The 115,343-nt window shown below is 63.1% G+C and carries 104 protein-coding genes, 2 tRNA genes, 1 other RNA gene and 1 pseudogene (1 of these 108 running past the window's edge); 51 read left to right on the top strand and 57 right to left on the bottom strand.

All coding sequences use genetic code 11. The features are described 5' to 3' along the window. Both FFY45_RS06005 and FFY45_RS06000 read left to right on the top strand, forming a co-directional pair. Positions 1 to 990, top strand: partial view of a YifB family Mg chelatase-like AAA ATPase gene (locus FFY45_RS06005; protein ID WP_176339747.1) — the 3' portion only. Its footprint begins 531 nt before the window's first position; 990 of the gene's 1,521 nt are visible here — the last part of the coding sequence; the start codon falls outside the window, past its left edge; its stop codon occupies positions 988 to 990. Positions 991 to 1,079: 89 nt separating this feature from the next. Further along, entirely contained in the window at positions 1,080 to 1,589 is a 510-nt protein-coding gene (locus FFY45_RS06000) for a lipocalin family protein (protein ID WP_176339746.1), read from the top strand. A gap of 557 nt (positions 1,590 to 2,146) precedes the next feature. On the opposite strand, the gene FFY45_RS05995 is transcribed toward FFY45_RS06000, so the two are convergent. Continuing rightward, positions 2,147 to 2,323, bottom strand: coding sequence for a hypothetical protein (locus FFY45_RS05995; protein ID WP_006449000.1), 177 nt, complete (start codon positions 2,321 to 2,323; stop codon positions 2,147 to 2,149). A gap of 384 nt (positions 2,324 to 2,707) precedes the next feature. Between FFY45_RS05995 and FFY45_RS05990 the strand changes: the two genes are divergently transcribed. Next, positions 2,708 to 4,270, top strand: a complete 1,563-nt coding sequence (locus tag FFY45_RS05990; protein WP_176339745.1) for an EAL domain-containing protein — start codon at positions 2,708 to 2,710, stop codon at positions 4,268 to 4,270. Positions 4,271 to 4,521: 251 nt separating this feature from the next. Here FFY45_RS05990 and FFY45_RS05985 read toward each other — a convergent pair whose 3' ends face one another. Both FFY45_RS05985 and FFY45_RS05980 read right to left on the bottom strand, forming a co-directional pair. Further along, a complete protein-coding gene (locus FFY45_RS05985; protein WP_176339744.1) occupies positions 4,522 to 5,646 on the bottom strand; it encodes a fatty acid desaturase family protein in 1,125 nt (374 codons plus the stop codon). 9 nt (positions 5,647 to 5,655) lie between these two features. Further along, entirely contained in the window at positions 5,656 to 6,732 is a 1,077-nt protein-coding gene (locus FFY45_RS05980) for a ferredoxin reductase (protein WP_176339743.1), read from the bottom strand. A 93-nt stretch (positions 6,733 to 6,825) separates the two neighbouring features. On the opposite strand from FFY45_RS05980, the gene fabR reads away from it, so the two are divergent. Both fabR and FFY45_RS05970 read left to right on the top strand, forming a co-directional pair. Then, the gene (gene fabR / locus FFY45_RS05975; protein WP_006449004.1) at positions 6,826 to 7,473 is read left to right on the top strand and encodes an HTH-type transcriptional repressor FabR; all 648 of its coding nucleotides are present in this window, start codon (positions 6,826 to 6,828) and stop codon (positions 7,471 to 7,473) included. Between the two features lie 671 nt (positions 7,474 to 8,144). Continuing rightward, positions 8,145 to 8,966, top strand: coding sequence for a hypothetical protein (locus FFY45_RS05970; protein ID WP_115039477.1), 822 nt, complete (start codon positions 8,145 to 8,147; stop codon positions 8,964 to 8,966). Between the two features lie 133 nt (positions 8,967 to 9,099). On the opposite strand, the gene FFY45_RS05965 is transcribed toward FFY45_RS05970, so the two are convergent. The 3 genes from FFY45_RS05965 to FFY45_RS05955 form a co-directional block, all read right to left on the bottom strand. Then, positions 9,100 to 9,966 (bottom strand): alpha/beta hydrolase family protein, encoded by an 867-nt coding sequence (locus FFY45_RS05965; RefSeq protein ID WP_176339742.1) that lies wholly within the window; start codon positions 9,964 to 9,966, stop codon positions 9,100 to 9,102. After that, positions 9,966 to 11,051: a DUF3182 family protein gene (locus FFY45_RS05960; RefSeq protein ID WP_176339741.1), complete on the bottom strand. Its 1,086-nt coding sequence runs from the start codon at positions 11,049 to 11,051 to the stop codon at positions 9,966 to 9,968. Before FFY45_RS05960 ends, FFY45_RS05965 begins: the two co-directional genes overlap by 1 nt. A gap of 96 nt (positions 11,052 to 11,147) precedes the next feature. Continuing rightward, positions 11,148 to 11,312, bottom strand: coding sequence for a hypothetical protein (locus FFY45_RS05955; RefSeq protein ID WP_023905498.1), 165 nt, complete (start codon positions 11,310 to 11,312; stop codon positions 11,148 to 11,150). 387 nt (positions 11,313 to 11,699) lie between these two features. Between FFY45_RS05955 and FFY45_RS05950 the strand changes: the two genes are divergently transcribed. The 8 genes from FFY45_RS05950 (at position 11,700) to FFY45_RS05915 (ending at position 17,172) form a co-directional block, all read left to right on the top strand. Then, complete coding sequence (locus FFY45_RS05950; protein ID WP_006450952.1) at positions 11,700 to 11,981, top strand: hypothetical protein; 282 nt, start codon at positions 11,700 to 11,702, stop codon at positions 11,979 to 11,981. A 43-nt stretch (positions 11,982 to 12,024) separates the two neighbouring features. Then, a complete protein-coding gene (locus FFY45_RS05945; protein WP_023905500.1) occupies positions 12,025 to 12,291 on the top strand; it encodes a hypothetical protein in 267 nt (88 codons plus the stop codon). A 99-nt stretch (positions 12,292 to 12,390) separates the two neighbouring features. After that, complete coding sequence (locus FFY45_RS05940; protein WP_006450950.1) at positions 12,391 to 12,984, top strand: DUF4142 domain-containing protein; 594 nt, start codon at positions 12,391 to 12,393, stop codon at positions 12,982 to 12,984. A 188-nt stretch (positions 12,985 to 13,172) separates the two neighbouring features. Continuing rightward, positions 13,173 to 14,060: a TIGR01777 family oxidoreductase gene (locus tag FFY45_RS05935; protein WP_176339740.1), complete on the top strand. Its 888-nt coding sequence runs from the start codon at positions 13,173 to 13,175 to the stop codon at positions 14,058 to 14,060. 151 nt (positions 14,061 to 14,211) lie between these two features. Next, entirely contained in the window at positions 14,212 to 14,877 is a 666-nt protein-coding gene (locus tag FFY45_RS05930) for a response regulator transcription factor (RefSeq protein ID WP_006450948.1), read from the top strand. Beyond that, positions 14,874 to 16,055, top strand: coding sequence for a sensor histidine kinase (locus FFY45_RS05925; protein WP_176339739.1), 1,182 nt, complete (start codon positions 14,874 to 14,876; stop codon positions 16,053 to 16,055). The genes FFY45_RS05930 and FFY45_RS05925 overlap by 4 nt, the downstream gene beginning before the upstream one ends. A gap of 100 nt (positions 16,056 to 16,155) precedes the next feature. Further along, a complete protein-coding gene (locus FFY45_RS05920; protein WP_176339738.1) occupies positions 16,156 to 16,446 on the top strand; it encodes a hypothetical protein in 291 nt (96 codons plus the stop codon). 63 nt (positions 16,447 to 16,509) lie between these two features. Beyond that, complete coding sequence (locus FFY45_RS05915) at positions 16,510 to 17,172, top strand: DUF3313 domain-containing protein (RefSeq protein ID WP_176339737.1); 663 nt, start codon at positions 16,510 to 16,512, stop codon at positions 17,170 to 17,172. Positions 17,173 to 17,469: 297 nt separating this feature from the next. Here the strand turns inward: FFY45_RS05915 and FFY45_RS05910 are convergent, their stop codons facing one another. Beyond that, positions 17,470 to 18,387: a histidine biosynthesis protein HisIE gene (locus tag FFY45_RS05910; RefSeq protein WP_176339736.1), complete on the bottom strand. Its 918-nt coding sequence runs from the start codon at positions 18,385 to 18,387 to the stop codon at positions 17,470 to 17,472. Positions 18,388 to 18,629: 242 nt separating this feature from the next. Between FFY45_RS05910 and FFY45_RS05905 the strand changes: the two genes are divergently transcribed. From FFY45_RS05905 to FFY45_RS05865, 9 genes are all read left to right on the top strand, one after another. Further along, the gene (locus FFY45_RS05905; protein ID WP_176339735.1) at positions 18,630 to 20,066 is read left to right on the top strand and encodes a Do family serine endopeptidase; all 1,437 of its coding nucleotides are present in this window, start codon (positions 18,630 to 18,632) and stop codon (positions 20,064 to 20,066) included. 115 nt (positions 20,067 to 20,181) lie between these two features. After that, positions 20,182 to 20,544, top strand: coding sequence for a hypothetical protein (locus tag FFY45_RS05900; protein WP_176339734.1), 363 nt, complete (start codon positions 20,182 to 20,184; stop codon positions 20,542 to 20,544). A 3-nt stretch (positions 20,545 to 20,547) separates the two neighbouring features. Continuing rightward, positions 20,548 to 21,036, top strand: a complete 489-nt coding sequence (locus FFY45_RS05895) for a phage holin family protein (RefSeq protein ID WP_176339733.1) — start codon at positions 20,548 to 20,550, stop codon at positions 21,034 to 21,036. Continuing rightward, the gene (locus FFY45_RS05890; protein ID WP_023905508.1) at positions 21,033 to 21,416 is read left to right on the top strand and encodes a hypothetical protein; all 384 of its coding nucleotides are present in this window, start codon (positions 21,033 to 21,035) and stop codon (positions 21,414 to 21,416) included. The genes FFY45_RS05895 and FFY45_RS05890 overlap by 4 nt, the downstream gene beginning before the upstream one ends. A gap of 172 nt (positions 21,417 to 21,588) precedes the next feature. Continuing rightward, positions 21,589 to 22,695 (top strand): AI-2E family transporter, encoded by a 1,107-nt coding sequence (locus tag FFY45_RS05885; RefSeq protein WP_043889516.1) that lies wholly within the window; start codon positions 21,589 to 21,591, stop codon positions 22,693 to 22,695. Positions 22,696 to 22,795: 100 nt separating this feature from the next. Continuing rightward, entirely contained in the window at positions 22,796 to 23,533 is a 738-nt protein-coding gene (locus FFY45_RS05880; RefSeq protein WP_176339732.1) for an HAD family hydrolase, read from the top strand. Between the two features lie 42 nt (positions 23,534 to 23,575). Continuing rightward, complete coding sequence (locus FFY45_RS05875) at positions 23,576 to 24,946, top strand: leucyl aminopeptidase family protein (RefSeq protein ID WP_176339731.1); 1,371 nt, start codon at positions 23,576 to 23,578, stop codon at positions 24,944 to 24,946. Between the two features lie 628 nt (positions 24,947 to 25,574). Beyond that, positions 25,575 to 26,669 (top strand): catalase family peroxidase, encoded by a 1,095-nt coding sequence (locus tag FFY45_RS05870; protein WP_176339730.1) that lies wholly within the window; start codon positions 25,575 to 25,577, stop codon positions 26,667 to 26,669. After that, positions 26,666 to 27,208 (top strand): cytochrome b, encoded by a 543-nt coding sequence (locus FFY45_RS05865; RefSeq protein WP_115039428.1) that lies wholly within the window; start codon positions 26,666 to 26,668, stop codon positions 27,206 to 27,208. The genes FFY45_RS05870 and FFY45_RS05865 overlap by 4 nt, the downstream gene beginning before the upstream one ends. 99 nt (positions 27,209 to 27,307) lie before the next feature. Here the strand turns inward: FFY45_RS05865 and FFY45_RS05860 are convergent, their stop codons facing one another. From FFY45_RS05860 to FFY45_RS05850, 3 genes are all read right to left on the bottom strand, one after another. Continuing rightward, complete coding sequence (locus FFY45_RS05860) at positions 27,308 to 28,096, bottom strand: ThuA domain-containing protein (protein WP_176339729.1); 789 nt, start codon at positions 28,094 to 28,096, stop codon at positions 27,308 to 27,310. 323 nt (positions 28,097 to 28,419) lie between these two features. After that, positions 28,420 to 29,022 carry a response regulator transcription factor gene (locus tag FFY45_RS05855; protein ID WP_074056481.1) on the bottom strand — a complete coding sequence of 201 codons (603 nt, stop codon included), beginning with the start codon at positions 29,020 to 29,022 and terminating at the stop codon, positions 28,420 to 28,422. Between the two features lie 91 nt (positions 29,023 to 29,113). After that, entirely contained in the window at positions 29,114 to 30,301 is a 1,188-nt protein-coding gene (locus tag FFY45_RS05850; RefSeq protein ID WP_176339728.1) for a sensor histidine kinase, read from the bottom strand. 434 nt (positions 30,302 to 30,735) lie between these two features. On the opposite strand from FFY45_RS05850, the gene FFY45_RS05845 reads away from it, so the two are divergent. The 5 genes from FFY45_RS05845 (at position 30,736) to FFY45_RS05825 (ending at position 36,860) form a co-directional block, all read left to right on the top strand. After that, a complete protein-coding gene (locus tag FFY45_RS05845; protein ID WP_176339727.1) occupies positions 30,736 to 31,980 on the top strand; it encodes an efflux RND transporter periplasmic adaptor subunit in 1,245 nt (414 codons plus the stop codon). A gap of 381 nt (positions 31,981 to 32,361) precedes the next feature. Continuing rightward, on the top strand, positions 32,362 to 33,051 hold the full coding sequence (locus tag FFY45_RS05840) for an ABC transporter ATP-binding protein (protein WP_006448816.1): 690 nt from the start codon (positions 32,362 to 32,364) through the stop codon (positions 33,049 to 33,051). 12 nt (positions 33,052 to 33,063) lie between these two features. After that, positions 33,064 to 34,224 (top strand): ABC transporter permease, encoded by a 1,161-nt coding sequence (locus FFY45_RS05835; RefSeq protein ID WP_006448815.1) that lies wholly within the window; start codon positions 33,064 to 33,066, stop codon positions 34,222 to 34,224. A 7-nt stretch (positions 34,225 to 34,231) separates the two neighbouring features. Beyond that, a complete protein-coding gene (locus FFY45_RS05830) occupies positions 34,232 to 35,557 on the top strand; it encodes an ABC transporter permease (RefSeq protein ID WP_374728771.1) in 1,326 nt (441 codons plus the stop codon). A 187-nt stretch (positions 35,558 to 35,744) separates the two neighbouring features. Next, entirely contained in the window at positions 35,745 to 36,860 is a 1,116-nt protein-coding gene (locus tag FFY45_RS05825; protein ID WP_176339726.1) for an alpha/beta fold hydrolase, read from the top strand. A gap of 194 nt (positions 36,861 to 37,054) precedes the next feature. Here FFY45_RS05825 and rarD read toward each other — a convergent pair whose 3' ends face one another. Both rarD and yedA read right to left on the bottom strand, forming a co-directional pair. Beyond that, complete coding sequence (gene rarD / locus FFY45_RS05820; RefSeq protein ID WP_176339725.1) at positions 37,055 to 37,966, bottom strand: EamA family transporter RarD; 912 nt, start codon at positions 37,964 to 37,966, stop codon at positions 37,055 to 37,057. Beyond that, on the bottom strand, positions 37,963 to 38,904 hold the full coding sequence (yedA, locus tag FFY45_RS05815) for a drug/metabolite exporter YedA (protein ID WP_176339724.1): 942 nt from the start codon (positions 38,902 to 38,904) through the stop codon (positions 37,963 to 37,965). Before yedA ends, rarD begins: the two co-directional genes overlap by 4 nt. A gap of 44 nt (positions 38,905 to 38,948) precedes the next feature. Between yedA and FFY45_RS05810 the strand changes: the two genes are divergently transcribed. After that, positions 38,949 to 39,419: a Rap1a/Tai family immunity protein gene (locus FFY45_RS05810; RefSeq protein WP_176339723.1), complete on the top strand. Its 471-nt coding sequence runs from the start codon at positions 38,949 to 38,951 to the stop codon at positions 39,417 to 39,419. Between the two features lie 59 nt (positions 39,420 to 39,478). Beyond that, positions 39,479 to 39,555, top strand: a non-coding RNA gene (locus FFY45_RS05805) — sX9 sRNA. Between the two features lie 112 nt (positions 39,556 to 39,667). On the opposite strand, the gene FFY45_RS05800 is transcribed toward FFY45_RS05805, so the two are convergent. The 7 genes from FFY45_RS05800 to rocF form a co-directional block, all read right to left on the bottom strand. Next, positions 39,668 to 41,320, bottom strand: a complete 1,653-nt coding sequence (locus tag FFY45_RS05800) for a M28 family metallopeptidase (RefSeq protein ID WP_439333513.1) — start codon at positions 41,318 to 41,320, stop codon at positions 39,668 to 39,670. Between the two features lie 823 nt (positions 41,321 to 42,143). Further along, entirely contained in the window at positions 42,144 to 43,088 is a 945-nt protein-coding gene (locus FFY45_RS05795) for an MBL fold metallo-hydrolase (protein ID WP_176339722.1), read from the bottom strand. A 200-nt stretch (positions 43,089 to 43,288) separates the two neighbouring features. Then, complete coding sequence (locus FFY45_RS05790) at positions 43,289 to 44,578, bottom strand: tryptophan--tRNA ligase (protein WP_176339721.1); 1,290 nt, start codon at positions 44,576 to 44,578, stop codon at positions 43,289 to 43,291. Positions 44,579 to 44,751: 173 nt separating this feature from the next. Next, positions 44,752 to 44,961, bottom strand: coding sequence for a CsbD family protein (locus FFY45_RS05785; RefSeq protein WP_006451342.1), 210 nt, complete (start codon positions 44,959 to 44,961; stop codon positions 44,752 to 44,754). Between the two features lie 243 nt (positions 44,962 to 45,204). Further along, on the bottom strand, positions 45,205 to 45,339 hold the full coding sequence (locus FFY45_RS05780) for an entericidin A/B family lipoprotein (RefSeq protein WP_006451341.1): 135 nt from the start codon (positions 45,337 to 45,339) through the stop codon (positions 45,205 to 45,207). 78 nt (positions 45,340 to 45,417) lie between these two features. Continuing rightward, a complete protein-coding gene (locus FFY45_RS05775) occupies positions 45,418 to 45,570 on the bottom strand; it encodes an entericidin A/B family lipoprotein (RefSeq protein WP_006451340.1) in 153 nt (50 codons plus the stop codon). A gap of 109 nt (positions 45,571 to 45,679) precedes the next feature. After that, positions 45,680 to 46,603: an arginase gene (gene rocF / locus FFY45_RS05770; RefSeq protein WP_176339720.1), complete on the bottom strand. Its 924-nt coding sequence runs from the start codon at positions 46,601 to 46,603 to the stop codon at positions 45,680 to 45,682. Between the two features lie 461 nt (positions 46,604 to 47,064). Here rocF and FFY45_RS05765 point away from each other — a divergent pair, with 461 nt between their 5' ends. The 5 genes from FFY45_RS05765 to tmk all read left to right on the top strand — a co-directional run bounded on the left by FFY45_RS05765 (position 47,065) and on the right by tmk (position 50,763). Then, positions 47,065 to 47,517 carry a roadblock/LC7 domain-containing protein gene (locus tag FFY45_RS05765; RefSeq protein WP_104551767.1) on the top strand — a complete coding sequence of 151 codons (453 nt, stop codon included), beginning with the start codon at positions 47,065 to 47,067 and terminating at the stop codon, positions 47,515 to 47,517. 63 nt (positions 47,518 to 47,580) lie between these two features. After that, entirely contained in the window at positions 47,581 to 47,940 is a 360-nt protein-coding gene (locus FFY45_RS05760; RefSeq protein ID WP_006452081.1) for a roadblock/LC7 domain-containing protein, read from the top strand. Positions 47,941 to 48,032: 92 nt separating this feature from the next. Next, positions 48,033 to 48,950: a hypothetical protein gene (locus FFY45_RS05755; RefSeq protein ID WP_176339719.1), complete on the top strand. Its 918-nt coding sequence runs from the start codon at positions 48,033 to 48,035 to the stop codon at positions 48,948 to 48,950. Beyond that, positions 48,947 to 49,489, top strand: a complete 543-nt coding sequence (locus FFY45_RS05750) for a GTP-binding protein (protein ID WP_023905534.1) — start codon at positions 48,947 to 48,949, stop codon at positions 49,487 to 49,489. The genes FFY45_RS05755 and FFY45_RS05750 overlap by 4 nt, the downstream gene beginning before the upstream one ends. Positions 49,490 to 50,079: 590 nt before the next feature. After that, on the top strand, positions 50,080 to 50,763 hold the full coding sequence (gene tmk / locus FFY45_RS05745) for a dTMP kinase (protein WP_176339718.1): 684 nt from the start codon (positions 50,080 to 50,082) through the stop codon (positions 50,761 to 50,763). 351 nt (positions 50,764 to 51,114) lie between these two features. On the opposite strand, the gene FFY45_RS05740 is transcribed toward tmk, so the two are convergent. From FFY45_RS05740 to birA, 4 genes are all read right to left on the bottom strand, one after another. Continuing rightward, positions 51,115 to 51,190 (bottom strand) — tRNA-Thr (locus FFY45_RS05740). 33 nt (positions 51,191 to 51,223) lie between these two features. Further along, the gene (locus FFY45_RS05735) at positions 51,224 to 52,132 is read right to left on the bottom strand and encodes an SPOR domain-containing protein (RefSeq protein WP_176339717.1); all 909 of its coding nucleotides are present in this window, start codon (positions 52,130 to 52,132) and stop codon (positions 51,224 to 51,226) included. Between the two features lie 156 nt (positions 52,133 to 52,288). After that, a complete protein-coding gene (locus tag FFY45_RS05730) occupies positions 52,289 to 53,017 on the bottom strand; it encodes a type III pantothenate kinase (RefSeq protein WP_176339716.1) in 729 nt (242 codons plus the stop codon). Then, positions 53,014 to 53,979 carry a bifunctional biotin--[acetyl-CoA-carboxylase] ligase/biotin operon repressor BirA gene (gene birA, locus FFY45_RS05725; protein WP_176339715.1) on the bottom strand — a complete coding sequence of 322 codons (966 nt, stop codon included), beginning with the start codon at positions 53,977 to 53,979 and terminating at the stop codon, positions 53,014 to 53,016. The genes FFY45_RS05730 and birA overlap by 4 nt, the downstream gene beginning before the upstream one ends. 89 nt (positions 53,980 to 54,068) lie before the next feature. On the opposite strand from birA, the gene FFY45_RS05720 reads away from it, so the two are divergent. Both FFY45_RS05720 and FFY45_RS05715 read left to right on the top strand, forming a co-directional pair. After that, complete coding sequence (locus FFY45_RS05720) at positions 54,069 to 54,383, top strand: hypothetical protein (protein ID WP_115039388.1); 315 nt, start codon at positions 54,069 to 54,071, stop codon at positions 54,381 to 54,383. Between the two features lie 8 nt (positions 54,384 to 54,391). Further along, positions 54,392 to 55,147 (top strand): M90 family metallopeptidase, encoded by a 756-nt coding sequence (locus FFY45_RS05715; protein ID WP_176339714.1) that lies wholly within the window; start codon positions 54,392 to 54,394, stop codon positions 55,145 to 55,147. Positions 55,148 to 55,304: 157 nt separating this feature from the next. On the opposite strand, the gene FFY45_RS05710 is transcribed toward FFY45_RS05715, so the two are convergent. From FFY45_RS05710 to aroE, 18 genes are all read right to left on the bottom strand, one after another. Continuing rightward, complete coding sequence (locus FFY45_RS05710) at positions 55,305 to 56,492, bottom strand: DUF1501 domain-containing protein (RefSeq protein WP_176339713.1); 1,188 nt, start codon at positions 56,490 to 56,492, stop codon at positions 55,305 to 55,307. A gap of 70 nt (positions 56,493 to 56,562) precedes the next feature. Beyond that, a complete protein-coding gene (locus tag FFY45_RS05705; protein ID WP_176339712.1) occupies positions 56,563 to 58,155 on the bottom strand; it encodes a DUF1800 domain-containing protein in 1,593 nt (530 codons plus the stop codon). Positions 58,156 to 58,278: 123 nt separating this feature from the next. After that, complete coding sequence (locus FFY45_RS05700) at positions 58,279 to 59,649, bottom strand: ATP-binding protein (RefSeq protein WP_172839287.1); 1,371 nt, start codon at positions 59,647 to 59,649, stop codon at positions 58,279 to 58,281. A 74-nt stretch (positions 59,650 to 59,723) separates the two neighbouring features. Further along, positions 59,724 to 60,407 carry a response regulator transcription factor gene (locus tag FFY45_RS05695; protein ID WP_002808458.1) on the bottom strand — a complete coding sequence of 228 codons (684 nt, stop codon included), beginning with the start codon at positions 60,405 to 60,407 and terminating at the stop codon, positions 59,724 to 59,726. A 70-nt stretch (positions 60,408 to 60,477) separates the two neighbouring features. Then, positions 60,478 to 60,744, bottom strand: a complete 267-nt coding sequence (locus FFY45_RS05690) for a hypothetical protein (protein ID WP_006452098.1) — start codon at positions 60,742 to 60,744, stop codon at positions 60,478 to 60,480. Positions 60,745 to 61,118: 374 nt separating this feature from the next. Then, a complete protein-coding gene (gene dusA / locus FFY45_RS05685; protein WP_176339711.1) occupies positions 61,119 to 62,123 on the bottom strand; it encodes a tRNA dihydrouridine(20/20a) synthase DusA in 1,005 nt (334 codons plus the stop codon). A gap of 245 nt (positions 62,124 to 62,368) precedes the next feature. After that, positions 62,369 to 62,593 carry a hypothetical protein gene (locus FFY45_RS05680; protein ID WP_006452100.1) on the bottom strand — a complete coding sequence of 75 codons (225 nt, stop codon included), beginning with the start codon at positions 62,591 to 62,593 and terminating at the stop codon, positions 62,369 to 62,371. Positions 62,594 to 63,332: 739 nt separating this feature from the next. Further along, entirely contained in the window at positions 63,333 to 63,908 is a 576-nt protein-coding gene (locus FFY45_RS05675) for an ankyrin repeat domain-containing protein (protein ID WP_176339710.1), read from the bottom strand. 59 nt (positions 63,909 to 63,967) lie between these two features. Continuing rightward, complete coding sequence (gene katB / locus FFY45_RS05670) at positions 63,968 to 65,473, bottom strand: catalase KatB (RefSeq protein ID WP_176339709.1); 1,506 nt, start codon at positions 65,471 to 65,473, stop codon at positions 63,968 to 63,970. Positions 65,474 to 65,911: 438 nt separating this feature from the next. Beyond that, entirely contained in the window at positions 65,912 to 66,520 is a 609-nt protein-coding gene (locus FFY45_RS05665; protein WP_176339708.1) for a DUF6624 domain-containing protein, read from the bottom strand. Next, positions 66,517 to 67,650, bottom strand: coding sequence for an ATP-grasp domain-containing protein (locus FFY45_RS05660; RefSeq protein WP_306432016.1), 1,134 nt, complete (start codon positions 67,648 to 67,650; stop codon positions 66,517 to 66,519). Before FFY45_RS05660 ends, FFY45_RS05665 begins: the two co-directional genes overlap by 4 nt. 20 nt (positions 67,651 to 67,670) lie before the next feature. Continuing rightward, a complete protein-coding gene (locus FFY45_RS05655) occupies positions 67,671 to 67,838 on the bottom strand; it encodes a hypothetical protein (protein ID WP_023905561.1) in 168 nt (55 codons plus the stop codon). 19 nt (positions 67,839 to 67,857) lie between these two features. Beyond that, positions 67,858 to 70,044, bottom strand: coding sequence for a peptidase domain-containing ABC transporter (locus FFY45_RS05650; protein WP_176339707.1), 2,187 nt, complete (start codon positions 70,042 to 70,044; stop codon positions 67,858 to 67,860). After that, positions 70,041 to 71,321, bottom strand: coding sequence for a beta-barrel domain-containing protein (locus FFY45_RS05645; RefSeq protein WP_303396509.1), 1,281 nt, complete (start codon positions 71,319 to 71,321; stop codon positions 70,041 to 70,043). The genes FFY45_RS05650 and FFY45_RS05645 overlap by 4 nt, the downstream gene beginning before the upstream one ends. A gap of 148 nt (positions 71,322 to 71,469) precedes the next feature. Next, positions 71,470 to 73,602, bottom strand: coding sequence for an ATP-dependent DNA helicase DinG (dinG, locus tag FFY45_RS05640; protein ID WP_176339706.1), 2,133 nt, complete (start codon positions 73,600 to 73,602; stop codon positions 71,470 to 71,472). A 114-nt stretch (positions 73,603 to 73,716) separates the two neighbouring features. After that, the gene (locus tag FFY45_RS05635; protein WP_115039368.1) at positions 73,717 to 73,944 is read right to left on the bottom strand and encodes a hypothetical protein; all 228 of its coding nucleotides are present in this window, start codon (positions 73,942 to 73,944) and stop codon (positions 73,717 to 73,719) included. Next, positions 73,941 to 74,303 (bottom strand): hypothetical protein, encoded by a 363-nt coding sequence (locus tag FFY45_RS05630; RefSeq protein WP_176339705.1) that lies wholly within the window; start codon positions 74,301 to 74,303, stop codon positions 73,941 to 73,943. Before FFY45_RS05630 ends, FFY45_RS05635 begins: the two co-directional genes overlap by 4 nt. Before the next feature lies 1 nt (position 74,304). Beyond that, positions 74,305 to 75,156, bottom strand: a complete 852-nt coding sequence (gene aroE / locus FFY45_RS05625; protein ID WP_176339704.1) for a shikimate dehydrogenase — start codon at positions 75,154 to 75,156, stop codon at positions 74,305 to 74,307. A 52-nt stretch (positions 75,157 to 75,208) separates the two neighbouring features. On the opposite strand from aroE, the gene FFY45_RS05620 reads away from it, so the two are divergent. Next, positions 75,209 to 76,090, top strand: a complete 882-nt coding sequence (locus FFY45_RS05620) for a TolB-like translocation protein (protein ID WP_176339703.1) — start codon at positions 75,209 to 75,211, stop codon at positions 76,088 to 76,090. Positions 76,091 to 76,752: 662 nt separating this feature from the next. Here the strand turns inward: FFY45_RS05620 and FFY45_RS05615 are convergent. The 3 genes from FFY45_RS05615 to FFY45_RS05605 all read right to left on the bottom strand — a co-directional run bounded on the left by FFY45_RS05615 (position 76,753) and on the right by FFY45_RS05605 (position 80,753). Beyond that, complete coding sequence (locus FFY45_RS05615; protein WP_176339702.1) at positions 76,753 to 79,272, bottom strand: PepSY domain-containing protein; 2,520 nt, start codon at positions 79,270 to 79,272, stop codon at positions 76,753 to 76,755. 160 nt (positions 79,273 to 79,432) lie between these two features. Then, on the bottom strand, positions 79,433 to 80,422 hold the full coding sequence (gene hemB / locus FFY45_RS05610; protein ID WP_176339701.1) for a porphobilinogen synthase: 990 nt from the start codon (positions 80,420 to 80,422) through the stop codon (positions 79,433 to 79,435). Positions 80,423 to 80,510: 88 nt separating this feature from the next. Then, on the bottom strand, positions 80,511 to 80,753 hold the full coding sequence (locus tag FFY45_RS05605) for a hypothetical protein (protein WP_176339772.1): 243 nt from the start codon (positions 80,751 to 80,753) through the stop codon (positions 80,511 to 80,513). A gap of 203 nt (positions 80,754 to 80,956) precedes the next feature. Here FFY45_RS05605 and FFY45_RS05600 point away from each other — a divergent pair, with 203 nt between their 5' ends. Continuing rightward, the gene (locus FFY45_RS05600) at positions 80,957 to 81,412 is read left to right on the top strand and encodes a hypothetical protein (protein WP_176339700.1); all 456 of its coding nucleotides are present in this window, start codon (positions 80,957 to 80,959) and stop codon (positions 81,410 to 81,412) included. 128 nt (positions 81,413 to 81,540) lie between these two features. Here the strand turns inward: FFY45_RS05600 and FFY45_RS05595 are convergent, their stop codons facing one another. The 4 genes from FFY45_RS05595 to FFY45_RS05580 all read right to left on the bottom strand — a co-directional run bounded on the left by FFY45_RS05595 (position 81,541) and on the right by FFY45_RS05580 (position 87,370). Then, on the bottom strand, positions 81,541 to 83,346 hold the full coding sequence (locus FFY45_RS05595) for a DUF885 domain-containing protein (RefSeq protein ID WP_176339699.1): 1,806 nt from the start codon (positions 83,344 to 83,346) through the stop codon (positions 81,541 to 81,543). Between the two features lie 70 nt (positions 83,347 to 83,416). Beyond that, on the bottom strand, positions 83,417 to 83,884 hold the full coding sequence (locus tag FFY45_RS05590) for a cytochrome c oxidase assembly factor Coa1 family protein (protein ID WP_255171869.1): 468 nt from the start codon (positions 83,882 to 83,884) through the stop codon (positions 83,417 to 83,419). Positions 83,885 to 84,127: 243 nt separating this feature from the next. Further along, a complete protein-coding gene (locus FFY45_RS05585) occupies positions 84,128 to 86,356 on the bottom strand; it encodes a S9 family peptidase (RefSeq protein ID WP_176339698.1) in 2,229 nt (742 codons plus the stop codon). Between the two features lie 324 nt (positions 86,357 to 86,680). Beyond that, positions 86,681 to 87,370, bottom strand: a complete 690-nt coding sequence (locus tag FFY45_RS05580) for a glutathione binding-like protein (protein WP_176339697.1) — start codon at positions 87,368 to 87,370, stop codon at positions 86,681 to 86,683. A 254-nt stretch (positions 87,371 to 87,624) separates the two neighbouring features. Here FFY45_RS05580 and FFY45_RS05575 point away from each other — a divergent pair, with 254 nt between their 5' ends. The 5 genes from FFY45_RS05575 (at position 87,625) to FFY45_RS05555 (ending at position 95,260) form a co-directional block, all read left to right on the top strand. Continuing rightward, complete coding sequence (locus FFY45_RS05575) at positions 87,625 to 90,639, top strand: TonB-dependent receptor (RefSeq protein WP_176339696.1); 3,015 nt, start codon at positions 87,625 to 87,627, stop codon at positions 90,637 to 90,639. A 178-nt stretch (positions 90,640 to 90,817) separates the two neighbouring features. After that, entirely contained in the window at positions 90,818 to 91,519 is a 702-nt protein-coding gene (locus FFY45_RS05570) for a SapC family protein (RefSeq protein ID WP_176339770.1), read from the top strand. Further along, complete coding sequence (locus tag FFY45_RS05565) at positions 91,509 to 92,522, top strand: cupin-like domain-containing protein (protein ID WP_176339695.1); 1,014 nt, start codon at positions 91,509 to 91,511, stop codon at positions 92,520 to 92,522. Before FFY45_RS05570 ends, FFY45_RS05565 begins: the two co-directional genes overlap by 11 nt. Before the next feature lie 12 nt (positions 92,523 to 92,534). Continuing rightward, a complete protein-coding gene (locus FFY45_RS05560; RefSeq protein WP_176339694.1) occupies positions 92,535 to 94,100 on the top strand; it encodes a tryptophan halogenase family protein in 1,566 nt (521 codons plus the stop codon). Positions 94,101 to 94,240: 140 nt separating this feature from the next. After that, the gene (locus FFY45_RS05555; RefSeq protein ID WP_176339693.1) at positions 94,241 to 95,260 is read left to right on the top strand and encodes an energy transducer TonB; all 1,020 of its coding nucleotides are present in this window, start codon (positions 94,241 to 94,243) and stop codon (positions 95,258 to 95,260) included. 481 nt (positions 95,261 to 95,741) lie between these two features. Here FFY45_RS05555 and FFY45_RS05550 read toward each other — a convergent pair whose 3' ends face one another. From FFY45_RS05550 to FFY45_RS05515, 8 genes are all read right to left on the bottom strand, one after another. Then, the gene (locus FFY45_RS05550) at positions 95,742 to 96,935 is read right to left on the bottom strand and encodes an ABC transporter permease (RefSeq protein ID WP_176339692.1); all 1,194 of its coding nucleotides are present in this window, start codon (positions 96,933 to 96,935) and stop codon (positions 95,742 to 95,744) included. Beyond that, a complete protein-coding gene (locus FFY45_RS05545) occupies positions 96,932 to 97,678 on the bottom strand; it encodes an ABC transporter ATP-binding protein (RefSeq protein WP_176339691.1) in 747 nt (248 codons plus the stop codon). The genes FFY45_RS05550 and FFY45_RS05545 overlap by 4 nt, the downstream gene beginning before the upstream one ends. A 31-nt stretch (positions 97,679 to 97,709) precedes the next feature. Then, the gene (locus tag FFY45_RS05540; RefSeq protein WP_176339690.1) at positions 97,710 to 99,302 is read right to left on the bottom strand and encodes an alpha/beta fold hydrolase; all 1,593 of its coding nucleotides are present in this window, start codon (positions 99,300 to 99,302) and stop codon (positions 97,710 to 97,712) included. A gap of 60 nt (positions 99,303 to 99,362) precedes the next feature. Beyond that, on the bottom strand, positions 99,363 to 99,563 hold the full coding sequence (locus tag FFY45_RS05535) for a helix-turn-helix transcriptional regulator (RefSeq protein ID WP_006449488.1): 201 nt from the start codon (positions 99,561 to 99,563) through the stop codon (positions 99,363 to 99,365). Further along, on the bottom strand, positions 99,560 to 100,147 hold the full coding sequence (locus tag FFY45_RS05530) for a hypothetical protein (protein WP_176339689.1): 588 nt from the start codon (positions 100,145 to 100,147) through the stop codon (positions 99,560 to 99,562). Before FFY45_RS05530 ends, FFY45_RS05535 begins: the two co-directional genes overlap by 4 nt. A 900-nt stretch (positions 100,148 to 101,047) precedes the next feature. Next, the gene (locus tag FFY45_RS05525; protein ID WP_176339688.1) at positions 101,048 to 101,587 is read right to left on the bottom strand and encodes a hypothetical protein; all 540 of its coding nucleotides are present in this window, start codon (positions 101,585 to 101,587) and stop codon (positions 101,048 to 101,050) included. A gap of 314 nt (positions 101,588 to 101,901) precedes the next feature. Further along, positions 101,902 to 102,564, bottom strand: coding sequence for a hypothetical protein (locus FFY45_RS05520; RefSeq protein ID WP_176339687.1), 663 nt, complete (start codon positions 102,562 to 102,564; stop codon positions 101,902 to 101,904). A 142-nt stretch (positions 102,565 to 102,706) separates the two neighbouring features. Then, on the bottom strand, positions 102,707 to 103,117 hold the full coding sequence (locus FFY45_RS05515) for a hypothetical protein (RefSeq protein WP_176339686.1): 411 nt from the start codon (positions 103,115 to 103,117) through the stop codon (positions 102,707 to 102,709). A 51-nt stretch (positions 103,118 to 103,168) separates the two neighbouring features. On the opposite strand from FFY45_RS05515, the gene FFY45_RS05510 reads away from it, so the two are divergent. The 8 genes from FFY45_RS05510 to FFY45_RS05475 all read left to right on the top strand — a co-directional run bounded on the left by FFY45_RS05510 (position 103,169) and on the right by FFY45_RS05475 (position 114,813). Next, positions 103,169 to 104,254 carry an AAA family ATPase gene (locus tag FFY45_RS05510; protein WP_176339685.1) on the top strand — a complete coding sequence of 362 codons (1,086 nt, stop codon included), beginning with the start codon at positions 103,169 to 103,171 and terminating at the stop codon, positions 104,252 to 104,254. Beyond that, positions 104,217 to 106,460, top strand: a complete 2,244-nt coding sequence (locus tag FFY45_RS05505) for a S8 family peptidase (protein ID WP_176339684.1) — start codon at positions 104,217 to 104,219, stop codon at positions 106,458 to 106,460. Before FFY45_RS05510 ends, FFY45_RS05505 begins: the two co-directional genes overlap by 38 nt. Before the next feature lie 148 nt (positions 106,461 to 106,608). Next, a tRNA-Ile gene (locus FFY45_RS05500) sits at positions 106,609 to 106,701 on the top strand. Positions 106,702 to 107,148: 447 nt separating this feature from the next. Further along, positions 107,149 to 107,916, top strand: coding sequence for a hypothetical protein (locus tag FFY45_RS05495; protein WP_176339683.1), 768 nt, complete (start codon positions 107,149 to 107,151; stop codon positions 107,914 to 107,916). An 808-nt stretch (positions 107,917 to 108,724) separates the two neighbouring features. Next, a complete protein-coding gene (locus FFY45_RS05490) occupies positions 108,725 to 109,585 on the top strand; it encodes a TnsA endonuclease N-terminal domain-containing protein (protein ID WP_176339682.1) in 861 nt (286 codons plus the stop codon). 56 nt (positions 109,586 to 109,641) lie between these two features. Then, positions 109,642 to 111,624, top strand: a complete 1,983-nt coding sequence (locus FFY45_RS05485; RefSeq protein ID WP_176339681.1) for a TnsB C-terminal domain-containing protein — start codon at positions 109,642 to 109,644, stop codon at positions 111,622 to 111,624. Beyond that, positions 111,611 to 112,693: a TniB family NTP-binding protein gene (locus FFY45_RS05480; protein WP_176339680.1), complete on the top strand. Its 1,083-nt coding sequence runs from the start codon at positions 111,611 to 111,613 to the stop codon at positions 112,691 to 112,693. Before FFY45_RS05485 ends, FFY45_RS05480 begins: the two co-directional genes overlap by 14 nt. Further along, complete coding sequence (locus FFY45_RS05475) at positions 112,690 to 114,813, top strand: TniQ family protein (protein WP_176339679.1); 2,124 nt, start codon at positions 112,690 to 112,692, stop codon at positions 114,811 to 114,813. The genes FFY45_RS05480 and FFY45_RS05475 overlap by 4 nt, the downstream gene beginning before the upstream one ends. A 420-nt stretch (positions 114,814 to 115,233) precedes the next feature. Here FFY45_RS05475 and FFY45_RS05470 read toward each other — a convergent pair. Beyond that, positions 115,234 to 115,343 (bottom strand): annotated as a pseudogene (locus FFY45_RS05470) (IS5/IS1182 family transposase); the annotation flags it as partial.

Below are 115,343 nucleotides of genomic sequence, written 5' to 3'. Positions count from 1 at the left end.
CTGGCGGTGCAAGCGCTCGGCGCACGCGCGCTGCCCGACATGGCCGACGTGCGCGGCCAACCGCATGCCCGCCGCGCGCTGGAAATTGCCGCAGCCGGCGGTCACCATTTATTGCTGGTCGGTAGCCCTGGCTGCGGCAAGACCTTGCTGGCCTCGCGCCTGCCCGGCCTGCTGCCGGAAGCCAGCGAGGCCGAGGCGCTGGAAACCGCCGCCATTACCTCCATCAGCGGTCGCGGACTGGATCTTGTGCGCTGGCGGCAACGCCCCTATCGGGCTCCGCACCACACCGCCAGCGCGGTCGCCTTGGTTGGCGGCGGCACACATCCACGCCCCGGCGAGATCTCGCTGGCCCACAACGGCGTGTTGTTTCTGGACGAGTTGCCCGAGTGGCAACGCCAAACGCTGGAAGTGCTGCGCGAGCCGCTGGAATCGGGGCTGGTCACCATCTCGCGCGCCGCGCGCAGTGTGGATTTCCCGGCAAGATTCCAATTGGTCGCTGCGATGAATCCCTGTCCGTGCGGGTGGGCCGGCGATAGCAGCGGACGTTGCCGTTGCAGCAGCGACACCATCGGCCGTTATCGCAGCCGGATCTCCGGCCCGCTGCTGGACCGGATCGATCTGCATGTGGAGGTCCCGCGCCTGCCGCCGCAGGCCCTGCGCAGCGGCAACGTCGGCGAGGACAGTGCCAGCGTGCGCACGCGCGTGGTCGCGGCGCGCGCGCGGCAACTTGCACGTGCCGGCGTGCCCAATGCACAACTGGACCAGGCACAAACCGATCATCACTGCCGCCTGCAGAATGACGATCAGCTGTTGCTGGAACGCGCCATCGAACACCTGCAGCTATCCGCGCGCTCGATGCATCGCATCCTGCGCGTGGCACGCACCATCGCCGATCTCGACGACAGCGCGGGTATTGCCACGCGCCATCTCACCGAAGCGATCGGCTACCGCAAACTGGATCGCGCGGTGGGCACGGCAAGCGCAGCCTAATGGCTGCGCTCCAGCGGCATCAGCATCCCAACATGCATTTCATGACGATGCACGTACAACATCTGCCATTCCATTACGCAGAGGCCGCCATGAGCCGACTTCCCGAACTCCTCACCGTCCCGTCGCTTGATCTGAATCGTTATCTGGGCACCTGGTACGAGATCGCGCGGCTACCGATCCGCTTCGAGGATGCCGATTGCACCGATGTGTCGGCGCACTATTCGCTGCAGGACGATGGCACGGTGCGTGTGCAGAACCGCTGCCTGACTGCCGAAGGCGAGCTGGAAGAAGCAATCGGTGAGGCGCGCGCCATCGACGATAGCAACGCGCGCCTGGAGGTCACGTTCCTGCCCGAAGGCCTGCGCTGGATTCCCTTCACCAAAGGCGATTACTGGGTGATGCGCATCGATGCGGACTACACCGCCGCGTTGGTCGGTGGCCCCGACCGCAAGTATCTGTGGCTGTTGGCACGGCTGCCGCAGCTGGACGAGAACATCACCCAGGCCTATCTGGCGCATGCGCGCGAGCAGGGCTTCGATCTGGCCCCGCTGATCCACACCCCGCATACCGGGCGGCTGACCGAACAGCCGCTCTCCTGATCAGGGCATTGGGGTTTTCAATAAAGCAACCCACACCGCCGAGGGGGCACTGCACCTTACGACTAGCCAGGTTTCTGTCAGTTGTGGAGCGGTTGATCTGCAGCTCGGCTGCGGGGCCCTTGCCCGCTTACCATCGCGGGACACGCTGCAAGTACGTCCCTGTAAGCTCTTACGCGGCATCCATGCCGCGTAAGGTCCCGCGATGGTAAGCGGGCAAGGACCAGTCGAGATGGTCGGTGTGCAGGGTGCAAGCAATGCACGAGTGCCTTTAATGCGCTTAGCTCTCATGTAGTTGCGGCCCCGCATCAGCAAGCCAACGTAATCAGCGAGATGGTCCGCTTTTCGCAAAGCTATCGACCCACTCTCTGGTGCGGTGTCCTCGCCGATTGCGGGACCGTGTGGCGGCATGGATGCCGCCACCGAGCCCCCAGGGACGGGTTCACGGCGTGTCCCGCGAGCGGCGAGGGCACCGCGCAGTCGACTACCCCACCCCCCCGGCCTCCAGCGCACCTCATGCATGTGCGTCGTCGATTAACTGGCGAATCTAAAGCACGCACTCAACCGTTGAGTGTGCTCAGATCCTTGGCCGCAGCCTGCGCACCTTCCAGGCTGTCGAAGGCCACGCCGGTGTCGCCGACCACGTATTTGGTGAGTTCGCCGTCGCGCGTGGTTTCCTGCATCTTGAAGATCGGCACGGCATCGGTGCCGCCGACACGTTCTTTCTGGGTTGTCATGGGTGATTCCTCCTCGGAAAGCGTCTTGCGTGGGACCGGATTGTCCCGCTGCTCCCAAACGGGAGGGCAGACCTTTCGACCCTAGCGCGCCATCGCGTGCAGGCGTGTGAACCTATTGACAAGCCCGCTTGCCACTCTGCGGTGCATGCGCGTCGGCAGAAAATCACATCCGCTTCGCTCCGAGGACGCGCGCAATGCACGCGCGTGTCGTACATTCGCGACGTGCAGCCTCATCAGTCCATGTCTCCTGTCGTCACCATGCGCGCATCGGGCCTCCGTGCTCGCGGCGCATTCGCTGTACCGGTTGCTCGGCAATGCGCATCTGCCGCGCACTGTCCAGGGCGCACTGCGTGAGCTGGCCGCCATGCAGATGCGGGGGATGAGGTGAAGCGACAACGCATCATCAGTGTGACCGTGTTGCTGGTGGTGCTGTGCGCAACCCTTCCGATCAGCCTGTCCTATTACCTGGCGTGGCGGCTGGCGCTGGATCGCGAGCAGAGCAGGCTCAGCCAGCTGGCGGCATTGTCGATCCGGCGCACCGAAGCCGCCTTCGACGAAGCGCACGGCGCGCTGGTGAACATGGCTGGCTCGCAGCTGCCGCGCTGTTCCCCTGAGCATCTGGCGCAGATGCGCGCATTGGTGCTGACCAGTCATTACATCGTGGAGTTGGGGCATTTTCAGCAGCGCCGTTTGCGCTGCACCTCGTGGGGGCCGTTGCCAGAGGCCATTCCACAGTCCACCCCGGATTTCGTGGTCAAGCGCGGCATTGCGGTGACCACCCGCCTGCGTCCGCTGGCCAATCCGCAGCACCCGCTGATGGCGCTGCAGCTGGACGACTACAACGTGTTGATCAATCCGGCCACCCTCACCGACATCAATATCCCACCCAGCCTGCAACTGGCGATCGGCACCCCGACCGGGCAGATCCTGAGCAGTACCGATATCGCCGCCGAGCAATTGTTGATCGAGCCGTTGCCCGATACATCCAGCGCAGACGCAACGCAGCCGCAGGTCTTGTCCGGCCGCGACCGCCGTGGCGACTGGGCTGCGGTGGTCACCGAACCGGCCGCTTACCTGCGAGGCCCGCTGGCGGCGGCACGCCTGCAGACAGTGCCGGTCGGCATCGCATTGGCGCTGCTACTGGTCAGCCTGGTGATCTGGGTTTCGCGGCGGCGGCTGTCGCCCTTGGCACGCCTGGAAAGCGCCGTGCAGCGCGGCGAATTCATCGTGCACTACCAGCCGATCATCGCGCTCGATAGCGGCGCCTGCGTCGGTGCCGAGGCGCTGGTGCGCTGGCAGCAATCCGATGGCGTGCTGATCCCGCCCGACGCCTTCATTCCGCTGGCCGAAGAGAGCGGTCTGATCCTGCCGATCACCGACATGGTGGTGGCCGAAGTCATCCGCGAACTCGGCCCGACCCTGGCGGCGATTCCGTCCCTGCATGTGGCCATCAACGTCTCGGCCGGCGACATCAAGAGCGGCCGCGTGCAGACCGTGCTGGCGCAAGCACTGCGCGGCACCGGCGTGGACAGCGGACAGCTGTGGGTAGAGGCCACCGAGCGCAGCCTGATGGATATCGACGCGGCACGCGCCACCATCACCCACCTGCGCGGCGCCGGCCACACGGTGTCGATCGACGACTTCGGCACCGGCTATTCGAGCCTGCAGTACCTGCAAGGGCTGCCGCTGGATGCATTGAAGATCGACAAGTCGTTCGTGGACACCATTGGCACCCACTCGGCTACCAGTGCGGTGACCTCGCACATCATCGACATGGCCAAGACGCTGAAGTTGCGTACCATCGCCGAAGGCGTGGAGCGCCAGGAGCAGCTGGACTATCTGCGCGCGCATGGCGTGGATCTGGCACAGGGCTGGCTGTTCTCTCGTGCGCTGCCGGCCACCGGTTTCATCGCGTATCACGCGCTGATGCGCGGCGCCGCACACTGACCGGGGGCGGTGCGTCGCCACACCCTGACCTGAGCCGGCCCTGCGCGCCGCCGACCCACCAGGCACAGCGCCAGCCGGCGTGCGCAAACGGCGGGCTCGACTCGCAGCGCAGGCCTTCACCGCTGTCGCAAGGCACCGACCGCGCCAGCGCGATGATGCACAACGTCGTATGGCGACCACTTCGCCGACCCAACAAAAAGGGCCGCCAATGGCGACCCTTTTTGATCATGTTGATCAAGCGCTTTGCCTGATCAGGCGCTCTGCAAGGCGCCTTCGCGTTGGCGGCGTACCGGCTTGGGCCGGCTCGGGAAGGCATGGCGCACGATCCGCCACATCACCTGACCGAACTGACGCGGCAGCGAACCGGTGTTGTAGTGCTGGCCGTAACGCGCACAGATCTGCTTCACTTCCACGGCAATCTGCGCATAGCGGTTGGCCGGCAGATCCGGGTAGAAGTGATGCTCGATCTGATGGCTCAGATTGCCCGACAGCACGTTCATCAGCTTGCCGCCGGTCAGATTCGACGAGCCACGCAGCTGACGCAGATACCAATGGCCGCGCGACTCGTTGCGGATCGATTCCTTCGGGAACACTTCCGCATCGGCGGTGAAGTGGCCGCAGAAGATGATCACGAAGGTCCAGATGCTGCGCAGCACGTTGGCGGCGAGATTGCCCAGCAGCACAGTCAGGAAGAATGGGCCGGCCAGCAGCGGGAACACGATGTAATCCTTGAGCATCTGGCGGCCCATCTTGCGGCCCACCGGAAGAAACGAAGCGCGCAGCTCTGCGGCTTTCATCTTGCCGGCAAACCAGCGGCCCAGACGCAGGTCCTGGATCGCCACGCCCCATTCGAACAACAGCGCGAAGAACACCGCCACGAACGGCTGCAGCAGGTAGAACGGGCGCCAGCGCTGCTCGGGGAAGATGCGCAGCAGGCCGTAGCCGATGTCGTCATCCATGCCGCGCACGTTGGTGTAGGTGTGGTGCTTGAAGTTGTGCGTCTTGCGCCAGTTGTCACCGGTGGCAACGATGTCCCACTCGTAGGTGTTGCCGTTGAGCTGCGGGTCGCCCATCCAGTCGTACTGGCCGTGCATGACGTTATGGCCCAGCTCCATGTTCTCCAGGATCTTGGACAGGGTCAGCAGCACTACGCCGGCAATCCACGCCGGAATCAGCACGCTATGCACGAACGCGCCCAGAAACAGCAGCGCGCGACCGGCCACACCGGTCCAGCGCACCGCCGCCACGATGCGGCGGATGTAGCGCGCATCGTCGGCGCCGACCTGGGCCTGCACGCGGGCGCGGATGGCATCGAGTTCGTCGCCAAACGACTGCAGTTCGGCAGCGGACAGGGAACGGTTATGGACTCGGCTCATGAAGATTCCTTACAGATCCAGGATCAGGTCAGTGCTCGGGGCACTGATGCACAGGCGGACCTGTGCGGTGGGTTCGTTGCTGCGCTCACCGGTCAACAGGTGGCGCGTGGTGCCGGCCTGGCGCGCGCAGGCGCAGCTGTTGCAGATGCCCATGCGGCAGCCGTGTTTCGGCCGCAGGCCTTGCGCTTCCAGGCCTTCCAGCAGCGACTGGCCGCGCGGCAGGGTGAGCGTACGGCCGCTGCGTGACAGCTGCACCTGCACCTCACCGGCCTCGCCATCGTCCAGCGTCGGCACGCTGAAGGCTTCTGCCTGAAACGCGGCCACGCGCCCCTGCAAGCGCTCGCGCGCAGCCTGCACAAAACCGCCCGGGCCGCAGACCATGACGTGACGGTTGGAAAGATCGGCGATCTGCTCCAACGGATAGGTATCCACGCGCGCAGCCGGCACTTCGCCTTCGCGGGTGGTCAGCAAACGCACGCACAGGCGCGGATGCGCCGCCGCCAGCGCTTCGAATTCTTCGACAAAACAGGCTTCGTCGCGCTGGCGCACCCAGTACAGCAGGTCCACATCCATCGGCATGCCCGCCTGCGCGGCGGCCTGCAGCAGCGCGCGCATCGGGGTGATGCCCGAGCCGGCGGCCAGCAGCAACAAGGGGGTGGGTATGGTCGGCAGCAGCATGTCGCCGAAAGCCGGATCAAGCGAGACCACCGTGCCGATGGCCGCATCGGTTGCCAGGTAGCGACTCACCAGACCGCCCTCGATCGCCTTGACGGTGATCGCCAGGCGGCCATCGGCAAGCACGGTCGGGCTATAGCTGCGCAGCAGGCGGCGGCCATCGATCTCCACGCCCAGGCTCACGTGCTGGCCGGCCTGCAGGCCCTGCCAGTGGCCGTTGGGCTGCAGCACCAGGGTCACCGCATCACGGCTGGCTGCGGTGCGCGCAACCAGGCGGGCCATCGGCCGTTCCAGGGTCCACAAGGGGTTGAGCCGGGTTGCCCAGAAGTCGAACAACTGCGGCGACACCAGCCGGCGCGCCAGGCGCGTCGGCAACGGGGACTTGGACTTGGGGTCAGATGCCAGGTTCATGGATTGCACTATACGCATGCATGCACAGGCGTGTATACAGTTGTATATCGGCCGAAGGGGCTATGATTCATCCCCACGACCGGCCGCAGCCTCATGACCTCCATCGCCCTGCCTTCCCACGACGCGCCGCCGTCACGCAAGCCGGCGATTTCACGCGAGGATCTGATCGCCGCCGCGTTGTCGTTGATCGGCCCGCACCGCAGCCTGTCCACGTTGAGCCTGCGCGAGGTGGCACGCGAAGCCGGCATCGCGCCCAACAGCTTCTATCGCCAGTTCCGTGACATGGACGAGCTCGCCGTGGCCTTGATCGATCTGGCCGGGCGCTCGCTGCGCACCATCATCGGCCAGGCCCGCCAACGCGCCACCTCCACCGACCGCAGCGTCATCCGTGTGTCGGTCGAGGCCTTCATGGAACAGCTGCGCGCCGACGACAAATTGCTGCACGTGCTGCTGCGCGAAGGTGCAGTGGGCTCGGATGCGTTCAAGCAGGCAGTGGAGCGCGAGCTCAGCTATTTCGAAGACGAGCTGCGCGTGGACCTGATCCGCCTGGCCGCCGCCGACAACGCCAAGCTGCACGCACCGGCACTGGTGTCCAAGGCGATCACCCGGCTGGTATTTGCGATGGGCGCAGTGGCGATGGATTCGCCGCCGGAAAAAGATCCCGAACTGGTCGAGCAGATCTCGCAGATGCTGCGCATGATCCTGACCGGCGCACGCACGCTGGGTACGCACGGCGGTTGAGTGTGCGTGTGCTTTCGCATCTAAAAACCGACGCTGCAACTCGAAATCTGGGTTGTCTTGGAGCGGTTGGATGGCGTGGATAGATCAGTTGTAGAGCGGTTGATCTTTAGCTTTTCTGCAGGGCCCTTGCCGGCCCACCATCGCGGGACACGCCGCAAGTACGTCCGTGTAGGCTCTTACGCGGCATCCATGCCGCGTAAGGTCCCGCGACGGTAGGCCGGCAAGGACCAGTCGAGATAGTCGGTGTGCATTTTTTTCAACAAAGCAGTCCGCAAGCTTCCTGGTGCGGTGTCCTCACCGCTTGCAGGACTCTTTGGCGGCATGGATGGATTCACGGCGTGTCCCATTAGCGTTGAAGGTACCGCGTCTGCTAACGCGGCTTGGAGGCTTCCAAGTTGTCGGCTCGAAAACTTGATTGAGGTCGTCTGTAGACGCCATTGCTGTGCATCAAAGGGGAAAATAGAAAAAGCCGCGCATACCCCTTAATTTCTGCGGGAAAATATTGCAGCGGCATGTCACCAACCTCATCCGCACTTTGCTCGTGCACAGTTCAGGCATGTCGCGATGATGCTCACATCTACGCACACGCGTTTCACTCCGGCATCGCCATGGTGGCGCCACGTTGGCGATCTGTATCCACAGACCGCATCCACCAGACAGCCGGAGACGACATGACCAATCACGACAGCAATCTAGACAAGCTGGATAAGCAGGAACGCGCAGCAGAAGCACAGGATTCGAATCGTGACCCGATCTCCGGTGCACCCGGATCGCATCCGGTTGGCGTGGGCGTTGGTGGCATCGCGGGCGGCGCTGCAGCAGGCGCGTTGGCCGGCACCGTGTTCGGCCCGCTGGGGACCTTGATCGGTGCGGCAGTCGGTGTTGTGGCTGGCGCTGCGGCCGGCAAGGGCGTGGCAGAACGCCTGGACCCGACCGTCGAATCCGAATACTGGCGCCAGGAACATCAGAACCGTCCTTACTACAAGGAAGGCACCGATTACGATCGCGATTACGCAACGGTTTACGGGTTCGGTCTGCAGGCACGCGAAACGCGTCCGACCAGCACCTGGGAAGAAACCGAAGCGACCCTGGCCGGCGAGTGGCCACGTAATCGTGGCGAATCGCGTCTGGAGTGGGACGATGCACGTCTGGCTGCACGCGATGCCTGGGAGCGTGCCGATCGCACGCACAGCGTGTATCGCGATGGCGACACGCATTACGAAGGTCGCTTCGACAGCGCAGGTTATCGCGATGCCGACTATTCGTACGACGATTATCGCCCGGCATATCGCTACGGCATGCAGGCACGCCAGCAGCACGCCGGCCGCCAGTGGGACGACCATCTGGAACGCGACCTGGGCGATGGCTGGGATCGTTTCAAGTCCAACTCGCGTCTGAGCTGGGAAAAGGCCAAGCATGCCGTGCGCGAGGCATTCGACTCCGAGCATCACGACGAAGCCGCACGTCGTAACCCGACCGATCCACGCGTGTAACTCGTCTCGATCCAGCGCTTCACTGCAGTGAAAGCGCGAGCGTAATGAATAAAGAACGGGCCCAATGGGCCCGTTTTTTTTTTGCCGCGCGTTCGTGATGATCGAACATGGCGTGATCAGCCACTGCTCCAGATCAACCGGAGGTCTTTTCCACTGCCCGGATATCGCCGAGAAACTCACGCGCGCCCTGCCCCGAAGACGACCCCGCGTCGCCCTGCTCCTTGAGCAATTGCTTGCGTGCAGCCACCACTTCCTTAGCCAACGCGATCCGACGCCCGACAACCTTTTCGGTCAACCAGTCGATCAATGCGCGTGTGTAATGCTGTTGATGCTCCTTGACGCTCAAGGCATGGTCGGCGCCGGCAATCACACGCGTGCTCAGCGAGCGCGCATTGACGAAGGCATCGGCGTAATTGCGCAGCACCGGGTGCGGCACGATGACATCGTTTTCGGCTTCCACCAGCAGCACATCGCCCTTGTACTGCGCGCAGGCGGCCAGGGCGATGTTGTCATCGGGCGTCAGCGTGCGCTGGCGGTAGTCCATCAACTCCGGATCGGCATTGAGGCTGACCTTGGGGTGGTCCCAATGTTCGTCCTTGTAGAGTGCAGGCGAGCGCAATGCCAGCCATTCCACCGGGCGCTCGCGCGTCAGCAGTGCAGACAGATAACCGCCATAGCTCAGCCCAACCACGGCGATCGATTGCGCATCCACATACGGCAGATGCGCGAGCTGATCGTAGGCGGCCTTGATGTCGTCCAGGTTCTGCGCACGGGTCACTGTCTGGCGCATCGATGCGTAGCCTTCGTGACCACGCAGGTCGAAGGTCATGCAGATACAGCCCAGGCCCACCGCCTCGCGTGCGCGCAGCAGATTGTGGTGCTGGCTGCCACCCCAGCCGTGCACGAACAGCACGGCCGGCATGCCCGACGGCGTGAGCAAGGTTCCGCTGAGTGCGTCCTGGTCGACGGGAATTTGGATGCTGGAAAGTTTGGCTTCCATTAGGTGCTGGATACCCTCCTGTATTTGTAGCGCGGACCTGGCCCGGCATGCTCGGCGCGGTAATAGATCTGCGCATCGGCCGGCGGTTCGCCCTGATAGATCTCATGCGTGGATGCTGTCACCCATTGCAGTGCCGGGTCTTGCTGAAAGCGGGCGATTGCAGCGAGCTCGGCCGGGGTGGCGCCACCGACCCGCCAGGATTGCTCCAGCACGCCGCAGATCAGCCCAGCCTGCGCATCTTCGCCGCTGACCACATCGTAATTGCGGCGCGAGATGTGCAACTCAGGATAGGCGGCGGTGATGAATCGATCGTATTTGCAGGCCTGTTCGACCACGTGTTTCTGCAATGCCGACAGCGCGGTGGCGGCCAGCGCTTCGAGCGATCCGCGATACACCTGCAGCGACGAGCCGCCATAGACCTCGTCATCCTGCGCGTTGCGCACATTGCATTGCGTGCCGAAATAAGCGATCTGAATTCCGGCAACACACAACTCGCCAACGCTATGCGTGACGGCATGCAGGACGTTGCGCTCCAGCACGGCACCGTGCGTCGCAAGATAGCAATCAGGCAGGCTGTCCAGTGCATCCGCCAGCTGCACGGCATTGGCGATGCGCCATTGACCATTGCCACCGACGCCGGTCGGCAACTTAAGTCGCACCCCTCCGCCTGGCAGCAATGCATCCAGTGCGTGCTCGGCATCGGCACGCGAAAACACCGTATAGCCCGGCAGCGTGGCTGGGATCAGCGCGGTGGCCAGCGCCTGATTCCAGCCAGGAATGCTGGCCGCATCGTTAGCGATCAACGGATGACCAATCACCTTGGTCGCCAGAAACGCGTGCGGCACGATGCCACCCAGCAGATCGCCGTTGTCGTCGATTCCCAAGCCATGCGCCTGCTCGGTGGTCAGGGTCTCGTCGGGCACATGGAAGACTGCGGCATCATCAGCGGCCGCTGTTGCATCATGCGCGCCCAGCAAGCGTTCAATTTCGCTGCACACCCACGCATGCGTGATCCGCTCATGGCCGTGTTCGGGCACCAGACGCGTGACGTGCCCCAGCACCTGCCGATACTGCTTGTGTGCCATCACGTTCCCCTCGCGGCGCTCGGCCGCTTGATCGTTCTGGCTCTGTTGCGTAACTGAAACCTGCAACACGTTACTGCACGGGTGTTGCGCTACCTCTTACTTCAGTACCAGGTAGACCCCGAGCACAATCACAAGCACCACGACTAGGCTGATGGCGACGCGCCCGCCACGCAACTCCAACAAGGCATGCCACCACACGCGTGCTTCCGATGTGCCGCTGGCGTGCTGCGGCTTGCTGCGACTGCTTTCGCTCTCCTGCATCCTGGGTGCTCTCTCCATTACGTCGCTGCAGAGCTTACGGATCAGACGTTACACAGGTGTAGAGCGGTTCAGAATCTTCCGTAAAACACGGCTGTTTCTAGCGCAATTTATCGTATTCATCTTTGCACTGCGCTCGTTTGCGCGGCGCCTCGATCCGCTCAAAGTGATACAGGCCGGTGCACGAGCCGAATGTGGTCGCTGCCGTCGACGCTGGAATTCGCATGTAGGCCGCAGTGCATATGCAGCGTGTAGAGATCCATGAACACGCTGACCAATTAAGGCAATACGGCCGCACGAAGAGCCAATGGTCGCGTTCGATGATCATTCGTTGACATACCCGCAGTTACCCTGCACGTCAAGTTTGTTTAACCCGGACCACCCGAAGTCATGAGCAGAGACCCCTCCGTTATCGATGTACAAGCCGAAATCGCGCATTGGCAAGCGCGGCATGCCCAGGGCAACCTTGGTGCAGGCAAGTTCAGCGAGTTGTCACCGGTGGTGAAAATGGCCTGCGATATCTATCTGCAGGCACCGCGTTCAAGTGATCAGGAGCGTCTGCGGTTGTTTCGCGACCGCCTGGAACATCACTTCATTTCATCCAACACCCAGTCCAATTACGAGCAGTTGGCCACCGATTGCTGGCAGCGTCTGGGCATGCGCAATAGTTGAGTACGTCAGTGTCAGCAGGACCCGTTATTCATTGGAGAACGTCATGAAAACCCCGTATCAAGTGCAGCAGGAGCTGGAACGATTGGAGCGGTTGGTACCGCACATCGTCAGCGACCAGGGCGACCGCGCGGAGGACATCCTTGGCTTTCATGTGGCCAGTCTGTTGGGCAGTGCGCCGGCCAGCGAACACGCGGTGATTCGCGAACGCACCGCACGCATGACGCGTATCTGTCGCAGCGCGCAGGACGCAGTGCATGCACCGGCCAGGCCGATGGGCCTCGGGTCGGTAGCCCAGACCCAGTGGGCGTGAGTGCATAACTCCCCCCGCGCATTATCGGAGCCGCACAGCGGCTCCTTTGCATTTTGCCGTCGGCACCTGCCGGCGGTTTCTTCAACGCTCAGGACGTCCATGAAATCCCTTCTTGTTGCTACCTCGTTGTTCGCCATGCTGACGCTTACCGCATGTGATCGCCCCGGCGGCGATGCCTCGCGCACCGCACCGGCGGTGTCGCCGGAACCCACTGCCGCACCGGTCAGCGGCACCGGCGCAGCCGAATTGGCCAAGGGCGATGGCGCAGTGCTGGGCGTGCTGGCGGCGCTGGACGAAAACGAAATCGCGCTGGCCAAGCAGGCCATCGCGCAGGACATGGGCGGCGCCACCGACGCATTCGCCAAGCAGATGCTGCACGACCACGAAGCCAATCTCGAAAAGTGCAAGGCCTTGGGTGCCACCGGCAGCGCGCGCGCCGATGCGATGCGCGCCAAGGGCAAGGCTTCCGCTGATGCGCTGTCGCAGACCTTGACCCTGCCAGACGGCAAGGATGCATATCGCAACGGCTTCATGCGCACCATGGTCATCGACCATGGCGACACCATCAAGATCATCGACTCCGAACTGCTGCCCGCCGCCGAAAGCGCTGCGGTCAAGCAGCATCTGGAAGAAAGCCGCCGTGTGGTGTCGGCGCACTTCGAGCGCGCCCACGCGGTGTCTTCGTCGAAGTAAGCGCTCGACTGTTTTAGCGATCGCGCAACGCGCCGGCTGGTCCGGCGCGTTTGCGTTTGGGCTGCGCGCAGCGATCAGCTCGGTGCAACGCGTGATCCGATCGCAGCACCGGCAAGGCATCGACTTCACTGCGCTGCCGCCCACCCTGGCCTATCGTGCCGCATCGCCTTGGCCCAGGAGTCTCCACCATGCAGTTGCTCATCACCGGCGGCACCGGCTTTATCGGCCAGGCACTGTGCCCGGCCTTGCTGCGCGCCGGGCATCAGGTCAGCGTACTGACGCGCGATCCCCGCCGCGCCAGCCGCACCCTGCCCGGCATCACCGCCGTGGAGACGCTGGACGGCGTGCAAGCCGATGCCGTCATCAACCTGGCCGGCGAGCCGCTGGCGGCCGGCCGCTGGACCGACGCACGCAAGCAGCAATTCCGCGCATCGCGGCTGGGCATCACCCGGCAACTGCAGGCCTGGATCGCGCAGCAACCGGCCGAGCAGCGCCCGTCCGTGCTGATCTCCGGCTCGGCGGTGGGCTATTACGGCGAACGCGGCGACACCGCGCTGACCGAAGCAGACAGCGCCGGCGACGATTTTTCCGCCGTGTTGTGTCGCGACTGGGAGGCCGAAGCGGCCAAGATCGCCGCACTGGGCCCGCGCGTGAGCTGGGTGCGCACCGGCATCGTGCTCGACCGCGATGGCGGCGCGCTGGCGCGCATGCTGCCGGCGTTCCGCTTTGGCGGCGGCGGCCCGTTCGGCAATGGCCGCCACTGGATGAGCTGGATCCACCGCGCCGACATGGTCGCGCTGCTGCTGTGGCTGCTCGAGCACGGCGAAGCGGGCGCCTACAACGCCACCGCACCGACCCCGGTTACCAACGCCGAGTTCGCGCGCACGCTGGCCCGGGTGCTGCACCGCCCGGCGCTGCTGGCGCTGCCGGCCGGCCTGCTGCGGCTGGGCTTCGGCGAAATGGCCGAGCTGCTGCTGATCAGCCAGCGGGTGCTGCCGCAGCGTGCGCTGGCTGCCGGCTTCCGCTTCCAGTACCCAGGCCTGGAAGCGGCGTTGCGCGCCATCCTGCAGCGCTGAGCTGCGCCACCGGCCCGGTGACTTCGGCCACCGGGACAACGCCGCTGGCCGCGCTGGAATGCGCGCCTGGGCCATGCACTAATATTTGCCTAATGGCGACCTCCGACAGTGGCGCGCATCTCGGACTGGCCCCGTGCCCGGCGGAACCTCTATGCACCTGCTCCTCGTCGAAGACGACACCATGCTGGCCAACGCGATCTGCGCCGGCGTGCGCCAGCAGTCCTGGACCATCGACCATGTCGGTAGTGCCAACGCCGCCAAGACCGTGCTGGTGGACCATCGCTACACGGCAGTGCTGCTGGATATCGGCTTGCCCGGCGAGTCCGGGCTGACCGTGATCCGCTTCATGCGCGGCCAGTACGACGCCACTCCGGTGATCGCTCTGACGGCGCGCGGCCAGCTCACCGACCGCATCCGCGGCCTGGATGCCGGTGCCGACGATTACCTGGTGAAACCCTTCCAGTTCGATGAGCTGATGGCGCGGCTGCGCGCAATCACCCGGCGCAGCCAGGGCCGCGTGGTGCCGCTGCTCACTCAGGGCGATGTCTGCGTGGACCCGAGCAGCCGCAAGGTCACCAGGGACGGCAAGTGGGTCGCACTGAGCGCGCACGAATACCGCCTGCTGCTCGCGTTGATGGAACGTGCCGGGCGCGTGGTCACCAAGGATCAGCTGGAAGAAGGCGTCTACGGCGGCCCGTCCGAAGGCGGCAGCAACATGATCGCTGTGTATGTGCACCAGTTGCGCCGCAAGCTGGGCGACGAACTCATCTCCACCATTTATGGCCAGGGCTACATGGTCGGCAAGGCGCCCGAATGAAATCGCTGCAGGCGCGCATGCTGGCGGCGCTGGCCGCAATCGTGTTGCTGAGCTGGTCCACCTCGCTGTGGATCCTGGTCTCACTGGTCACCCAGGGCCATCACAGCGTGTTCGAGCAGGAGCTCAACACGTTTGGCGATCAATTGATCTCCGTGTTGCCGGAGACGCTGGAGCATCGCTTCGATACCCCAGACCCTCCGGCCACGGCAGACATCCAGACCCCGATGGGCAACGCGTCCTCGCGCATCAGCCTGAAGCAGACGCTCACTGCCATCGTGTTGAATACCTCGCAGCTAGCGATCCTGGGCCTACTGATGTGGTGGGCGGTGCGCACCTCGCTCGGGCCGCTGCGCGCTGTTTCGCTCGCCATTGCGCAACGCACCGGGCTGGATACCGAACCGGTGCCGCTGGACCAGGTGCCGGATGAAATCCGTCCGCTGATCGGCTCCTTCAACACCTTGCTGGCGCGGGTGGAAAAAACCGTGCAGGCCGAACGTGATTTCGTTGCCGATGCCGCACACGAATTGCGCACCCCGCTGTCGGCGCTGCATGCCTATGCCGAAGTGGCGCTGCGTGCGCACACGCTGGAAGCCAAGGACGCGGCGCTGCAACAGCTGCTGGAAACCGCACGCCGCAGCAACCGTCTGGCCGAGCAATTACTGGACCTGGCGCGACTGGATGCAGGCATCACATCGGCGGCGTATCAGCAGGTCGATATGGGCGAATTGATCACCCACGTGCTGGACGAATTCAGCGTGCAGGCCGATGCGCGCCACATCACTCTGCAACTGGAAGCCGCACCGTGCACCCTGCGTTGCGATGTGGACGCAGTGGGGATCCTGATCCGCAATCTGGTCGACAACGCCATCCGCTACGGCCGCACCCATGGCACGGTTGAAGTGAGTTGCGGCTATTGCCTGCGCGCCGATGTGCTGCACCCGTTCGTGCAGGTCAGCGATGACGGCCCCGGCGTGCCGGAGAGCGCACGTGCATCCATCTTCGAACGCTTTTACCGGGTTGCCGACAGCGAGGTGCAAGGCAGCGGTATCGGGCTGTCGTTGGTGGCCGGCATCGCACGGCTGCACGAAGCCGCCATCGAAACCTGCGAAGGCAACGAGGGGCGTGGCCTGTGCGTGCGCGTGGTGTTTGCCAGCGACAGTGCGCGCATTAGCGGCTGACTGCAGTCCGCGCACCGCAATGGCGCGCCGACGATACCAATAAGTTTCCAAAACCGCTTGCCTAGAGTGCACTCACCGCACGCGTCCAGGATGCATGGTGATGTTCCACTCGATCCGTTCCACCCATCTCGCTCCGGCCGCCGTCTCGCTGCTGGCACCGCACATCGCCGCCAACGACAGCGTCACGACCGCTGTCACTGCTGCGACGCCTGCACTGGAATTCCGCTGCGGCCGCACCGGCACGCGTAATCGCGACATCTGGAGTGCGTTACCGGATATCCGCAGCGCGCGCGATGCACGCCGACTGCAGCACTGGGCAAAAAGCAGTGTGTTGTTCGTTGCCGCAGCGGTGGTCTTTGCGCTGGCCTTGGTCAGTTTCTTGATGCATTGAGCGCTGGCCATCGGCTGTGTGCTGTTGCAACGCCATTTCCTCTTCTTCTTCAGGTACTTCTTCATGTCGCACTCTTTTTCTGTCCGTTGCTGCGCGCTTGTAATGGTTGGCGTGACGCTGATCGGCTGCGCCAGCACGCGTCCGATGCCGTATAGCCAACTGCCGTCTGCCAGTTATCTGCGCCCGCACGACGGCAGCCGCGGCGACCGCATGCCGTATTCCTACAAGAGCGAAGTGGATTGGACCCGCTACCGCGCCGCGTTGATCGAGCCGGTAAGCATCTATCGCGGCCCGGACGCGCAATTCGAAGACGTGGCCGAGCAGGACAAACGCATGTTGGCCGACTATATGCAGCAGGAGTTCGGCAATGCGATCGGGCAGCGCTGGCAGCGCGCGACCACGGCAGAGCGCGGCAGCTTACGTGTACGCATCACCTTGACCGGCGCCAAGCCCAGCAAGCGCGTGCTCGGCACCTTCATGAAGGTGGATATCGGCGGCGGTTCCTACAACGCGGTGCAGGCCGCACGCGGCAAGGAGGGCGCGTTCTCCGGCTCGGTCAGCTATGCGGTGGAAATCTTCGATGCACAGAGCAATCGCCTGCTCGCTGCCTATGTCGAAAAGCAGTATCCGAGCGCGATGAACATCAAGGCCAGCCTGGGTGCATACGACGCGGCAAAAGCCGGCATTCGCAAGGGTGCCGAGCAGTTGGTCAAAGGGATGGAGTAGCTCCCTTCTCCCATCGGGAGAAGGTGCCCCGAAGGGGCGGATGAGGGTGCGAGCGAAGCCCTCGTGCAGTTGGAACGACACGAGGGCTTCGCCCCGTACCCTCACCCCAACCCCTCTCCCGAAGGGAGAGGGGCTTGATGTCCCGCGCTTGGCGAGGGGTGCTAGCCAACTGCCCGATATCGCCTCATTAGCGATCAACCCATGCAAAAGGCCGACGCTGTACAAACGGCGCCGGCCTCTATCAGTTTGCAACACCCACCCGTTGTCAGCGTGCAGCGCCCTCTCGGCGCTGCAGCATCAGCGCGTCACGCGCTTGGCCACTTTCTTGCCGACGGCCTTGCGGGCGGCGGTGGTCTTGGCCACTGCGCGCGTTGCCGGGGTCTTGGTGACCTTAGCGGCTTTCTTCAACGCGGTCTTGGTTACCGCCTTCTTGATCGGCGCCTTCTTCACGGCTGCCTGTTTGGTCGCGGTCTGCTTGGCCACTGGCGCTTTCTTGCCCGTGGTCTTGGCAATGGTCTTGGCGACCGGCTTCTTGAGGGCAGCCGACTTGGCCGCAGCCTTCTTCGCTGCCGAACGCGCGCCGACCTTGGCCACCGCGCTTTTGCGCGCTGCGCTCTTGGCGGCAGTCTTGGCAGTCAATGCAGCCGCTTCGGCCTTGGCGTTGGCCTTGGCGGTTTCCAGCTTCTGCCTGGCGCTGGCCTTGGTGCTGGCCAGTTTCTGCTTGGCCGCATCGGTGCTGCTGGTCAGCTTCTGCTTGGCCGCATCGGTGCTGCTGGTCAGCTTCTGCTTGGCCGCGGCGGTGCTGCTGGTCAGCTTCTGCTTGGCCGCATCCTTGGTCGCGGTCAACTTCTGCTTTGCTGCGTCTTTCGTCGTGCTCAGCTTGTGCTTAGCCGCGTCTTTGGTGGCCGTCAGCTTGTCCTTGGCAGCCTCTTTGGTCGACACCAGCGAGCGCTTGGTCTTGGCCACGCTGCGCGTGACGGCAGTGGCCGCTTGATTGGCTTTTTTGACCACGCGTTTTTCGACCTTGACCACGGCCTTGCGTGCCTTGGCCACGCGCGTCTTGACCTCTTCCACCGCCGTGCCGGCTGCGTCCTGCACGCTGGCAACCGCTTCGCTGGTAGTGCTGGCGATGGTTTCAGTCAGTTCGGTGGCCGTGCTTTTTACGCTGTCGACGGCGTCGGACAGGGTTGCCGTCACACCATTGCCGTTGCTCATAGACCCTCCTTAAGGGCGTCATTTCTGAAAAACGCAGGCGATGCACGACGGCATGCGTATGCTGAACAGGCATCGGATCAAGCGGACGCTACGCCGGGCTCAAGCGGCTGTCAACGCAAGGCCTGCAAGGGGTGCGCGGCGCTTTCACCAGAAGTTAAATTACGCACTGGCACTCTCGTTCAGCTTGATTTACGCAGTCAGACGCCCTATTCCTCTTCCACCGCGTAACCGGATTCCGTTGCATGCGACCGCTGCCTACCCTGCTGACACTTTCATTGGCCGCCGCGTTCGGCGGATTTGCCGCCACCGGCATCAATGCCTGGCTGGACAACCGTGCCGAGGCCACCCCGGCCGGCGCTGCGTCCTTCACCCTGCCCGCCGCCGCCGCGTTGCCGGCCGCGGTCGCCGGGCAACCGGTGCCGTCGTTGGCGCCGATGCTGCAGCAGGCGATGCCGGCAGTGGTGAGCGTCAACACCAAGCAAGTGGTACGCGTGCGCAACCCGTTCTTCAACGACCCGATCCTGCGCCGGCTGTTTCCGGAAATTCCGCAGGACCGCATCAACGAATCGCTGGGCTCGGGCGTGATCATCGATGCGCAAAAGGGCTACGTGCTGACCAACCACCACGTCATCGAAAATGCCGACGACGTGCAGGTGACACTCGGCGACGGGCGCACCGTCAAGGCCGACTTCATCGGCTCCGATGCCGACACCGATATTGCGCTGATCCGCATCAAGGCCGACAAGCTCACCGACATCAAACTGGCCGATAGCAGCGCGTTGCGGGTGGGCGATTTTGTGGTGGCGATCGGCAACCCGTTCGGCTTCACCCAGACGGTCACCTCCGGCATCGTCTCGGCAGTGGGCCGCAGCGGTATTCGCGGGCTGGGCTACCAGAACTTCATCCAGACCGATGCTTCGATCAATCCGGGTAACTCCGGCGGTGCGCTGGTCAATCTGCAAGGCCAGCTGGTGGGCATCAATACCGCCAGTTTCAATCCGCAGGGCAGCATGGCCGGCAATATCGGGCTGGGCCTGGCGATCCCCTCCAACCTGGCGCGCAATGTGGTGGAGCAATTGGTCACCAAGGGCGTGGTGGTGCGCGGCACGCTCGGGTTGGAAACCCAGAACCTTACCCAGCAGATGCTGCAGGGCCTGGGTGTGGATTCGTTGCGCGGCGCTCTGGTGACGCGCGTGTTGCCAGGTTCCGCTGCGGCGGCCGCAGGCGTGCAGCCGGGCGATGTGGTGGTGGCGGCCAACGACCAACGCGTGGACAGTGCCGAAGCCTTGCACAATTACGAAGGCCTGCAAGCGGTAGGAAGCGCGGTGACCTTGGAGATTCGTCGCGACGGCAAACCGCTCAAGCTCACCGCCACCTTGAAAGAGCAGGACCGTGCAGTCACCGGCGACATGCTCGACCCACGCCTGGGCGGGGCCACCTTTGTGGATCTGCCCGAATCGCTGCGCCAATCCGGCATTACCGGGGTGATGGTCAGCGAGGTCAAACGCGGCGGTCGCGCGGCTGCCAATGGTCTGGTCAGCGGCGATGTGATCGTGGCCAGCAGCGTGGGCGAGTTTGCCGATCTGGCCAGCTGGCGCGCCAACTTTCAACGCAAACCGCAGCAATTGGTCGTACGCATCTTGCGTGGCAACGCGCAGTACGACGCGTTGATGCGTTGACGTGGCGTGCACTGCGATGCACGTCCACTAACACCCCCTACACCGCAGCGATGCTATTGCTGCAACACGCCCGCATGCTGTCGCGGCTGCCATCAATGACCGAAGGAGATATCGCATGAGCCCCACCAATACCGATCAGCTGAAAGAGAATCTGAGCGAAGCCAGCACCCACCTGAAGTCCGCTGCCAGCGCTGCAGGCGAAGCGGTCAAGGGCGCCACCAGCGCTGCGAGCGATGAGCTCAAGCTCGGTCGCGCCAACGTCAAGGCAGAGCTGTCCGACACCGCACTGGCCGGCATGGCGGCTGCAGAGTTCGGTGGCGCCGCTGCCAAAGAGCAGCTCGATGTGCTGGTTAGCAAGGGCAACGACCTGCTGGAAAGCGCCACCGATCTGATCCGCGAGCGTCCGCTGGCTGCGTTCGGCGTTGCATTTGCGACCGGCTGGATCATTGCCAAGCTGGCACGCAGCAACGACAACTAAGTCGTGAGCGATCAGGCCTCTACAGCTGGAGCATCCGACGCGCCCAACGCGCGTGCGGAAACGCCAGGACTGGACGAAAGCGTGCGTGCGGTCGGCGCTGCCGGTCGTGCGACGCTGGGCTCGGCCAAGGACACCAGCCGCGCATTACGCCGGCTGTTGTCGGCCGATCTGCAACTTGCACGCAGTGCCTTCGGGCGCGGCCTGGCATGGGCATGCGTTGCCGTGGTCTTCGGCGCTTCGTCATGGTTGTTGTTGGCAGGCGCGATCATCGCGTTGTTGCAGCGCGCCGGGCTGTCTTGGTTCCAGGCAATGTTCTTCACCGCGTTGGCCAGCTTGCTGGTCACCGGCATCGCGGCGTGGCGGGTGTTCTTCTACTTCGATCACACCGGCTTGAATGCGACACGTCGTCAGCTGATCAAGCTGGGCATCTTCGATGACAGCAATGACGACGACGATGCCACTGCATCGCCCAGCAATGGAGCGCGTACATGAAGTTTGGCACCTTGCGTCAGCGCGTCGAGCGCGCTGAATTTCTGGTGGAAGGGCGCGCGCAAGAAACGCGTCAGCATTGGGGTGAATTACGCCAGACCTGGCGTGCTGGCTGGTCGCCGCTGCGCATCGTGGTGGTCGGTTTCGGACTGGGTTTTGTCACCGGCCGCAACGAACCGCAAGCCGCGCTTGGCAGCATCGCCAGCAAGCTGGGCGGTATCCCGAAGATTCTGCAGATGATCAGCACGATCTCTGCCCTGTTTACCGCACATCGCGCGCAGGAGGCCTCCGAGCAGGCCGAACGTGCGGCCGACAACGCCGAAGAGGTTGCTGCCGATCCGCCGGTGACCGTGGTGCAGGCGCCGGTAGACCGCGCAGCCTGATCGCTGCGCTGAAGGCGGGCACCGTGTGCCTTTGTGTACTGCCTGTGCGGCCGAGTCCGCCACCGAACTTTCGATACTGACATGATGCGCACAGACTCTGTGCGCGCTGTTGACGCGTTCTGCCGATAATGGCCCACCGCTGGCACCACGCCAGTCTGCTGCCAGGGCGCGCATGTCTCTTCCCATCGACTCATTGGATGCTGCCGTCCCGGCAGAATCGCTCCCGCCCCCACCGGCACCGCGCCCGCGAGCCCCCGCCTCGCTGGTGGTGCTGGCCACGCTGGCAGTGGGCTACACCTTGTGGGCAGCGCAGACGATCATCCTGCCGGTGATGCTGGCGGCGTTCTTCGCTTTGATCGGCAATCCCATCCTGCGCGGCTTGCGCAAGCTTTATATCCCCCGTTTTCTTGGCGCCTTCATGGTGTTGTGCCTGGGCCTGGCCGGCACCGTGGCGCTGGCCGCGCAATTGGCCGGCCCGGCTGCGGAATGGGTGCAGCAGGCACCGCGGCAGATGCGCCAGATCGCGCGCGATGTACGCGATCTCACCAAGCCGGTGATGCAGGCCAACCAGGCCGCGGAAAATTTCGCACGTGCGGCCGGCGGCGAAGGTCAGCGCAATGTGCAGATCGTGCGCACGCAGATGGACGACCCGTACAAGGCGCTGGTGCGTACGCCCAAATTGGCCGCCTCGGTGCTGGCGGTGGTGCTGCTGACGTTCTTCTTCATGGTCTATGGCGAAAGCCTGCAGCGGCATGCGATCGCCTTGCTGCCCAATCGACAGCAACAGCGCTTTACTACAGAAATCATGCTGGACATCGAACGCGAGGTCTCGCGCTATGTACTCACCATCAGCGTGATCAATACGCTGGTCGGACTGGTCTTCGCCGGCATTCTGTATGCGCTCAAGATTCCGCTGCCCGAAGCATTGCTATGGGGCACGGTGGTGGCGCTGCTCAACTTCGCGCCGTATGTGGGCCCGCTGATCGGCGTGATGCTGATGCTGCTGATGGGTTTTGTGGAATTTCGCACCACCTTGTCGGCGATGCTGCCGGCGATCCTGTATCTGGCGCTGCATACCATCGAAGGCCAGGTAGTGACCCCGATCGTGCTGGGCCGACGCATGGCAATCTCGCCGCTGATGTTGATTTTGGCGCTGATGCTGTTCGGCTGGCTGTGGGGCATGGTAGGCCTGCTGCTGGCGGTGCCGCTGCTAGTCTGCATCAAGATGGTGCTGAGCCGGGTGGAGGGGATGCAGCGTTGGGCCAGGCTGCTTGAGTAGCCGGGAATCGGGAATCGGGAGTTGGGAATCGCAAGAGCAGAGGCGCCGCTCTACCCATTCTCGATTCCCGACTCCCCATTCCCGGCATTACAATCTCGCGATGAGCTTCCACATCAGCGCCATCACTCTCGACCTCGACGATACGTTGTGGCCCTTTGCGCCGATCGGGGCGCGGATCGATCAGGTGCTGTACGACTGGATGCGCGAGCACAGCCCGGTCACTGCCGAGCGCTTTCCGGTAGAGGCAATGCGCGAACTGCGCGAGCGCAGCTTTGCCGACAACCCGCACCTGCATCACGACCTCAGCGCGCTGCGCCGGTTGACGCTGGAAATGGCGCTGCGCGAGAGCGGCGGCGATCTGGCGTTGCTCGAACCCGCCTATGAGGTGTTCTACGCCGCGCGCAACCAGGTGGAATGCTATCCGGACGCGCTCGACGCACTGGCGCGCATTGCCGCACATGTGCCGGTGGCGGCGCTCAGCAACGGCAATGCCGATCTGCAGCGCATCGGGCTGATGCACCACTTTGCGTTTCAGCTGGGCTCGCGCGAACACGGCAGCGCAAAACCCGACCCGAGCATCTTCCTGGCCGCATGCGCGCGGCTGGACGCGCCGCCGGCCCAGGTGCTGCATGTGGGCGACCACGTGCGCATGGACGTGCTCGGCGCGCTCGATGCCGGCTTGCGCGCGTGCTGGATCAATCGCGAAGGCGCGCAGTGGTCGCACCCCACACAGCAGCCCGATCTGGAGTTCGACTCCATGGCCGGGCTGGCCGATTGGCTCGACGCACACCGGCCGCATTCAGGCGCCGCACACGATGGCGTCCGCCTTCCCGCCTGAGCCACTATTGCTCGGCGCACGGCGCCGCATTCAAGGATTCCCATGTCGCAGCTCACCGGTTTCATCGATCCCAACGCCGCCGCATTGCCGCTATATGTGCTCGACCGCGCAGGCTTTGCAGGTTGGTACGCCGAGCAGCCCACCCGCGTGTTGGCGTGGGCGCAGGCGCAGCGCTTCGATGCGGCGCAGGGCAGCGTGTTGCTGTTGCCGGGCGAAAACGGGCTGGCCGGGGCGATCCTGGGCATCGGCGACCGCGCCGATGCCTACGCCTACGCACATGCACCGATGGCGTTACCGCCGGCGAGCCGCTGGACGCTGGTCAGCGCATTGAGCGACACCGAACAGGCGCTGCTGCACCTGGGCTGGGGCTTGGGCGCGTATCGCTTTTCGCGCTATCGCAAGGTGCCGCGTGCACCGGCCGAACTGGCGGCCACGCCATCGGCGGAAACCCGCGCCTTGATCGAAGCCTGCCTGCGCGTGCGCGACTGGGTCAACACACCCACCGAAGACATGGGCCCGCAACAACTGGAAGATGCCACGCGCGCACTGGCGCAAACGCATGGCGCGCAGGTCGAGGCGATCGTCGGTGAGGAATTGCTGGCGCAGAACTTCCCCACCATTCACGCGGTCGGGCGCGCCTCGCATCGCGCGCCGCGTCTGATCGCGCTGCGCTGGGGCGCGGCCGAGCATCCGCATCTGGTGCTGGTCGGCAAGGGCGTGTGCTTCGATACCGGCGGGCTGGATCTGAAACCGGCCGACGGCATGCGCAACATGAAAAAGGACATGGGCGGCGCGGCGCATGCGCTGGCGCTGGCTGGCCTGGTCATGGCGCAGCAGTTGCCGGTGCGGCTGACCTTGCTGATTCCTGCAGTGGAAAACGCCGTTGGCCCGGATGCGTTCCGCCCCGGCGAAGTCATCACCACCCGCGCCGGCGTTACGGTGGAAGTGGACAACACCGATGCCGAAGGCCGCCTGGTGCTGTGCGATGCGCTGAGCTACGCCACCGAACAGCGCCCCGATCTGATCCTGGATTTCGCCACGCTCACCGGTGCCGCGCGCATCGCGCTAGGCCCGGATCTGCCTGCGCTGTTCGCCAACGACGATGCCCTGGCGCAGGCCTGGCTGAGCGCTGGCGAGCAGACCCGCGACCCGGTGTGGCGCATGCCGCTGTGGCGCCCGTACCTGCGCTATCTCAACAGCCACGTGGCCGACATGGCCAACGCCGGCTCGCGCATGGCCGGCGCCGTCACTGCCGCGCTGTATCTGGAGCGCTTCGTCGCGCCGGGCCAGCGATGGGCGCATCTGGACGTGTACGCCTGGAACGACAGCGACCGCCCCGGCCGCCCGGCCGGCGGCGAAGCATTGGCGTTGCGCTCGGCTTACGCGATGCTCAAGCAGCGTTACGGTGGCTGAGGCCGGCTGACACCACGGCGTTCAACAAACTCGCCTTTGTCGACGAGTGAAGTGATGTCGACAATGGCAGCGACGTTGATCGGATTAAGTGCGTGATCAGGCCGCAGCGCATCCGACGTCCGCGCTGCATTCACGGCTCGCAACCATGCAAACCGACCATCTCGACTGGTCCTTGCCCGCCCACCGTCGCGGGACCTTATGCGGCATGGATGCCGCAGTAGAGCCTACATGGACGTACTTGCGGCGTGTCCCGCGATGGTGGGCGGGCAAGGACCCTGCAGCAAACACACAGATCAGCCGCTCTAAAACCAACGTATCCACACCGTTCGATCAACCTCTCAAGGCGACCGAGAGCTTGAGCTTCAGCGTCATCTGGAGATCCCCAAGCCGAGCGGGTCGAGGGCGTAATGCCATCAGCACGCTGCGCTATTGCCCGTCATCGGGATCATTCATCGGCCGCTTTGGTGGCTGCATCACACAGTAGACGCACTGGAGCGTGGACTATTCGCCGACGGGTCATGCCTGCGCCGCACGTTGGCGGGCCTGACCATCACTGCGCCGCACATTGCCTTACTGCATTGACTCAGTACCGCATCGACCCTCATTGCATCGCCCACCGGAGCCAGCCATGAACGTGCCACCTCCCTCTCCACCGCCGCAGCGCTCACGTGCTGTGGCGCCGCTGCTCGGCATCGCTGCGATTGCCGGCGGCATCGCGGTGGCATTCGCCTGGACCGCCGGCTGGATCGGTAGCGACCGGCTCACCGCCGCGCGCATGACCGACACCATCGAATCCAGCGGGCCGCCGCATCCGGGCTTTCGCCGCGCGCACACCAAAGGCGTGTGTGTGAGCGGCGAATTCAAGGCCAGCGGCAAGGCCACCTGGCTGTCGTCGGCACGCATCTTCAGCCAGGCCAGCACGCCGGTGCTCGGGCGCATGTCGATCGGCGGCGGCGACCCGCATGGCGCCGATGGCGCCGCGCGCGTACGCAGCATGGCGCTGCTGTTGCGCAGCGACGACGGGCAGGAATGGCGCACCGCGATGAACAGTTTTCCGTTCTTCGTGGTGGCCACGCCAGCGGGTTTTCAAGCGCTCAATGTGGCCTCCAAGCCGGACCCGGCCACCGGCAAACCCGATCCGGCCAAGCTGGCCGCGTTCGGCAAGCAGTATCCGGAGGCGGCCAAGTTTCAGCAGTGGGCCAAGACCGCGCCGTGGTCGGATAGTTGGGCCAACACGCAGTACAACGGGGTGAATTCCTTCCGCGCCATTGCCGCCGATGGACGCGAGCGTTACATCCGTTGGTCGATGCGTCCGCACACAACGTTCAAGGAATTGAGTGCCGAGCAGCGTGCCAAGGCCGATGGTGATTTTCTCGCCACCGATCTCGATCAGCGTCTGGCGCAGGGACCGTTGCGTTGGGACATGGTGCTGACCATTGCCGAACCGGGCGATGCGGTGGACGATCCTTCGCAGCCGTGGCCGGAGAGCCGCAAGCAGATCGTGGCCGGCACCGTCTCGATCGATCATGCCGAGCCGCAGGCCACCGGCCCGTGCCGCGATCTCAACTACGACCCGCTGATTTTGCCCAAGGGTATCGCGGGCTCGAACGACCCGATCCTGGCGGCGCGTTCGTCGGTGTATTCGCAATCGTTCAATCGACGCGAGCATGAAATCGCCAACGGCCAAGGCGCCGCCGCCACCGGCCAGGGAGCCCACCCATGAGCAGCCGTACCCACTTCAATCTGCCCGCACGCGTGCTGCATTGGCTGATGGCCGCGATGATCCTGACCATGTTGTTCGTCGGCGTGGGCATGGTGGCCTCGGTCACGCAGCGGCCATGGTTGATCGACCTGCATCGTCCGCTGGGTATCACGATCCTGATCCTTGCGGTGCTGCGCTTGATCAACCGCCTGCGCAACCGCCCGCCGCCGTTGCCGGCCGATCTGCCGGCATGGCAAAAAGCTGCTGCGATCGCCTCGCACTGGTTGCTGTATGCGTTGATGCTCGGCATGCCGCTGATCGGCTGGGCGATGTTGTCGGCCGGCGCGTATCCGATCGTACTGTGGCCTGGCGCGCAATTGCCGCCGATCGCACCGCACGATCCTGCGTTGTACGCGTGGCTACGCAGCGCGCATGGCTGGTTGGCGTATCTGTTGTTTGCCACGGTGCTGGGGCATCTGAGCGCGGCGCTGTTTCATGCGTGGGTGCGCCGGGACGGCGTGTTTTCCAGCATGGCGCGCGGGGAGCGGTCTGCGCGTTGATGGGTGGGTGCGTGGTTGAAGACGTGTTGCACAGCGTAATTTCACTGCGCGGACGTACCCTCACCCCAACCCCTCTCCCGAGGGGAGAGGGGCTAATGCTTAACGTTGGCGCTTTGTTTCAGCCGCTGGCGTAAATGCGTCGATGCCTTTGCCAGTCGCGGCCCAGTAAATCCCGCCGTAAAGATGATCCAGATAGCGCGGGTCGTTATACGCCTCGGCCAAATGGCCGAGCGCGGTGGCGAATACGCGGCCGCCTTCGAAATGGTGATACCACGCTACCGGATGCTGCTTGCCCATGCCCTTGGCGACCTGGCCGGGCCAGATCAGCGTGGGGTCGTAGCTGGTTTCGTCAACCGTCAACAGCGTGACCAGGTCATCGCTGTACGGCGCATCGTATTCGTACCATTCGTCGGTCCACACCCATCGTTTGGGCAGGCCGGCAGTGGCCGGGAAATTGGCGTCCACCACATCCACCATCGCCGTCTGCATGTACGGATGGGTGCGGAACGAGCGGCCGATCAGATGGTCGTACCACTCCCACTCACCACGCTTGATCGCAAAGGCCTTGTGCACCGCGACCACGCCGCCGCCGTTGCGCACAAATTTTTGAAAGTTCGCACGTTGGGTAGGATCCAGATCGGTGGCCGGTGTATTGAGCAGCACGATCGCCGCATATTGCGACAGATCGCCATCGAAGGCCTTGGCATTCCACGCCCATACCAGCTCGACATAGTGCTTGCGCGCCATCGCTTCGAATTGCGGCTTGGCCACCGGGATATAGTCGTGGTGATACTGGTTGGGAATGGCCGCCACCAATATCTTGAATTGCTCGGCGGATGCATTGAATGTGCAGGCAACTAGCAGACCCAACAGCCACAGATATTTCATGCAATTCGCTCGCGATGATCACTCGTTCGGCAGTGTACCTGCGTGCGTGCGGCATGCTTTTTTAGAGTGGCTGACAAATCGCGGCGAGTATGTTGTCTGCGGACTCTGCTGACTGCGTAATCAGAACCGAGGCGCGCCAGCGGTGCATGCTGTACCTAGCACCTGCTGCGCCCGCCTGGTAGTGAGCGTGTCGTGTTATTAGCCGCACTTGGGCACGGTTGGAAGCTGCTTGCTGCGACAGTGCACGATCGATGCGCGGCATTGCGCAGCCAATGTCATCCAGGGTTGCGCTCGTGGGTGCCGCAAGCGTCTGCGTCAGTGCTTCACAGCCAGCCTTTCTGCCGCGCAAGGCGATACGCTTCGATACGATTGGCAACGCCCAGCTTGCCGATGCATTCGGACAGGTAGTTGCGCACCGTGCCGTGCGACAACTGCAGCTGCTGCGCGATCTCGCTGGCCGAGCGGCCTTCGCCAGCCAACCGCAACACGGTGCGCTCGCGTTCGCTCAAGGGGTCGGCTTCCACCCACGCGTCCACTGCCAGTTGTGGGTCGATCACTCGCCCGCCGCGTTGCACCTGACGCAGCGCGCTGACCAGTTGTTCGGCCGGCGCGTCCTTGAGCAGATACGCAGCGACACCGGCGTCCAGCGCGCGACGCAAAAATCCGGGGCGGGCAAAGGTGGTGACGATCATCACCCGCACCGGCAGCGCCTGGCGCTGGATGCGCTGGGCCAGTTCCAGGCCGGTCAACCCGGGCATTTCGATATCGGTGATCAATACATCCGGTTGCAAGCGTTGCAGTTCGCGCCAGGCACTTTCGCCATCGCCTGCGCTGCCGACCACCTCGATATCATCTTCCAGTCCAAGCAAGGCGACCAATGCGCCACGCAGCAGCGCCTGGTCTTCGGCCAACAACACCCGGATCATCGCGCGCGCTCGTATGCAGACAATGGTGGCGCACGATAGCAGCGGTGGCACCTGCCGTGCATTGAGTGAGGTGCAGTCGGCGCAGGTGCAATCAACGCGACTGCGGCACCAGCGGCACCGGCAATGGCGGCAGTGCCGGTGCCAGCGTGGGGCGCGGCAACGGCACGCTGGCGCGCAGGTGCATGCCGCGCGGCAGTGCTTCCACCTCCAGCGCGCCACCCAGTCCATGCAGGCGCGTGCGCATGCCGTCCAGGCCATTGCCGGGCACGATCACACCGCCGCGCCCGTCGTCGCTGATGTCCAGCACCGCCTGCTCGCCTTGCGCGCGCAGGCTCACGCACACACGTCTGGCTTGCGCATGCCGTTGCACATTGGTGGCCGCTTCGCGCACCACCAGGGCCAGGGCGGTCTCATGTTCGGGCGGCAATGCCAGCGTCTCCAATTGGTGTTCCAGCACGATGCCGTCCATCTCCAGCAACACACGTGCCGATGCCAGCTCGGCCACCAGCCCGGCGGCGCGGATGCCGGTGACCGCACGCCGAACCTGCGCCAAGGCATCGCGCGAAATCTGCGCCACGGCATCGATCTCGCTGCGCGCGGCCTGCGGGTCGCGTTCGATCAGGCGCGCGGCCAGATCGGACTTGAGCGCCACCAACGACAAGGTGTGGCCGAGCAGATCGTGCAGGTCGCGCCCGATGCGCTCGCGCTCGGCGGTGGCGGCCAATCGACGTACTTCGTCCTGCGACAGCCTCAGCAACGCGTCCTTGCGTTCGTTGATGCTGTAGACAGCCCCAACCGCAGCCATGCCCAGCACCGACACCGGCAGCCACACCAGCGACTGCAGGCGCATCCCCAGCCAGTGCGCCCAGCCCAGGTACAGCGCGTTCATCACCACCAGCATCGCGAAGTGTCGCCACACCGCATGCCGCGTGGACGGGCGCAGGCTCAGGCAGGCGAACACGAAATAGCTGATGCCCGAGGGATACACCGGCAGCAACGCGGCACTGAGCACACCCATCGCCCAGGCATAGCGATACAGGGTGCCGCGCGGCGCCAGCAACATGCGCGCGTACAGCAGCAGGAACACCGGGTACGACAGCAGCGTGCACAGCAGCCAGGTGCTGTCGTACCCGCGCGAGGAAAACACCGGCACCACGAACACCCAGCTCGACCACAGCAGGTGCACGCCATCCATCCACGGCGACTGGCCTTGCGCCAGCCGTGCTGCAACCTGCGAATTGGCGGCGGGGCGAAGCCAGCCGGGAAGCCATAAGCGCATCTGGATGGGTCTCTGTGAGTGATCGGATTCTGCCACTGCCGGGCCCGCCGCGTGAGGCGACGCAGCTGGCCGCTGCGGGCGAGCGGTCTCATGCATCTGCAGCGCCCGATTGTGTAGGTACGTGGCAATCCCTTGAAACAGCGAGCGGCACGCACAGGCAGTGCAGGTGGACGCAGAGCATGGCGATTCCGGCAGTCGTGACGATGGCGCAGCGTGGCCCAGCACTAAGAGCGCGGCCAGTCGCCGCTGTCATGGCGTGCAGGTGACAGCTGTCACTGGTGGCCGACGCCGCCGTGGTCGCATGCTGCGCAGCACCTTGCAGTAGCGTTGATCGCACGACCGTTCGTCGCCGCAGCTGTGTTGGTGACTTCCGGCAGCTTGCGGCGCCGCCTGCGGCCCGTCACATTTTGCGCAGCATCCCGTCCTGGTCATCGATGAATACTTCCGCCGATCTACTCAAGCAACTCCGCATCGACCGCCAGCGTCCTGCCGCCCCTGAGCCTGCACGGCGCGGTGGCTGGATCATCGCCGCCGTTGTCATCGTGATCCTGTTGGCGGCCGCCGCTTGGTGGTTCACCCGCCGCCCGGTGGCGAAGGTGCAGACCGCACCGGTGGTGGCGATCAGCGCCGGCAGCAGCAGCGCCTCGGTGCTGGATGCGTCGGGCTACGTGGTGGCGCGGCGCATGGCCACGGTGTCGGCGCAGGTCACCGGTAAGGTGCGCGAGGTGATGATCGAAGAAGGCATGCGTGTCGAACAAGGCCAGGTGATGGCCACGCTCGACCCGCTGGATGCCGAAGCGCAGCGCACGCTGTCCGCATCGCAACTGTCGGCCGCACGCAGCCAGGTCGACAACATGCAGGCGCAACTGGCGGTGGCCAATGCCGATGCCACGCGGCTGCAATCGCTGGTCGGTGCGCAACTGGTCTCACGCTCGCAGTACGAACAGGCCACCGCACAGCGCGATGCCTTGCGTGCACAGTTGCAAAACGCGCAACGCAATGTGCGCGTGGCCTCCGACCAGCTGGCAATCTCGGCGATCCGCTCGGACTTCAACGTGGTCCGTGCACCGTTTGCCGGCGTGGTGACCGCCAAGGCTGCGCAGCCCGGCGAAATCGTCTCGCCGTTGTCGGCCGGCGGCGGCTTCACCCGCACCGGCATCGGCACCATCGTGGATATGGAATCGCTGGAGATTGAGGTGGAAGTCGGCGAGTCCTACATCGGCCGCGTGCAGCCGAAGATGCCGGTGGAAGCGGTGCTCAACGCCTACCCGGAATGGAAGATTCCCGGCGAGGTGATCGCCATCATTCCCACCGCCGACCGCGGCAAGGCCACGGTAAAAGTGCGCGTGGCGTTCAAGGTCAAGGACCCGCGCATCGTGCCGGAGATGGGCGTGCGGGTGAGCTTTCTCGAACAGGCCAAACCGCAGCAAGCCAGCAAGCCGCAGGGCGTACGCGTGCCGGCGGCCGCGCTGGTCGAACGCGACACGCGCACGGTGGCGTTCGTGGTGGGCGAGCGCAACACCGTCAGCGCGCAGACGGTCACTCCCGGCATGGTGATGGGCGAGGACCGCCAGGTGGTATCCGGTTTGAGTGCAGGCGACAGCGTGGTGCTGGATCCACCGCAGAGCCTGAAAGACGGCGATACGGTGGCGGAAGCAGAACCGGACGCTGCCGAGTAACGGCACGACCACTGCGGTAAAACGTGGGTAGCGACGCCGCTCAGGGGAGCGCGGCGCCCACCTCGGCAGCCAGTTGTATATGCACGTTGCTGCGCATGGATAGCTGCGGATGAACAAGCGCGGTAAACACGCACCAAAGAACGCGATGTTGATCTTGATCCACATCGAACCTCGTTATCGGTCATTGCAGAAATAAAACGCTCGGGCATCGCCGCCAGGCGCAATCGAGCGCTTCGCCCGGCACTCGCGTCTTTGATCGCAAGGCGTTGCGCTGCGCTACAACGCCACAGTCATCGCATCTTCGCCGTGCCGCCTCACGCAATCGCAGTCGCCATGCCGCACCGCTCTCAACCTCTTCCCATTGCACCGCCAGGAGTCGCCATGACCGCTCTCGTCAGCTTGCGCAACATCACCAAGACCTACCAACGCGGCCCCGAGCAGGTGCAGGTGTTGCACGGCATCGACCTGGACATTGCCAACGGCGACTTCGTCGCATTGATGGGTCCGTCCGGTTCGGGCAAGACCACCTTGCTCAATCTGATCGGCGGCCTGGACAGCCCCAGCGGCGGCGAGATCGAGATTCAAGGCGAGCGCATCGATCGCATGAGTGGCGGCCAGCTCGCGACCTGGCGCAGTCACCATGTCGGCTTCGTGTTCCAGTTCTACAACCTGATGCCGATGCTCACCGCGCAGAAGAACGTGGAGCTGCCCTTGCTCCTCACCTCGCTCAACGCTGCGCAACGCAAACGCAATGCGGAAATCGCACTGACCCTGGTCGGCCTGCAGGAACGCCGCACCCACAAACCCAGCGAGTTATCCGGCGGCCAGCAGCAGCGCGTGGCGATTGCGCGCGCGATCGTGTCAGACCCCACTTTTTTGATCTGCGACGAACCAACCGGCGATCTGGATCGCCACAACGCCGAAGAAATCCTGCGCCTGCTGCAGGAACTCAATCGCGAACACGGCAAGACCATCGTGATGGTCACCCACGACCCCAAGGCCGCCGAATACGCCACCCATACCATCCATCTGGACAAGGGCGAGCTGGCCGACGCGCCACTTGTGCTCTAAAGGAGTGATGCCATGAAGTATCTCTCGTTGGTCTGGGCGCAGTTGTTCCGCAGCAAGACCCGCACCTTGTTGACGCTGTTGTCGGTGGTGGCGGCATTCTTGTTGTTCGGCATGCTCGATTCGGTGCGCGTGGCCTTCACCTCCGGCGGCAACGTCAGCGGTGTGGACCGGCTGGTGGTCGCTTCGCGTTTGTCGATCACCCAATCGCTGCCGATCAGCCTGGAATCGCAGATCCGCAGCGTGCCGGGCGTGCGCGATGTGACCTCGGCGATGTGGTTCGGCGGTATCTATCGCGACCCGAAGAACTTCTTCCCCAACTTCTCGGTGGCGCCCAACTTCTTCGACGTCTACAGCGAATACGAGCTGCCCAAGGACCAGCTCAAGGCTTTCCAGACCACGCGCACCGGTGCCATCGTCGGCGAGAGCCTGGCCAAGGCCAATGGCTGGAAGATCGGCGACACCATCCCGTTGCAGGCCACCATCTTTCCGCGCGGTGGTAGCAACGATTGGCCGCTGCAACTGGTCGGCATCTTTCGCATGAAGGACCGCACGGTGGCGGCCAATCAGGAACGCCAGTTGATGATGAACTGGAAATACTTCGACGAGTCCAACGACTACATCAAGAGCAAGGTCAGCTGGTACACGGTGACGCTGCGCAATGCCGACCAGGCCTCGCGCGTGGCGCAGGCGATCGATGCGTTGTCGGCCAACTCCGATCACGAAACCAAGTCGCAGACCGAATCGGCCTTCCAGCAGGCCTTCCTCAAACAGTTCGCCGATATCGGGTTGATCGTCACTTCGATCATGGCGGCGGTGTTTTTCACCTTGTTGCTGCTGACCGGCAACACCATGGCCCAAGCGGTGCGCGAGCGCATTCCGGAATTGGCCACGCTCAAGACGCTGGGTTTTCAGGACCGCACCGTGTTGAGTCTGGTGATGGTCGAATCGGTGCTGTTGATCGGGCTGGGCGGGTTGATCGGCATGGGCCTGGCAGCGTTGGTGATCCCGATGGTGGCCGCACGCAGCGGCGGGGTGATGCCGGTGCAGAGCGTGCCGCTGCAGACCTGGTTGGTCGGGCTGGGGCTGATGGCCGGCATCGGCATCGTGGTGGGTGTGCTGCCGGCGTTACGCGCGCAGCGCTTGAAGATCGTCGATGCCCTCGCCGGCCGCTGACAGGAGCATGCACATGCAAACCAAATGGAAGAACCGTCTCGTCAATCTGGTGTCGGTCGTGTTGCTGGCCGTCGGGCTGGGCGTGTGGATCGCGCTGCCGTGGATCGGCGTGCTGGTGCTCGCCGTCGTGCTGGCGGTGTGGCTGGTGGCCACACGCAGCGGCCGGCTGTCGTTGGCCGCCGCGCGTATCGGCATCGCTACCTTGCCGCAACGCTGGGGTGCCAGCTCGGTGATCGTGGTCGGCATTGCCGGCGTGGTCGGCGTGCTGGTGGCGATGCTGGCGATGGGTCAGGGCTTCCAGGCCACGCTCAACAACACCGGCGACGACACCACTGCCATTGTGTTGCGCGGCGGCTCGCAGGCGGAAACCAACTCGGTGATCACCCGCAACCTGGTGCCGCTGATCAGCAGCCTGCCCGGCATCGCCGCCGACGCCAACGGCCGCCCGCTGTTGTCGCCGGAACTCTCGCAGGTGGTCAACATCGCCTCCAAATCCGACGGCACCGACGTCAACGCGCAAGTGCGTGGCGTGGGCGAACAGGCCTGGGCGGTGCACGACAAGGTCAAGCTCGTGCAGGGCCGGCGCTTCACCACCGGCCTGCGCGAGATCGTGGTCGGCAAGGGCGCGTTGAATCAGTTCCGCGGGCTGGAACTGGGCAAGACGCTCACCCTCGGCAGCCAGCAATGGACCGTGGTCGGCGTGTTCGCCTCCGGCGATGCGCACGACTCGGAGCTGTGGACCGATGCGCAGACGCTGGCCACCACCTACAACCGCAGCGCCTATCAGTCGATCAGCGTCCGCACTGCGGGCAAGGCTGGATTTAGCCAGTTCAAGACCGCCATGGCCGCCGACCCGCGGCTCAAGCTGGATGTGGAAACGACCCGCGCGTACTACGGCAAACAAGGCGGCGGCTTGAACAAGTTGATCAGCATCCTGGGCACGGTGATCGGCGCGATCATGGCGGTGGGCGCGGTGTTCGGCGCGCTCAACACCATGTATGCGGCGGTGGCCACGCGGGCGCGCGAGATCGCCACCATGCGTGCGATCGGTTTTCGCGGCACGCCGGTGATCATGGCGCTGATGCTGGAAACCATGTTGCTGGCGCTGCTGGGCGGCCTGCTCGGTGGCCTGATCGCCTGGGCGGTGTTCAACGGCTATAGCGTGTCCACGCTGGGCAACAACTTCAGCCAGATCGTGTTCCAGTTCAAGGTCTCGCCGGAGCTGTTGTGGAGCGGGCTGAAATGGGCGCTGGGCATTGGCCTGGTCGGCGGGCTGTTCCCGGCGTTGCGCGCGGCGCGGTTGCCGATTACCACGGCGTTGCGTGAGGTGTAAGGCGGGCTGTTGGCCCGTCGGGAATGGGGAATCGGGAGTGGGGAATCGTTGCAGCCGAGGCAGCTGAGCGCGGGTGCCGCGGCTGAACACATTGCAGGCTGTCATCGTTTTGTCACTGCAATGCGGTAGATGCGCGGGCCGGGCAGGCCGTAGCCTGCTCGGCCGTTTCATCCATCGATCTCTCGTCATGATGCGCCTGATTCTGCTGGCCTGCGCCTGCCTGTGGCTGGCCGGTTGTTCATCGTCCTCGACCTCGCTCAGTGAGCGCCTGGTAGCGCCCGGTGGCGTATCGCCGTTGCTGGACGAGGAGCGCATCGCCGCCACCATCGCCACGGTGCCCAACCGCAGCGGGCATGTGGTGACGCGCGATCAGGTACCGATCTTCTGGCGCGCCATCGATCCCGGCCAGTACGCCATGCACTACCGCTATCTCGGCCAGCGCAACGATCCGGCGCATGTGCTGGATGTCGATTTCAGCTTCAAGGTTCCCACCGCCACCCCGCCGACGCCGCGCGGTACCGTGGTGCTGCTGCACGGCTGGATGATGGATGGCGATTCGCTGCTGCCATGGTCGCTGGAATTGGCGCAGGCCGGCTACCGGGTGATCACCATCGACCTGCGCAATCACGGCCATTCCGGCGGTGGCCCATCCGGTTACGGCACACGCGAATCCGATGACGTGATCGATGTGCTCGATGCGCTGCAGCCGCGCGGCGAAATCCGCGGCCCGCTGTATCTGTTCGGCATTTCGTATGGCGCTGCCACCGCGCTGTTCACCGCCGACAAACTTGGGCCGCGCGTCGCCGGTGTGGTGGCAATGGAATCCTTCGCCAATGCCGGGCGTGGCATCCGCGACATGGTGCCGCACCTGCTCACCAGCCAACCGAACGGCTGGCGCGGGCAGGCGGTGGCCGCCTATGCACGTTGGCGCTATGCCGACCAGAATATCGATGCGGTGATCGCTGCCGCCGACAGCCAACTCAAGCTGGATCTGGACCACGTCGATGTCGCGCACGCACTGGCCGACACCCGCAGCTGCGTGCTGCTGTTGCATGGCGATGCCGATCAGCACATCCCGGTCGCACACGGGCGTACGCTGGCGCTGGCCAGCCCGCGCGCGCACTACGTCGAATTGCCCGGCGAAAACCATCTGAGCCTGCCGCTGCGGCTGGACCTGCTCGGCGGGCCCATCGATCAATGGCTGGCGCAAACGCAACAGGACCCGAGCCACTGTCCCGCACCACAGGCATTGCCGACCTCCACGCTCGCGGTGGCGACACCGGCAGTGGCGCCGCGCGGCTGAGAGCAGCCGACAAAACGTCGCGCGCGGTCCTCAATGGGAGCGGACCGCACGCTCCTGACCGGCGTTTACAAATGACATGCCGATGTCGAGCAGCGACTGCGCCCGCACGGCGCTGAGCGCAGTGGTCTGGCAGTCACCTGCATCCAGACGGGAGCCGTACAACGGCAGGCTGCCGGAGCGCGCACGACCGATGCTTAGGGAACCACCACAACCGGCCGCCGCGAACGCCACACGCTGTCGCCAACGAACAACAGCAGCCCCACCCAGATCGCCGCAAACCCGATCGCGCGCCCCTGATCGAACGGCTCGTGGAAGAACCACACGCCCAGCAGCAGCTGCAGGCTCGGCCCGATGTATTGCAGGATGCCCACCAGCGACAGCGGAATCCGCCGCACGCCATACGCAAACCCGATCAGCGGCACCGCCGTCACCACGCCGCCGAAGATCAGCAGCAGATCGGTCCGCAACTCCCAGCCGCTCAGGAAGGCGCCGCCATGGCCCTGCTCGCCCCATGCTGCCAGCAGCAACGCCGGTACGAACAGATACACGCTTTCCACACCCAGCCCGGCCACCGGATCCACCGCCACCAACTTGCGCAGCAAGCCGTAGGCACCGAACGAAAACGCCAGCCCTAAGGCGATCCACGGCGGCGCACCGGCATCGACGGTCAACCACAGCACGCCGAGTGTGGCGCACACCACCGCCACCCATTGAATGCGCTGCAGGCGTTCCTTGAGCACCAGCACGCCCAGCAACACGCTCAGCAGCGGATTGATGAAGTAGCCCAGGCTGGCTTCGATCACATGCCCGGCGTTGATCGCCCAGATATACAGGCCCCAGTTGAATGCAATCGCCACGCTGCTGCCGGCCAGCATCCACAACGCGCGTGGCTGCGCGGCGATGGCGCGCCACCAACGCAGGCCCGATGTCGCCAGCAACCACGCCACCACCAGCACCGTGCTCCAGACGATGCGGTGCGCAATGATCTGCAGCGACGGCACCGCCTTGAGCATATGCCAGTACAGCGGCACCAGGCCCCAGATCACAAAGGTCGATGCGGTGATCAACAGCCCGCGACGCGCCTCGATCGGCGAGACCGCACTCATCGCCGCGCCTTGGCCAAGGTCACCACCAATACGCCGGCCAGAATCACCGCCATCGCACCGATATCGTGCGCGCTGAAACGCTCATGCCCGAGCCAGGCGCCCAACCCCACTGCAATCACCGGATTGACGTAGGCGTAGCTGCCGGCCAACGCCGGGCGCACATGATGCAGCAGCCACACGTAGGCGGTGAACGCCACGATCGAGCCGAACACGCACAGGTACGCCACCGCCAGCAGCCCCTGCGGTGTCGGCAAGCTGTGGGGACGCTCGCCAATCAGCAGGCCGACGCTCACCAACAGCACGCCGCCGCACAGCATCTGCCCGGCGGCAGTCATGAACGGCGAGGGCAGATCGCGCCCGCGCGACCACACCGAGCCGAACGCCCAGCCGATCGGTGCGATCAGCAACAACACCAATCCGCCAGGCGTCGCGGTCAGGCTGCTACCGGCGTTGAGCCAGACCACACCGAGGAAGCCGATCACGATGCCCAGCCATTCGCCACGGCTGGCATGCTGCCCACGCAACGCGCCGAACAGCGCCATCCACAGCGGCACCGATGCCACCGACGTGGCGGCCAGGCCGGACGACACGCTGCGCTCGGCCAAGACCACCATGCCGTTGCCCAGCAGCAACAAGGCCGCGCCCATCAAGGCCACGTTCTTCCATTGCGCACGCGTCGGCGCGGCCACACCGCGCCAGCGCAGTACCGCATACAGCACCGTGCCGGCCACGATGAAGCGCGTGCCCGACACCATGGTCAACGGCAACGCGCCACCTTCCAGCGCAAACCGGATCGCCAGATAGGTCGAGCCCCAGACCACGTAGACCAGCAACAACGCGAGAGCGACCAACCCGCTGCGCGCAGGCGCGGCAGCGTCGTGAGAGGAAGACATCGGAACAGGGCCAAGTGCAGCGGAAGCTTCAATTCTAGAGCACATGCCCAAGCCGACACCGCACACAGCCAGCAGCCGCCTATCGCGGTATGGTGCGAGCCAATCCGCATCCGAGAGTGCACATGCAGCTTCGCCTTCCCTGGCTGGCCCTGGCGGCCCTGACCACGCTTTCCACCACGGCATCGGCACGCGCACCCGAGCCCTGGGAACTCAGCGGGCGCAAGTTGATCGAGGCCGGGCTGGACGGATCGCTGGCGCCGGAAATCGACGCGCCAGCGCAGCTCGAATTCAAGGTTCTGGTCTCGGCCAGCCGCGCCGGCGCCTATCTGCTCGGCGTCGCCAGCGCCAGTTACCGCAAGCAGTGGTGCATGCCGGCAGGCAAGGCAGGCACACCGGATCTGCAGGCGATCATCGCCGATATCGGCGCGCTGCCCGACGCGCGCCAGGACCAAGCAGCGCCTGACTTGATCGTCCAGGCGCTGGCCAAACGCTATCCCTGCGGCAGCGCGCGCGCCAAGGCTGCGGCGGGCAACGCGCAGCGCAATCCTGGCAAGCCTTAGCGCGGCTAATAAACGACTGCGCGCAGCGCCAGGCGGGCGCGGCCGGTGCTCGGTGCGGCGTGTACCACTCGTACACTCCGGTTCTGAGCGCGCCCTCGGCACCCACCTGACGACTGCTCGCTACGGCTTGTTAGCCGCTCTTAGAGCAGGTCCATCGGCAACCATTAATACCTGAGCGTTGACCACAGCGCCGGGCAGTCGAATGTCGCCCGGTTGGTCGAGGGCACGATGCCCTCATCACTGCGCGCTTACTTGCGCGCTGCATCGCTCTTGTCACGGATCGCCTTGAACTCGGAGCCGTCCTGCCAGCTCGGCCACTGCCGGCCATTGGCCAGCGCCACGCCCACGTCGTAGACCAGCATGGTGTCGGCCGCATGGCCGCTGGCATCCCACTGCGGGGTCCAGCGATCGCAGGGCTGGTGATAGCACTCGGCAAAGTATTTATCGCGCAGCGCCTTGCCGGCCGCCACACCGCCTTCGAGCATGTCCAGACCGGGGCCTGCAGTAATCGCCGGCACACCCATGCGTGCGAATGCGAAATGGTCGGCGCGGTAGAAGAAACCCGCTTCCAGATTCGGATCCGGCGAATAGCTGCGCCCGCGCGCCTTGGCGGCCTGCTCCAATTCGCCTTCGAGCGAGACGCGTCCACGTCCCCACGAGGCGATATCGCGGGTGAGGCCATCCGGGCTGAACATCTCCATGTTGAGCACCGCCACGGTCTTGTCCAACGGCGCCAGCGGATGCGCGGCGTAATAGTTGGCGCCGAGCAGGCCCTTTTCTTCTGCCGTCAATGCGATGAAGTACAGCGTGCGCTGCGGCTGGGGGCCAGCCGCGAACACGCGCGCCAGTTCCAGCACGCTGGCCACGCCGGTGGCGTTGTCCACTGCGCCACGACGCACGGTGTCGCCGCCGGCATCGGCCTTGCCCACACCGAAGGCATCCCAGTGCGCGGAGAAGATCACCGTCTCGTCCGGATGCTGGCTGCCGGTGAGCTTGGCCACCACGTTATGCGTGACCACGCGCTCGCGCTTGAGCTTGAAGTCCACTGACAGCTTGGCATCGCCCAACAGGATCGGCGCGAAATCGCGCTGCTGAGCACGCTGCTTGGCCTGCGCAAAATCCAGCCCGGCGCGCTGGAACAGCGACGCCGCCAACGCCTGCTGCATCCATCCGCGCACCGGCACATGCTGCGCCTTCGCATCGGCATCGCTGCGTTCGATATCGAACAACGGCGACAGGCCGGAACTCTGCACCGTCGCCCAGCCGTACGCAGCCGGCGCGGTCTCGTGCACGATCAACACGCCGGCAGCGCCGCGGCGCGCGGCTTCTTCGTACTTGTAGGTCCAGCGGCCGTAATAAGTCACCGCCTTGCCGTCGAATGCGCCAGGCTGCGGTGCTTCGAAGTCGGCATCGTTGATCAGCACCACCGCGATCTTGCCGCGCAGATCCACGCCCTTGTAGTCGTCCCACTGCCGCTCCGGCGCGCTGATGCCGTAGCCGACGAACACCAGCGGTGCATTCTTCAAGGCCACTGCATCCAGCGGGCGCAGACTCTGCAAGGTCACATCGGTGCCATTGACCAGGGTCTGGGTCTTGCAGCCGACACGCAGGCTGGCGCGCACCGGGCCATCCACCTGCGCGCGTACCAACGGTACTGCCTGGGTCCAACCGCCCTGCTCGCCGCCCGGCTGCAGGCCTGCCGTCTTGAACTGCTCGACCAGGTAATCCACGGTGCGCTGCTCACCGGCACTGGCCGGCGCGCGCCCTTCGAATTCGTCCGATGCCAGCAGGCGCACATGCCGCGATAACGCCTCGGCATCGATGCCGCCGCCGGGCAGATCGTTGGCGGCCTGCGCCACGCCTCCCACAAACAGGCAGGCGGACAACAACAGGATGCGCATCGGATTCACGGCGTGGCCTTGCAACAGATAGATGACACACAGTTTACAAGCGTACGGCCGACACCGGAGCGCTAGGACACGAGAATGCATTCGATCGCATGGAATGCATGCCTTGCTAAAGCGCGGGAAGCGTTTTTTCATTGAAGCCAGCGCGCAGGCAGCGTTATCGAGAATGTCTCATTGCGCCAGACGCCGATGAAACAGATCACACACATCATTTTTCCCACGGTGCGGATGCGTCGTGGGCAGAGCGGCTGAGCTGCGGCTTGGCTGCAGGGCCCTTGCCCGCCCACCATCGCGGGACACGCTGCAAGTACGTCCATGTAAGCTCTTCTGCGGCATCCATGCCGCATAAGGTCCCGCGACGGCGGGCGGGCAAGGGCCCGTCGAGATGGTCAGTGCGCATGGTTGCAAGCAACGCATGACGTGTGTTGTCGGATAACGCCGCAGCGATCAGCTTCGCAACGCAATACGCAACGCGATCACAGGCAGGCTTTCACCCAACCACCGACCAACTTTAAGGTGCGGTGTCCTCACCGCTTGCGGGACCGTGTGGCGGCATGGATGCCGCCACCGAGCCTACATGGACGTACTTGCGGCGTGTCCCGCGAGCGGTGAGGGCATCGCGCCCTCGACCAGCCAAGTTTCGGTGCATGGTTGCGAGCAGTGCGCGTTGCGCTGCGGTCTGATCGGCTCTTTTCGATGCGAGCAACGTCACTGCCATTCCCGACATCACTCCACTTGTCAGCCAAGGCGAGTGCGGCCAACACGTTGCCGCCACCGATACAGCGTTCAAGCGATTTTGTCAGCCGCTCCAAGCGCGCTAACTCGTCCGCGTTGCGCGATCCAGCCAGCACGCCAATCCCTGCGCGTTGAGTTCGATATCGGTGGCCAGCAGCTGCGCCACGCTCGCATCGTCTAGGCGACAATCGTGCAGGCGGGCGCGCTCCAGATACAGCTCACTCAGCGCCGCCACCATGCAGCGATGGCGGTCCGCACGCTGTGCGCAGCTCAGTGCAATGGCGGTCATCGCATGGATCTGCTCGATCAGCGCCTGCGCCAATGGCTCCGGCGATGTGACACGTCCGTAATGGGTCAGATACATCGCGGCCGGCGCGGTCTCCATCAGCCGCGCGATGGAGTGCAGCATCGCTTCCGGCTCGAACTGCACCGGCGAAGAGGTCGGCAGGATGAAAGCGCCTTGTGCGCTATCGAGCTGGCGATACGACAAGCCGAACGTGTCGCCAGTGAACCAACTGCAGCTGCGCGCATCCCACACGCACAGATGATGCCGTGCGTGCCCGGGCGTCTCGATCGTGCGCAGCGTACGCTCGCCCAGCATCACGGTCTGCCCATCGGCTGCTTCCACCACCCGCTCGGCGGGCACCGGCACGATGGCGCCATAACTGCGCGCCATTTCCGCCTCGCCATACACGGCGGTGGCACCGGCAATCAGCCGGGTGGGATCGATCATGTGCGGCGCGCCGCGCGGATGCACCAGCACGCGCGCATTGGGCAGCTGCTGCAGCAAGGCACCCGCGCCGCCAGCGTGATCCAGATGCACATGGGTCAGGATCAACCACTCCACCTGCGCAGGCGTCAGCCCGGCGGAGTGCAACGCAGCCAGCATGTGCGGCACCGATAGCGAAGTGCCGCAATCGACAAAGGCGCCACGTTGCGCCTCGACGATCAGGTACGCCGCATCGAACTGCGCACCGCCAAAGCCGGTATCGATGGTCTGGATGCTGGAATCGGCTATCGCTGTCATTCCCACACCATGCTTGCCCAGGAAACCGCAGTGTAGGCGCAAGGGCTTTGCGCTGGCTGTGTTCGCAGTTCCAGGCAGCGATGCATCAGTCGCCTGGACAGCGCTGCCGTCAGGCTGCGCTTATCGGAATTCGACATCGCACGGCCAGGCGATCACCTCGTACCGTCAGCCGTCAGCCGCGATGCATTGCTGCGCGCCGATCACCCCTCGCGCAACACACGCATCGCCGCAAGAATCACCCCCGCATCCACCTGCGCATGCACGCCCGGCAATTGCAGATCACTGGCCTGCTCGGCCTGTTTCAAGCGTGCAATCAACTGACCCGCATCGCGTGGCGAGGCGAAGCCCTCGCTCTGCAACAGCAACGCACCGGCGCCATCGTTCAACTTGAAGTAGAACTGCCCGTCGCTCTCGCGATATTGCTTGAACACCGGCGGTGCGACTTTTTCGTCTGCAGCAACCACAGTCGTCGCGGCCTGACTGGACAGATCGCGCAGGCCCACTGCAGCGCGCAACTCGGCCAGGAACGGGGTGGCATAGCGCGCGCGCAGACGTGCGCCACCGGCGCGCAGAATCGCCTCGATCTTCGCCGGCTCGGCCATCAGCGCCTCATAGCGCGTGCGCAGCGGCGCAATTTCCTGGTCGATCCGCTCGAACAGCTGCTGCTTGGCATCGCCCCAACCGATGCCATCGGCAAAGACCTGCGCAAATGCAGCCGTTTCCTGCGGCGTGGCGAAGGCCTGATACAACTGGAACAGGGCAGAACCCTGCGTGTCCTTGGCTTCGCCGGGCGCGCGCGAATCGGTGAGGATGGAGAACACCAGCTTGCGCAGTTCCTCGCGCGGGGCGAACAGCGGAATCGTATTGCCGTAACTCTTGCTCATCTTGCGGCCGTCCAGGCCTGGCAACGTGGAGACCTGCTCGTCGATCACCGCCTCGGGCAAGGTGAAGAAGTCGCGGCCATATACATGATTGAAGCGCTGGGCGAAATCGCGCGCCATCTCGATATGCTGGATCTGGTCGCGCCCCACCGGCACCTTGTGCGCGTTGAAGATCAGGATGTCCGCCGCCATCAGCACCGGGTACATGAACAAGCCGGCGCTCACGCCCGCGTCCTCGTCCTCGCCCTCGGCGCGGTTCTTGTCCACCGCCGCCTTGTAGGCATGCGCGCGGTTGAGGATGCCCTTGCCGGCTACGCAGGTGAGCAGCCATAGCAGCTCGGTGGTCTCCGGCACATCGGACTGGCGATAGAACCACACCGTTTCCGGGTCCAGCCCGCAGGCCAGCCAGCTGGCAGCGATTTCCAGTGTGGAGCGCTGCGTACGCGCCGGGTCCTGCGCCTTGATCAAGCTGTGCAGGTCAGCCAGGAAATAGAAGCTCTCCGCATCGGCGCCGGCGCTGGCCTGGATCGCCGGGCGGATCGCACCGACGTAATTGCCCAGGTGCGGGGTGCCGGAGGTGGTGATGCCGGTAAGAACGCGAGTGGTCATCTGCATGAAGGCCAGGAAGTCAGCGCACAAGTTTAGCGGTTCCGTGCACCGGGCATGGACGCGCCGGTTTTGCATGCGTTATTCCTGGCCGCAGACGCAAAACGGGCCGCATCAGGCGGCCCGTCGTGTGCAGGTGTCGCTCACTTCATCGCGTGAGCGACCTTGCGGATGGCTCAGGTGTCGTCGCGCAGCGACTTTTCGAAGGCGCGCACTTCAGTCTGGGCGCGATCGCGATCCCAACCGTAGCGCTCCTGAAGCTTGCCCTGCAGATACTCGGCGTTGCCTTCGGCGATCTTGAAATCGTCGTCGGTCAGGTCGCCCCACTTGGCCTGCGCCTTGCCTTTGAGCTGGGTCCACTTACCGGAAATGATGTCAGTGTTCATGCGTTGACTCCGCTTGATGCGGCCGCGATTGACCGTGACGTCAGGTTGCCGATGGACGCGTTCGCTGCAGATCAAAAGCTGTCAAACCCGGACTCACCGCACTGAATGGTCGCTTACGCGTGCGGTGCACGCGGCGTATGTCGATCTACGCAAAACTGGCGCGTCGAACGCAGCAGTTTCCGAAAACATGGGCAAAAAAAACGGGCCTTGCGGCCCGTTTTTTTCTAAGCATGCAGCGCTAGATCACTTGCGCGCAGCGTCTTCCACTTTCTCGCCAGCGCCCTGCACGTCCTTGCCGGCACCTGCGACGGTGTTGCAACCCGCCAGCATACCGACCGAAAACACCGACAGCACCAGCAGCATAATTGCACGCTTCATAACAAACTCCTTCGTGGGTAAACGGCGACGTGCCGCAGATCAATCAATTCGAACAACAAGATCAAACAAAACCTGGAATCAGCACTTACCGTCGCTGCAATTATCGGCCTTCTTTTCGACCTTCTCACCTGCGCCCTGCATGTCCTTGCCGGCGCCGGCCATGGTGTTGCAGCCAGTCATCACGCCAGCCGAAAACAGGCCTAGCACCATCAGTGTCAGCAGTCGCTTCATCGGTCTTCCTCAGTTCTGCATTCGGTGCCAACGCACCGCGCTTGGCGCCAAATCTGACTGCGTGGCCGTGGATTTGATGTGAACGTGGCGTGCCGCGTTCAGCAATCGATCAATCTCGCATCAGCGTGGACTTGCCGAACAGGCTCTCCACCAGATCCACCGCCAGCTCGGCGGTCGCGTTGCGGTTGTCCAGCACCGGATTGAGTTCGACGATGTCCAGCGACCCCATACGCCCGGTGTCGGCAATCATCTCCATCACCAGCTGCGCCTCGCGGTAGTTGGGACCACCAGGCACGGTGGTGCCCACGCCCGGCGCGATGCTGGGGTCGAGGAAGTCCACATCGAAGCTCACGTGCAGATGGGTGTCCGCGCTCATGTCTGCCAGCGCGGCCTCCATGGTGCGCTTCATACCGGCCTCGTCGATGTAGCGCATGTCGTAGACATCGATGCGGTGCTGCTTGATCAGGCGTTTCTCCTCCGGGTCCACCGAGCGGATGCCGATCTGCCGCACCTGCTCGGGCAGCAGGGCCGGTGCGCTGCCGCCCAGATGGGTCAGCGCCTGCGGGCCCAGCCCGCACAGGCAGGCCACCGGCATGCCGTGCACGTTGCCCGATGGCGTCACCTCGCTGGTATTGAAGTCCGAATGCGCATCCAGCCATAGCACCCGCAACGGGCGCCCCTGTTCGCGGCAGTACTTGGCCACCGCCGTGATCGAACCGATGCCCAGGCAGTGGTCGCCGCCGAGCATGATCGGCATGCGCCCGGCGCATAGTTCAGCGTAGCTGGCGTCCATCAGCGCCTGGTTCCAGGCCACCACTTCGTCCAGATGCCGGTAGCCTGCCTGCGGGGCCAGCCAGGGATTGCGCGGGCCATTCAGATTGCCCAGGTCGCGCACCTCCACACCGCGGCCGATCAAGGCCTCCTGCAAGCCGGCGATGCGCAGCGCCTCCGGCCCCATCCGCGCGCCACGGTGGCCGGCACCGATGTCGGTGGGAACGCCAATCAGGGAAACCGGCAGGTACTGCGTCGCCATGCATTGCTCCAGCATCGAGAAAGCGCTGAAGTCTAGTCGCCGGCCCGCGCACTGACGCGCGGCAGCGCAGCACGGCGCACGGCCTGCGTCACCAATCACGCAATCGCATCTGCCACTGCAGCAATCCGAACAGCGGCCGATACCCCGTAGCGGGCAATCGTCGGGCGGGTGTGGATGGCATGCGCAGAGGCTGCGGTGTCAGCGTGATCCATCTCGGCCGGAGCACTACCGAACACCAGCCGCGTTCGCTTGTCAGCTGCGTAAAGGTGTTGATTGCTACTTGAAGTGACGTGGTTGGGCAGTTTGTGGCGCATCGGTGCTTTGCGGAATGCGCCTGCCTGACCGCACAGTTAGACCATGGCTGAAGATGCCGATGCCACTGTTCGCCCGCCAACGCGGGACCTCAGTGCCATCGACAGGTTTTTTCATCGCGCAGCGCGTTTTGTACAGGGGAGAAGTTCATGCCGCATAACGCCGTCAACCAGGTCGTCAAGGCTGCCGTGGGCGAGGTCGCGCGGGCGTCGCATCAGTACGACCTGCAGCGCATCGGCCGCGAGTTCGCGCAGACCATCGAGCGTGAGCCGGGCATCCGTTTGTTGATGCTGTCCACTGCCGACGGGCGCGCCATTACCGAGCAATCCAGTCTGGATGTCGACGGTCGCCGTCTGGCGGCGATGGCCAATTCGTTTCTGACCCTGGGCGAGACCCTGGCGCGCGAATCCAGCCTGAGCGAAGCCGATTACGCCACCGTCAGCACCCGTGGCGGCCAGCTGGTGCTGATCCGCATTCGCGCCGACAAACCGCTGACGCTCACGGCAATTGGCGGCCCGCAGATCAATGCCGCCGCACTGTTGTTCAACGCACGCGACTGCGCCGGCCGTCTGGCCAAGGCCATGGCGCAACCAGCGACCTGAGGCTTGGCATTGTTCGTGCTTGCCTTTCGCGCACTCATTACTCACCGCTTGTAAGGACGTCCCGTGGCACAACTCAATCTGGAACACCTGCATTCAATCGCCGGTTTCGTCGGCGCCGCGCTGGTCGATAGCGACAGCGGCATGGCACTGGGCATGACCGGCGGCACCGATCTCAATCTGGAACTGGCCGCCGCCGGCAATACCGAAGTGGTGCGCGCCAAACGTCGCATCGCCGAGCAGCTCGGTCTGAACGACACCATCGAAGACATCCTGATCACCCTGGCCCGCCAGTACCACCTGCTGCGTCCGCTGGAGAGCAACGGCACGCTGTTCTTGTATGTGGTGCTGGACCGCGCCAAGGCCAATCTGGCGATGGCCCGTCACGAGCTCAAGGCGTTCGAAAAGACCCTCGACTTCGGTTGATGCCAACTGGCGGCGCACGCGCGTCGCCTGCCCGGCCTGCCGGTCTGCACCGGCAGGCGTCGCACTCCAACGCGCCGATACGGCGCCACGTCATGACCATACCCATTCACGCCCTGCGGGTCGCCACGGCCGGCCTGGACCTGCTGCACACCACGCGCCTGAAACTGGCGTGCTCGCTGCTGCTGGCCGAGCGCGTCGACGTGCAGTTGGGGCAATGGCCGCAACATGCCGCCGACGTGGTGGTACTGGGTCTGGAAAGCGCCGACGGCCTGGCCGCATGGCAGGCGCTGCAAGGCCAGCCGATGCGCGTGCTGGTGGTGTCGCGCACACCGGTCGCCGGCGCATGGATCAAGCACGGCGCCACCGTGCGTGAACTCAACGAACACCTGCGTCTGCTGCTGTCCTCGCCGCATAACGTGCAGATCGCCGAACCGGCGCTGCTGATCCGCCATTGCCGCGGTGAATTCGGCAACGCTGCAGTGCTGGTACGCCACGCGCAGCTGCACGTCCGTGTAGATCCGGCCAATGCCTGCGTGCAACTTGCACCCGGCCTGCCGTTATCCGAATTGGTCGCCGCACTGGATCGCCCCGGTTGGCAGGTCGCACCAGACACAACTGATGCCGCACTGACGCAACGCATCTCGTTCGAAGCGCTGTATTTCGCCCTGCCCGAGCATCTGCGCCCCGCGCTGCCGGCGGTGGACCCCAGCCATGCGCTGCAACTGCGCCAATGGCCAGAGCTGAGTGCCGAAACCAGCTCGCCCGCACAGTTGCTAGCCATCGCCCACCTGCACGCGCGTCCGTGGCGCGCGCAGGCGCTGGCCAACGCTTGCAAGCTGCCGCTGCAAACGGTGGAATGCCTGTTCGCCGCTGCACTTGCCAGTGGCCTTGCCCAGACTGCGGAGATTGCCGTGCCTGCAACGCAGACTCGTCCGGACAGCAGCAACTCCCGGTTCTTCTCCTGGGTCGCACGTCGGTTTGGCCTCTCTCTTTTTCAGGCGCAGTCATGAGTCTTCCGGCCAACAAACTGGTGTTCGTTGGCGGCATGGGCGCCGGCAAGACCACGGCAGTGCGCGCCATTTCCGACGTGGAGCCGGTCAGCACCGAGATGCCGCTCAGCCAGGATGCCTACGGCGACAAGACCTACACCACGGTGGCGCTGGACTACAGCTCGATCGAGCTGGAAGACGGCGAGTTGCTGCACGTGTACGGCGTGCCGGGCCAGAAATACCTGGATTTCATGTGGCCACTGGTTTGCGACGGCGCACTGGGCGTGATCGTGCTGACCAGCGCGCGCGATCCGCAGATGCTCGAGGCCACGCTGGCGTTGCTGCGCGAATTTTCGCAGATCGCACCCGAGGCCAGCCTGGCGGTGGGCATCACCATGACCGACGAAATGCAGGACTTTCTGCTGCCGCCGTTCCGCGATGCACTGGTTGCCGAAGGCTTCCGCATCCCGGTCATGCGCGTGGATGCGCGCTCGGCCACCCAGATCACCTTTCTGGTGAAATCGCTGCTGTCCTATCGCTACACCTCGGCGCACAGCTGATCGGCAGCGCCTGGCGCGCGTACCTGCGTGATCGACACGCAAGACAAAACAAGGAATCCGGTCACGACGGTGCCTGAAAGGGCGTCACGCGGGGGATGCCGCCTCTAGGGTGGCGGCGACGCGTCCATCTTCCTTGATGCCAGACACACGACGCGAACGTCATACATTCGAGCGCTTTGCCTGACTTGTTCAGTATGGCGCGCGATCAAAAGCCAGGACATCGGGACGTTCCCGACATCGCGCAGGACATACCCGTGATATCGCGTCGGCAATAGCGGTGGCGATGGGCAGCCAAGCCGTCGCGGCACCATGCGGCTTACGCGCGTAGTTGGGTGCCTGGCTGCCAAGTGGCGCACCCATCTGTGGTGACCGCACACCGCGTAGCCAGTAGCTAGCGACTGTCTTGCTGCTGCTGTTGCACGGCAACTCGTCGAACAGGCAGACATCAAGCAATCTCGACGCGCGCTTCGGCGCACGGCAGCGTCACTGCCCGCGGCGGCAACCTGACCCGCCAGAATCGACAACTGCAGCGCGCCGCAAAGACGCTGCCGCAGTACTGACCTATCGCCACGATCGGATAAAGTAGCGCGATGACAATCGAACTGAAGCCCGGCGGCTTGTTGATCGCGATCGAAGGCATCGACGGCGCCGGCAAGACCACCCTCGCCCGCAGCCTGGCCACCACACTGGAAGCGGCCGGCGCCCGCGTCGTACTGAGCAAGGAGCCGACCAACGGCCCCTGGGGCACCAAGTTGCGTCAGTCCGCCGCCACCGGCCGCCTGAGCGCGGACGAAGAAGCCGAGCTGCTGATCCGCGACCGCCACGAACATGTGGACACCCTCATCGCGCCCGCATTGGCACGCGGCGACATCGTGATCCTGGACCGCTACTTTCCGTCGATGGTTGCCTACCAGGGTGCCGCCGGCCTGCCGCTGGACGCGCTGCTGGAACGCAACGCCTTCGCACCGCGCCCGGACGTGCTGCTGCTGCTCGACCTGCCACCGCCCACCGGCCTGGCGCGCATCCGCGCCCGCGGCGACGCCCCCAACCACTTCGAAACCCAGGACAACCTGGAACGCTGCCGCACCATCTTCAATGCCCTGCAATTGCCAGGCAAACACGTGGTGGACGCCAGCGCAGATGCAGACAGCGTGCTACGCCAAGCCCACGCTATCGTCGTTGCCGCACTGGCCGAACGGCTGAGCGGCGACGCTGCGCACACCGATGCAGAAAGGGCCGTCCTGAAACTGCTATCGGCCGGTCGCCCGGCCTGATCTGCTGCGCGCCCTTACGCGCGCGATCACAACACTGCGCGACCCAATTTAGAAGTTACAAGCTACAAGCAACCTACCCGTACACCACCAGCGCAAGCTGATTCAAAGCCCCTCTCCCCCCGGGAGAGGGGTTGGGGTGAGGGTACGGCCAGCCACAATTCCCGACGAAACCGCTCCTTCACCAAGCGCTTCGCCTCATAAAGGAACCAATATTCCGATAGAGAGATGTCGCGTTGGCCCGCACAACCACCGTGCGTGGCAATCGGTTGCAGTGGAAATTCCAGGCACAGAAAACGCGCCCGAACAGCAGCACAGCCAGACAGGTATTTCCACGTACGCGTGGATCGGAGATGGTGCCGGCACCCGGATTCGAACTGGGGACCTACCGCTTACAAGGCGGTTGCTCTACCAACTGAGCTATGCCGGCAAAGGCCAAGCGCATTGCGCGCCGGTGCGCATTCTAGCGCAGCGCGGCGCAATCTAGCGATCGTTGACGCGTTGCACCCGCGGCGCCCTGCAACGCAGTGGGTGCCAAGGCACTACGCACATCGATCCACCAGCGCGATTGCCCGGTGCCGCTGGGCATCAGCTGCGCGGGAAACCCCGCACTCACCAGGCTCGCCTGACGCCGCTCGGCGCGCTCGCGGCTCTGGTATTGGCCCAGCGCGACGGAGTTGTCCTCGCCTTGCGCAATCACGTAGTAGTCGCCGATGCCAGCCGCAGCGATGCGCTTGACCAACGCCTGCGCCGCGGCGCGATCGCCCACGCTGGGCAGCATCACCCGGAACGTGCTGACCCCGGCGTCCTTGTCCTCGCGCACGCTGCTGCGCGTGGCTTGACTACGAATGCGTGCCAGCGCGGCATCGGCGTCGGCGCGTGCCGGATAGGGGCCCAGGCTGGCGCAGCGCTCTGGAACGGCTGCGGGAGTCGGCACCGTTGGCGATGTCTTTGGTGCAGCCGCCACAGCAACCTCGGCCGGTTTCGGAGCGACCTTGGTTGTGGCCGCAATTTCGGACGGTACTGGCAATGTTTCGGCCACGGCGGTGGTAGCCGCAGCTGTCGAAGCGGCCGCCGCCGCTTGTTCCGTTGATGTCTGAGCCGGTACTGCTGCCGGTACTGCTGCCGATGCCGATGCCGATGCCGATGCAACCGATGTTGCTGCCGGCACAGCGTCTGGAGCTGCTGTTGCTACCTCTCCCGATATCGCAGCCGCCGCGCCTGTTGCGATGTTCGGCAACACCTCCAACCGCGCCACACCCGCCGGCTGCGCGGGAGCAGCCACTGCTGCCGGCGCTGGCTGCAGGGCCCACCACAACGCCACGCCGGCATTAAGGACGATCAAGACAACGATGAGCGCGCGTACATACATGCAATGGATTCTAAGAGTGGCCGATAACCGCTGGCGAGAACTCGACGACTCGGCGCGAGCGGCAGGCAGCCAGTGACCCCAGTGTACGAGCGCAACATCCCGATGCCGAGCACCGGCCACCCACCTGGCGGCTGCGCGTCGTTTCGATCACCGCCCTCAGGGGGCCGGCGCAGACCTCGCCCAGATCGCCAACCCATCCAGCACCAGCGCAGCACGGAAGGTGGCATCCGGCAACAACGGCAGCAACGGTGGCGCACCACCGCCGTGCACCAGCAGGCGCACCGGCATGCCGAGGCTGCGTTGCGCGTGCTGCAGGCTGCGCTCGATCAGCGCCACCGCCGCACCATCGCAGCCGGAGGTCAGCGCGTCGTCTGTATCGTTGGCCAGCTCGACATACTCGCCGCCGCTGGCCGGCAACTGCACCGCGCGCGCATGCAGCGCTTCGCGCATGGTGGTCGGCGAGGCGGCGATACGCCCGCCATGATGCTGCCCATCGGCCCCAAGCAGATCGATGGTCAGCGCAGTGCCCACGCCGGCCACCAGCACCGGTGCCTCGCCACGCGCGCCGAGCAGCGCCAGAAAGCGATCCACGCCGAAGCGGCTCGGGTCCGCATACGCAATGCGGATACCGGCGCACTCGGCCGCAGTACGCACGATCCGCACCTGCTCGAAGCGCTCGTGCAGGCAGGCGAGCATGCGCTGCGTCAACGCCGGCGCAGCAACGCTGGCCACATGCGCGATGCGCCCGGTCGGCAGCGCCGACAGTGCGGCCGCATCCATCGCCTCGGCGCCGTGCGGCCACGCCTGCACATCGCCGGCGCGATCGCCCTGTAGCAGGGCGTACTTGAACCGCGAATTTCCCAGATCGAACAACCACTCGCTCATGCAGGTCTCACGCTCACTTCTCCGGAGTGGAACAGGCGCACCGTCTCGCCCAATTGCACCCGCAACGCGCCGTCGGCAGCCAGGCCAAGCGCAACGCCGTGATGCCGGTTGCCAGCCTCTTCGACCTGTACCGCGCGGCCACACAACACGTCCAAGGCCGCATAGCGACGCAGGAACGGAGCCAGCCCCTGTGCCTCGAACAGATCCAGCGCCGGCAGCAACCCGGACAACACCGCCGCCACCACGGTATCGCGCGACACCGCACGGCCAGCCAGCGTATCCAGATCCACCCATGGCTGGTCGATCGCAACGGCGGCTGCGCCCGGCATGTGCACGTTCAAGCCCAGCCCGATCACCGCACGCGCGTTGCCGGCCATTTCGCCGCCGCCTTCGATCAACAGGCCGCCCAGCTTGCGCTCGCGCGCCAGCAGGTCGTTGGGCCACTTCAGCCCGACATCGGCAAACCCGCAACCGCGCAAGGCTTCGGCCACCGCCACACCCACCGCCAGACTCAGCCCGGCCAGTTGGCCCAACCCACCGCTGAAGCGGCGCGAGGCCGACAGATAGATATGCGCACCCAGCGGCGAGGTCCATTGACGGCCGCGACGGCCGCGCCCCCCGGTCTGACGCTCGGCCAGCAGCACCGCCACGCCCTGCTCCGGCGCCGCACGCGCCAGCAAGCTGGTGTTGGTGGATTCCAGCGTCCAGGCGACATCGAGTGCAGCCAGGCCCGCCAGCGCATCTGTGGACATGGCCGCACGAATCCGCGCGGCGTCCAGCAGATCCAGCGGCGCCGCCAGGCGGTAGCCGTCACCGGCCCGCCCTTCGATGTCGACCCCGGCTGCGCGCAAATTTTGAATGCGCTTCCACACTGCCGCGCGGGTCAACCCGGCATCGCGCGCCAGCGCATCGCCGGATAGCCGGCCGCTCGCAAGTTTGGCCAGCAACGCGCGGTCATCCACGGCAAGGTCCCCAAATCGATCCGTGAAAGTATGCGCCAAGCCCACCCGGGCGCCCAGCACGGCTTGCGTGAGGGAGTGAAAAGCGCGTTATGATCGCCAACTCACGCCGCTTGCCCTGGATGTGGACGATGCGCCGAATCACGGTTTGCCTGCTCCTGTTATTGGCTCCGCTTGCCGCGCTGGCATCGGACCAACTGGTCGATGGCGACCATGAGAGCTGCGTCAGCACCAATTCGGCTGCGCGCGGCAGGACGCCCAATGGAGAGGCCGCTGCACCGGCACGCGCTCCCGCGCACAAGCCCACGCCGGCTACCGGCGGCGGCGGTAGCGATGGCGACGCGCTTTTCCCACGCATGCGCACGATGCCGCGCTGGCACAGTTTTCTGCCGGGCATGTTCCGCTGATCCAGTGGTTGTCGCGCTGGCTGCGCCAGCCGCCCATCGATATTCCTGATGCGTTATGGCTGCCGGTCTGCAGCGGCTGCGCCTGGGTCGCCGCGCTCGATCCGCCCCGCCAACACCGTCTGCGCGCGCTGGCCGCGCAGTTCCTGCAGCAAAAAACCATTTCTCCGGTCGATGGTTTGCAGCTGCATCCGCACGATCATGTGCTGCTGGCGGCTACCTGCTGCTTGCCGCTGCTGGAAATCGGTGCGGTGGGCTGGCGCGGCTGGTCGCAACTGATCGTCTACCCGGACGCGTTCCGCGTGCAGCGCACGCATGTGGATGCGGCAGGGGTGATGCATGCCTGGGACGACACCCTGATCGGCGAATCCTGGGAGCAAGGCCCGCTGATCGTCAGCTGGGCCGATGTGCAGGCCGATCTGGAAGACCCGCAGGCCGGCTTCAACGTGATCGTGCACGAGATGGCGCACAAGCTCGATGCACTCGATGGCGCACTCGACGGCACACCACCGCTGCCGCGCGATGCACAGCGCGCCTGGGCACGCAATTTTCAGCAGGCCTTCGATGCGTTCTGCCAACGCGTGGATGCAGGCGAAGACACCGAGATCGATCCGTATGCCGCCGAGGCACCGGAAGAATTCTTCGCGGTGGTCAGCGAATATCACTTCTCCGCACCGCAAGTGGTCGCGCGCGTCATGCCGGATGTCGCTGCGCAGTTGACGCGTTTTTATGGGCCTTCGCCGTTTGCTTCTTCAGCGCAGCGCTGATGGTGTGGTGGCAACAATGCGTTGCTTGCGATGGTTGTCATGCAACCGCTTCGCGCGCGTTGCTCGCACACGCTTAGCCGAATTGAAAACACCGCTGCGCAATGTCGTCCAAGTGCCCGCTCGGCACTGCTGATTTCAACAGCACGCTGCAACGCACTCAAACCAACCCAAGATCGCGCGGCCTGGCGCCGGGAAACACCCGCTCCAACTGCGCTGGCGACAGCCCCCACAATCGACTCAATAGACCGCCGAACAGACTGCGGTAATTGGTAAGCACCGGGTAATCGCGATTCTGCAGCAGCTGCGTTTGTTCGACCGCGACCTGCTCGCCAGCGATACGACCACCCTGCACGCCGCCACCCAGCACCCAATACGTGGTGCCGTGCCCGTGATCGGTACCCTTGCTGCCGTTCTCACGAAAGGTGCGGCCAAACTCGGAGAGCACCACCACCACGGTGTCCTTCCATGCCGGCCCCAAGGCATCGGCGTATGCCGCCAGCCCTTCGCCGAGATTACGCAGATTATTGGCCAACCCACCTTCGACACTGCCCTGGTTGGCATGTGTATCCCAGCCGCCGACATCGACGAATCCCAGCCGGTACTGGTCGCGCATCAGGCTCGCCATGCGCCGGGTTTCGTCGGCAAAAGTGCGCGCACTGGCAGCGCCGCGGCCGGCCTGCTCCATCTCTTCGCGCAGCTGCGCGGTCACCTGCTGACGCAACGCCAGACCTTCGCGCGCGGCTGCCGCAAGCGGCGTTGCGTCGTACATCTGCGACAGGATCTGCGCCTGCCGCGCATCCAGACCGCCTTTGCCGATCCCACGCAACGACACATTGGGCAAATCGCCGCCGCCTTGAAATGTCAGCGGCAACGAATCGGTAAACGCAATCGCCGGCACCCCGCTGAGCACGCCCGACAGGCGCGCCATGAAACCGGACCGATAATCGCGGCGCTGCCGGCCGGCCTGGCCGGATTCGATATCGTCCTGGGTTTCGAAGTGGCTGCGCGACAGATCGTCGGTGCCGGCAAACGGCACGAAGGCCAGTTGCTTGCGTTGCCAGAGCGGCAGCAGCGCATCGCGCATCACCGGGTTGAGACCCCATTGCGCATCCAACGCAACGGCGCTCTTCGGATTGGCCGCATCCGGCCGCGCAATCGCCAGGGTCGGGCGCGCCTGATAATAAAAATCGCTGGCATGCGGCACCAACAGATTATTGCTGTCGTAGCCGCCACGCAGAAACACCACCAGCATGCGCGCACTGTCGCGTGGCGCGGCAAACAGACGACCGCTCCACGGCAGACTCGCGGCCGCTGCAGAGGCAAGCAGAAATTGACGTCGTTGCATGGTGCACTCCTGCGGGGATGAGCGTTCGGCGATGATTGAATCAGCAGTCGTTGAATCAGCGGCCGCTAGATCAGCGATAGTTGAATTCCGGCGATGACAGCAAAAACCCATTCCACTCCACCGGCGAACGCGCCTGGCTCAACGCCTCACGCGTGCCGCCGGAAAGCGACGGCGCAACCCAGCGATACGATGGACGCGTATCGATCTGCGTCAGCACAGGAATTGGGGTGTCGTTATCGCCATCGAAGCGAAACAGTTGCTTGGGTCCTGCGCCCAGCGAACGCGCCACCTCGAAGCGTCGCGCCAGCTGCCCGGAGCTGGTCCACGCCTGCGATTGCAACGACCACCCATCGGGTGTGATGCGCCCGAACACCGGCTCGCCGAGTTGCTGCACCCAGCTCACCATCGGCGCGGCGTTGACCACCGGTTGACCCTCGTACGCCAGCCGCATCGCCGAGACCACAAACCGATTCGGATCCTTGAACTTGCGCGGTTGCGCCTGCGCAAATTCCGGCGCGTCCAGCATGGCCTGCATCACCTTGGCGATGTCGCCATCGCTGCGTTGGAAGGTCTTTGCCATGCGCACGACCAGTGCGGCCGGCGGCTTGTCGCTGACGAAATATTCGGCCAGGCGCTGCGACACAAACTGCGCGCACGCCGGTTGCCGTACCAACAGCTGCACTGCACGTTCGATCTCATCCAGACCGCCAGCGGCGATGCGCTGGCCCAGCAAGATCTTGTCGCCGGGTTGATGCCGCGCGGGATTGAATTCGAACAGGCCCTTGCGCACCACCTGCGCCTGCCCCGTTGTTGCAGCAGTTGGTACTGGCGGCGCGCCTTCGGCCTTAATCGGTACCAGACCGGCACCGGTCAGTATCAGCGCCAGTTGCTGCACATCCTGCTGGCTGTAGCCGCCATGCACGCCCAGCGTGTGCAACTCCATCAATTCGCGCGCGTAGTTTTCGTTGAGCTTGCCTTTGGCATTCTTGGCGTTGTCCAGATATTCCAGCATCGCCGGGCTTTCCAGCGTCGCCATCACCAGGTCGGCAAACTTGCCGGTGGCATGCGGACGAATCGCGTTTTCCATGTAGTCGGCCGCCATCCATTTCACGCGCCCCTTGTCGGCGTACACGCTGAAGTGATTGAGCCAGAACCACACCAACTGCTCACGCAGCTGCGCCGGCGCATACACCGCACGCAGCAATTGCGCCTGACGCGCCTGGGTCAGCATCTGACCGCCACGCGCCTGCCAGGCCTTGCGCAAGGCAGCCTTCTCATCGCCGTCGGGCAGCGTTTGCAGACGTATCTTGTCGGCCTCGTATTGCGTCAGCAAGGTCACCAATGGCGTGTGCAGCGCATCGAACTGCTGCAGTTGTGCACGCACCGGCGCTGGCAATGCGGCATCGTCGCTGGCTTGCAATAGCAGTGCGCCGTAGCGCTTGGGGCCGAGCCGCTGCAGCTGCGCCGCGCTATCGGCATCCACGCCGTAGGTGGCACGCTGCAACCAGCGTGTCTGTGCTGGCGTCAATGGCGCTTCGGCGGCACTGCACGACAGCACGACGACGCAGCCCGCCAACAGCAACGGCACGCGCCATCTGCGCTGTCGACGTGTCCGGACGGAAAGTGCAGTGACCCACCGTGCCTGTGCAACGCGCTCGAACATGCAGTTCTCCATCGCAACGGCCTGCAACCGGCCCAGTATGGTCAAGCCAACGCGTGAGGCGTTAAACGGTTGTCGGAGCGTGGCGCGACATTGGCCACGGGTTCATCCCGCAGCGCATGCCGGTCACAGTCCCGGCGGCAAGGTCACATCGAAGCGGGCGCCGCCCAGTTCCTGCGAGCGCACCACCTGCAATTCGCCGCGGTAGGCCTTGATCAGGTCCTGCACGATCGACATGCCGATGCCGTGGCCTTGCACGCGTTCGTCGCCGCGCACGCCACGTTGCAGAATCTTGGCCACATCTTCCGGCGCGATGCCGGGGCCATCGTCTTCCACCGACAGGATCAATCCGGCGCGGCGGCTCCCGGTGGTGGGACCTGGCTGCGCAGTCAGCAGCACACGGCTGCGCGCCCACTTGAAGCCGTTTTCCAGCAGATTGCCAAGCAGCTCCTGCAGATCGCCCGGCTCACCATGAAAACGCGCTTCAGGCGAAATATCGAATTCGCACAGCACGCCTTTGACCGAATACACCTTCTCCAGCCCGCGCACGATTTCTTCGGCGGTCGACTCGATCGGCAACGGCGCGGCAAACAGCTTGTGCCCGCTGGAAGCCGCACGTGCGAGTTGGTAAGACACCAGGTCGTTCATGCGCCGCAGCTGCACGTCCATTTCCTCGTGCAGATCGCGCTCGGACTGACCGCTGTCCAGTTGGGTGCGCAACACGGCGATCGGCGTCTTGAGGCTGTGTGCCAGATCGGCAAGCGTATTGCGCTGACGATCCAGGTTGTCGCGCTCGCTTTCGATAAAGGCGTTGATGCTTTCGGTCAGCGGCTCCAGTTCGCGCGGATGCTGCTCGCTCATGCGCTGGATTTCCCCGCGCTGCACCTTGGTCAACTCGTTGATGACCCGCCGCAGCGGTCGCAGGCTCCACTGCAGAATGAAGGCCTGCAGCACCAACAGCACCACGCCGGCACTACCAAGATAGAACCATACCGCGCCCCGGAACACGCGCAATTGCGCGCCCATCGAGCGCGCGTCTTCCATCACGTAGATGGTGTACGGAATCTCGCCGCCGTGTTCGCGTTCGACATAGCTCACGCCCAGGCCATAGCGGTACAGCTCGCCCAGACTGCCGTCGATCTGGGTCATCTCCAGCGGGCCGATGAACTCTTCCTGGCGCGGCTCGAGCATGCGCCCGTGCGGAATGTTGGGGCCCTCGGCCGACATCGACGTCCAGCTCTCATCCGGGCGCACGACTTCGACATACAGCCCGCCGCCGGGCACGTCGAAACGCGGATCGGGCGGTTGCCCGCCGATGTACAGCGAACCATCGCGAACGAAATCGATATTGGCGGCATACGCCGAGGCGTAATTCTTCAGCCGCTCGCGCAGATTCTTTTCGGCAGTGTCGGCGAACGCCACATCCAGCGCATAGCCTGCCAGCGCCAGGAAGGCCACCAGACTTAGGCTGGCAGCCAACAGCTGGCGCGCCTGCAGGGAGCGCGGCCGCCAGCGTTTGTACCACTTGGAGCGCACCGACACCCTATCTTCCTGTTTGCCGACGCGCGGACTCAGCCTTCGGTACGCGGGATGGCGAAGCGGTAGCCACGACCACGCACGGTCTCGATCGGCTTGAGCTCACCGTCGGGATCGAGCTTCTTGCGCAGGCGGCCGATAAACACTTCCAGCACGTTCGAATCGCGATCGAAATCCTGCTGATAGATGTGTTCGGTCAGATCGGCCTTGGAGACCAGTTCGCCGGCATGCATCATCAGGTACTCGAGCACCTTGTACTCGTAGCTGGTCAGATCGACATTGGCGCCGTTGACGCTCACCGTCTGCGCTGCCAGATCCAGAGCGACCGGGCCGCACTCCAGGGTCGGCTTGCTCCAGCCTGCCGCGCGCCGCAGCAACGCGTTGACGCGCGCCAGCAGCTCTTCGACATGAAACGGCTTCACCAGGTAATCGTCGGCGCCCTGCTTGAGGCCTTCGACCTTGTCCTGCCAGCTCGAACGCGCGGTCAGGATCAGCACCGGGAATTTCTTGCCCTCGTCGCGCAGCGCCTTGATCAGCTCCATGCCTGACATCTTGGGCAGGCCAAGGTCGATGATGCCGACGTCGAACGGCACTTCGCGGCCCATGTACAGACCTTCTTCGCCATCTTGTGCAGCGTCGACAGCAAAGCCTTCACGCTTCAGGCGCGCGGCAAGTGTCTCGCGCAGCGGAGCTTCGTCTTCGACCAAAAGGATACGCATGCACTCTCCCTAGTTACGTTGTCGGCGGGTGCCGGGGAATTTATGAGACTGAACGCAGAACTATCTACGTTTACTGGTTATCGTCGCGTGGTGGCGCATCTGGCGGCGCCGGGCGACGCGGCGGCGGGGGCTGCATCTGTTCCGATTCGTACACGGTGTGCACGCGCCCATCCAACATGTACTTGACCCGGTTGAGATTGCCACCGTCGAACGGCACACGTTCGGCGCTAAGGATCTGTCCACCGGTGGACCGCTGCACCTGCCGAATGGTGTCCGACAGCGTGCGCCCGTTGCCGCGGGCTGAGGGCGGTAACGCCTCACGGCCCGAATGCCCCATCGGATATCCCTGACACCATGCCGACGGCGCTGCCGTGGCGACCCAAAGGGCAACCAGAGCAATATGGCTAGCGCGGCAGAACGGCTGGGTCACAAACGAATCCTAGCGGGTTGTTCAGGAACATTCAAAATTCGTGAAACCGGCCATGCGTCACAGCGTGGTCGAGCCCGAGAATAGACCCAAATTCTTGATTTTGGGGGGTGAATCCGATCTGAACTTTTTAGCTTCGTGTTAACGCGGTTCAGTGAAATGAACACCGTTTGAGGCCGAAAGCCTTGCCTGCGCTCGCTCTCGCGGTCGTGGCTGCCGCGCTGTGAGCTAACAAATGCGGCCGTTCAAGTGCTGGTTCAGGCTATGCAAGTGCCGGACCACTCTCAGGCGACAACGCGCCAGGCGTGCGTATCGGTGCGCTGCAATGCCTGCTCGACCAGGTCCCATCCGGCGCCAGGGCGGTGTGCGCCCTCGCTCAGCACCTGGCGGAATGCGCGTCCGCCGGGCTGCCCATGGAAGAGTCCCAGAACATGTCGGGTGATGTGCTTCAGCGCCAGCCCTTGCTCCAGCTGGGACTCTACATAGGGCTGCAGCGCGCGTAGCAATGCCTCGCGCGATTGTTCCGGGCGCTGATTCAGTGCCGCGTCCAGGCAGTGCAGCACGTAAGGGTCGTGGTAGGCCGCACGGCCGAGCATGACGCCGTCGGTGTGTTGCAGGTGTTCCAGCGCGGTGTCCACCGCAGCGATGCCACCGTTGATGACCACCGGCAATTGGGGGCGCTCCTGCTTGAGGCGATAGGCCCAGTCGTAGCGCAGCGACGGCACCTCGCGGTTTTCCTTGGGCGACAGGCCCTTGAGCCAGGCGTTGCGCGCATGCGCCACCACCATGGCAGCGCCGGCCGCGACGACTTGATCGACGAAACTGGCGAACACCAGATAGTCGTCATCGTCGTCCACGCCCAGGCGGCACTTGATCGTGACCGGCAGCGTCGTTGCCGCGCACATAGCGGCAACGCACTCGGCCACCAGCGCCGGCTCGCGCATCAGGCAGGCGCCAAAACGCCCGGCCTGCACGCGATCGGACGGGCAGCCGCAATTGAGGTTGATCTCGTCGTAGCCCCACTCCTGCGCGATCGCTGCAGCCTGCGCGAGCAGGGCCGGTTCACTGCCGCCCAGTTGCAGCGCAAGTGGATGCTCGACCGGATCGAAGCCGATCAGCCGCGTGCGATCGCCATGGATCACCGCGTTGGCGTGCACCATCTCGGTATACAGCCGCGCGGAGGGTGCCAGCAGGCGATGGAAGACCCGGCAATGGCGATCGGTCCAGTCCATCATCGGGGCGACGGACAGACGCAAGGAGGCGGTGTAGCGATCGGCGGGAGCGGTCATCGACAAGGTGGCCGCAGTCAGCGGCCATCGGAATGCAGAGCAGGATCAACAGCTTACACGGGCACCGATGAATCTGCCGCAGCGCATGAGCCATGCCGAAGCTCTTGGCTGTCAGATCTTGCTGGAGCATCAGCTGTTCGCAGCGTCATGCGCTCGACAGCGTAATCATTCCTTACAAGCGGAATTTCTTGCGTCCAATGCTGGCGTCAGCGCGATTGCGCGCTTCGCCTGGATGCGAGCGACACTTACGGGTTGCGGAAGCCGACGCGCTCTTCGGCAGTCAGCGGCTTGCCGAGTGCGTGGTAGGAGGCGACCAGCGTGATCAGGGCGGTGCCCAGCACGGTGTAGAAGCTCCACGAGGTGGCGAGAACATGCACCTGGCCGAACACCAGCGCCACGACGGCGGTCGCGGTGCACAGCACCATGGCGAGCAGGGACATCAGGAAAGGGATGGAAGGATCGAGCTTCATGGTCCGGGGGTTCCAAGGTGCGATAGCTTCAGCATCGGCGTTGCCAGCGCTTTCTTGAACTGTTTTTTGCGGTTTTTTTCAATGAATTTCAGGCAAGTCAGCGCGCGCTCAGATTTATGTCAAAGCCTTGGCGCACAAAGGTTTCGACGTCAGAAAACTCCTGACGTGCTGGCAGAAAAATCACCACTACCGCCAGAGTTCCAACGCACGCGCGGCAGAAAACCGGCGGGGTGACACGGAACGGCTTGGTGCCGCCAAAGGACGGCTTCGGGAGCTGTGATTGATGCGCGGATCTTTAGCCGAGCACCCAGTCCCTGGTGGGTGCGGGAGACCGACGTGACAGATGTGGGACGACCGAGCGGGGCCAGCCGGCAGGTTGCGGCTCACCGCGCTTGTCACGGCACGTCGGGGCGCTGACTGGGTTCTGGGCCTGCCATGACGCAGGACGCGCAGGGTTACCGATGGGGCGCGGGATTGGGGGACTTCGCTGCCCGGCCTGCATAAGCCATGGCAACGACACCTAGCGGGCAGCTACCGGCTTTAGCTAACCGGGGTCCCAAGTGCGAGCACGGTGCGACGGGCATAACGACTGAGCATCATCCAGGCCATCCGTCTTCACTACTGGAGGCAGTGCTATTCGATACACCATGGCGGTAGAGCCCATCGCTGGAGCTGGCATGCATCATCGGGCCACGTGTCTTCGTCAGGAGGACCCGACCGGCAGACAGGAACGGCGCGCTCAGCGCGCCGGCGCGGTGGCGAACTCGCCGCGTTGCAGCTTGGTCACATCGTTGCCTTGCCCGTCCTTGAGGCTGAGGTCTGCGCCCTTGGCAGCCAGATCCTTGAGGACATCGGTGCGTTGAAACAGTGCCGCGTACATGGCCGCGGTCTGTCCGGCATTGTTACGCTGATCCGGGGCACAATCGGCCTGCATCAACCGCTTGGCGATGCCCAGCTCGCCCTTGAAGATGGCGCCCATCAGCGCAGTGTTGCCGCGTTTGTCCTGCGCGCAGGGGTCGGCGCCGGCATTGAGCAACTGCTCCACCGCCGGGCGCTGGCCGTGATAGGCGGCCAGGATTAAGGCGGTGTAACCCTTCTCGTCGCGCGTGTTGAGGTCGTAATGCGAGCGGATGAACTCGGCGAGCATGTCCTGCCGGCCTTCGCGTGCTGCGTCGAAAAAATACTCGCGCAACTGCAGCTTGATCTGCGCAGGGTTGCTGGTCGCGTTCGTGGCATTGGCAGGGACAGGCGCCGGTGAAGCAGCGTTGGCAACCGCAGACAGGCCGCCAAGCATCAGAAATAGCAGGGTGCGCATGTGGCTCTCCCGAAAACGAGAACGGCACCGCGGCACAGGCCGCGATGCCGTCGGGTGGATCAGTCCTGCAGGCTGGAGGCCAGCTGCTTGACGCGGGCCAGGTCGCCCTTGGCGACACGGGTCACGCCGGTGCCGTACTCGGGGTCGGCCTTGTACAGGAACGACAGCATCAGATGCTTGCTCTCGGTGTCGGTGGTGGCCAGCGACTCGCCGAAACTCTGCACCAGATCGGCACGATCCTTCTTGCTGTAGGACCGATACAACTCACCGGCCTGCTTGAAGTTCTGCTCGCGGGTGATCTTGGCCTGCTGGGTGGTACCCGACAGCGGCAACGCGCTGTAACGCGCAGCGGTGTCCTGCGGACGCGGCTCCAGGCGGCTGGGCTCGTAGTTCACGCCGCTGGTGGTGTGCCCGGTGTTGGCTTCGCCATCCTGGTTGCCGTTATTGACGGCCACACGCGGGCGGTTGACCGGCAGGCTCAGGCCATTGGTACCAATGCGATACAGCTGGGTGTCGGCGTAGGAAAAGATACGGCCCTGCAGCAGACGGTCTTCGGAAGGCTCGATGCCTGGCACCAGATTTGCCGGCGCCATCGCCACCTGCTCGGTCTCCTGGAAGAAGTTGTCGACGTTCTTGTTCAACACCATCTGGCCGACCTTCTGCTCCGGCACGTCCGGCCAGATCTTGGTGGCATCCAGCGGATCGAAATCGAACTTGGCGAGGTCTTCCGGCTTGAGCACCTGCACGTACAGGTCCCACTTCGGGTAGTCGCCCTTCTTGATCGCGCCGACCAGATCGTTGGTCAGGTGGCTGTAGTCCTTGGACTGGACGGCGGCAACCTGCTTGGGATCGAGGTTCTTGATGCCTTGCAGCGTCTTCCAATGGAACTTGACGTAGTGCACTTCGCCTTGCGCATTGACCAGCTTGTAGGCATGCACGCCATTGCCGTCCATGAAGCGATAGCCGGCGGGCGTGCCTTCGTTGGAATACAGTAGCGTCAGCGTGCGGGTGCCTTCGGGCACGTGCGAGAAGAAATCGAAACGGCGCGAATCGTCATCCAGGTTGGTGCGCGGATCCGGCTTGAAGGCGTGGACCATGTCGGGGAACTTGATCGCATCGCGGATGAAGAAGGTCGGGAAGTTGTTGCCGACCAGATCCCAGTTGCCTTCGCTGGTGTAGAACTTGGTGGCGAAGCCGTGCGGGTCGCGCAAGGTTTCCGGCGAGTGATTGCCGTGCACCACCGAAGAGAAGCGCACGAACACCGGGGTCTTTTCGCCGGCGCTGAACACCTTGGCCTTGGTCAGGCTGGACAGATCGGCAGTGGCGGTGAACTCGCCTTTGACGCCGGTGCCGCGGGCATGCACCACACGCTCGGGGGTGCGCTCGCGATCGAAGCGCTGCAGCTTCTGAATCAGCTGCACGTCCTGCAGCAAGACCGGGCCGGTCGGGCCGGCAGTCTGGGAATTCTGGTTGTCACCGACCTTGGCGCCATTGTCGCGGGTCAGAACGGATTGGGCGAAGACCGGCGGGGCGATCAGTGTGGGGGCTAGCAGGGCTAGCACCATGAGGGATCCAGGGCGCATGGCGTCAGCTCGTTTGGAGGAACTGAATCATGGCGAGCAGGCCGAAGTGTGAGAAGTCGTTAGTTATGATCGCTGCGATAGGCGAACATGATGATGACTGCGTAGCGTGATATGCATCGCGTTACAAAGTGGCAGCACGTTGAGGATCATGCCGATTGTGTCATGCATGCGCTGACGAAGCCTGATTTACAGCGAAGCACGCGCTGGATTCGCGACTGCAAAAAATACTGCGGTGCAAAAGCTTGGCAGACTTAGGAACATGCGACAGCATGCGGTGCAAAGTACGCACCGGACCCCATGTCATCGCCTAGTGGAAACCTAAGAACCAAGGCCTCGCAAAGCATTCGATACAACTATGAACGCGCGACCCATTACGTTGATCAGAAGCCATCGCAGCGCTACTTGGATATCGCTCATGGTTCAAAGACCACCAGAACCGCTCTGTTCGTCCCGCAAGCCGACTTCTGCCCTTCTCTGCGCTAGTCGCGCAGGATCCTCCAGCTCGAACAGGCTGCCGTCTGCCTTGCGCTGGGTGCCATAGCGTTGCGGTTTGCCCGACATGATCAGATTGCGATCCACGAACAATGCCATGTCCGCAGTGCTGTAAGAACCGCCCGCCGCTGCAACCTCGATATTCTTCAGGAACTCATCGCGGAACTTGCGGTCAGTGGAGTGTTGCGCGACCAGAAAACCGGCATGCGCACCGTCTTCGCCGACCAAAGCGACATGGGGGAAGCCGAATTTCTCAATCAATGAAGATAGGGCAGCTTGGTTTTCCCGTTGCGACGCAACCAGACGCGTTGCCATTTCTTTCGCTGCGCCTTGATTGGCCTGCAGCTGTTGCACCGTGAAGGCACCGCGAATCTGCTGACGAATCTTCTGATCGGCATCGGCCAGGGCTAACAATTGTTCGCGGTAGGCGGCATTCATAGATTGATGGTCCGGCTGTGCACTCTGGCCCGTTCCGGCAACGGCATGTCCCATTGTTGCCAGCTGCCACAGCAGCATTCCTAAAATCACAAATTTCATGAGCACGCAACCCCCGACTCTGGAAAGCTCTCGATCCCAACCCCGCCTTGAGCAGCTTTTGACTGTTTCTCTAAGCGTAAAAATTCCTGGTACCTGCTTGTTTTCCCGTAAACCAGGAACGAACAAAACTTGCCCGCGATGTCCATCCCAGGCGACTTGTCGTCCAGATAGAGAAACTGTCCACCTGGGTTGAGCTCAAGAAATACCGGCTCACCTCCAGCAATAGGGACGACAAAATCCGCGCAGAAGAAGTCGATACCCAATGCCGATCGAAGCACATCCAGCTTTTCCTGCAAGCCGGGATACAAAGACACCCACTCGTAGTGCATGGTCGTCTTATGCCTGACAGCGCGATAGTCGATCTCACCCACCAGGGAATGACGCATCTGCATGCAGAAGTACTCCCCCCCCATGCAGACCACCCGCAGGTCCGCTTGATGACTGATAACCTGCTGATAGGTCGTCGGACACGCGCGCAGATCCGCATCCGCCAGCTGTTCTTGGGGAGAAATACGTGTCGCATATGAGACGCTGTAGTTCTCACCATCTGCCCATGCACCGACATTGAACGGCTTGACGACGACACCGTCGGCATGTTTTTGCCGAAAGGCATGAATATCGTCGGGACGGTGACTAATCAAGGTCTCCGGCACCAACAGACCACTGGCCAGTGCCGCGGCGAGTTGCAGCGGCTTCTGATCGGCGGCGAGTGCAACCAGAGGCGCATTGACCCAGCGCTTCACACCATGCCGGGCGGCAAGCAGGGCCACTGCTCCCAGATCGAACAGCAACCCTTCGGTCCTGATAAATTTTATATCCTGATCGTGGACATGCGCAGGCGCCGATTTATTGAACAACAAACGGCGGCTCCACGCCGCATCGTAGACAATCGGAGCACCATCTCGAACAACACTCACGGCTTGCGGACCATACAGCAAGGACCTGTCGAGACCACACGGCCATTGTCCCGTATCCAACAGACTGACAGCATGTCCCGATGCGGCGATCATCGCGGCAATTGTGGACGCATGCGTGTCGCTGCGCGGAGCGACGATCAACACATTTCTGATATTTTCATCCATAGACGCAACACATTCCAAAGCGCGACAGGAGCATGGCGACATCTGCATGTCGCCATGCCGGGGGACGCTTAGCTGACGATAATGATCGTTTCGGTGTCGATGGCCTCGACAATGATGATGACTAACGTATCGCCAGCACCACCGCAGGACACAGCACTGACTTCTTCCTGAGTCATCTCACGTGCGAAGCGCTGAGCGACGGGACGCGAGTTTTCCATGAGTTCAAAGTTTTCCATTACTTACTCCTTGGCTGCTTCAGGGTAGTTCGCCGGCGAGATTGCCGACGTGCTTCTCGACACCATCACTGGCATCAAGTCTTTCGGCGCCATGACTGGCAGCCTGCTTGTCTCGCGAATCGGCGACAAGCGATATCCTGCGGTCGGCGGATGCGATCGTTTCCTGCCGGTGCGCGATGATGATTCTGGTCATCTTCATTGCCTTGATATGCGCGTTGACCACTTGATCTCTGATGGAATCCAGATGACTGGTGGCCTCGTCCAGCACAAGGATCTTCGGCTGCCGGTACAAAGCACGCGCCAGGATGACGCGCTGGCGCTGACCACCCGACAGGATCGAACCCATGTCGCCGACAAGAGATTCGTATCCCATTGGCATCCTGGCGATATCGTCATGGATTGCCGCCAGCTGCGCAGCGCTGGCGATCCGCTCGATACTCGAATCCGGATCGAAGAATGCGATGTTGTCGGCCAGCGATCCGGCAAACAGCTGATCATCCTGCATGACTGCCGACACCATGGCCCTGTAGTTTTCCAGTCCGAATTTGCGGATATCGACTCCACCGACCTCGATGGTTCCTTCGGTCGGCTCGATCAGGCCCAGCAGCAACTTGGCGAAGGTGGACTTGCCACAGCCGCTGGGGCCCACGATGGCAACCGACTCACCCGCCTCGATGCGCAGATCGAGATTGCGTATGACCCATGGATCGTCGTCCGAATAGCGGAAACTCAGTCCCTTGACCCAAATCTCGGGAGCGGGCTCCGGGCCGCTGTAGCTGGAAATTTCATCCAGCTCCGGCGCAGTCGTGGCGATATCGGCGATCCGCTCGGCATGCAGACGCAGCATCTTGAGTTCGATGAACTTGTCGACCAAGCCCGCAGCCCTGCTGGTGAAAAGATCCGCGTATGCCAGGAAGGCAACAAGCATGCCGGCCGACAATGTTCCATTCAACGCCAAGTAACCGCCGATGGCGATGAGAAACACTCTCTGAGTCCCGAACAGCCCCTGATTGAGCGCATTGAATGCAAGACCAAAACGTTGTGTCTGCATTTCCAAACGCACGCTCTGTGCTGTAGCACTGAACAATCTGCCCTGGCGAAGCCCCTGCTTGTTGGCAAGCTTGATCGCCTGAATGCCCCGCACCGACTCCATCAGTTCGCTCTGCTGACGTGCCGCATATGCCAACTGATCACGGCTGATCACGAACTGCAGCCGGTAGCACGCCAGACGCAAGCCCAGATACAGGGCGAAAGCAGCCAGCACCAGGCCTGTGAGTGGCGGGCTATAGGCCATCAGGATCACCACGGCCAGGCACCCCGTCAGCCCATTGAGCATCGCCTCCACAAAACTGCCGGTCAATGTGGTCTGAATGGATTTCAATGAAGAAAAGCGCGACAACACATCGCCCATATGCCGCTTCTCGAAGTACTCGAGCGGAAGCCGCATCAGATGGCCGAACAAGTTGGTGATCCATTGCGTATTCAATGAGGCGCCAAGCCAACTGACGATCCAGCTCCGCGCGACTGTCAAGATGGTCTGGAAAACGACAGTAAGTAAGAAAGCAATGGTCAGTATCTTGAGCAGCTGCATATCCGCTGAGACCAACACGTGGTCGATAACCCACTGCATCTGGAAAGGCAAAAGCAGCGCAAGCACCTCGATCGCCAATGCCAAGCCGAAGATCTGCAGCAATCCGCGCCTGAGGCCAAAAATGCGCCCTGTCAGGGACCGCAAGGACACCCGCGGCGCCTCAACGGAAGGCCGGAAGTCTGCGCCGGGCTGCAATTCCAGCAAGACGCCAGTGAAATGTTTGCCGACCTCGGATATCGGTAACCGTAGCGTCCCTCGCGCAGGGTCGTGGAGTAGCGCAATACCTCGCGCGACGCGCTCAAGGACGACGAAGTGCGACATGTCCCAATGCAGGATGCATGGTTGTTTCAGGTCTTGCAGATAGTCAGGCTCGGCTCGCATTGCCCGGACATCCAGGCCCATGGCGCGACCGATCTGTACCAGCCGCTCGAGCCGCACGCCTCTTAGCGAGATATTGAACCGCCGCCGGACCTGAGCGAGATCGATTCTGTCGCCGTGGTATCCGGCGACCATGACCAGACAGGCAAGACCGCATTCGGCCGCCTCTGTCTGCATCACGGGGACGATCTGCGCGCGGTTCGACAATAACTGGTGGACGGATGCGGTGTCGATCATGCGCGTTTCCCGGCCGGATCATCCAAGAAACGCGCCGTCATTTCGTAGACGGGTTCAAACATCCATTCGATCAGTTTGCGCTTCTCCAGAAGTATGTCGGCATCCAGCACCATGCCCGGACGCAGCAGCTCCTTCCTTCCGTTGGCTACAATATGCTGCGTTTCCAGTTCAACGACGACACGATAGCGAGCCTCCTCTATCTGTTGCCCCAGCAGCGATGACAACTCTTTCGAAGTGACCGCGCTACGCGAGACCTCAACCACACGGCCTGCGTGGCGGCCGAACTTCTGATACGGAAACGCCTGATAGCGAAGAAGGACGCGATCACCACGCGTCACGAATCCAACTGCTTTGGACGGCACCCAGAGCTCGGCACGCAAGGTGATGTTCTTGGGCAACAAGGTGACGAGGGGCTGTTGCGCGCTGACCGGCTGTCCGGCGTGGACGAACAGGTTTCCAATGACTCCGTCGGCGGGAGCGCGCAAGACGACGGAACGGCGTGCCTCGCTTTCTGAAAGAGATTGAGCGACGTCGGCAATTTGCCTGGCAATTTCGTTGCGCTTTCCTTCCAAGGTCGCAGGATTTTGTTCCAGCTCCGATTGCAGTTGAGAGTGCTCCACGCGCAGGTCCAGCGCATGCTTCTGCAGCTCTTTGAGTTGACCTTGGTTCTGGATTGCAACGTCCTGCTGCTGCAGTAATTGCACCTTGGTCAATATTCCCTTTTCTGCGGCGCTTACCCACTGCTCATAGAGCCGCTGCGCACTGTCTGCGCGCTGGCGCTGCAACCGGATTTGTTCTGCGGTGTTGTCGACCTGCGCCTGCAGCAAGGTGATTCTTCGACGCAGGTCGCGCTGCTGGGCAGCGTACAGTTGATTCTGCGCCTGCATATCTGCATTCAGACGGGTGCGCTTTATCTCAAGCTGCGAGATGACCGATGCCTGTGTGTCCCCGAGCGATGTGCTGTCTTGTTCTCCCGAAATTTCCAGCACAGGGTCACCAGCCCGTACCGTGGCTCCCTCGACCACGAATGCCTTGGCGACCATACCAGCGCTGAGCGGCGTCAATGTCAACACGCCACGGTCCGGTACCAATGCGCCATTGACGGCTTCATGCCGTGTGAAACTCCCGAAGCACAGCAACGCAAGCACGGTAATAACAAGAAGCACCGCAATGACAAAACACGGCCAGCCGAACCTCGGCGCCTCAAGGCGCACCGGCGCCAGCCAGGCTTCTCGGCGTGCGCGCAACACTTCTTCCCTGAAGAAACTGCCCGGCATATGCACTTCCTGTTTCGCTAAGGGCTGCACCCACTTCCTTCAGGTCCAGTTAATCCAGAGAAACAGCCCCTGTCAAGCCCATTACATCTCAAAACGCTATGTCGCCTTCAGGGATCTCACGAAAGCAGAAAAAAGTAACTGCCTTGAACTAACCGATCACCCGCTTGAACGGCGGCAGTGCGTCGATGATGCGTTTCCCGTAGCGACGCGTGAGCAGGCGCGAGTCGAGAATGATCACGCGGCCGTGGTCGTTGGAACTGCGGATCAAGCGGCCGGCAAACTGCGTGAGCGTACGTAGCGCGTGCGGAATGGCGATCAGGTTGAAGGCATTGTGGCCGCGGCTTTCCAGCCATTCGCTCAAGGTGGAGGTCTGCGGGTCGGTCGGCACCGCGAACGGCACCTGGGTGATGACCACGGTGGTGCAGGCCTCGCCGGGCAGATCCAACCCTTCGCCAAACGAGTTTAGGCCGAACAGCACCGAGCCCTCGCCGGCGGCAATGCGGCGCATGTGTTCGGTGATCAGTTGCGACTTGTTGCCCTCGCCCTGCACCAGCACGCGGTTGCGCTGCGCCAGCGGCATCAGGTCGGCGACTTTTTCCATCTTCCAGCGCGAGGTGAACAGCACGATGCTGCCCTTGGACGTCCAATCCAGTTCGCGCACCAGGTAACGTGCGACTTCCTTCGGGTGGCCTTCGCGATCGTCTGGGGTGACCGGGAAATTGGGCACGATCAATTCGGCCTGATTGGGCAGATCGAACGGCGAGGCCAGCGAAGCCATTTCGGCGTGATCGGGCAAGCCGTTGTCGATGGCGAAGGATTGAAAATCGCCGCCGCCGGTGAGCGTGGCCGAGGTCATCACCACCGAATCCACTTCGTTCCAGATCATCGTGCGCAGCACCTGCGCGGCCGACACCGGCGAGCAATGGCAGATCAGATCGCCATCGCGCGACAAGGTGATCCAACGCGCCATCGGCGGCTGGCCTTCCTTGTCTTCGCGCCGCCAGCCGCTCCACAGATTGTGTTGCTGCTCGGCCATTTCCAGCGCCATGCCGAGACTGCGCTGCAGCCGTTCGCGCGCCGAATCGTCCTGCTTGCCCTTGGCGATCGCACTGTGTGCGGCATGCACCCAGTTGAACAGCGCGCGGGTTTCTTCGCCGAGTTCTTCGATCGCCGGGCCCCACTGCGGCGGCAACTTGCCGTTGGCCGCGCGCCACAGCGGATCGCGCTCGCCGGGTTCGGGCTTCCACACGTGTTCGACTTCGGTGTGGAAGGCCTTGAGCAATTTGGAAACGCGCGCGGCGACCTCGATCGCTTCGTTGGGCAACAGGTTGCCGATCTTGTCCTTGTCCACCGCGCGGTATGCGGCGGCGATGAGAATCTGCAACCGGCCGGTGCGCCTGGCCATGTCGTCCAATGGCAGATTGGCCGCGCCCTGGTCGATCGCCACGCCGGCGATGTGATGGCCTTCGTCGAGTACCAGCAGCATGTCGGCGGGCGGGGCGATCAACGGCTGGCCGTTTTCGGCATCGCCCAGCGACAGCGACGACAGCAGCAAGGCGTGGTTGGTGACCACGATCTGCGCCTCGCGCACGTCGGTGCGTGCCTTGAGCACCGGGCACTGCGCGGCGTAGCTGCAACGGCGGCCCGCACAACCGGAGGCCGGCGTAGTGATGCGCATGCGCAGCGGCACCGAGACCTGTTCGGGCGCGTCGTCCAGGTCGCCGTTCCAGGTACGCGCGGCGTAGGCCTTGGCCAGACGTTTGGCCAGGTCGGCATCGACGGGACTGAGCGGGCGGTCATAGAGCGCCTGCTCGTCTTCAAACATGGCGTTCTGGCTGGTGTCGCCCTCGAGTTCGGCCGCATTCCGGGTGCACAGATAGCGCGTGCGGCCCTTGGCCAGTGCCACGGTCGCTTCCAGCCCGGTGGCCTTGAGGAAGGCGGGGATATCGCGCTCCACCAACTGCGATTGCAAGGCCACGGTGCCGGTGCTGATCACCAGCTTTTTCTTGGTGGCCAGGGCGATCGGCACGCCGGCAGTGAGATAGCCCAGGCTCTTGCCCACCCCGGTCGGCGCCTCGGCGATGCCGATGCCGCCGGAGGTGGCCAGCGCGCGCGAGACCAGGCCGATCATCTGACTCTGCGCCCGCCGCGTGGCGAAGCCGGGCGTGTTGGCCTGCAGCTTGGCGTAAGCCTCGCGGATGCTGGCCTTGACCGGATCGGTCAGGCTGCGCTGGGGAGGGACGGGCGCCGACGGCGCGGCCGGTGGGGCGACTTCACTCATCGCGCTATTTTCGCACGGACCGGTGCAGCGGCTGCGACCGGCGTGCGGAACAACTGAACGCAGTTGTCTTGCTAAGAGCGGCCATCAAACTACTGCGCAGTTTTGTTAGCCACTCTAGGTGCGTCGCGGCCAGGCGTAGCGCGCCCACACCACGCCGATCACCACCATCGCCAGGCCCATGACCAACATGCCGGCGCCCACACCGGTCGGCCCGAAGCGTTCGTACAAGCTGCCGCCCCGGTTGACCGCCGCCAGGTTGTCCGGATACAGCAGCGTCCAGATGCCTTGGCCACTGCTGACCAGGCCGACCACGGTCAGCCCCAGGGCCTTGATCGGAATCATGGCCGCTCGCTGGCTGCGGGCGGTGAGCGTTGCAGGCTGCGCGCCAGCGTCCACACCAGCACGCCGATGCCCACCGCCTGCACGGCCATCAGCACGAAATGTGCGACACCGACCACCACGCTGATCTGGCGCACATTGCCTTGTTGCAGCAACAGCATCGGAATGGCCTGAAAGGCGACTTCGGCCAGCAAACAGCCCAGCAGCACCCACAGCGCGGCCAGCCCGGCGCGCCGCAGCGACCCGCGTTGGGCACGCCACAGCAGCACTAGCCCCAACAGCAAGGCGATCAACAGCGGCACGCGCGACAGCAGGCTGGTGACCAGGGTCAGCAGGATATCGGTGGCGGTCACGCTGCCCACCTCAATCGGCGCTGATCAGGACGGTATCGCGTGCGCGCAGCGCGGCGTAGACCGGGTTGGTGTCCGGGCGCACGCCATGCCACAACGCAAAACTCTCGGCAGCCTGCTCGACCAGCATGCCCAGGCCGTCGATGGCGTAGCGGCATTGCGCCGCACGTGCCCAGGCCAGGAAGGCGATGGCGGTTTCGCCATAGTTGAGATCGACCGCTGCGGTGAGGCTGTTGACCAGCCCCAGCGGCAGCGAGAACGCACCAGCGTCGCGATCGCGCCCCGCGGCCGTGGCATTGACGATCAGCTCGAAGTCGCCAAGATCGCGCAGATCTTCGATATAGCGCGACGTCACCCGCGCCGGTTCACCCAGCGCATCGCACAACGCATCGGCGCGCTCGGGCGAGCGATTGACCACCACCATTTCGGTGATGCCGGCTTCCAGCAATGCCGGCGCCACGCCACGTGCGGCGCCTCCGGCGCCCAGCAGCAGCACGCGACGACCGCGCAGATCCAGGCCGTGACGATCGGTGAGGTCGCGCACCAGGCCGGCGCCATCGGTGTTGTCGCCCTGCCACTGGCCGTCGTTGCGCACCAGCGTGTTGACCGCGCCAGCCAGCCGCGCGCGATCGCTCAGGCTGGCCGACAACGCACAGGCAGCCTCTTTCAGCGGCAGCGTGACGTTTGCCCCCTTGCCGCCTTCATCGGCGAAGCGCTCCAGTGCGGCGGTGAACTCCTCCGGCGGCGCGTCGATGGCGATGTAGTCCAGCGCGATGCCGGTCTGCTTCCCGAAGTCGGCGTGGATGGCCGGCGACAGCGAATGGGCGACGGGGTGACCGAACACGGCATAACGGGATACGGGCATGAAACGTTCTCTGGTTGACTAGACTGTGCGCGACTTTAGGCAGGAACACCGCATGCAATACCGATGGACGCTGCTCGCGCTGGCGGCAAGTTTACTCTTCGTCCCGGCTGCGTCGGGGCTTGCCGAGTTCGGCATCGAAGGCATGGGCGTGGTCTCCACGCCGGCCAACGAAGCACGTGCCACGTTGAGCCCGGACCGCCAGCGCATCGTCTGGGCCAGCGACCGCGCCGGGGGTGCCGGCGGCTGGGATCTGTGGCAGGCTCAACTGAGTGGCGGGCGCTGGCAGGGCGCGCAGCCGCTGCCGATCAACAGCGCGCAGGACGAGACCTCGCCGCTGTTCAGTGCCGATGGCCGCTGGCTGCTGTTCGCCTCCACCCGGCCTGGCGGTGCCGGCGGCTCGGATCTATACCGGGCGCCGGTGGATGCGCAGGGCCGGATCGGTGCGGTGCAATCGCTGGGCGCGGCGATCAACAGCCGGAGCAACGAGCGTTCCCCGACGCTATCGCTGGACGGCACGCGCCTGCTGTTCGCCAGCGATGGGCACGGCGGTGCCGGTGGCATGGACGTGTTCGTGGCGCGCTGGGACGGGCAGGCCTTCGTTGCACCGGTGCCGTTGAGCGACATCAACAGCGCTGCCGATGAGCTGGATGCGGCCTGGCTCGGCGATGGGCGCGGGTTGGTGTGGGCGCGCGGGCAGACAGATGGGCCCAGCCAGTTATTGCTGGCGACGTGCAAGAACGGGCATTACGGCGCGGGCCAGACATTGCCGCTGTCGTTCAACGGGCCGCAGGAACGCACCTTCGGGGCGGTGGTGGATGCGGCCAAGCCGGGCGAGTTGCTGGTAACCGGCAGCGCGCGTGCACCGCGTGCGGGGCAACTGGATATCTATCGGATGAAGGCACCGGTTGTGGAGGGGGATGCAAGTTGCCGTTGAGGGTGGATGGATGCGCGAAATCAGACTGAGAGCGGCTGAGAAAACTTACGTCACGCCGGTCCGTTGCAGGACGGATGATCTGGGTCTTCGCTGCAGGGTGGCTGAGCTGCGGCAGATTTGTGGATTGGCTGCAGGGCCCTTGCCCGCCCACCATCGCGGGACACGCCGCAAGTGAAGGAGCGTTTAGACAATGCAGATAGATCACTTGTAGAGCCGATGATCTTCGGCTTGGCAGCAGGGCCCTTGCCCGCCCACCCTCGCGGGACACGCCGCAAGTACGTCCCTGTAAGCTCTTACGCGGCATCCATGCCGCGTAAGGTCCCGCGACGGTGGGCGGGCAAGGACCTGTCGAGATAGTCGGTACGCATGGTTGCAAGCAAGGCATGGTGTGTTGTTTGGATAACGCTGCGGCCGATCAGCTTCGCAACGCAAAACGCAACGCGATCAACAGGTAGGCCTTCATCAAACTACCGACCAACTCTCTGGTGCGGTGTCCTCATCGATTGCGGGACCGTGTGGCGGTATGGATGCCGCCACCGAGCCTCCAGGGACGGATTCACGGCGTGTCCCGCGAGCGGTGAGGGCACCGCGCACTCGACCAACCAGGCTTTTGACGTGTTGTCAGCCCCTCTAAGACTGCGACGCAGCGGACCTGATCGCACTCAATACACATCGCGCCGATAACGCCCCGCTGCGGTCAACGACTCCAATCGCGTCTCGCCTAAAATCTCGCGCAGCGCAGCATCGACTTCGCGCGCCATGCTGTCCAGGCTGCCGCAGACGTACATCACTGCGCCGCGATCGATCCAGTGGCGTAGCGCATCGCCGGCTTCGCGCAGTTGATGCTGCACGTAGCGCTTGTGCGCCTGGTCGCGCGAGAACACCCAATCCAGTTGCTGCAGATGACCACTGCCCTGCCAGGCCTGTAGTTCGTCGGCAAACAGCCGGTCGTGCGCGGCATGACGTTCGCCGAACAGCAGCCAATGCCCGTGTACGCCTGCGAGTTCAGCCTCGCGCAACAAGCTGCGCAAGCCGGCGATGCCGGTGCCGTTACCGATCAGCACCATCGGCGCTTGTTCGACGCGATGGAAACCGGGATTGGTGCGTAGACGCGCACGCACCGGCGCGCCCACAGGTGCATGGCAGATCAGCCAACCCGAGCCCAGACCGGGACTGCCATCGGCGCAGGTGGTCAGGCGCACGACGGCAGTTGCGGTGCCATCGGCCGGCACGCTGGCCAGCGAGTAATCGCGGGTGGGGAGCCAGGCGCAGGCATCCAGCCATGTTTGTGGATCGGGCGTGGAGGCCGGCGGCGTTGCCGGCGCTTCCGGCAACACGCGCTCGGCGGCGGCGTGATCCAGCGGCAGCAGCTGCGCGTCCACATGCACCAGCGCATCGGGGGGCAACCCCCACGCGGCCAGGCAGGCGCGCACCTGCACGTCGGCATGCGCGGGCTGCACCTCTAGGATGTCGCCAGCCTGCCAGTGCGCATCGGCCGGTGGATGCAGATCGATGCGCCAGATCGGCGCGCCTTCGCTGCCCGGGTTCAGGTGGGTGCGCGATGACAGTGTCCAGTGCATCAAGGTCGGCCGCGCCAGCGGGATTACGGCAACCGGTGCGCCGGCGATCTGCCCCAACTGCGCATGCCACTGCGCCAGCGCCTGCGGATCGGCGTTGTCCATTTCCACCGCGGGGAACAGGGGCTGCGCGCCTTGCGTATTCAACCACTGCTCGATCCGCCGCGAGAACCCGCAGAACTGCGCATATTGACGGTCGCCCAGCGCAAGCACCGCATACGCCAACTGCGGCAACGCCAGGCGCTGACGCAACAACGCGCGCTCGAAGCCGCGCGCCGTATCCGGCGGCTCGCCGTCGCCGAAGGTGCTGATCACAAACAGTGCATGCCGGGTGCCTTGCAGATGCTGCGCGTCGAGGTGCGCCAGCGAGCGCACCTGCACCGGCAGACCGGCGGCCTGCAGATGCCCGGCGGCCTGCCAGGCCAGGCGCTCGGCGAATCCGCTCTGGCTGGCAAACCCGATCAGCCACGGCTCTGCTTGCGAGGCCGCCGGCGCGGCTTGCAGCACATCGCGCGCGGCACGTAATTCGCGCTTCTTGCGGCGGCGATCCAGGTACAGCATCCAGCCGGTGACGAAGAACACCGACATGCCAACGCTGGCCAACATCACCACGATGCGGCCCGGCAGCCCGAAGAAACTGCCCGAATGCAGCGGAAACATGCTGACCAGCAACTGCTGCCCGTACGGCAGCAATGCGTAGTCCTGGCGTTTCAACAGCGTGCCGCTCGCCGGATCGATTTCCAGATTGTCGTAAGCACGATCGTGGTCGGGATGATCGGGCAGGAACCGCGCGCTCAGCGGTTGCCCGGCGCGAGGGGGAATACGCAGATCCAGCGCAGACGTGCGCGTTGCCGGGACCGAATCCAGAGTGCGCTGCACGGCTGCGAAATCCACCGTCGCCGGCCGATGATCGCGCCCGTCGCCGCGCATCGCCGGCTCGGTGCCGAGCAAGGCCACCATGCCATCGCGATACCAGGTGTAGGACCAGGTCAGCCCGGTCAGTGCGACCACTAGATAGACCAGCAGACACCAGGTGCCGAACACTGCGTGCAGGCTCCACAGAAAACTGCGCCCCTGCCGACGCCATTCCACCGCCCACCAGGTGCGCAGACTCCACCAACGTCGCGGCCAGCGCAGATACAGGCCCGATGCGCAGAAGAACAGCAGGATCAAGGTGCTTGCACCGGTCACTGCCTGGCCGCGCTTGCCGGCAGTCAGATGACGATGCAGATCTTCGATAAATGCAAACGCGCCACTCAACCGGGGAGCGGCGACCTTCTCGCCGGTATAGGGATCGAAGTACACCCGGCCGCCGCCCTTGCCGGCCAGGCGTGCGGTGGACGGACGCGCGCCGGTAGGGTCGATCAGCATGCGCGTGACCGCCTGCTGCTGATCCAGATCGAGCTTGCGCAGCAACGCGTCGATCGGCATCGGCCGCTCGCCCGCCGCATGCCGCTCGGCCAACTGCGCGATGGCCGGATTGGCCAACCGCACGATCTCGTTTTCGAAGGACATCAACGCGCCGGTCAGCCCCATCACCGACAGCACCAGCCCGGCGGTGATGCCGAGCAACCAGTGCAGTTGGAACAGAACGGTCTTGAGCACGCGCGAGCAGCCTGGAGCAGTGGGCTCGCCATTGTAGATGAGAATCGTTATCGCAGTTTGGGGCACGGCTGGCGGTGCCGCGGCACTCGAATGCGGCACGCCACGCTTGATTACTGCTCGATCACCACCGTCATCCGCGTGCCTACTGGCTGCACGGGAATCAGCCCTCGCGCAACCAACGCGCCACTTGCGGCGCGAAATAGGTCAATACGCCATCGGCGCCGGCACGCTTGAACGCTATCAGCGCTTCCAGCACGCAGCGGCGCTCGTCCAGCCAGCCGTTGGCGGCGGCGGCCTTGAGCATCGCGTACTCGCCGCTGACCTGATACGCGAAGGTCGGCACGCGGAACTCTTCCTTCACCCGCCGCACCACATCCAGATACGGCATGCCTGGCTTGACCATCACCATGTCCGCGCCTTCTTCCAGGTCCAGCGCAATCTCGCGCATGGCCTCGTCGCTGTTGGCCGGGTCCATTTGATAGGTGGTCTTGTCGGCCTTGCCCAGATTGCCGGCGCTGCCCACCGCATCGCGGAACGGGCCGTAAAACGCCGAGGCATACTTGGCCGAATACGCCATGATGCGCACGTTGAGATGGTCCTGCGCATCGAGCGCGCGGCGGATCGCACCGATGCGGCCGTCCATCATGTCCGAGGGCGAAATGATGTCCACGCCCGCTTCTGCATGCGACTGGGATTGCCTGACCAGCGCCTCAACGGTGATCTCGTTGAGCACATAGCCCTTGGCGTCGATGATGCCGTCCTGGCCATGCGTGGTGTACGGGTCCAGCGCCACGTCGGTCATGATGCCGAGCTCCGGGAAGCGCGCTTTCAGCGCACGCACCGCGCGCTGCGCCAGACCGTCCGGGTTCCAGGCTTCGGCGGCGTCCAGACTCTTGCCGGATGGGTCGATCACCGGGAACAGATCGATCACCGGAATACCCAGTTTCAGGGCCGCTTCGGCCTCGCGCAGCAACTCGTCCAGCGACAGGCGTTCCACGCCCGGCATCGACGCAATCGGCGCACGGCCGGGCAACTCATGCACGAACACCGGCCAGATCAAATCGTCGGTGGTCAAGGTGTTTTCGCGCATCAACCGACGCGAAAACGCATCGTGGCGCATGCGGCGGGGACGGTAGTGGGGATGGGCCATCATGGGCTCCTGTCAGCAGCCGGCAAGTTTACGCCCGCCATCTGTCGCTAGACGCGCTGCGACGCTGTGTCGCAGCACTGCAACGGGGTCAGATCACCCCACCGCCCAGGCCCAGGCGGATCACCCCGACCACGATCACCACGGCATTGAGCAGCAAGCCGGTCTTGGCACGCCCGCGGTTGCCGGCCGAGGTAAACAGCAGCGCGATCGCCGCGATCAGCGCGCCCACCGCCGCAAACGGAATCAGGAACCAGTTGCCCCAACCCAACAGGGGGATAAAGGCCAGAACCATCCACAGCAGCGCCACAATGCCCCACAGCAGGCTGATCAATCCCACGTGTCACCTCGTCATTCATAGTAAGGCCTGAGCTTAGCGCCGCGCCCGCCAAGACGCAGTGGGCAGGTGGTCACCCTGACCAATGGCGGCTTGGCGGCAGCCTCACATGGGCATGGCTAGGGTGCGGCAAAGTCCGGCGCGATTCAGTCCGGGCGCCGGATCATCGCTGTCACTGTCGTTCAACAGGGGGCTTCACCATGAACAAGCATGTCGTCATCGCCGCTGGGCTCGCCATGCTCCTGGCCGGCTGCGCCAGCAGCTCCAAGGTCATGCTGGGCCAGGCGCGTGCGCCGATCGACCCGGCGCAGGTCCAGGTGTACTCCAACGCCCCGGTCGGCTCGGTGGAGATCGCCCAGCTCGAATCCACCAGCGCGGCCGGCTTCGGCACCCAGGGCCAGACCGATGCCGCCGTCATGCGGCTGAAGCGCGAAGCCGCCAAGCTCGGCGCCAACGGCGTGGTCATCGTCGGCGTAGGCTCGGAACGCTCCGGCGGCGGCCTGTCGGTGGGCGGCGGCAGCTACGGCGGCCGCGTCGGCGGCGGGCTAGGGATCGGAATCCCGACTACGCAGAAACGCGCGGCTGGTATGGCGATCTGGGTGCCGGCGGGTACGCAGCAACGCTCTGCGCCGGATGTATCACCTCCAGCTCGCTAAGGCGATCTACGCGAGGATTCGAAAGCTTCTGCGAAGGCATTACGCCAGGGCGCGATGGTTGGCTGATTCAAGCTCCATCGCGCCCTAATGTTTTTCACGCGGCATCTTCTTACGCTGAGTTGAACCGCTTAGCGCTTGCCTTGCTGCGCAGGAACAAACTGCGTCTCCACCGCCTTCGCCAGCTGATCCGGCGGGAGCAGGCCTTGGTCTAGCAGAAAGTTGTTGAAGGCCAGGCGGTCGAACTTCTTGCCTAGTGCCAATTCGGTGCGCATGCGCAGTTCGAGGATGCGGGTGTAGCCGTAGAAGTAGCTGCCGGCCTGGCCGGGGGCGCGGACGGTGTAGCGGTCCAGTTCCTGGCGGGTCATGGCCGGCGAGAGGCCGACGTCGTCTTCGAGTACCTGGCGGGCGCGTTCGCGGTCGATCAGGCCGAGGTTGAGCATCGGGTCGAGCATGGCGCGGGCGGCGCGCAGCAGGCGGAACTGCAGGGCGATCAGCTGGCCGTCGAGTGGTTCGTACGGCACCATTTCGGCTTCGGCATACAGCGCCCAGCCTTCGACGTTGACCGAGTTGAACGCGAACATGCTGCGCGCCAGCGAGACGCCGCGTTCGACCATGGCGGTGAACTGCAGTTCGTGGCCAGGGCGGCCTTCATGTGCGCTGAGCGTCCAGGCAGCCGAGCCGAAGTTGAAGTCGTCGTACTGCTCCTTCTTGGCGCCATCGGCGGTCGGGTTGCCCAGTGGCAGCACGAACTGGCCCTGCTGGCCGGTGTTGCCGATCAGCGGTGCGGGCAGGAAATGCGGTGCCGGTTGGGCAGCGCTTTCGGCGGCGCTGCCCAGGCGCATCTGCATCGGGCGCTTGGGCACATCGACGATGCGCTGCTGACGGATGATCGGGTCGATCTGGTCGATCACGCCGCGGTAGTGGGTTTCCAGCTGGTCGTCGGCGATGGTGTTGCCCTTGAGCGCGCGGATCACCTGCACGTAATCGCTGCCCTGCACGCCCTTGGCCTTGGCCACCAGCGGGGCGAGCTGTTGCATGACCGAGCGGGTTTCCATGAATTCCAGCTGCGCGCGCTGGATCAACTGCTGCGGGGCGATATCGATGCCGACCTGCTTGAGCTGGAACGCGTACAGCGGCTCGGGCAGGCGGGTGTCCTTGCGCGCCTTGGGCAGCACGTTGGTGCGGGTCCAGTTGGCGTAGTCCTTCAACTGGGTGGACATCGCCTTGAGCGCCTCGTCGGCGCCGGCGATCTTGTACTTGGCGAACAACTCGCCGATGCCGGCGACGTAGGTGTCCACGTTCGCCAGCGCCTGCTCCACTTCGCGTTCGGTTGGCTGCAGCAGGGCTTTGTTGCCTAGTTGTTCTTCATAGCGCTGGCGGGCCAGCGTAGTGGTCGGGGTGCTGCCCGGCACCAGGCCGACGTAACGCTTGAGCCGGTCCAGCGCCTTGGCGCGGCGCTCGGGCACGGTCTGGTCGGACAACAACCCGTTGAGGCCACTGAAGACCAGCTGCGGTGCGTCGTTCCACGGCAACAGGTAGCGCTCGTTGAGCTCGCTGCCTTGGATGTTCTGTTCGGCCGCGCCGATCATGATCTGCAGATCCTGGCGCACGTTGGCATCGCGCTCGGTCGCCAGCTTGGCCTGCAACGCGGCACGCGCCTTGCTCATCGAATCGCGATAGCGCGCGGCATTGTCCGGGCCCAGGTCGATGACCTGGTCGTCGTAGCCAGGCACGCCGAAGAAGCTGGCGTATTCGGGCTGAAACGGGGCCTGCGCAGTGAGCAGGATCTGTGCGTAGCCGTTGCTGGTCTGTACCCAGGCCGGCGTCGGGCGTTGGGCCGGCGCGGCCTTGGTCGTCTGGCTCTGGGCCGGGGCTTGGGACACCGGCAACGCGGTGCCCAGAACGAGCGCGACAGCAACGACAAGTGGTTTCATGGAAAGGCATCTGCAGGGAGAAGTAGCGCGACCCTACCCATCTGCGGCGGTGGCGGCAATGCGTCTTAGGTCATGGCTGGCAAGGCGGCGGTTGCGCGGTGGGCAACAGACTGATCGGATCGGCCTGTGCGCTGGCGAATGTCAACGTCTGGTACGTCCAGCGGCCGTGCCTGCGTGTGGCGTCCACTTGCACACTGCCCTGCCCGCGCGGCCCGTGCAGGCCAACACTGAAATGCGCTTCCCCTAGTGGACCGACGTAGCTGACGCTGCCGTCGGGCAGAAAAGCCTCGTCGATCGGCGTGCCCAGCGCTTGCATCACCCGTGTATCGGAGCGCGCGATGTGCAGCGCACCGCAGTACACATCGCTGGATTTCACCGCCCCGGTGATCACGTAGACCAGCGCGCCGACCACCAGCGCCAACACCAGAAACAGCGACAGCCCGATGCCGGGCACGATCCATTTCCAGTTGCGGCTCCAGAACTCGGGTGCTCGCACGCCGCGTTGCGGTGACCCTGGAATCAGTGGCGGGAGTGACATGGCAGGTCCTTTGCAGTGCGGTGAGCAACGGTTGAGGGGGGGCAGCTGGCCGCAACCACGCGTGCCTGTCAGTCGCACAAGAATGCCGACCCAGCACCGCTGGCGGAAGAACGGCAGACGTTGCGCCGACGCGGTGGCGCTTGTGTGTGATGGCCACAGGTGTAGCGCACCGCATCGATCACGATGAACACCAAGACCTCAGTGAGCTGGCTGCGGCAACCGCGCAGCCAGCCGATGTCTGGATTACGGCATCAAGCAGCGCTGGATAAAGGCCTCTGCGGTCTTGTAACGATGCAAGGCTGTAGCGCCTGACAGGCCGTGCTTGGCGCCGGGATAGGTCATCAGTTCGAAGGCGGTTCCGCGCTGCTGCAGGTCGCTCATCAGCGCAGTGGAATTGGTGAACAACACGTTGTCGTCGGCCATGCCGTGGATCAGCAGCAGTTTGGCGCGCAGGCCGTCCAGATGAGTAGCGATGCGTGCGTGGCGGTAGCCGTCGGCGTTGCCGGCCGGCAGGTCCATGTAACGCTCGGTGTAGTGCGTGTCGTATAGCCCCCAATCGGTGACTGGTGCGCCGGCCACGCCGCAGGCATACGCATCGCTGTGTTTGGCGAGCAGCATCAAGGTCATGTAACCGCCGTTGGACCAGCCCTGCACGCCGATGCGTGTGGGATCGACCCAGCGCTGCGCCTTGAGCCAGGCCACACCCTGCAGTTGGTCGTCCACTTCAACAGTGCCCTGCTTGCCGTACAGCGCGCCACCGAAGTCGCGGCCGCGCCGCGGGGTGCCGCGATTGTCCAGCGAGAACACCACATAGCCGCGCTGGGCCAGGTATTGATCGAACAACGCATCGCCACGGCTCGGCCAGGCATCGAGCACCGTCTGCGCGGCGGGGCCGCCATACACGTACACCATCACCGGATAGCGCTTGGCCGGGTCGAAGTTGTCCGGCTTGATCAGGCGATACTGCAGCGGAGTCTTGCCATCGGCAGCGGTGAGCGTGCCGAATTCCACCGGGCGCTGCGCGTCGCGGTACTTGGCGTAAGGGTGCTGCGGATCGGCCAGATCGTTCTTGAGCAGCGTGGCAATTTTTTCGCCATTGGCGCGGAACAGCTCGATCTGCGGCGGCGTGCTGGTGTTGGACCAGCTATCGACATAGACGCTGGCATTGCTGGCGAAACTGGCTGCGTGCGTGCCGTTGGTTTTTGAACGTTTTTCGATCGCACCGCCGGCCAGCAGCACGGCGTAGATGTGGGTCTGGGTCGGAGACTCCTTGCTTGCGGAAAAGTACACCGTGCCGGCGTGCTCATCGACGGCGAGCAGTGCGTCGACCACCCAGGCGCCGGAGGTCAGCGGCGTGAGCGTGGCGCCGTCTTCGGAGGCAATGTAGAGATGCTCGTAACCGCTGCGCTCGGAGTTCCAGACAAAGCGGCCGTCCTTGAGAAAACGCAGGTCGTTGTTGAGCGGCACCCAGGTTGGCGAGGTCTCGGTGATGAGCACGCGCTGCTTGCCGCTGGCAAGCGTGGTTTCGATCAGCTCGAGTGTTTTCTGATCGCGCGATTGGCGTTGGAAGGTCAGCCGTTGCGGGTCGCGCCAGTCCACGCGGGCGAGATAGATATCGGAGTTGTTGCCCAGATCGATCCAGCGTGGCGTCGCACTGGCACGCGGTGCGATCACGCCCAGTTGCACGGCCACATTCGGTTGCCCTGCTTGCGGATAGCGCTGTTCGATCACCTCGGTGTGGTCGGCATAGACTTCCGGGCGTTTCTGCACCGGTACGCCGGATTCGTCGATGCGCGCGAAGGCAATCGCCGAATCGTCCGGCGCCCACCAATAGCCGGTGTGGCGATCCATTTCTTCGTCGGCGACGAACTCGGCCACGCCATTGCCGATGGTCTCGCTGCCATCGCGGGTGAGCTGCAGCTGTTTGCCGCTGGCCAGATCGATCACCCACAGATTGCGTTCACGCACGAAGCTGACAAAGCCGCCTTTGGGGGAGAGCTTGGCGTCGGTGGCGAAGCCTTCGCCGTGGGTGAGTTTGCGCACCGCCGCCGCGCCGATCTTGTGCAGGTCGTACAGGTACAACTCGCCGCCTAGCGGGAACAGCAACGCGTGCGCGTCCGGCGCCCATTGGTAATCGACGATGCCGGCGAAGGCGGCGATGCGTTGGCGTTCGCGGCGGGCCTTTTCGACATCGCTCAAGACTTCGGTGCCGGGCAATACGACCTTGGAATCGACCAGCAGGCGGGTCTGGCCGCTGGCGATGTCGTACTCCCACAGATCCAGCTGATTGCGGTCGCTATCCTTGCCGCGCAGGAAGGTCACGCGCGAACCATCGGGGGCGACCTTGGGTTTCATCAGCGTCGGGCCGGACAGCGGCAACGGGCCGGTGATGGCGTCGAGGGTGAGTTTTTCGGCGTGGGCGGTGGTGATCGTGCTGAGCATGAGGGCAAGGGCGGCGAACAGGGAACGCATCGAAGATCCTGTCTGAAGACTGCGCACAGGATGCGGGGGTACTACGGATTTGAGAAGCGCGGCGATCCTGGCGTTGGCCGCTCAGGCGTGTGCGCGTGGGGATGGATGGTGCCGGGGATGTGCATGCATCGTGAGATGTCTGGGGGCGGTGGGGACTAACGCGTCGCTACGCGTGGCGAGGGAGCGCTATTGGGGGTTCGCTGTCAGTCTCCGGCGACGCCGTACCCTCACCCCAACCCCTCTCCCGAGGGGTGAGGGGCTTTGTGCAGATGCGTGTGTTGATTGGCTGCGCGTTCTGCAACGCTACTGCGCGTATCGCCGCCTTCAGCGCTTGCCGAACAAATGCTTGCGCTCTTCCTCGCCCAGCGGCTTGCCGGCGTTTGGGTTGACCTGGTCCTTGAGCGCATAGGCGCGCTGCGTGGCCGGACGCGCGGCGATGGCGTCGTGCCAGCGCTTGAGATGCGGGAAGGCGGCGTAGTCCGGCTTGAGGTCGCCATAGACCTCGATCCAGGGGTAGCTGGCCATGTCGGCGATGCCGTACTCGGGGCCGGCCAGGAACGCGTACTCGGCCAGGCGCTTGTCGAGCACGCCGTGCAACCTGCGCACTTCGGCGTTGTAGCGCTCGATCGCGTAGGGAATCTTTTCCGGCGCATAGACGTTGAAGTGGCCCATCTGGCCGCTCATCGGCCCCAGCCCGCCCATCTGCCAGAACAGCCATTCCAGTGCGGCGATGCGGCCGCGGGCATCGCGCGGCAGGAAGCGGCTGGTTTTTTCGGCCAGGTACAGCAGGATCGCGCCGGATTCGAACACGCTCTGCGCGGGGCCGCCATCGGCCGGTGCTTGGTCGACGATCGCCGGCATCTTGTTATTGGGCGAGATCTGCAGGAAGGCCGGTTCGAACTGTTCGCCTTTGCCGATGTTGACCGGCTTGAGCGTGTAGTCCAGCCCGGCTTCTTCCAGGAACAAGGTGACCTTGTGGCCGTTGGGGGTGGGCCAGTAGTACAGGTCGATCATCGGGTGCTCCAGTTCGCAAAGGGTTTGCACGCAGCTGCGTGCCGTGGCGTTCGATGGTACGACCAAGCCCGCTACCAGCGCGTGCGCTCGCCGTGGCGCCGAGTGGAACGATGTGTGACGCGATTGGGTCGCGACCGATGCTGCAGTGCAAATTGACTTCGTTAAGCCTGCGCTAACAAATGCGTGATTGTTTCATCGACCTTTGCCAGTCCTGACTTGGGGCCGGCTTTTTTTCGCTTGGGGAAGAAATCATCGTGAGAGAGCTACGCACCCTGCCGCGCACACGGCGCTTGACGTCTGCCTTGTTGTTCGCATTGTCGACGCCGCTGGCTGCGCAAACCGCGCCGGCGCCGCAGTCGGCCTCGACCGTCCCCGGCTCCAGCCAGGCCGACCCCGCCACGCTCGATACCGTGCAGGTCAGCGGTATTCGCGGCAGCCTCACTTCGTCGATGAACGTCAAGCGCGATGCGCAAGGCATCGTCGACGGCATCGTGGCCGAGGACATCGGCAAGTTCCCCGATACCAACCTGGCCGAGTCGCTGCAGCGCATCAGCGGCGTGTCGATCGACCGCTCGCTGGGCGAAGGCTCGCGCGTGACCGTGCGTGGCGTCGGCCCGGACTTCAACCTGGTGCTGTTGAACGGCCGGCAGATGCCTGGCGCCAGCATCGAAGAATCCAATGCCTCCAACTCGCGTGCGTTCGACTTCGCGAACCTGGCGTCCGAGTCGATCTCCGGCATCGAGGTGTTCAAGACCAGCCGCGCCAGCACGCCCACCGGCGGCATCGGTGCCACCATCAACATCAAGACCGCCCGGCCGCTGGACAACCCGGGCATGCATGCCAACGTGGGCCTGAAGGGCGTGCACGATGCGTCCAACGAGAACCTGCCGGGCCGCCTGCAGGGCGATGCGCTGACGCCGGAAATCTCCGGCATCTTCAGCAACACCTCGGCCGATGGACGCTTCGGCGTATCGCTCAGCGGCAGCTACCAGGAACGCGACTTCGGCTACAGCCAGGTCGGCGTACCCAACGGCTGGCGCTCGTTCCGTGGCGACTCCACCGCTTACGGCACCATCCCGCAGCCAGGTGCGCCGGGCTCGGAGAACATCGTCAACCGCCCCGGCCCGAACGACATCTATTCGGTGCCGCAGAACCTCAACTACCGCGTGGTTGGCGTCGAACGCCAACGCACCAACGGGCAGCTGGTGCTGCAGTACAAGCCGCTGGACAACATCACCACCACGCTGGATTACACGTACTCGGAAAACAAGATCCAGCAGCAGCGCAACGAAATGTCGGTGTGGTTCAACTACGGCCCCTCGGCCAGTGCCTGGACCAACGGTCCGGTGGCCGGCCCGATCACCTACTCCGAATTCGTCAACCCGGCCACCAGCGATCTGGCCACCGCCGGCTCCAACGCGGCCACGCGCAACCAGAACAAGTCGCTGGGCTTCAACGTGGATTGGGCGGTGACCGATCAGTTCAAGCTCAACTTCGACATCCACCGCTCCACCGCCGAAGCCGGTGCGGACAGCCCGTACGGCTCGAGCAATTCGCTGGGCGTCTCGGGCTTTTACCGCGGCACCTCGGTGGTGGATTTCAGCAAGGATTTCCCGGTGTTGCAGCAGCAGTTGGGCTTCGGCCTGAACGGGCTGGATCCGTCGCGCACCTTGGTCACCGGCTCGGCATTCCGCAACAGCTACATGAAGTCGGAGATCGACCAGGCCCAGGTCAACGGCGACTTCACCTTCGAAAATTATTCGCAGTTGAAGTTCGGTATCGGCAGCACCGAGGTCAAGAACCGCTCGGCGTTTTCCAACGTGCAGCGCGATACCTGGGGCGGCAACGGCACCGCGGCCGATTATCCGGACGATCTGTGGATTCCGAGTTCGTTCGCGCAGTATTTCGATGCGATCGACGGCAGCGGCAATCCGGCGCAGTTCAACCAGCTGTTCCTGTTCGACTTCGAGCGCGCCCGTCAGGCCGCCGCGCAAGCGGCGGGCGATGAAGCGCTGTACCGCATCTCGCCGGTGTTCACCACCGACCGCCGCGTGACCGAAAAGTCCAAGAACGCCTACCTGCAGTGGAACAACAGCTGGGACGATCTGCGCGTGCCGATCAGCCTGGCCGCCGGTGTGCGTTACGAAGAAACCAAGGTGGACGCGCAGGCACTGGTGCCGGTGGCGGTGGGCATCGACTGGGTCGCCAACAACGAGTTGCCGATCCGCCTGGCTGATTCTGCGTTCGCCAGCGGCAGCGGCAAGTACGAATACTGGCTGCCCAGCCTGGACCTGAGCTTCAAGCTCACCGAGGATCTGGTGCTGCGCGGCAGCTACGGCGAAACCATCGGCCGTCCCGGCTGGGGCGACATCCAGGGCGGACAGACGCTCAACCAGATCGCGCGCCTGGAAGGCGGCACCGGCCAGGAAGGCAACCCCGGCCTGAAGCCGCTGCTCTCGCACAACATCGATTTCTCGCTGGAGTGGTACTACAGCGATGCCAGCTACGCCTCGGTGGGCTTCTTCCGCAAGAACATCGACAACTACATCGGGGTGACCACGCGCAACGACACCTCGCTGGGATTGAACACCCCGGTGGGCGGTGCGTACTGGAACGAAGCGCTGGGCAACGGCTGCGCCTCGGCCGACCTGACCTGTATCCGCAACTACATCTTCCGCAACCGCGGCGGCGCGCCCGGCGTGGTGCGCGGAGCCGACGATGCCAACGGCAATGCCACCGGCGTGATCAGCGGGCAGCCCGGCGACCCGGTGGCCAACTTCGCCATCACCGCGCCGGCCAACCAGCGCTCGGCGTCGCTGGATGGCTGGGAATTCAACCTGCAGCACATGTTCGGCGACAGCGGCTTCGGCGTGTCGGCCAACTACACCATGGTCGACTCCGGGCTGACCTACAACAACGCAGTGATCGGCGAGCAGTTCGCGCTGGAAGGCCTGAGCGATTCGGCCAACGTGGTCGGCTTCTACGACCGGGATAAGTGGCAGGTGCGTGCGGCCTACAACTGGCGCGACGAGTTCCTGGCCGCACGCTTCGACGGCAGTGGCCAGCCCAACCCGGTCTATACCGAAGCCTATGGTCAGCTGGATCTGAGCATCGGGTATCAATGGACCGAGAACCTGTCGCTGAGCCTGGAGGCGATCAACCTCACCGACGAAGTGCAGCGTCAGCATGGCCGTCACCCGAACCAGATCGTCTATGCCACCCAGACCGGCCCGCGCTACATGTTGGGCGTGCGCTACAAGTTCTGGTAAGCCCGCGCGTTGGTCATGCAGTGATGCGCTTTTAAGCGCTCTCGGCAGCCAGTCTGCCGGAGCGTCTCGCACGGCTCTCTCCTGGCGGTTCCCGGATGTGTTGCATCCGGGACTTGCCACGCCGAAGCAACTGTCCAAGCATGGGCCACGCGCCCCGCGTGATGTGTCACTTTCTCCCATGACCAATGCCGTGTTGTTGAACAATCTCGATCACCGCGATCTGCGCGTGATCACCACGCACGGCGCCGCCTTCGGCGATGACGTGATGTCGGCTGCGACGTTTCCGCAGGAATTTCGCCAGCTGCAGGCGCAGTACCCGATCGTGTTCCATCGCAGTGGCGAGCGCAGTTTTCAGCCGCTGGCGTTGCTGGGCCTGCGCCTGGGCGAAAACCTGTTTCTGGACGGTGCACGCTGGGATGCGCCGTACGTGCCGCTGGCGATTCAGCGCCAGCCATTCCTGATCGGCGAGCAAGCGGACGGGCCGATGGTGCACGTGGATCTGGACAGCCCGCGCATCAGCCGCACCGACGGCGAGCTGCTGTTTCGCGAACACGGCGGCACCAGCGAGTTTCTCGACCGCATCAGCCAGGTGTTGCGCACCTTGCATGATGGCCTGGCGGCGAGCGAGGCCTTCGTCGCACGCTTGCTCAGCTACGATCTGCTGGAACCGTTCGTGTTCGAGGCCACGCTGGAAAACGGCCTGGAATGCCGCCTGGCAGGGCTCTACGCGGTGCACGAAGAACGCCTGCGCGCGCTCGACGATGCGGCATTGCTCGCGTTGCACCGGCACGGCGATCTGGAACCGCTGTACATGGCGGTGGCCTCGATCGCGCAGTTCCGCCATCTACTCGACCGCATGCAGCGCCACCATGCTGGCTGAGCCGCGCGCCATCGAAGAATTGCACGGGCTGAACCCGCAACAGCTGGACCCGGCCGTGCTGCGCTCGACCACGCCGTTGGTATTGCGCGGGCTGGTTCGCGACTGGCCACTGGCGCAGGCCGGCGCCACCTCTGCGCATGCTGCGGCCGCGTACCTGCGCGGTTTCGATCGCGGCGAAGCGGTGGTGGCGCAGGTCGGTCCGCCGGAGATCGGTGGGCGCTTCTTCTACAACGCGGACATGAGTGGCTTCAACTTCCGCCCCGAACGCGTGCCGCTGGCCGTGGTGCTGGACACCCTGCTGCGCGATCTGCATCACGCGCAGCCACCGGCGATCTACGTCGGCTCCACCACGCTGGACACCTACCTGCCCGGCCTGCGCGCGCACAACCCGATCGCCCTGCCGCAGAGCGAACCATTGGCCAGCATCTGGATCGGCAACCGCACCCGCATCGCCGCCCATCAGGACCTGCCCGACAACCTGGCCTGCGTGGTCGCCGGGCGGCGTCGCTTCACCTTGTTTCCGCCCACGCAATTGGCCAATCTCTACATCGGCCCGCTCGACCTCACCCCGGCCGGGCAGCCGGTCAGCCTGGTCGATATCGCCGCGCCGGATCTGCAGCGTTTTCCACGCTATGCGCAAGCGCTGGAACACGCATTGGTGGCCGAGTTGGGACCGGGCGATGCGTTGTTCATTCCCAGCATGTGGTGGCATCACATCGAAGCGCTGCAGTCCTTCAACGTGCTGGTGAATTTCTGGTGGCGGCAGAGCCCGGCCTACATGGATTCGCCGATGAACGCGCTGATGCTGGCGCTACTCACCATCCGTGACCTGCCAGCGGAGCAACGCGCGATCTGGCAGGACGTATTCGAGCATTACGTGTTCGATGCCGACACGCACACCGCCGCGCATGTACCGGAGGCGGCGCGCGGGGTGCTGGCACCAATGGACGAGACCCGTGCCCGCAGCCTGCGCGCGCGCTTGCTGCAACGCCTGAATCGCTGAGGATCACTCGCCATGCCCGACACCCCGTCTTCCGATCCGCAACAGCGCCCGGTGCGCCGCGTCGTCATCGCCGGTGGTGGTACCGCCGGCTGGATGGCCGCTGCGGCCTTGTCGAAAGTGCTGGGCCGGCAATTGCAGATCACCGTGGTGGAATCGGACGAGATCGGCACAGTGGGCGTTGGCGAAGCCACTATCCCCAGCCTGGTCACCTTCCACCGCCTGCTGGAGATCGACGAGGCCGCGTTCATGGCCGCTACGCAGGCGACCATCAAGCTCGGCATCGGCTTCGAGCATTGGCGCGCTGTCGACCGGCACTACATCCATTCCTTCGGCCACACCGGTACCGATCACTGGAGCGCAGGCTTTCAGCATTTCTGGTTGAAAGGCCGGCAGCGCGGCGTGGCGCGCGACTTCGGCGACTACTGTCTTGAGCTGCGCGCCGCGCAGGAAGGCCGCTTTGCGCATCTGCCCAACGGCGGCATGAATTACGCCTATCACCTGGATGCCGGTCTGTACGCGCGCTTCCTGCGCCGCTTCAGCGAAGGCTTCGGCGTGCAACGTATCGAAGGGCGCATCGGTCACGTAGAGACCGACGCGCATAGCGGCTATCTCACTGCGCTAACGCTGGAAAACGGCACGCGGGTGGAAGGCGATCTGTTTCTGGATTGCACCGGCTTTGCCGGCCTGTTGATCGGCAAGACGCTGGGCGTGGGCGCGGACGATTGGTCGCACTGGTTGTTCGCCGACAGCGCGCTGGCGGTGCAGACCGAATCGGTTGGTGCTCCGGTGCCCTACACCCGCTCGCGCGCCGATCAGGCCGGCTGGATGTGGCGCATCCCGCTGCAGCACCGGATGGGCAACGGCATCGTGTATTCCAGCCGCTACATGGACCAGGACAGCGCTGCGCAGGTCTTGCAGCGCAATCTCACTGGCCGCGCGCTGACGCAGCCACGCGCGTTGCGTTTCACACCGAACCAGCGGCATCGGGTGTGGGAAAAGAACTGCGTGGCGCTGGGCCTAGCCAGCGGGTTTCTGGAGCCGTTGGAATCGACCAACATCCATCTGATCCAGCGCGGCATCATCCGTTTGATGCAGACCTTTCCGCAGGTCATCAACGATAGCGATATCGCCGAATACAACCGCCAGGCGGCCGAAGAAATCACCCATATCCGCGATTTCGTGATCCTGCACTACCACGTCACCGAGCGCCGCGATACGCCGTTCTGGCGCGACTGCGCGGCAATGCAGATCCCCGACACGCTGCGGCATCGGGTGGAGCTGTTCCGCCAGAGCGGCCGGGTGTTCCATCAGGCCAACGAACTGTTTGCCGAGAACTCGTGGGTGCAGGTGATGCTGGGCCAGGGCATTACGCCGAAGCAGCACCACCCGGTGGCCGACCTGATGGGCGATGCCGAACTCAGTCATTTTCTCGAGAACATCCGCACGCGGGTCGATGCGGCATTGGTACGGCTGCCCGCGCATGCGGACTTTCTGCGGCGCTACTGCCCCGCTCCGCCATTGCCCGAGCCGGCTACGCGGCTGCCTGCCACTCCGGTGCTCGCCACCCCGGCGGCATGACATTGCGCCCGACCTCGGCGCACCCCTTGGCTTAGACCGCCCCAGCAATGCTAGATTGCCGCTTTGCCGTCCATTGCGGGAACAGTGGCCGGCGCTCGCCGCAGCAACATTATCTATCGCACTCGGGGTAAGGGGGACGCATGTTGGATCTGACACAGGGCCGTATGGCACGCCGGATCGCGCCAGTCATTTTGCTGGTTGGCCTGGCCGCTTGCTCCAAGCAGGAAGACAAGGCCGCCACCACCGCGCCGGCCACCGGCGCCACGCCTGCGGCACCGGCCGCCGCGCCCACGCCAGCCACGGCGGTATCGCCGCAGGTGAAGTCGATGGCCGCCGACCAGCTGCGCGCATCGGCCACCAAGGCGCTGCAGGACAACCGCATGTACGCCCCGGCCGGCGACAACGCGGTGGAGTACTACCTGGCACTGCGCGAGAAGCAGCCGCAGGACGCCACCGTCAACAGCGCGCTGACCGATCTGATGCCGTACACGCTGATCGCAGCCGAACAGGGCATCAGCCGCGAAGAATTCCCCGAAGCGCAGCGCCTGATCGCGCTGATCGAAAAGGTCGACCCCAAGGCACCGGCACTGCCGCGCCTGAAGACCGGCCTGGAAGCGGGCATGAAGACCGCCGCCAGCCGCTCCGAGCAGGATGCCGAGCAAGCCAAGAAGCTGGTCGAAGACAAGGCCAAGCAGGCGGCCGAACAGAAGCGTCTGGCCGAGCAGCAGACACGCGAGGCGGCCGCTGCGCAGCAGATCGCCGCGCAACAGGAAGCCGCGCGTCAGCAGAGCGCCGAAGCCGAGCGCCAGGCCGCGGCGCGCCGTCAGGCCGAGACGCCGGCCCCGGCCCCGGCCGCCACGCGCCCGGCACCTGCTGCTGCGCCTGCCGCTGCTGCACCGAGCGCGCAGTCGCTGCGCCCGATCAGCACCCCGGCACCGCGCTACCCACCCGAAGCGCTGCGCGCCGGCACCTCCGGCGAAGTGCTGGTGGAACTCACGGTCGGCACCGACGGCTCGATCACCGCCTCGCGCGTGCTGCGCGCCAATCCGCCGCGGGTGTTCGACCGCGAAGCCCTCAACGCGGTCAAGCGCTGGCGCTTCGAGCCGGTGGCCGCACCGGTGACCACGCGGCGCACGCTGTCGTTTAACCCGGGTGGTTGAGTGGGGCGTTGGGCGATCGAGTAGTTCTGCATGCGGCTGAGTGAGTCCGTTGGTTGCTTGATTGCTTGGTGGTTGATTGCTTGGTGGTTGGTTGGTTGGTTGGTTGGTTGGTTGGTTGGTTGGTTGTTGGCTCATGGCTCATGGCTCATGGCTCATGGCTGCCGATGATCGATGCACTGCACTCCCGGCAAATGCCGGGCGCCAAATAAAAAGCCCGCAGCGATGCGGGCTTTTTGTTGGTTAGTCATCCGTACCCTCATCCGCCCTTCGGGCACCTTCTCCCGAGGGGAGAAGGATTAAAGCCCCTCTCCCGTCGGGAGAGGGGTTGGGGTGAGGGTACGGCGGCGAAGTGGACATCACGAACTTGATAGACAACAGCCACATTGCACACAAATCAACAATCGTAGCTGCGCATTCGCACCAGCAATCCGTACCCTCATCCGGCGCTGCGCGCCACCTTCTCCCGGTGGGAGAAGGAACATCACCCAGAAATCGCCAACCGCTCCTGGTGATACCGCCGCACCGCCGCGTACCACAACACCGCCGCTACGCCGAAGCCAGCCAACAGATACACCGCCCAGGTCTGCGCGTTGATCTGCTCATGGCGTATCACCTTCAGCAGCATCTGGTTCTGCGCCAGAAACGGCACCGCGAAGTGCCACAACTGCGTCTTCAGCGGATACGCCATCAGCGCATAGCCCGGCAGCATCGGCAGCAGCAGCAGCCAGGTCATGTGCGCCTGCGCTTCCTTCATGCTCTTGGCGGCAGCGGCCAGATAGGTCAGCAGCGAGGTGCCGACGAACAGCATCGGGACCAGGATGAAGAGCATCTGCAACATCGGCAAAAAACCGACATTGAGCTGGCGCCCCAGGTTCGAGGTGGACAACTGCGCACTCAGCTTGAACGCCAGCAGCGTGAGCAACAACGACACCATGCCGATCACGCAGGCAGCGGCGATCTTGCCGCTCACAATCGCGCTGCGTGGCGCCGGTGTGGCCAGCAAGGGTTCCAGCGACTGGCGTTCGCGCTCGCCGGCGGTGGCATCCAGAATCAGCGAGGCGCCGCCCAGAAACGAGGTGATCACCAGCAGCACCGGCAGCAGCATCGCCATCATCTGCCCACGCTTGGCGTCGGCGGTGGCCAGGTCCTGGGCTGCGATTTCCAGTGGCCTGCCCACCTGTGCATCGATGCCGCGCGCCAGCAAGCGCAGTGCACCGACCTGCTGGCTATAGGCGCTGAGTGCGGCCTGCAGCCGCATGCTCGGCACGTCGGCCTCGCGCCGCGTGCTGTCCTTGATGACCTCCACCAAGGCCGGGCGGCCGGCACGCCAATCCTCGGCGTAGCTGTCGCTGATGCGCAGCGCCACATCCACATCCTGGGTGCGGATTGCAGCGGTCAGATCGGCCGGCGCGGCGACCGCATTGAGTCCTTGCGCGGCCAGAAAACGCACCAAATTGGGCGCGTTCTCGCGACCGAGCGTGGGGATCTCCAGCGGCTTGTCGATCTGCGTGCGCACGCGACTTTCGCTCAGTGCGCCCATGCCCAGGATCAGGATCGGGTACAGCAATGGCGACAGCAGCAAGGCCAACGCCAGCGTGCGACGATCGCGGCCGATATCGCGCAATTCCTTGCGCAACACAGTCCACAAGGTGGACAACAACGATGTGGTGCTCATGCGTGCAGTCCCTCGTCCGAGCCGATCGCCTTGACGAAGGCGTCTTCTAGATTGTCTTCACCGGTGGCAGCGCGCAGTTCGTCGGCGCTGCCGCAGGCCACCACCGTGCCCTTGGCGATGATGACGATGCGATCGCACAGCGCCGCCACCTCCTGCATGATGTGGCTGGAAAAAATCACGCAGCGCCCCTCTGCACGCAATTGCTGCAGAAAGCCGCGCATCGCGCGCGTGGTCATCACGTCCAGTCCGTTGGTGGGTTCGTCCAGGATGACGTTGCGCGGGTCGTGCACCAGCGCGCGCGCAATCGCGGTCTTGGTGCGCTGGCCCTGGCTGAAGCCTTCGGTCTGACGATCGAGAATATCGTCCATGTCCAACGCGGCCGACAGCAGCCGCGTGCGCTCGGCGATCTGGGTGCGCGACAGGCCATGCAGCTCACCGAAATAGGCGATGTTCTCGCGCGCGGTAAGCCGCTTGTAGACGCCACGCGCATCCGGCAACACGCCAAGTGCGCGGCGCACCGTGACCGGGTCGCGGGCGGCGTCCACGCCATCCACGCTGACGCTGCCCTGATCGGGCGACATCAGCGTATAGAGCATGCGCAAGGTAGTGGTCTTGCCGGCGCCGTTGGGCCCGAGCAGGCCGGTGATCTGGCCATCGGCGGCGCTGAAACTCACCCCGTCGACGGCTTTCACCAGCCCGGTCTTGGTCTTGAACGATTTGTGCAGGTTGTCGACGACGATCATGCGAGCGCCTCCGTGGCGTGGTCGGTGCGGCTCATGGTTCCCATCCGTTGAACGAGGTAAACGCGGGCACGTTGTTGAGATCGGCAACGCAGCGCGCATCCAGCGCACCGGCATTGGCGGTTTCGATGAACTGCGCCATCAGCTTGGGGATGCAGCCCAGCGCCATGACGCTGTGTCCCTGGCCGGGTGCAACCAGATGCCGCCCATTGGGCAGTCCCTTGAGCACGGTGTCGGCGTAGCGTGGCGGCGTGACCGGATCCAGCTGACCGGACAACAGCAAGGCCGGCACCTGCGAACGCAGCGGCGCGGTGAAATCGGCGGCACGCTTGCCGCTGGGCCACACCGGACACGCGGCAAACACGCTGTGCGGGACATCCTCGCCCAGCAGCAATGCCTGGTGCTCGGGTGCGGGCCGATAACGGTCGGCATCTTCGGCACACACCACCGACCATTGCATGGGCTGGTTGATCTGCATGTCCATGTGCGACAACGCCATCAACGGCGCGTAGCGACCTGCCGCGGCTTCATCCAGCACCAGCGGCAGCAGGGCAGCGCTTTGTGGTGCATAGGAGAAGGTAAAGGCCAGACCGATCACCGCGTCGGCAGTCACCCGATCGCGCTTGATGGCGTTGGTGCGCAGGTCGCGATACTCCACTTCCGGCGACTCGGTCTTCAGCCGGTCCATGACGGTACGCAGCTGCGTGCGCACATCGGTGGGAAAGCGCGCGCGACAGGCCGCGATGGCACGGCATTGTTCGGACTGCAGGATCAAAGCATCTTCGAAGGTACGTGCGAACTCACCGCTGATCACCAGATCGCTGGGCGCAACGCCATCGAGCACGATGGTTCGCGTTTGTGCGGGATAGCGTTTGGCATAGTGCTGCGCCACGCGCGTTCCATAAGACACACCGATCAGGTCGATGCGTGGTGCACCCAGGGCAGCTCTGACGGCATCCAGATCGCCGATGGCTTCGGCAGTGGTGTAGTACCGCGGGTCGGTATGGCGTTGCAAGCCTTCCGCACATTGCTGCGCATAGGCCTTCAATTCTTCCGGACTGGACGCCATGCCGGCCTGCAATGGCTTGCCATCGGCTGTCTCGCACCGCAGGGGGTGAGATCCCCCGGTGCCGCGTTGATCGACCAGAAAAATGTCGCGATTTTTGCGTACCTCGCGTAACGCAGCCGCTGCGATGGCGGCAGCCTCGGTCGCCGATTGCCCCGGCCCACCGGCGATGAAGAACACCGGATCCGGCTTGTTGCCTGCGCCTGCATCGCTTTCCAACCAGGCAATCTTCAGGTCGATCCTGCGTCCTGTCGGTGCGGCCGGGTTTTCCGGCACGCGCAGGCTTGCGCACTGCGCTTCGATATTGCCGGCCGCGCTGCCGGAACTCAGCGTGCACGGGAAGAATTGCAGCGTGCCGTAGCGATTGGCTGCGGCCGTGCCGGTCTGCGTGGTTGCTGCACGTGGCTGCGTGCTGCCGGGTGCAGTTGCGCCAGCCTTGGTTGCAGCAGTCGCATCTTTCGCCGGTGTGTTTTCAGCAGGTTTGTCTGCACGCTGACATCCGGCAGCCAGCATCGCGATCAGCAATGCCGCTACCACTGTGGGTTGCTTCACCATGTTCACCATCTCTCCTGGTATTCCCTGTCCCCTGACGCCGCAGCCGGTCGGGTGTGACCGCTGCGACTACTGCCCGTCTTCAAACAGAAAGACGTGCTCGATCGATTCCCCGAACAAACGCGCGATGCGAAACGCCAACGGCAAACTGGGATCGTACTTACCGGTCTCCAGCGCATTGATGGTCTGCCGCGATACGCCCAGCCGTTCGCCCAGCTCGCCTTGCGACCAACCGCTGGCCTCGCGCAACTCGCGCACCCGGCTATTCATTGAAAACGTCGTGCATTGATGCTTTTGGTGATGCCGTAAATTCCGCACAACAGCGGAAACACCCACAGCATCGCCACCGTTGCGGGGATGTCGATCAGCTCGGCGGCCTGCAGAAACCCACCGGTCATATACGCGCCGCTGACCAGGCCGGCGGCAATGGCGATCGACTCCAGTTCGATCCGTCGCTGCATCTCGTCCGAGTCGCGCACGTAGCGCGCCACCGCGCGGATCACCAACGCCACCAACACTGCGGGCAACAACGCGATCAGCACGCGCGCCCAGTTCGGGTCCACGTGGGCCAGCAGGTATTTCCAGACCAGCATCACCACCACGTACAACATCATCGGCACGCCGAATTCGCGCTGATAACGCCGCGCCAATGCGGGACGCGTGCTGTCGCGCATGCTGCCGCGCGACAGCCAAAACAGCAGCGCCAGCAACAGGCACGACACGCCCGCACCTGCACACAACCCGGCAAGGTAAGCGCTCAGTGGCAGCAGCCGCCAATGGCCAAGCGCACCCACTACGATCAAGCCCAACCCCAGGCAGAGCGCGACCAGCGCGTTGCGGTTGTAGCTGGTCATGAGCTGCGCCTCTTCTGCACTGTTGCGCTCGATAACAGGCCAACGCTCTCCATCTCGGCACTGCCACGCATCCCCCGCTGCGCCGGCCACGCCGGTGCGCAATCCGATTGCCGATGCTGCTGATGCATCCCTTTCACCTGTCAAGTCAACTTGACAGGCACGATGCGCCGGGCGCGACCTTCTGTCAAGCACCCTTTACACATGCGGCTGTGTGCGGATTGCCGTGATCACCGACTCGACGATGGCGAGTGTGGGAATACCCAAAAGGCGCTAGTTCGGTACCCATAAGACGCTAGCGCGGCACCCATAAACGGCTAGTAGCGCCAGTTCGGACTCGACAGAGGGCTCGTACCTACCGAGACGTCTATTTGGATGGGCTTAAGGCATCGGCCGGTCGCACAATCATCTGCCTCGACTCGGCGGGCGATGTTCGGTGAACTGAGACGAGTGGTAGGGCCTGATTGGATGCCATTGCTTACCGGCTAACCACCAAGCCGAAAGCAACCGACCCAGGTAATCCATTGCCAGCCTCCCTTATCAGGACGCGACCACTCGACGTAACCCGGGCGGCACGACGCTATCTGAGTGCTCCGATGTACGTTGGTTGTTGATGGATTAGACGTGACATGTGAAGAAATCGGATTAGGCCAACAATCCTATCTCTCAGCCTGCAAGGCACATCAGGGCAGGCTCGTGTGCGTCGGCTTCGCATTCTTACCTCTACTGCACGCGCAGGTTCGAGCGGATTTTGACTGGATGCTCGTCCGCCGACCAACGTGCGTAACGTTTTTATAGCTGAGACCGGACCGAATCGGTAGAGAGCTACCGATTCGACACGAAATCAATTACAGCCCCCTTACGTCCTACTAACGGGCCCCTCTTCGCGTCGCATCGTTCTACTCATGCCAGGACAGCCCAATGATCCACATCAACTACTTCTTCGAATTCGAGAAACGAGACCGGTTTGGATGCCAGCGCTTCGGTCGCCGCCAACTTGCGACTTGCTTCATCCCAAGAGTGCTTCGCTCGCCAGCTCTTCGTGGGTCGGTAGAAGTTGTCTTGTCCTATTTCGATAAAATCCGCAGAGAGCAGATAGGAGCCTAGTCGCCGGTTGTGAACGCATTCCACCAAGATTGCATCCCAAGGAACAACGTGGTCAGCCAGATCCAGGAAGCCTTTGAACCATCCATTTCCACGTAGTTTCGGTGCGAGAGAAACGCTAGCAATGTCCAAAGTCGTCACTCCTCTCCCAATGAGAGGTAGTGACCAGCATGTTGATCGACGGATGTACAGCTTACGGTCCCGCTTGCTGAAGTCGATGCAGCGAGCAATCTTCCTGTGATCTACGAGTTGGGCCCAGGCAAAAAACTGTAGCTCAACGGAAGGAAGACAACGAATTGCGAGTTCGTTCTCCCAAGCATCATTCGAAATTTTGATCATTTCACCCTCATGGCATCTTTAGTTGTCGGTGAGCTCAAGCTTTGCAAGCAGAGCATCTCAACGTAAACGTTCCCGCAGTCTTTCGACAGTGAGGGCCGTCGAACTTGCTTTCCAGTAGCTTTCGACAGCGAATGCCTACAAGGGCCAGGACAAAGTGCTGGAAGCAGCAGGCCAGACCCTAAAAGCCTGTTTGAGGAAGTGACGCAGCGGCAGGCCGCCCAGACAGACAGCCTGCTCTCAGAGCCAGGCGCCGTTATCGCTGTTTGGCAGCACGGGCGACGGGCTCGATTGGCCCGCGCTTCGTGTTACTGGGCTCAATTCCCCTCAAGCGGGACGCCATCGCTGGTCCAGAAATAATCAAGATTCACCGTCTTGGCGTCTTTCATCTGCAGCACAACGGCTTCACCCGGTATTTCGGTCCAGCCATAGCCCAGCGCTTGATTTGATGCATCGCCGCCGGAAGCAGGCCACAGCCCCAGTTGGCCTGGATCGTCCGCGACAGGTGGCCGGGCTTCTAGCGAGGGCTGACTTGCTTCTGACAAGGGCTTGCGAGCTGCAATTCTGAGCACCACACGCTCAAGCTCGCCGGTTTTTGCAATCCTAAATTCCTTGACCACCCCCTTGTAGAGCACCGTCTCACCGCCCATGACGAAATCAGCTGTCAGCACCACAAAGCCCACGCCCGCCGGCCGAAGGAGGCGAAACCAGTCGGCTTGTTCTCGATCTCGCAGGACCTTATTGGCCCGCTTCCCGATGAACCACATGGCTACGGTGAGCAAGGATATGTAGGCGCCGATGCAGAATGGATGGTCACCCAGGGCGCGGGGCGCTTGGGCTGCTGCTGGCGTATTGAACCCTCCCAACAGCTGAATTACCGCCACCAAGTTAGGCCTGTGGGTGGCGGGCCAAGCGTGGGCAAGCAATTCCAGTACACCCAGGCCCATGACATGCGCAAGGATTGCGGCGATCAAGGCCACAGCCAAGCTCAGGCTCAGCTGCTGCTCCAGCCCTGTGGAAGGTGCGGTAGGACTGTGTAGTCGGGTGACCGCAAAAACGAAGGCGGCGCCGGGGAGAAGCAGAACAAGCGCGACGAGGACCGAGAGACTCAGCCCCACCCGCTCAGCCCTTTGCTGCGGCTACGGGCGGTCGCTCAGTTGCGATGGACACACCGCTCTTGCTCCGCATCACGCGCGTGTTGGCCGTGGACTGAGCCTCGATAACCATCTTCAGCACCTCCCTTGCCGAATCCCGGGAGGAAAGCATCTGCTCGGCGGTCTTGGATAGCGTCGCTTTGCCAGTGACTGTCTTCATGAGCTTTGTCTCTGTGGGTGCAGACCACTTGAGTATGCGCCCGGCCATATGGCTCGGGAAGCTGCTGGCCTGCAGGCCAGCAGTAGCGATTGTACAACGCTTAACGCTATGCAAAACTAGCAAAACTAGTCCACCCGCATATAAATTTTTTCCGCTATAAAACAATGGGTTATGGACACAAAAAGCCAAATTGACCTTTTCAGGAGCGAGATAGTCCACTTCGCTCGCCTTGGCGCTAGCGGTGATTCCGAGCGCATCAGGATCCAAGCCTTGCGACTGATCCGAGTTTTGCGAGCCGAAGGCGACGAGCTAGCGGAACTTTTGCAGCAGGTCGTGTTTCCGGCTCATGGCGCGCACGCGGATGTTCAAATGCGGTCGGTGTCACGCCGGGCCGATGCAGTGGTCACTCCCCCGCCCATGGATACCGACTCCAAGCTCGATCTGGTCCGAATCGAAGACGAGCCCAGCCCTACGCATGCGCTGATCTGGGATGACACAGTTGAACGCCAGGTCAAGCAGGTCATTGCCGAGCGTAAAGCGCACAAGCGGCTTCAGGAGAACGGCCTGTCGGCACCCAAGTCCATTCTGTTCAGCGGCCCCCCAGGCGTAGGAAAGACCGAGAGCGCGCGCCAGGTAGCAAGCGCGCTCGGCCTACCGCTGGTGGTTTTGGATCTGGCCACAATTCTCAGCTCACTCCTTGGCAAGTCCGGCAACAACCTACGGCAGGTGTTCGCCTATGCAAAGCGGACGCCCTGTGTACTGCTGCTTGATGAGATCGATGCCATCGCAAAACATCGAGACGACAACAGCGATATCGGTGAACTCAAGCGCCTGGTCACCGTCCTGCTACAAGAGATTGATCTTTGGCCCGCAACGCACCTACTCATCGCGGCGACCAACCACGTCCAGCTGCTGGACTCGGCTGTGTTGCGGCGCTTTGAACAGATCATTTCCTTTCCCAAGCCAAGCGCAACACAGCTCACCGCGTTGGGGCACTCACTCAGTAGCCAAGCGCCCTCGCGCGTGCCAGGGACATGGGCAGCCCTGTTGGCCGATCTGTTGGCTGGCACTTCTTACAGCGATTATGTGCGCGACCTCAATCGCGTTCGTCGCTCGACCGTGCTGGGTGGTCAGAAAGAAGGTGCGAGCGCCATCAAGGAGATTGTGGTGGAGCGCATTGAAGACTTACCGCGCGAAGCCCGCAAGCGCGTGGCCATTCGCTTGGTGAATGATGTAAAGCTGCCGCAGCGCGAGGCGAGCCGCATCACGAAGGTCGCCCGAGACACCCTCAAGAGTGCATTGCAAGGAGTCAGCAACAATGGCGGAACAACCGAAGTTCCTATTGGGGCAGGGTGAGACACTGACGAGCCCGAGCGAGTTCCGCTCGGGCCCGAGTGACGCGCAGGCACCCTACTCAATTCAAGTACAGAGAACACACCTGCGGCCGATGTTTGAAGCGCAGGCCGAAGGCTTCCAGGCGCTGCCTGAGGCCGCTTGCCCCGGCGGCAATGTCGTGTCCATGGTTACGCTGCATCCAAGCTACTACTCTCGCTCCAACTTCCCCGACGAGCTGTTACGCGAAGCTGGCCTTCGCTTTGTTGGCAGCATGCCAACATTCGTCAAGCCACGAAATGGACGCGGCCATGACCTTGCAGGCGGCGCTGCATCAACGGTGCTGTTCGTTGCAGGGACCAAGCAGTCGTTTCAGCACCTCGCCCGACGTGTACAGACGCTGCAGGAGGATGATCCGATTGCAGCGGACATCCTCAAAATCGAAGCTATCCATCCTCAGACCCGACAAGAGCGTATCCAGGCAGACTTGGCAAAGAATGAGTCCAACCTCGAAGTGGTTGTTCATTACGACCCGCTCCAAGACTACGTCTGGGAAGAACAGTTTGGCCAGTACGCCCAGGCCTGTGGCCTGAAGCTCGGGAAAAAGACGTACCAGTCGCGCGGACTGTGGTTCATCTCGGCACGCGGAACATCTGCGGCTGCCAAGCGTCTGGCCGACTTCTCCTTCGTCCGTGCAATCAGGCCCATGCCTGTCCTGCGTCCGGTGGATGCTCCCAAGCTTATGCGGGCAGCCAAGCCCATATCTAGAATCATTCTTCCTTTTGAAGGCCCCCTCGATCCCAACTGCAGAGTCGCCGTTTTCGACGGAGGATTGCCAGCTAATCATCCCTTCGGCCAATGGGCGTCCCGGTTCGAGCCGTCCCCTGGAGACGGAATCGGCGATGCTACCTCTGATGGATTGGGACACGGCCTTGGCGTGACCTCTGCGCTTCTGTTCGGCCACATGAAGCCGGGTCTACAGCCACGGCCTTACTGCCATGTGGATCATTACAGAGTGCTGGGCGCAGACACAGATGCGGGCATGTATAACGCCATGCTCTATGTGGACAAAATTCTCGGGGCGAGCGCTTATGAATTTGTCTCACTCAGTATCGGTCCCGAGGAAATCACCGGGCATGACAAGGTCAGCGCCTGGACTACGATGCTCGATGACCACTTTCACCAAGCCTCAATGCTGGGCACGATCGCGGTTGGCAACGACGGAGATCTTCCGCCACCGCGCAATCGAGTGCAGGTTCCGGGAGACTGCGTCAATGCCATTGCAGTCGGGGCCAGCGACAGTCACCACGAAGGTGGGAAGCGGGCGCCTTACAGTTCCATCGGCCCGGGCCGATCACCAAGCCTGGTCAAGCCTGACCTGGTGCATTTTGGCGGTGTGGACGATGACCAATTTAGCTTCCTCTTCCCAGGCGGCGTGCTAGCACAGTCAACTGGTACGAGCTTCTCGGCACCGAGCGTGATGCGTATCGCCACTGGCGTGCGAGCCCATTTCGGCCGATCTTTCACTCCACTAGCTGTGCGCGCTTTAATAATCCACAGTGCCGAGCGCGGGCAACATCCGCGAGATGAAGTGGGCTGGGGGCTGGCGCCCTCAGATGTCGCTGACATCGCGGTCTGCCCCGACAACAGCGTGCGAATTCTTTATCAGGGTACGCTGGCGCCCTCCAAAGTCAGCCGTGTTGCCATTCCGATCCCACCGGGTGGCCTCGCGGGCAAGGTTACGATTCGGGCTACCTTCTGTTATCTCAGCGAGACAGATGCACATGCCCCGGGGGACTACACCCGCGCAGGGCTCGGCGTCACTTTTCGGCCGCATTCGGGCAAGTTCCCCACCGCACCGAAGAAGGGGCCGCCGAACTGGAAGCCGCACCCGGACTTTCCGAAGAGCGATTCATTTTTCGAAGGTGTGGGACGTAAAACCGAGCAAGCCATGCGCACAGACGCGTTTAAGTGGGACACGGTCCGTGACGCCACGATCAGCAAGTACGGCAGCTCACTGAAAGACCCCATCTTCGATGTGCACTACATGGCGAGGCAACCAGGGCGAAAAACGGCACCCACCCGCCTTCCACCGCTTCGATACGCCTTGGTCGTGACCGTGACGGCCCCGAAGCATCCGTCCATCTACGACGACGTGCTGGCCGCTTATACAACCCTCAAACCGCTCCTACCGTTGGCCGAATTGCCGCTTCAGATCGGCGATGTCTAAGGGCGTGTGCACGCCAGAAATACGCCGTGCCGGCGGCCCGCAAGCCACACTGCCCGTTCTCTAACAAACGCGTGGTATGCTCAATCCATGAGTAACCATTACCGCCACGAGCCAGGTTTCCGAATACCGGCGTGATCGCAACGATCACGCCCCTGTAGCTCAATTGGTAGAGCAGCGGATTTATATCCCGTCAGCGCCAGATAAGCGGCAAGTGCCGGTTCGAGCCCGGCCAGGGGCACCATCCATTCTGTCATCGCACACGATGCTTTGGCCTTTGCCCGCCTTTGCCTTGATACTCACTCGTCAGCCCGGGTCGTAAGCCAGCATCCGTTGATCGACGCCAAAGCACTACAATTGATGCTCCTCTTTATTATAAGAGCGCCATGTACACCTCGGCGCTAATGCCATAGAGCAAGTGGGTAACGCTTTAGGTAGCCGATTTAAAACAAACAAGCATGTGAACATCATGATGACCTGGGGCGACTCAGATCCAACATAGACCATCGCTGCTATTGCAGAATGTACACCAGGCGTTGACAGCGACGCTTACTAGCTTAGCGGGAGTGGGTAAGAGCGGTTATCTAGCGCATGAGCTAACGAACAATAAGTATTCTGTTTTTAATGCAAACCATTTACAGAGGAAGAAATGACCAAAGAAGTCTCAGAAAGGACACGGTTAAGATGGGTCATGACCATCACAGACCTAATGACCAAAGCAACAGTTTTAGGCGTTCCTACACTTTATATAGTCGGAACTGCTTACCTACAGACCTTTTGGGGCGGCTTTGGCTTGAACGACGACCTCTTTGCTTACACAACCTCAGAGGTTCTGCGCGCAGGCGCTCTAGCAGGCACAGGAACCTTTGGAATCGCAATCAGTAGCAAAGCATTTTTAATTATAGTCGCGTTTCTCACGTTACCCTCGCTCATAATAATACTTCTTATGCAGTTTGGCGTAACCTCCATAGCAAAATTCCGCATATGGAAAAAAAGGGTTCGTCGCCGTCGGCAGCTACAATCATTTGGCATTGAAAATTCTTACAAGCTGAAAAAAAGAGGTGTCAGGGGACAGATAATTTCTTCCCTTAACCGCGCAATGGATGCATGGTCAGGAATTTCAATGGCAGTACTAGCACCTCTTTTTATCATGATAATTTTATTATCGATATTGATTCAACCTGCCGGCATGCTTGGCACACAGCATGCTGTGGAGGGTCGGCGCCAAGTTGAAAAAATTATTAAGATGAGATCTGAAGCTATCCTCGCCACTACTGAATCCGACAGATCGACAAGATATATTATGCTGCAGTGTAGTGCAGCTGCATGTGGTTTGTATGATGGTGAAAAAATAATTGTTTTAGCTCGGACGGCGATCCGGGAGTTTCAACGCTGCGAGAAAATTGCGAGAGCTTCACAGCACGGCATTCTTTGCCTGGATCAGATTCAAAAAAATTAGTTTTAATTTTTAACTAGTCAAACGCAAGATCAGCAATTTTTATTACTTCTCCCGCCACCTTCTTAAAAGCCAACCTAATCTTCTAATGAAATGAGCAGGATGGCTAGAAGTTAAACCAAGGATCGATTAGCGCCGCAGCCTTCTTGGATTTGGTGATTTGCGCAGCTCTTTATGCGGCGGATTTTACTAACTTATCGCCCACCACAATCTCCGGCAAAAAACTCCGCTTTATATCCCATTATTTGTGGAGAAATCAATGACTTAGTTGACTTTCCAGTCTCCGGGGCTTCATAGTCGCCTGAAGGAAGCTTACGGGCATCACAGGCGTGCGTAGACCATCTTCGGCAGACATAGAAGCGAGATTACTTCAGGAATATGGAGTGCTACTCAGCTCAGCAGACGCAGCACAAGTACTTCGCTATCCGAGCGCTAACGCCCTAACCAAGGCACGCCGAAAGGGCACTCTGACGCTGCCCATGATGCGGATTGCTAATCGCCGCGGCTGGTGGACAACGCCGCAGGAAGTTGCTCATTACCTCACCGCCTTGGCTCCTGAAAATCGCCCGAATCGTGAGGAGGCAGCGCAGGAGCAAAGCTGATTAATTCTCAAGAAATTCGAGAGCTGAGGTACATGAGCCACACCCAACATGAGAGGTGAAATCAGATGAACTAGGCCAATTACGTGCGCGTACCACACAATTCCGGGCCCTGAAGGCAGACAGGCCCCAGTTCTCGCCAAAGAACTGAAGCCCGAAACGCAGTGAAGCTTAGCCTGCTTGACTGCAAGACTGCATGAGGCGACCGCCCCATGTCAACACGCTTTGATCGCGTGGCGGGCGGCGTTTGCCCGGATCCCCTCAAACCAGATATCTCCCCTTTTATGGGGAGGTATTGGCTTCAGGACGATCCAATGCCAGCACCCAATCCAATCTCAAGCAATATCCGCTGGACAGATCTACCACGCCGCCCCAACAACGGTGTGCCTAAGTACCAGCTCTTCATCGAACCCCCAGCTGTTGCGCAGATACGTGTCCGTCGCCTCGTGCATCGAGGCGCTCCGCGCCCGGTGTACAAGTTTTGGTCCATTAAGCTCAACCGCATCGTGCAATGCGAATCCCTACTCGAGGTCGAAGTAGGGCAACTTCTCGATGCTTCGCCTGGCGTTACCTACTTCGGTGAACAGCCTGTTGTTATCCACTATTTCGAATACGGACAATGGCAGCGGCATATCCCGGACTTCTGCATGCAAATGCAACGGTCCCGGGAGTTCATTGAGGTTAAATATACGCATACGGTTGACCAAGAGACCGAGCGTCGTACAAATACGCTAATACATCAGCTTGCACGCCACGGCTGGGGCTATCGGTTGCTCACCGAGTCCGAGGTCCACCGCGGATCTTGGTTGTCGAATGCACAGGTACTACTACGCAGAGGACGCGAAGCAGCCAACACGCTTTGGTCGCTGCATGCGTATGAGCAGGTACGCCAACGGTGTCGCAATTTTCTTGGCGATTTCGGATGGACTAAGACTGAAAGCCAGGACGCAGTCTGGATAGCGAATGAGCTGATCCGAGGAACCCTTTTAGTCGATCGATCGAGCCCCCTCACCGCGCTAACCCCGGTAACGCTTCCAAGCCACGAACGGATGGGGAGAGCGCTCCCATGGTGAGTGGCTTTTTTCAGGTTGGTCAGCGATTCTTCCAAGAAGGCCAAGAGTATCGATTCATGCGCAAGGTAGAGCCTGATCTGTGGACCTTCGAGAATATCTCCACTGGAAGCTGGCAAGAAAAAACGGTAGATCAGCTACTTTCATATTGGACAGAAGGTAAGCTCCACGTCGCCGGAATTGCTAATGACGGTGCTGCAACGGCCCGCACGAGTGCGTATCAGGACGCAGCGATAGAGGCTTTTCGTCAATCCTATCCGTCGATCCTGTGGCAGCGAGCGCAAGCAAAACTTCTCTACGTGCGTCGCCTTCAACGCACTCCTCTTACAGAAGCAATTGCGAGGCCGCTGATAGAGGAAATCCATAATGACAAGAGGTTGTGGAAGCAAGGTCAGATCTTTCGTGGTCCTCCCCACTTCACGACCGTGGCGAAGTGGCGAAGAAGATACTTTGATGCAGGTGAAGACATTCGTGCCCTGTGTGATCGGTTCCATGAAAAGGGAAACGAGAAGTCTCGCTTCGGAAATGAGGTCGACGCTCTGGCCGACGACGTGCTCGATACAACGTATCTGCAACCAGAGCGCCCCTCAATTGCGAGCTGCTTAGAGATCTTGCGCGGACGCATCGCACGTCTCAATCAAATGCGATTGCCAAGTGAACGTCTGGCCAGACCTGGCTTCGCTTATCTCAAACACAAGATAGGCCGGCTGAATCCCTACGACGTCTGTGCAGCACGCTACGGAAAGCGACACGCTGAGATTAAATTCCGCTCTGCCGGCATGGGGCCGCAGGCAGGTGCTCCTCTGAAGCGGGCTGACATCGATCACTGCCGAATGGACGTGATGGTTGTCGATGACAACACAGGACTCCCGCTCGGGAGGCCGTGGCTCACCCTGGTGCTCGATGAGGCAACCCGTTATATCTTGGGTTTCAATATTGGCTTCGAAGAACCCAGCGTCGTCAGCGTCAGCCGGGCAGTGCGATGTGCCCTCATGCCAAAGGCTCAGCTATTAGCTGATTGCCCTGATCTGGCAAACGGCTGGGACGCTTGGGGTGTCATTGAAATCCTTGTCGCAGACAATGGGCTAGAGTTTCACGCTGGCACCCTTGACAATGCAATCGGTCGCTTCGGCATGGTTCTGCAGTTCTGCCCGCGTCGCAAGCCTTGGTTCAAAGGCAAAATCGAGCGGTTCTTCGGCACGCTCAACGTAGGCCTTATCAACTGGCTACCCGGGAAGACATTCTCGAACGTGGTTGACAAGTGCGATTATGACTCTGCTAAGCACGCGATCGTTGGCTTGTCTGCGCTGAAGCGCATCGTGCTGACTTGGATCGTCGACATCTATCATCAAAAAAAACACCGTGGGATCGGCATGAGCCCCGCAGGCGCGTGGCGTGAGCAAATCGCAGGAGTCGAACGCTGGTTGCCGCCTTCATCGCTCGCTGTCGAGAGCGCCTTCAGTCGTAGCGATACCCGGCGACTAACCCACGTAGGAATTGAGTATTCCGGGCTGCTATATAACAGCCGCGATCTACGCTTGTTGCGTGAACTCCATGGCAGCGAGATCACGGTCGAAATCAAGGTGATGGATGAAGACATTGGCAGCATCGTTGTGGTCGTGCCCAACTCGACGGAGATCATCCGAGTGCCGGCATTGAACCAAGCCTACGCTGCCGGCCTAACTCGTTGGCAGCACCAGGTATGCAGACGCTATCAGCAGCGAATCAGCGAAGACGACAGGCTAGACATCGCTCTGCTTGATGCACGCGAACGCATACGACGAACGTTGGAGCAGGAACGCAAGCGTGGCAAGCCTCTGCCCAACTTCGTAGGACGATTCGAGGAGACGGGAGCCGTTGTTGCAGAAAAAGTAGCGCGCCCAGTCTCCGGTGCGCCGCTATCTGAGTCGCCCTCCCTGCCAACACAAGCGGAAGTGGAAAGGCCGAGCTTTCAGATCGGGGCAGAGGCAGAAGAGTTCATCCCTGATCTTGCAAGTCGTCGCGTCATATCTACATTGGGGGCCAGTCATGCCGAAGAATGATCCTCAGAACCTCCTCGGCCTGGTCGCCTCAATCCGAGTTGATCACGCAGCTTACACCCTGGGGTACGAGGCCCTGCGCGATGCCCTGAGGTCCGTCGGAAGCTCGGCCAACCCCATCTGTCTACATATCGTAGGTGATACCCGAACGGGCAAATCGACGCTCTTGGAGGATTTCATCCAGCAGCACGGGCGAAAAGTTACATGCGAGGGAAGTCGGCAAGCGGTGGTGTACGTCAAAGTGCCAGACAAAGGTACGGTTAAAGGCTTGCTAGAGCGGTTACTTCGCGCCCTAGGTGATCCGCATTGGCACCGCGGCTCCGAGACCAATCAGACCCATCGGGTGCTCACCCTTCTGGAAAGAGTTCGCTGCCGAATGATCATTTTAGATGAGTTTCAGCATTTGTCTGATAAAGGGCAGAAGAAGCAGCTACGCAGCACTGCTGACTGGCTCAAGACGATGGTAGATAGCAAGCAGTGGGCCTTGGTGGCGGCAGGGCTGCCAGAATCTGCCTCCGTTATTCAAAGTAACCGCCAACTTCGCGAGCGCTTCGATGCACCTATCGTTTTGCCCATGTTTGACTGGCGCCAGGTTGACCAGCGCGTGCAATTTCGTGCTGTTCTCAAGGTCTTCCAGTCGCAATTGTCTTCCTTGCAGCTGCCAGATTTGGTTAGCACACCGATGGCGCTCCGTATGTACTTGGCCACTGCCGGACGCATTGGAATCGTAGCAAAGCTATTGGATCGTGCTGTCAGAAATGCTGTTAAGAGTGGTAGCCATGACATTTCATGCGCGGCATTGGGTAAGGCATTTGCTGAGGTTGTCTGGTACGCCAATCGCTTCCCTCACGAAGGAGGGCCGTTTTGCTCGCGGCTAGATGAGCACTGTAGCGCGCACTTGCTCGACCATGTAATTGCCATCGCCAGCGAGGATAGTTACTCCGATCACAGCGGCGAGATCCAGGTGGTCTCTAACGAATCTGACCGGTCAGTTCCCAGCCAATCCGATGCCAAGCGAAAAGCCAAGCGCTCTGTTCGCCAAGTCAAGGCAGCTTTGCGAGGCGCTGCATGAGACTGGTGGTGACGCCAGCACCACTGGCAACCGAATGTGTAACGGGCTATCTCCACACCCTGTGTGCCCACAACGGCTACCCACGGCCTTCTTTTCTGCTTACCGGCCTAATCAGCGTCGGTAAGAACAGCTTCAAACAGGTGACGCCAGCTCTGCTTCAAGAGCTGTCCGGTCTACCCCTCAGTGTGGCAAAGCGCCTATGCTTTGAGGGCCCCAAGCGTAGTTCGCGCCTCATGTCGCGACTGCTGGGCCAGCTTATCCACACTAGCCAGCTGCGCATGGATATCTTTGCGATCTGCCCAGCCTGCATAGCGGAGGGCGGCCGACATGAGGCAGCCTGGCACTTAGATCTCGTCGGTTGGTGTCCGCGTCACGGTCTGCGGCTGCTTCAAAAGTGCGAAATCTGCGACCGCGATTTGGAGTGGAATAGGCCGACTCTGGGCAAGTGCTCCTGCGGTGCCGATCTTACCAAGCAGGGACACCATGGCCAGGTCTGCCCGCCCGCTCTGGCACGTCTAGTCCAAGCCATAGAAGCCTCGCTCTATCGAAGGATTGATGTACGACCGTATCCGGCAAAAATGCAACACCTGGCACATCTAACTCCGTATGCGCTTAGCCGCTTGATTGCCGTGTTATCGGAACAGTTCACGCCGACAGGATCCGTATTACTTGAAGGTCGCAAGAGGGGCCGGAACGTCACGGCTGATCAGCTTGAGAAGGTGGCTGAACTATTGGACGACTGGCCTCGCGGCTTTCAACGATTTCTGGCCCTGCGGTATGGGAAGGAGGCGCTGGAAGAAAAAGATGGCGCGGGATTTCGACAAGCATTCCATTGGGCGCTCAACACGTTATCCACCGCAGAGGCGTCCGCTGGCCCCATAGAATTCGGATTTTTAAGGGATCAGCTCTATCGCTTCGGTGAAAATTACCTTCCTCGCGAGCAACTTGTCAGAGGAGACCGTATTCGTCGTCCCATCGCGACTTCTTGGGGCGCCCTCTTAGACGTCGCCCTTGAGGCTAATGCCGATCCAAGGGCATTGGTCAAAGCAATGCGAGAGGACCACGCACTTTCTGTGCAGACAGACTACAGGCGGCTAAATCGAAATCTCATCGTTGATCCGCGGTGGCTTGGGAAATACAAGATTTCGCAATATGCCCCCATTCATGAACGAGATGCCGCCGACACGATTGGCATCTCTGCGTCACTGCTGAGTACATTTCGAAAAAGTGGCATCTACGAATCCCATTTCTATGCGCGGAGCATCGGCGGATACTCTGAAGAGGACGTTGGTAGATTTGCCAAGATCCTGTCCGATCTCACAGCTCAGTACTCAATAGATGCGACGCCCGGCGGCATTACGTTAGACGGAATCAGTCTCAGAACTACCAAGAGCCTAGAGCTACGCACAGAGCTTATGGTCAAGCTTCAAATCCAGCATCCCGACGTTTGGAGCCGACAAAGGACGACGGTCGATGACCATGGCGAGGTCGAGGTGTGGGTTTATGGCCATAACCCGGCCATCGTGGGGAGGGCTTCAGCAGAGAACGATCCAAGACTACTGGTCCGCTATCCAAGCGGTAACATCGTGACTGCTCAATCAGCGTCAGATATGGCGGCACTACTCATAGAAGATGGCTTCAAACAGCACGATGTCGCATTGGCACGACCTGGGGGCGACATCACCTCACCAGATAAGCAGACGTCCCAAACTTTTCTACGCGTCTGGGACGAAGAGTGGAAGCGTCTGGCGGCATTACAGGAACGCATTTCATCTGGATTTCCGGATTGGTTCGATGCGCGCAAGGTCTCGCGCTTGCTCCGCCTAGATGATCCAAGAAATATCACAAAGCTGGAAGCGCAGGGCAAGTTGCTGGGTATCCTGCTCCCCGTCTGGGGCCAGCGCATATATCCAACGTTTCAGTTCGATGCTACAACTCTCAAGCCGCAGATTGCTGAGCTGCTATCGTATCTTCCTCGCGATCCCAATGGTTGGGCGCAGGCTATCTGGCTAATCTCGAGTAACAAGCAGCTTGGGGGATCAGCGCCGATCGATATGGCAGAAGATTTGGCCGCCCTAACTCAAGCCGCAAGCTCCCTGAGCAATGCCTGCAGGAATTAGATCAGGGTTGCACCTGACGACCTATTTCTGGGTAGTGAATGAGTCGATGCCGCTGGATGCGAGCTAATCAACTTGGGGCTGGCCACTCGATTTCACTAGTGGCACAACCGTGCGGAGCAGCCCCGGGAGCCTGCTACTAGGTGGCCTAGAAATGACCAAGCTAAGCTCGTGGCTGGCGCGAGATCTACTTCACATCGCACTCGAAGCAGATTGGCTCGCTGCCGCCGAGATAAAAATTCAAGCCAAGTTTTCCACATTCGGTACAGTCAAACGCTTCTGGCTCTAGCCCACAATTTGAGCACTTAGGGAAGGTCTGAATAACGCGGCCTGAGAGCGCGGAATGTCGCGTCGTTGCGGAGAGTCGCGTTTGGATCTTCGGAGTTTGGCCATTTCTGGCGCTTTCCGTGGGAAATCCCCGGGTTACAGGCGCACGCTCCCCATGGCAGGCAGTAACTGCTTTCGCTTCATCCACAGATTGGAGAGCGCAAACAAGGTCAGCACGTGTGCGGTGTTCTTGGCCAGGCCGCGAT

Origin of the sequence: Xanthomonas hortorum, from assembly GCF_011305375.1 — a bacterium.
Lineage (GTDB): Bacteria > Pseudomonadota > Gammaproteobacteria > Xanthomonadales > Xanthomonadaceae > Xanthomonas > Xanthomonas hortorum_E.
The sequence above is the reverse complement of the archived record's forward strand: the minus strand, read 5'-3'. Positions and strand labels throughout refer to the sequence as shown.

Bases quoted from the DNA above. Each gene is read 5' to 3' on its own strand.
- FFY45_RS05655 (WP_023905561.1), bottom strand. From the start codon at position 67,838: ATGGAAAACTTTGAACTCATGGAAAACTCGCGTCCCGTCGCTCAGCGC.
- FFY45_RS05660 (WP_306432016.1), bottom strand. From the start codon at position 67,650: ATGCAGATGTCGCCATGCTCCTGTCGCGCTTTGGAATGTGTTGCGTCT.
- FFY45_RS05845 (WP_176339727.1), top strand. From the start codon at position 30,736: ATGAATACTTCCGCCGATCTACTCAAGCAACTCCGCATCGACCGCCAG.
- FFY45_RS05505 (WP_176339684.1), top strand. From the start codon at position 104,217: ATGGCGGAACAACCGAAGTTCCTATTGGGGCAGGGTGAGACACTGACG.
- FFY45_RS05755 (WP_176339719.1), top strand. From the start codon at position 48,033: ATGACCATACCCATTCACGCCCTGCGGGTCGCCACGGCCGGCCTGGAC.
- FFY45_RS05825 (WP_176339726.1), top strand. From the start codon at position 35,745: ATGATGCGCCTGATTCTGCTGGCCTGCGCCTGCCTGTGGCTGGCCGGT.
- FFY45_RS05985 (WP_176339744.1), bottom strand. From the start codon at position 5,646: ATGAGCCGAGTCCATAACCGTTCCCTGTCCGCTGCCGAACTGCAGTCG.
- FFY45_RS05780 (WP_006451341.1), bottom strand. From the start codon at position 45,339: ATGAAGCGTGCAATTATGCTGCTGGTGCTGTCGGTGTTTTCGGTCGGT.
- FFY45_RS05730 (WP_176339716.1), bottom strand. From the start codon at position 53,017: ATGAGCGAGTGGTTGTTCGATCTGGGAAATTCGCGGTTCAAGTACGCC.
- rocF (WP_176339720.1), bottom strand. From the start codon at position 46,603: ATGGCGACGCAGTACCTGCCGGTTTCCCTGATTGGCGTTCCCACCGAC.
- FFY45_RS06000 (WP_176339746.1), top strand. From the start codon at position 1,080: ATGAGCCGACTTCCCGAACTCCTCACCGTCCCGTCGCTTGATCTGAAT.
- FFY45_RS05960 (WP_176339741.1), bottom strand. From the start codon at position 11,051: ATGGCACACAAGCAGTATCGGCAGGTGCTGGGGCACGTCACGCGTCTG.
- FFY45_RS05835 (WP_006448815.1), top strand. From the start codon at position 33,064: ATGAAGTATCTCTCGTTGGTCTGGGCGCAGTTGTTCCGCAGCAAGACC.
- FFY45_RS05970 (WP_115039477.1), top strand. From the start codon at position 8,145: ATGACCAATCACGACAGCAATCTAGACAAGCTGGATAAGCAGGAACGC.
- FFY45_RS05665 (WP_176339708.1), bottom strand. From the start codon at position 66,520: ATGAAATTTGTGATTTTAGGAATGCTGCTGTGGCAGCTGGCAACAATG.
- FFY45_RS05785 (WP_006451342.1), bottom strand. From the start codon at position 44,961: ATGAACACTGACATCATTTCCGGTAAGTGGACCCAGCTCAAAGGCAAG.
- FFY45_RS05875 (WP_176339731.1), top strand. From the start codon at position 23,576: ATGTCGCAGCTCACCGGTTTCATCGATCCCAACGCCGCCGCATTGCCG.
- FFY45_RS05890 (WP_023905508.1), top strand. From the start codon at position 21,033: ATGAAGTTTGGCACCTTGCGTCAGCGCGTCGAGCGCGCTGAATTTCTG.
- FFY45_RS05980 (WP_176339743.1), bottom strand. From the start codon at position 6,732: ATGAACCTGGCATCTGACCCCAAGTCCAAGTCCCCGTTGCCGACGCGC.
- FFY45_RS05900 (WP_176339734.1), top strand. From the start codon at position 20,182: ATGAGCCCCACCAATACCGATCAGCTGAAAGAGAATCTGAGCGAAGCC.
- FFY45_RS05565 (WP_176339695.1), top strand. From the start codon at position 91,509: ATGCTGGCTGAGCCGCGCGCCATCGAAGAATTGCACGGGCTGAACCCG.
- FFY45_RS05925 (WP_176339739.1), top strand. From the start codon at position 14,874: ATGAAATCGCTGCAGGCGCGCATGCTGGCGGCGCTGGCCGCAATCGTG.
- FFY45_RS05695 (WP_002808458.1), bottom strand. From the start codon at position 60,407: ATGCGTATCCTTTTGGTCGAAGACGAAGCTCCGCTGCGCGAGACACTT.
- FFY45_RS05530 (WP_176339689.1), bottom strand. From the start codon at position 100,147: ATGACCAGCTACAACCGCAACGCGCTGGTCGCGCTCTGCCTGGGGTTG.
- FFY45_RS05880 (WP_176339732.1), top strand. From the start codon at position 22,796: ATGAGCTTCCACATCAGCGCCATCACTCTCGACCTCGACGATACGTTG.
- FFY45_RS05790 (WP_176339721.1), bottom strand. From the start codon at position 44,578: ATGACCACTCGCGTTCTTACCGGCATCACCACCTCCGGCACCCCGCAC.
- FFY45_RS05495 (WP_176339683.1), top strand. From the start codon at position 107,149: ATGACCATCACAGACCTAATGACCAAAGCAACAGTTTTAGGCGTTCCT.
- FFY45_RS05690 (WP_006452098.1), bottom strand. From the start codon at position 60,744: ATGGGGCATTCGGGCCGTGAGGCGTTACCGCCCTCAGCCCGCGGCAAC.
- FFY45_RS05750 (WP_023905534.1), top strand. From the start codon at position 48,947: ATGAGTCTTCCGGCCAACAAACTGGTGTTCGTTGGCGGCATGGGCGCC.
- FFY45_RS05950 (WP_006450952.1), top strand. From the start codon at position 11,700: ATGAGCAGAGACCCCTCCGTTATCGATGTACAAGCCGAAATCGCGCAT.
- FFY45_RS05810 (WP_176339723.1), top strand. From the start codon at position 38,949: ATGGTGCGAGCCAATCCGCATCCGAGAGTGCACATGCAGCTTCGCCTT.
- FFY45_RS05710 (WP_176339713.1), bottom strand. From the start codon at position 56,492: ATGCAACGACGTCAATTTCTGCTTGCCTCTGCAGCGGCCGCGAGTCTG.
- FFY45_RS05535 (WP_006449488.1), bottom strand. From the start codon at position 99,563: ATGAATAGCCGGGTGCGCGAGTTGCGCGAGGCCAGCGGTTGGTCGCAA.
- aroE (WP_176339704.1), bottom strand. From the start codon at position 75,156: ATGCCCGTATCCCGTTATGCCGTGTTCGGTCACCCCGTCGCCCATTCG.
- FFY45_RS05910 (WP_176339736.1), bottom strand. From the start codon at position 18,387: ATGAGCAACGGCAATGGTGTGACGGCAACCCTGTCCGACGCCGTCGAC.
- FFY45_RS05645 (WP_303396509.1), bottom strand. From the start codon at position 71,321: ATGCCGGGCAGTTTCTTCAGGGAAGAAGTGTTGCGCGCACGCCGAGAA.
- dinG (WP_176339706.1), bottom strand. From the start codon at position 73,602: ATGAGTGAAGTCGCCCCACCGGCCGCGCCGTCGGCGCCCGTCCCTCCC.
- dusA (WP_176339711.1), bottom strand. From the start codon at position 62,123: ATGACCGCTCCCGCCGATCGCTACACCGCCTCCTTGCGTCTGTCCGTC.
- FFY45_RS05525 (WP_176339688.1), bottom strand. From the start codon at position 101,587: ATGATCAAAATTTCGAATGATGCTTGGGAGAACGAACTCGCAATTCGT.
- FFY45_RS05920 (WP_176339738.1), top strand. From the start codon at position 16,156: ATGTTCCACTCGATCCGTTCCACCCATCTCGCTCCGGCCGCCGTCTCG.
- FFY45_RS05915 (WP_176339737.1), top strand. From the start codon at position 16,510: ATGTCGCACTCTTTTTCTGTCCGTTGCTGCGCGCTTGTAATGGTTGGC.
- FFY45_RS05675 (WP_176339710.1), bottom strand. From the start codon at position 63,908: ATGCGCACCCTGCTATTTCTGATGCTTGGCGGCCTGTCTGCGGTTGCC.
- yedA (WP_176339724.1), bottom strand. From the start codon at position 38,904: ATGTGCTCTAGAATTGAAGCTTCCGCTGCACTTGGCCCTGTTCCGATG.
- FFY45_RS05720 (WP_115039388.1), top strand. From the start codon at position 54,069: ATGATCGCCAACTCACGCCGCTTGCCCTGGATGTGGACGATGCGCCGA.
- FFY45_RS05795 (WP_176339722.1), bottom strand. From the start codon at position 43,088: ATGACAGCGATAGCCGATTCCAGCATCCAGACCATCGATACCGGCTTT.
- FFY45_RS05570 (WP_176339770.1), top strand. From the start codon at position 90,818: ATGACCAATGCCGTGTTGTTGAACAATCTCGATCACCGCGATCTGCGC.
- FFY45_RS05620 (WP_176339703.1), top strand. From the start codon at position 75,209: ATGCAATACCGATGGACGCTGCTCGCGCTGGCGGCAAGTTTACTCTTC.
- FFY45_RS05965 (WP_176339742.1), bottom strand. From the start codon at position 9,966: ATGGAAGCCAAACTTTCCAGCATCCAAATTCCCGTCGACCAGGACGCA.
- FFY45_RS05995 (WP_006449000.1), bottom strand. From the start codon at position 2,323: ATGACAACCCAGAAAGAACGTGTCGGCGGCACCGATGCCGTGCCGATC.
- FFY45_RS05635 (WP_115039368.1), bottom strand. From the start codon at position 73,944: ATGATTCCGATCAAGGCCCTGGGGCTGACCGTGGTCGGCCTGGTCAGC.
- FFY45_RS05935 (WP_176339740.1), top strand. From the start codon at position 13,173: ATGCAGTTGCTCATCACCGGCGGCACCGGCTTTATCGGCCAGGCACTG.
- FFY45_RS05905 (WP_176339735.1), top strand. From the start codon at position 18,630: ATGCGACCGCTGCCTACCCTGCTGACACTTTCATTGGCCGCCGCGTTC.
- FFY45_RS05600 (WP_176339700.1), top strand. From the start codon at position 80,957: ATGAACAAGCATGTCGTCATCGCCGCTGGGCTCGCCATGCTCCTGGCC.
- FFY45_RS05850 (WP_176339728.1), bottom strand. From the start codon at position 30,301: ATGCGCTTATGGCTTCCCGGCTGGCTTCGCCCCGCCGCCAATTCGCAG.
- FFY45_RS05955 (WP_023905498.1), bottom strand. From the start codon at position 11,312: ATGCAGGAGAGCGAAAGCAGTCGCAGCAAGCCGCAGCACGCCAGCGGC.
- FFY45_RS05550 (WP_176339692.1), bottom strand. From the start codon at position 96,935: ATGAGCACCACATCGTTGTTGTCCACCTTGTGGACTGTGTTGCGCAAG.
- FFY45_RS05775 (WP_006451340.1), bottom strand. From the start codon at position 45,570: ATGAAGCGACTGCTGACACTGATGGTGCTAGGCCTGTTTTCGGCTGGC.
- FFY45_RS05680 (WP_006452100.1), bottom strand. From the start codon at position 62,593: ATGAAGCTCGATCCTTCCATCCCTTTCCTGATGTCCCTGCTCGCCATG.
- FFY45_RS05940 (WP_006450950.1), top strand. From the start codon at position 12,391: ATGAAATCCCTTCTTGTTGCTACCTCGTTGTTCGCCATGCTGACGCTT.
- FFY45_RS05545 (WP_176339691.1), bottom strand. From the start codon at position 97,678: ATGATCGTCGTCGACAACCTGCACAAATCGTTCAAGACCAAGACCGGG.
- FFY45_RS05485 (WP_176339681.1), top strand. From the start codon at position 109,642: ATGCGCAAGGTAGAGCCTGATCTGTGGACCTTCGAGAATATCTCCACT.
- FFY45_RS05855 (WP_074056481.1), bottom strand. From the start codon at position 29,022: ATGATCCGGGTGTTGTTGGCCGAAGACCAGGCGCTGCTGCGTGGCGCA.
- FFY45_RS05490 (WP_176339682.1), top strand. From the start codon at position 108,725: ATGTCAACACGCTTTGATCGCGTGGCGGGCGGCGTTTGCCCGGATCCC.
- FFY45_RS05585 (WP_176339698.1), bottom strand. From the start codon at position 86,356: ATGCGTTCCCTGTTCGCCGCCCTTGCCCTCATGCTCAGCACGATCACC.
- fabR (WP_006449004.1), top strand. From the start codon at position 6,826: ATGACCTCCATCGCCCTGCCTTCCCACGACGCGCCGCCGTCACGCAAG.
- FFY45_RS05560 (WP_176339694.1), top strand. From the start codon at position 92,535: ATGCCCGACACCCCGTCTTCCGATCCGCAACAGCGCCCGGTGCGCCGC.
- FFY45_RS05840 (WP_006448816.1), top strand. From the start codon at position 32,362: ATGACCGCTCTCGTCAGCTTGCGCAACATCACCAAGACCTACCAACGC.
- FFY45_RS05870 (WP_176339730.1), top strand. From the start codon at position 25,575: ATGAACGTGCCACCTCCCTCTCCACCGCCGCAGCGCTCACGTGCTGTG.
- FFY45_RS05595 (WP_176339699.1), bottom strand. From the start codon at position 83,346: ATGAAACCACTTGTCGTTGCTGTCGCGCTCGTTCTGGGCACCGCGTTG.
- FFY45_RS05480 (WP_176339680.1), top strand. From the start codon at position 111,611: ATGCCGAAGAATGATCCTCAGAACCTCCTCGGCCTGGTCGCCTCAATC.
- tmk (WP_176339718.1), top strand. From the start codon at position 50,080: ATGACAATCGAACTGAAGCCCGGCGGCTTGTTGATCGCGATCGAAGGC.
- FFY45_RS05590 (WP_255171869.1), bottom strand. From the start codon at position 83,884: ATGTCACTCCCGCCACTGATTCCAGGGTCACCGCAACGCGGCGTGCGA.
- FFY45_RS05735 (WP_176339717.1), bottom strand. From the start codon at position 52,132: ATGTATGTACGCGCGCTCATCGTTGTCTTGATCGTCCTTAATGCCGGC.
- FFY45_RS05800 (WP_439333513.1), bottom strand. From the start codon at position 41,320: ATGCGCATCCTGTTGTTGTCCGCCTGCCTGTTTGTGGGAGGCGTGGCG.
- FFY45_RS05930 (WP_006450948.1), top strand. From the start codon at position 14,212: ATGCACCTGCTCCTCGTCGAAGACGACACCATGCTGGCCAACGCGATC.
- FFY45_RS05475 (WP_176339679.1), top strand. From the start codon at position 112,690: ATGAGACTGGTGGTGACGCCAGCACCACTGGCAACCGAATGTGTAACG.
- FFY45_RS05705 (WP_176339712.1), bottom strand. From the start codon at position 58,155: ATGTTCGAGCGCGTTGCACAGGCACGGTGGGTCACTGCACTTTCCGTC.
- FFY45_RS05555 (WP_176339693.1), top strand. From the start codon at position 94,241: ATGTTGGATCTGACACAGGGCCGTATGGCACGCCGGATCGCGCCAGTC.
- katB (WP_176339709.1), bottom strand. From the start codon at position 65,473: ATGGTGCTAGCCCTGCTAGCCCCCACACTGATCGCCCCGCCGGTCTTC.
- hemB (WP_176339701.1), bottom strand. From the start codon at position 80,422: ATGGCCCATCCCCACTACCGTCCCCGCCGCATGCGCCACGATGCGTTT.
- FFY45_RS05830 (WP_374728771.1), top strand. From the start codon at position 34,232: ATGCACATGCAAACCAAATGGAAGAACCGTCTCGTCAATCTGGTGTCG.
- rarD (WP_176339725.1), bottom strand. From the start codon at position 37,966: ATGAGTGCGGTCTCGCCGATCGAGGCGCGTCGCGGGCTGTTGATCACC.
- FFY45_RS05860 (WP_176339729.1), bottom strand. From the start codon at position 28,096: ATGAAATATCTGTGGCTGTTGGGTCTGCTAGTTGCCTGCACATTCAAT.
- FFY45_RS05885 (WP_043889516.1), top strand. From the start codon at position 21,589: ATGTCTCTTCCCATCGACTCATTGGATGCTGCCGTCCCGGCAGAATCG.
- FFY45_RS05945 (WP_023905500.1), top strand. From the start codon at position 12,025: ATGAAAACCCCGTATCAAGTGCAGCAGGAGCTGGAACGATTGGAGCGG.
- FFY45_RS05580 (WP_176339697.1), bottom strand. From the start codon at position 87,370: ATGATCGACCTGTACTACTGGCCCACCCCCAACGGCCACAAGGTCACC.
- FFY45_RS05865 (WP_115039428.1), top strand. From the start codon at position 26,666: ATGAGCAGCCGTACCCACTTCAATCTGCCCGCACGCGTGCTGCATTGG.
- FFY45_RS05650 (WP_176339707.1), bottom strand. From the start codon at position 70,044: ATGATCGACACCGCATCCGTCCACCAGTTATTGTCGAACCGCGCGCAG.
- FFY45_RS05765 (WP_104551767.1), top strand. From the start codon at position 47,065: ATGCCGCATAACGCCGTCAACCAGGTCGTCAAGGCTGCCGTGGGCGAG.